This window comes from Bradyrhizobium sp. C-145, from assembly GCF_023375135.1.
GTDB classification, from domain to species: Bacteria; Pseudomonadota; Alphaproteobacteria; order Rhizobiales; family Xanthobacteraceae; genus Bradyrhizobium; species Bradyrhizobium zhanjiangense.
Genome location: NZ_CP088150.1, coordinates 8,273,113 through 8,386,572, shown reverse-complemented (window position 1 = coordinate 8,386,572; position 113,460 = coordinate 8,273,113). Strand labels below are relative to the sequence as shown.

At 63.8% G+C, this 113,460-nt stretch carries 108 protein-coding genes (2 of these 108 cut by a window edge); 56 read left to right on the top strand and 52 right to left on the bottom strand.

Annotation, left to right across the window (positions count from 1 at the left end; translation table 11 throughout):
* The 3 genes from LRP30_RS39455 to LRP30_RS39445 form a co-directional block, all read right to left on the bottom strand.
* Positions 1–71: the 5' end (the start) of a TRAP transporter permease gene (locus tag LRP30_RS39455; protein ID WP_249758281.1), read on the bottom strand. Its footprint begins 1,249 nt before the window's first position; 71 of the gene's 1,320 nt are visible here — the first part of the coding sequence; its start codon is at positions 69–71; its stop codon lies beyond the left edge, outside the window.
* 2 nt (positions 72–73) lie between these two features.
* Positions 74–583, bottom strand: a complete 510-nt coding sequence (locus tag LRP30_RS39450; RefSeq protein ID WP_128936689.1) for a TRAP transporter small permease — start codon at positions 581–583, stop codon at positions 74–76.
* Between the two features lie 223 nt (positions 584–806).
* On the bottom strand, positions 807–1,823 hold the full coding sequence (locus LRP30_RS39445; protein WP_249761935.1) for a TRAP transporter substrate-binding protein: 1,017 nt from the start codon (positions 1,821–1,823) through the stop codon (positions 807–809).
* Between the two features lie 264 nt (positions 1,824–2,087).
* Here LRP30_RS39445 and pobA point away from each other — a divergent pair, with 264 nt between their 5' ends.
* The gene (gene pobA / locus LRP30_RS39440; protein ID WP_249758280.1) at positions 2,088–3,257 is read left to right on the top strand and encodes a 4-hydroxybenzoate 3-monooxygenase; all 1,170 of its coding nucleotides are present in this window, start codon (positions 2,088–2,090) and stop codon (positions 3,255–3,257) included.
* 333 nt (positions 3,258–3,590) lie between these two features.
* On the top strand, positions 3,591–4,007 hold the full coding sequence (locus LRP30_RS39435; RefSeq protein ID WP_128936686.1) for a PaaI family thioesterase: 417 nt from the start codon (positions 3,591–3,593) through the stop codon (positions 4,005–4,007).
* Between the two features lie 67 nt (positions 4,008–4,074).
* Here LRP30_RS39435 and LRP30_RS39430 read toward each other — a convergent pair whose 3' ends face one another.
* Positions 4,075–4,959 (bottom strand): LysR family transcriptional regulator, encoded by an 885-nt coding sequence (locus tag LRP30_RS39430; RefSeq protein WP_249758279.1) that lies wholly within the window; start codon positions 4,957–4,959, stop codon positions 4,075–4,077.
* A 121-nt stretch (positions 4,960–5,080) separates the two neighbouring features.
* On the opposite strand from LRP30_RS39430, the gene LRP30_RS39425 reads away from it, so the two are divergent.
* The gene (locus LRP30_RS39425; RefSeq protein ID WP_249758278.1) at positions 5,081–5,713 is read left to right on the top strand and encodes a pyridoxamine 5'-phosphate oxidase family protein; all 633 of its coding nucleotides are present in this window, start codon (positions 5,081–5,083) and stop codon (positions 5,711–5,713) included.
* A 181-nt stretch (positions 5,714–5,894) separates the two neighbouring features.
* Here LRP30_RS39425 and LRP30_RS39420 read toward each other — a convergent pair whose 3' ends face one another.
* The 3 genes from LRP30_RS39420 to LRP30_RS39410 are packed head-to-tail and all read right to left on the bottom strand — an operon-like array spanning position 5,895 to position 9,439.
* Positions 5,895–6,626, bottom strand: a complete 732-nt coding sequence (locus LRP30_RS39420; RefSeq protein WP_128936683.1) for an ABC transporter ATP-binding protein — start codon at positions 6,624–6,626, stop codon at positions 5,895–5,897.
* Positions 6,623–8,392 (bottom strand): branched-chain amino acid ABC transporter ATP-binding protein/permease, encoded by a 1,770-nt coding sequence (locus LRP30_RS39415; protein WP_249758277.1) that lies wholly within the window; start codon positions 8,390–8,392, stop codon positions 6,623–6,625. Before LRP30_RS39415 ends, LRP30_RS39420 begins: the two co-directional genes overlap by 4 nt.
* Before the next feature lie 6 nt (positions 8,393–8,398).
* On the bottom strand, positions 8,399–9,439 hold the full coding sequence (locus LRP30_RS39410) for a branched-chain amino acid ABC transporter permease (protein ID WP_164934714.1): 1,041 nt from the start codon (positions 9,437–9,439) through the stop codon (positions 8,399–8,401).
* A gap of 176 nt (positions 9,440–9,615) precedes the next feature.
* Between LRP30_RS39410 and LRP30_RS39405 the strand changes: the two genes are divergently transcribed.
* From LRP30_RS39405 to nuoB, 8 genes are all read left to right on the top strand, one after another.
* The gene (locus LRP30_RS39405) at positions 9,616–10,137 is read left to right on the top strand and encodes a MarR family transcriptional regulator (RefSeq protein WP_249758276.1); all 522 of its coding nucleotides are present in this window, start codon (positions 9,616–9,618) and stop codon (positions 10,135–10,137) included.
* A gap of 265 nt (positions 10,138–10,402) precedes the next feature.
* Complete coding sequence (locus LRP30_RS39400) at positions 10,403–10,672, top strand: helix-turn-helix transcriptional regulator (RefSeq protein WP_249758275.1); 270 nt, start codon at positions 10,403–10,405, stop codon at positions 10,670–10,672.
* A 40-nt stretch (positions 10,673–10,712) separates the two neighbouring features.
* A complete protein-coding gene (gene hyfB / locus LRP30_RS39395) occupies positions 10,713–12,713 on the top strand; it encodes a hydrogenase 4 subunit B (RefSeq protein ID WP_249758274.1) in 2,001 nt (666 codons plus the stop codon).
* On the top strand, positions 12,710–13,666 hold the full coding sequence (locus LRP30_RS39390; RefSeq protein WP_128940000.1) for an NADH-quinone oxidoreductase subunit H: 957 nt from the start codon (positions 12,710–12,712) through the stop codon (positions 13,664–13,666). Before hyfB ends, LRP30_RS39390 begins: the two co-directional genes overlap by 4 nt.
* Before the next feature lie 3 nt (positions 13,667–13,669).
* Positions 13,670–14,332 (top strand): hydrogenase-4 component E, encoded by a 663-nt coding sequence (locus LRP30_RS39385; protein WP_091890424.1) that lies wholly within the window; start codon positions 13,670–13,672, stop codon positions 14,330–14,332.
* Positions 14,329–15,768 carry a hydrogenase 4 subunit F gene (locus LRP30_RS39380; RefSeq protein ID WP_249758273.1) on the top strand — a complete coding sequence of 480 codons (1,440 nt, stop codon included), beginning with the start codon at positions 14,329–14,331 and terminating at the stop codon, positions 15,766–15,768. Before LRP30_RS39385 ends, LRP30_RS39380 begins: the two co-directional genes overlap by 4 nt.
* Before the next feature lie 3 nt (positions 15,769–15,771).
* Positions 15,772–17,286, top strand: a complete 1,515-nt coding sequence (locus tag LRP30_RS39375; protein ID WP_249758272.1) for an NADH-quinone oxidoreductase subunit C — start codon at positions 15,772–15,774, stop codon at positions 17,284–17,286.
* Positions 17,287–17,289: 3 nt separating this feature from the next.
* The gene (gene nuoB, locus LRP30_RS39370; RefSeq protein WP_249758271.1) at positions 17,290–17,814 is read left to right on the top strand and encodes an NADH-quinone oxidoreductase subunit NuoB; all 525 of its coding nucleotides are present in this window, start codon (positions 17,290–17,292) and stop codon (positions 17,812–17,814) included.
* Between the two features lie 70 nt (positions 17,815–17,884).
* Here the strand turns inward: nuoB and LRP30_RS39365 are convergent, their stop codons facing one another.
* The 10 genes from LRP30_RS39365 to LRP30_RS39320 all read right to left on the bottom strand — a co-directional run bounded on the left by LRP30_RS39365 (position 17,885) and on the right by LRP30_RS39320 (position 29,434).
* Entirely contained in the window at positions 17,885–19,168 is a 1,284-nt protein-coding gene (locus LRP30_RS39365; RefSeq protein ID WP_249758270.1) for a glycerate kinase, read from the bottom strand.
* A gap of 189 nt (positions 19,169–19,357) precedes the next feature.
* Positions 19,358–20,587 (bottom strand): ABC transporter substrate-binding protein, encoded by a 1,230-nt coding sequence (locus LRP30_RS39360; RefSeq protein WP_249758269.1) that lies wholly within the window; start codon positions 20,585–20,587, stop codon positions 19,358–19,360.
* Positions 20,588–20,765: 178 nt separating this feature from the next.
* Positions 20,766–21,992: an ABC transporter substrate-binding protein gene (locus tag LRP30_RS39355; protein ID WP_128936674.1), complete on the bottom strand. Its 1,227-nt coding sequence runs from the start codon at positions 21,990–21,992 to the stop codon at positions 20,766–20,768.
* Positions 21,993–22,248: 256 nt separating this feature from the next.
* Positions 22,249–23,475 (bottom strand): ABC transporter substrate-binding protein, encoded by a 1,227-nt coding sequence (locus LRP30_RS39350; protein ID WP_128955567.1) that lies wholly within the window; start codon positions 23,473–23,475, stop codon positions 22,249–22,251.
* A 119-nt stretch (positions 23,476–23,594) separates the two neighbouring features.
* Positions 23,595–24,830, bottom strand: a complete 1,236-nt coding sequence (locus LRP30_RS39345; RefSeq protein ID WP_249758268.1) for an ABC transporter substrate-binding protein — start codon at positions 24,828–24,830, stop codon at positions 23,595–23,597.
* 41 nt (positions 24,831–24,871) lie between these two features.
* Complete coding sequence (locus tag LRP30_RS39340) at positions 24,872–25,891, bottom strand: branched-chain amino acid ABC transporter permease (RefSeq protein WP_249758267.1); 1,020 nt, start codon at positions 25,889–25,891, stop codon at positions 24,872–24,874.
* A gap of 2 nt (positions 25,892–25,893) precedes the next feature.
* Positions 25,894–26,772: a branched-chain amino acid ABC transporter permease gene (locus tag LRP30_RS39335; RefSeq protein WP_091890393.1), complete on the bottom strand. Its 879-nt coding sequence runs from the start codon at positions 26,770–26,772 to the stop codon at positions 25,894–25,896.
* 221 nt (positions 26,773–26,993) lie between these two features.
* A complete protein-coding gene (locus LRP30_RS39330) occupies positions 26,994–27,707 on the bottom strand; it encodes an ABC transporter ATP-binding protein (RefSeq protein ID WP_091890390.1) in 714 nt (237 codons plus the stop codon).
* Positions 27,704–28,501, bottom strand: coding sequence for an ABC transporter ATP-binding protein (locus LRP30_RS39325; RefSeq protein WP_091890387.1), 798 nt, complete (start codon positions 28,499–28,501; stop codon positions 27,704–27,706). The genes LRP30_RS39330 and LRP30_RS39325 overlap by 4 nt, the downstream gene beginning before the upstream one ends.
* A 66-nt stretch (positions 28,502–28,567) precedes the next feature.
* Complete coding sequence (locus tag LRP30_RS39320; RefSeq protein WP_164934744.1) at positions 28,568–29,434, bottom strand: IclR family transcriptional regulator; 867 nt, start codon at positions 29,432–29,434, stop codon at positions 28,568–28,570.
* A 130-nt stretch (positions 29,435–29,564) separates the two neighbouring features.
* Between LRP30_RS39320 and LRP30_RS39315 the strand changes: the two genes are divergently transcribed.
* From LRP30_RS39315 to glpK, 8 genes are all read left to right on the top strand, one after another.
* The gene (locus LRP30_RS39315) at positions 29,565–31,661 is read left to right on the top strand and encodes a 3-hydroxyacyl-CoA dehydrogenase NAD-binding domain-containing protein (RefSeq protein WP_249758266.1); all 2,097 of its coding nucleotides are present in this window, start codon (positions 29,565–29,567) and stop codon (positions 31,659–31,661) included.
* Positions 31,662–31,829: 168 nt separating this feature from the next.
* Positions 31,830–33,512 (top strand): dicarboxylate--CoA ligase PimA, encoded by a 1,683-nt coding sequence (pimA, locus tag LRP30_RS39310; RefSeq protein WP_249758265.1) that lies wholly within the window; start codon positions 31,830–31,832, stop codon positions 33,510–33,512.
* Entirely contained in the window at positions 33,509–34,696 is a 1,188-nt protein-coding gene (locus tag LRP30_RS39305) for an acetyl-CoA C-acyltransferase (RefSeq protein WP_249758264.1), read from the top strand. Before pimA ends, LRP30_RS39305 begins: the two co-directional genes overlap by 4 nt.
* Before the next feature lie 41 nt (positions 34,697–34,737).
* Positions 34,738–35,928, top strand: coding sequence for a pimeloyl-CoA dehydrogenase large subunit (gene pimC, locus LRP30_RS39300; protein ID WP_249758263.1), 1,191 nt, complete (start codon positions 34,738–34,740; stop codon positions 35,926–35,928).
* A gap of 215 nt (positions 35,929–36,143) precedes the next feature.
* Complete coding sequence (gene pimD / locus LRP30_RS39295; protein WP_128936666.1) at positions 36,144–37,286, top strand: pimeloyl-CoA dehydrogenase small subunit; 1,143 nt, start codon at positions 36,144–36,146, stop codon at positions 37,284–37,286.
* A gap of 159 nt (positions 37,287–37,445) precedes the next feature.
* Complete coding sequence (locus tag LRP30_RS39290; protein WP_249758262.1) at positions 37,446–38,219, top strand: glucose 1-dehydrogenase; 774 nt, start codon at positions 37,446–37,448, stop codon at positions 38,217–38,219.
* Positions 38,220–38,396: 177 nt separating this feature from the next.
* Positions 38,397–38,717, top strand: coding sequence for an endonuclease domain-containing protein (locus tag LRP30_RS39285; protein WP_249758261.1), 321 nt, complete (start codon positions 38,397–38,399; stop codon positions 38,715–38,717).
* 310 nt (positions 38,718–39,027) lie between these two features.
* Positions 39,028–40,533 (top strand): glycerol kinase GlpK, encoded by a 1,506-nt coding sequence (gene glpK, locus LRP30_RS39280; protein ID WP_249758260.1) that lies wholly within the window; start codon positions 39,028–39,030, stop codon positions 40,531–40,533.
* Between the two features lie 297 nt (positions 40,534–40,830).
* Here the strand turns inward: glpK and LRP30_RS39275 are convergent, their stop codons facing one another.
* The 6 genes from LRP30_RS39275 to LRP30_RS39255 form a co-directional block, all read right to left on the bottom strand.
* The gene (locus LRP30_RS39275) at positions 40,831–41,748 is read right to left on the bottom strand and encodes a toll/interleukin-1 receptor domain-containing protein (RefSeq protein ID WP_249758259.1); all 918 of its coding nucleotides are present in this window, start codon (positions 41,746–41,748) and stop codon (positions 40,831–40,833) included.
* 127 nt (positions 41,749–41,875) lie between these two features.
* Entirely contained in the window at positions 41,876–42,784 is a 909-nt protein-coding gene (locus tag LRP30_RS39270; protein WP_249758258.1) for a reverse transcriptase family protein, read from the bottom strand.
* Entirely contained in the window at positions 42,756–43,070 is a 315-nt protein-coding gene (locus LRP30_RS39265; protein ID WP_249758257.1) for a helix-turn-helix transcriptional regulator, read from the bottom strand. The genes LRP30_RS39270 and LRP30_RS39265 overlap by 29 nt, the downstream gene beginning before the upstream one ends.
* Before the next feature lie 585 nt (positions 43,071–43,655).
* Positions 43,656–43,847 carry a hypothetical protein gene (locus LRP30_RS39260; protein WP_249758256.1) on the bottom strand — a complete coding sequence of 64 codons (192 nt, stop codon included), beginning with the start codon at positions 43,845–43,847 and terminating at the stop codon, positions 43,656–43,658.
* A gap of 61 nt (positions 43,848–43,908) precedes the next feature.
* Positions 43,909–44,040: a hypothetical protein gene (locus tag LRP30_RS45145; RefSeq protein ID WP_256477645.1), complete on the bottom strand. Its 132-nt coding sequence runs from the start codon at positions 44,038–44,040 to the stop codon at positions 43,909–43,911.
* A gap of 38 nt (positions 44,041–44,078) precedes the next feature.
* Entirely contained in the window at positions 44,079–45,062 is a 984-nt protein-coding gene (locus LRP30_RS39255) for a threonine/serine dehydratase (protein WP_249758255.1), read from the bottom strand.
* A 27-nt stretch (positions 45,063–45,089) separates the two neighbouring features.
* Here LRP30_RS39255 and LRP30_RS39250 point away from each other — a divergent pair, with 27 nt between their 5' ends.
* A complete protein-coding gene (locus LRP30_RS39250; RefSeq protein WP_018318809.1) occupies positions 45,090–45,392 on the top strand; it encodes a helix-turn-helix domain-containing protein in 303 nt (100 codons plus the stop codon).
* A 153-nt stretch (positions 45,393–45,545) separates the two neighbouring features.
* On the top strand, positions 45,546–46,175 hold the full coding sequence (locus LRP30_RS39245; RefSeq protein WP_249758254.1) for a glutathione S-transferase family protein: 630 nt from the start codon (positions 45,546–45,548) through the stop codon (positions 46,173–46,175).
* 365 nt (positions 46,176–46,540) lie between these two features.
* Here LRP30_RS39245 and metH read toward each other — a convergent pair whose 3' ends face one another.
* A complete protein-coding gene (gene metH, locus LRP30_RS39240; RefSeq protein WP_249758253.1) occupies positions 46,541–50,386 on the bottom strand; it encodes a methionine synthase in 3,846 nt (1,281 codons plus the stop codon).
* A gap of 6 nt (positions 50,387–50,392) precedes the next feature.
* A complete protein-coding gene (gene metF, locus LRP30_RS39235; RefSeq protein WP_249758252.1) occupies positions 50,393–51,313 on the bottom strand; it encodes a methylenetetrahydrofolate reductase [NAD(P)H] in 921 nt (306 codons plus the stop codon).
* A gap of 368 nt (positions 51,314–51,681) precedes the next feature.
* Here metF and LRP30_RS39230 point away from each other — a divergent pair, with 368 nt between their 5' ends.
* Entirely contained in the window at positions 51,682–52,698 is a 1,017-nt protein-coding gene (locus LRP30_RS39230; protein ID WP_128940021.1) for an LLM class flavin-dependent oxidoreductase, read from the top strand.
* A 118-nt stretch (positions 52,699–52,816) separates the two neighbouring features.
* Here LRP30_RS39230 and LRP30_RS39225 read toward each other — a convergent pair whose 3' ends face one another.
* Together LRP30_RS39225 and LRP30_RS39220 are read right to left on the bottom strand one after the other, a co-directional pair.
* Entirely contained in the window at positions 52,817–53,674 is an 858-nt protein-coding gene (locus LRP30_RS39225; RefSeq protein ID WP_128940022.1) for a prephenate dehydratase, read from the bottom strand.
* Positions 53,675–53,695: 21 nt separating this feature from the next.
* The gene (locus LRP30_RS39220) at positions 53,696–54,436 is read right to left on the bottom strand and encodes a 3-deoxy-manno-octulosonate cytidylyltransferase (RefSeq protein WP_128936655.1); all 741 of its coding nucleotides are present in this window, start codon (positions 54,434–54,436) and stop codon (positions 53,696–53,698) included.
* A gap of 219 nt (positions 54,437–54,655) precedes the next feature.
* On the opposite strand from LRP30_RS39220, the gene LRP30_RS39215 reads away from it, so the two are divergent.
* The 6 genes from LRP30_RS39215 (at position 54,656) to LRP30_RS39190 (ending at position 63,150) form a co-directional block, all read left to right on the top strand.
* A complete protein-coding gene (locus LRP30_RS39215; RefSeq protein ID WP_128936654.1) occupies positions 54,656–55,210 on the top strand; it encodes a cytochrome c family protein in 555 nt (184 codons plus the stop codon).
* Between the two features lie 211 nt (positions 55,211–55,421).
* Complete coding sequence (locus tag LRP30_RS39210; RefSeq protein ID WP_128955547.1) at positions 55,422–57,329, top strand: extracellular solute-binding protein; 1,908 nt, start codon at positions 55,422–55,424, stop codon at positions 57,327–57,329.
* A gap of 14 nt (positions 57,330–57,343) precedes the next feature.
* Positions 57,344–59,218: an extracellular solute-binding protein gene (locus tag LRP30_RS39205; protein WP_249758251.1), complete on the top strand. Its 1,875-nt coding sequence runs from the start codon at positions 57,344–57,346 to the stop codon at positions 59,216–59,218.
* 2 nt (positions 59,219–59,220) lie between these two features.
* On the top strand, positions 59,221–60,330 hold the full coding sequence (locus LRP30_RS39200; protein ID WP_128940026.1) for a microcin C ABC transporter permease YejB: 1,110 nt from the start codon (positions 59,221–59,223) through the stop codon (positions 60,328–60,330).
* Complete coding sequence (locus LRP30_RS39195) at positions 60,330–61,508, top strand: ABC transporter permease (RefSeq protein WP_128936650.1); 1,179 nt, start codon at positions 60,330–60,332, stop codon at positions 61,506–61,508. Before LRP30_RS39200 ends, LRP30_RS39195 begins: the two co-directional genes overlap by 1 nt.
* A 4-nt stretch (positions 61,509–61,512) precedes the next feature.
* Complete coding sequence (locus LRP30_RS39190; RefSeq protein ID WP_249758250.1) at positions 61,513–63,150, top strand: ABC transporter ATP-binding protein; 1,638 nt, start codon at positions 61,513–61,515, stop codon at positions 63,148–63,150.
* Positions 63,151–63,156: 6 nt separating this feature from the next.
* Here the strand turns inward: LRP30_RS39190 and LRP30_RS39185 are convergent, their stop codons facing one another.
* Positions 63,157–63,999 carry an NlpC/P60 family protein gene (locus LRP30_RS39185; RefSeq protein ID WP_249758249.1) on the bottom strand — a complete coding sequence of 281 codons (843 nt, stop codon included), beginning with the start codon at positions 63,997–63,999 and terminating at the stop codon, positions 63,157–63,159.
* Complete coding sequence (locus LRP30_RS39180) at positions 63,992–65,365, bottom strand: leucyl aminopeptidase family protein (protein WP_249758248.1); 1,374 nt, start codon at positions 65,363–65,365, stop codon at positions 63,992–63,994. Before LRP30_RS39180 ends, LRP30_RS39185 begins: the two co-directional genes overlap by 8 nt.
* Positions 65,366–65,560: 195 nt before the next feature.
* Here LRP30_RS39180 and LRP30_RS39175 point away from each other — a divergent pair, with 195 nt between their 5' ends.
* Positions 65,561–65,764 carry a hypothetical protein gene (locus LRP30_RS39175; RefSeq protein WP_128936646.1) on the top strand — a complete coding sequence of 68 codons (204 nt, stop codon included), beginning with the start codon at positions 65,561–65,563 and terminating at the stop codon, positions 65,762–65,764.
* Between the two features lie 243 nt (positions 65,765–66,007).
* Positions 66,008–66,820: a tetratricopeptide repeat protein gene (locus tag LRP30_RS39170; protein ID WP_249758247.1), complete on the top strand. Its 813-nt coding sequence runs from the start codon at positions 66,008–66,010 to the stop codon at positions 66,818–66,820.
* 54 nt (positions 66,821–66,874) lie between these two features.
* Here LRP30_RS39170 and LRP30_RS39165 read toward each other — a convergent pair whose 3' ends face one another.
* The 10 genes from LRP30_RS39165 to LRP30_RS39120 all read right to left on the bottom strand — a co-directional run bounded on the left by LRP30_RS39165 (position 66,875) and on the right by LRP30_RS39120 (position 75,800).
* On the bottom strand, positions 66,875–67,849 hold the full coding sequence (locus tag LRP30_RS39165; RefSeq protein WP_128955540.1) for a type II secretion system F family protein: 975 nt from the start codon (positions 67,847–67,849) through the stop codon (positions 66,875–66,877).
* Positions 67,850–67,858: 9 nt separating this feature from the next.
* Positions 67,859–68,836, bottom strand: coding sequence for a type II secretion system F family protein (locus tag LRP30_RS39160; protein WP_128936642.1), 978 nt, complete (start codon positions 68,834–68,836; stop codon positions 67,859–67,861).
* A 13-nt stretch (positions 68,837–68,849) separates the two neighbouring features.
* Positions 68,850–70,319, bottom strand: a complete 1,470-nt coding sequence (locus LRP30_RS39155; RefSeq protein WP_249758246.1) for a CpaF family protein — start codon at positions 70,317–70,319, stop codon at positions 68,850–68,852.
* Positions 70,320–70,340: 21 nt separating this feature from the next.
* On the bottom strand, positions 70,341–71,609 hold the full coding sequence (locus LRP30_RS39150) for an AAA family ATPase (protein ID WP_249758245.1): 1,269 nt from the start codon (positions 71,607–71,609) through the stop codon (positions 70,341–70,343).
* Positions 71,606–72,340: a CpaD family pilus assembly protein gene (locus LRP30_RS39145; protein WP_128940032.1), complete on the bottom strand. Its 735-nt coding sequence runs from the start codon at positions 72,338–72,340 to the stop codon at positions 71,606–71,608. The genes LRP30_RS39150 and LRP30_RS39145 overlap by 4 nt, the downstream gene beginning before the upstream one ends.
* Before the next feature lie 20 nt (positions 72,341–72,360).
* On the bottom strand, positions 72,361–73,836 hold the full coding sequence (locus LRP30_RS39140; RefSeq protein WP_164939414.1) for a type II and III secretion system protein family protein: 1,476 nt from the start codon (positions 73,834–73,836) through the stop codon (positions 72,361–72,363).
* 11 nt (positions 73,837–73,847) lie between these two features.
* Positions 73,848–74,645, bottom strand: a complete 798-nt coding sequence (gene cpaB, locus LRP30_RS39135; protein ID WP_164934716.1) for a Flp pilus assembly protein CpaB — start codon at positions 74,643–74,645, stop codon at positions 73,848–73,850.
* Positions 74,646–74,773: 128 nt separating this feature from the next.
* Entirely contained in the window at positions 74,774–75,298 is a 525-nt protein-coding gene (locus LRP30_RS39130; protein WP_128936637.1) for a prepilin peptidase, read from the bottom strand.
* A 119-nt stretch (positions 75,299–75,417) separates the two neighbouring features.
* Positions 75,418–75,558, bottom strand: coding sequence for a hypothetical protein (locus tag LRP30_RS39125; protein WP_164939400.1), 141 nt, complete (start codon positions 75,556–75,558; stop codon positions 75,418–75,420).
* Between the two features lie 77 nt (positions 75,559–75,635).
* The gene (locus LRP30_RS39120) at positions 75,636–75,800 is read right to left on the bottom strand and encodes a Flp family type IVb pilin (protein WP_014498224.1); all 165 of its coding nucleotides are present in this window, start codon (positions 75,798–75,800) and stop codon (positions 75,636–75,638) included.
* Between the two features lie 267 nt (positions 75,801–76,067).
* Between LRP30_RS39120 and LRP30_RS39115 the strand changes: the two genes are divergently transcribed.
* Positions 76,068–76,895 (top strand): sterol desaturase family protein, encoded by an 828-nt coding sequence (locus LRP30_RS39115; RefSeq protein ID WP_128945110.1) that lies wholly within the window; start codon positions 76,068–76,070, stop codon positions 76,893–76,895.
* A gap of 165 nt (positions 76,896–77,060) precedes the next feature.
* Positions 77,061–77,558, top strand: a complete 498-nt coding sequence (locus LRP30_RS39110) for a pilus assembly protein N-terminal domain-containing protein (RefSeq protein ID WP_128936635.1) — start codon at positions 77,061–77,063, stop codon at positions 77,556–77,558.
* Positions 77,559–77,709: 151 nt separating this feature from the next.
* Here LRP30_RS39110 and LRP30_RS39105 read toward each other — a convergent pair whose 3' ends face one another.
* The 3 genes from LRP30_RS39105 to LRP30_RS39095 form a co-directional block, all read right to left on the bottom strand.
* Positions 77,710–77,922 carry a cold-shock protein gene (locus tag LRP30_RS39105; protein WP_091881246.1) on the bottom strand — a complete coding sequence of 71 codons (213 nt, stop codon included), beginning with the start codon at positions 77,920–77,922 and terminating at the stop codon, positions 77,710–77,712.
* A 268-nt stretch (positions 77,923–78,190) separates the two neighbouring features.
* The gene (infA, locus tag LRP30_RS39100; RefSeq protein ID WP_128936634.1) at positions 78,191–78,481 is read right to left on the bottom strand and encodes a translation initiation factor IF-1; all 291 of its coding nucleotides are present in this window, start codon (positions 78,479–78,481) and stop codon (positions 78,191–78,193) included.
* A 25-nt stretch (positions 78,482–78,506) separates the two neighbouring features.
* The gene (locus tag LRP30_RS39095; RefSeq protein ID WP_128936633.1) at positions 78,507–80,030 is read right to left on the bottom strand and encodes a DEAD/DEAH box helicase; all 1,524 of its coding nucleotides are present in this window, start codon (positions 80,028–80,030) and stop codon (positions 78,507–78,509) included.
* A gap of 480 nt (positions 80,031–80,510) precedes the next feature.
* Between LRP30_RS39095 and urtA the strand changes: the two genes are divergently transcribed.
* From urtA to LRP30_RS39015, 16 genes are all read left to right on the top strand, one after another.
* Entirely contained in the window at positions 80,511–81,839 is a 1,329-nt protein-coding gene (gene urtA, locus LRP30_RS39090; RefSeq protein ID WP_249758244.1) for an urea ABC transporter substrate-binding protein, read from the top strand.
* A gap of 84 nt (positions 81,840–81,923) precedes the next feature.
* Entirely contained in the window at positions 81,924–83,531 is a 1,608-nt protein-coding gene (gene urtB / locus LRP30_RS39085) for an urea ABC transporter permease subunit UrtB (RefSeq protein ID WP_249758243.1), read from the top strand.
* Positions 83,528–84,697 carry an urea ABC transporter permease subunit UrtC gene (urtC, locus tag LRP30_RS39080; RefSeq protein ID WP_128936630.1) on the top strand — a complete coding sequence of 390 codons (1,170 nt, stop codon included), beginning with the start codon at positions 83,528–83,530 and terminating at the stop codon, positions 84,695–84,697. The genes urtB and urtC overlap by 4 nt, the downstream gene beginning before the upstream one ends.
* Before the next feature lie 4 nt (positions 84,698–84,701).
* Positions 84,702–85,463, top strand: a complete 762-nt coding sequence (gene urtD / locus LRP30_RS39075) for an urea ABC transporter ATP-binding protein UrtD (protein ID WP_128936629.1) — start codon at positions 84,702–84,704, stop codon at positions 85,461–85,463.
* A gap of 3 nt (positions 85,464–85,466) precedes the next feature.
* A complete protein-coding gene (gene urtE / locus LRP30_RS39070) occupies positions 85,467–86,162 on the top strand; it encodes an urea ABC transporter ATP-binding subunit UrtE (RefSeq protein WP_128936628.1) in 696 nt (231 codons plus the stop codon).
* A gap of 32 nt (positions 86,163–86,194) precedes the next feature.
* Complete coding sequence (locus LRP30_RS39065) at positions 86,195–87,025, top strand: urease accessory protein UreD (RefSeq protein ID WP_249758242.1); 831 nt, start codon at positions 86,195–86,197, stop codon at positions 87,023–87,025.
* Between the two features lie 37 nt (positions 87,026–87,062).
* Positions 87,063–87,365 carry an urease subunit gamma gene (locus LRP30_RS39060; RefSeq protein WP_027553946.1) on the top strand — a complete coding sequence of 101 codons (303 nt, stop codon included), beginning with the start codon at positions 87,063–87,065 and terminating at the stop codon, positions 87,363–87,365.
* A gap of 11 nt (positions 87,366–87,376) precedes the next feature.
* On the top strand, positions 87,377–87,682 hold the full coding sequence (locus LRP30_RS39055) for an urease subunit beta (protein ID WP_035708642.1): 306 nt from the start codon (positions 87,377–87,379) through the stop codon (positions 87,680–87,682).
* Between the two features lie 57 nt (positions 87,683–87,739).
* Positions 87,740–88,279 (top strand): HD domain-containing protein, encoded by a 540-nt coding sequence (locus tag LRP30_RS39050; RefSeq protein ID WP_249758241.1) that lies wholly within the window; start codon positions 87,740–87,742, stop codon positions 88,277–88,279.
* Complete coding sequence (locus LRP30_RS39045; RefSeq protein WP_249758240.1) at positions 88,276–88,818, top strand: hypothetical protein; 543 nt, start codon at positions 88,276–88,278, stop codon at positions 88,816–88,818. Before LRP30_RS39050 ends, LRP30_RS39045 begins: the two co-directional genes overlap by 4 nt.
* Positions 88,819–88,849: 31 nt before the next feature.
* The gene (ureC, locus tag LRP30_RS39040) at positions 88,850–90,565 is read left to right on the top strand and encodes an urease subunit alpha (protein WP_249758239.1); all 1,716 of its coding nucleotides are present in this window, start codon (positions 88,850–88,852) and stop codon (positions 90,563–90,565) included.
* Positions 90,566–90,693: 128 nt separating this feature from the next.
* Entirely contained in the window at positions 90,694–90,993 is a 300-nt protein-coding gene (locus LRP30_RS39035) for a putative quinol monooxygenase (protein ID WP_027553941.1), read from the top strand.
* Between the two features lie 12 nt (positions 90,994–91,005).
* A complete protein-coding gene (locus LRP30_RS39030) occupies positions 91,006–91,635 on the top strand; it encodes an urease accessory protein UreE (RefSeq protein WP_249758238.1) in 630 nt (209 codons plus the stop codon).
* Positions 91,616–92,344, top strand: coding sequence for an urease accessory protein UreF (locus LRP30_RS39025; protein WP_249761934.1), 729 nt, complete (start codon positions 91,616–91,618; stop codon positions 92,342–92,344). Before LRP30_RS39030 ends, LRP30_RS39025 begins: the two co-directional genes overlap by 20 nt.
* Before the next feature lie 164 nt (positions 92,345–92,508).
* Positions 92,509–93,132 (top strand): urease accessory protein UreG, encoded by a 624-nt coding sequence (gene ureG / locus LRP30_RS39020; RefSeq protein WP_130214042.1) that lies wholly within the window; start codon positions 92,509–92,511, stop codon positions 93,130–93,132.
* A gap of 317 nt (positions 93,133–93,449) precedes the next feature.
* On the top strand, positions 93,450–95,108 hold the full coding sequence (locus LRP30_RS39015; protein WP_128936620.1) for an HWE histidine kinase domain-containing protein: 1,659 nt from the start codon (positions 93,450–93,452) through the stop codon (positions 95,106–95,108).
* Positions 95,109–95,115: 7 nt separating this feature from the next.
* On the opposite strand, the gene LRP30_RS39010 is transcribed toward LRP30_RS39015, so the two are convergent.
* The 5 genes from LRP30_RS39010 to LRP30_RS38990 all read right to left on the bottom strand — a co-directional run bounded on the left by LRP30_RS39010 (position 95,116) and on the right by LRP30_RS38990 (position 99,352).
* The gene (locus LRP30_RS39010) at positions 95,116–95,727 is read right to left on the bottom strand and encodes a TetR/AcrR family transcriptional regulator (protein WP_206732767.1); all 612 of its coding nucleotides are present in this window, start codon (positions 95,725–95,727) and stop codon (positions 95,116–95,118) included.
* Between the two features lie 183 nt (positions 95,728–95,910).
* A complete protein-coding gene (locus LRP30_RS39005) occupies positions 95,911–97,053 on the bottom strand; it encodes an OpgC domain-containing protein (protein WP_249761933.1) in 1,143 nt (380 codons plus the stop codon).
* Positions 97,054–97,240: 187 nt separating this feature from the next.
* Positions 97,241–97,696 (bottom strand): hypothetical protein, encoded by a 456-nt coding sequence (locus LRP30_RS39000; protein ID WP_249758237.1) that lies wholly within the window; start codon positions 97,694–97,696, stop codon positions 97,241–97,243.
* A gap of 93 nt (positions 97,697–97,789) precedes the next feature.
* A complete protein-coding gene (locus LRP30_RS38995; protein ID WP_091882036.1) occupies positions 97,790–98,161 on the bottom strand; it encodes a DUF883 family protein in 372 nt (123 codons plus the stop codon).
* A gap of 78 nt (positions 98,162–98,239) precedes the next feature.
* Complete coding sequence (locus LRP30_RS38990; RefSeq protein WP_164940002.1) at positions 98,240–99,352, bottom strand: AI-2E family transporter; 1,113 nt, start codon at positions 99,350–99,352, stop codon at positions 98,240–98,242.
* 211 nt (positions 99,353–99,563) lie between these two features.
* Here LRP30_RS38990 and LRP30_RS38985 point away from each other — a divergent pair, with 211 nt between their 5' ends.
* Entirely contained in the window at positions 99,564–100,346 is a 783-nt protein-coding gene (locus LRP30_RS38985; protein WP_249758236.1) for a L,D-transpeptidase, read from the top strand.
* Positions 100,347–100,363: 17 nt separating this feature from the next.
* A complete protein-coding gene (locus LRP30_RS38980) occupies positions 100,364–101,014 on the top strand; it encodes a DUF2865 domain-containing protein (protein WP_249758235.1) in 651 nt (216 codons plus the stop codon).
* Positions 101,015–101,080: 66 nt separating this feature from the next.
* On the opposite strand, the gene LRP30_RS38975 is transcribed toward LRP30_RS38980, so the two are convergent.
* On the bottom strand, positions 101,081–103,174 hold the full coding sequence (locus tag LRP30_RS38975) for a HAMP domain-containing methyl-accepting chemotaxis protein (RefSeq protein ID WP_249758234.1): 2,094 nt from the start codon (positions 103,172–103,174) through the stop codon (positions 101,081–101,083).
* Positions 103,175–103,464: 290 nt separating this feature from the next.
* Between LRP30_RS38975 and LRP30_RS38970 the strand changes: the two genes are divergently transcribed.
* Positions 103,465–103,620 (top strand): Thivi_2564 family membrane protein, encoded by a 156-nt coding sequence (locus tag LRP30_RS38970; protein ID WP_008546817.1) that lies wholly within the window; start codon positions 103,465–103,467, stop codon positions 103,618–103,620.
* Between the two features lie 54 nt (positions 103,621–103,674).
* Here LRP30_RS38970 and LRP30_RS38965 read toward each other — a convergent pair whose 3' ends face one another.
* From LRP30_RS38965 to cysD, 4 genes are all read right to left on the bottom strand, one after another.
* Positions 103,675–103,875 carry a CsbD family protein gene (locus LRP30_RS38965; RefSeq protein WP_164934719.1) on the bottom strand — a complete coding sequence of 67 codons (201 nt, stop codon included), beginning with the start codon at positions 103,873–103,875 and terminating at the stop codon, positions 103,675–103,677.
* A 93-nt stretch (positions 103,876–103,968) separates the two neighbouring features.
* Positions 103,969–106,134 carry a malate synthase G gene (locus LRP30_RS38960; RefSeq protein ID WP_249758233.1) on the bottom strand — a complete coding sequence of 722 codons (2,166 nt, stop codon included), beginning with the start codon at positions 106,132–106,134 and terminating at the stop codon, positions 103,969–103,971.
* A gap of 390 nt (positions 106,135–106,524) precedes the next feature.
* The gene (gene cysC, locus LRP30_RS38955) at positions 106,525–108,441 is read right to left on the bottom strand and encodes an adenylyl-sulfate kinase (protein WP_249758232.1); all 1,917 of its coding nucleotides are present in this window, start codon (positions 108,439–108,441) and stop codon (positions 106,525–106,527) included.
* 22 nt (positions 108,442–108,463) lie between these two features.
* Positions 108,464–109,258 carry a sulfate adenylyltransferase subunit CysD gene (cysD, locus tag LRP30_RS38950; protein ID WP_091882044.1) on the bottom strand — a complete coding sequence of 265 codons (795 nt, stop codon included), beginning with the start codon at positions 109,256–109,258 and terminating at the stop codon, positions 108,464–108,466.
* Positions 109,259–109,502: 244 nt separating this feature from the next.
* On the opposite strand from cysD, the gene cysG reads away from it, so the two are divergent.
* The 5 genes in view from cysG to LRP30_RS38925 are tightly spaced (at most 11 nt apart) and all read left to right on the top strand, a layout consistent with a single transcriptional unit that may run on beyond the window.
* Positions 109,503–110,924: a siroheme synthase CysG gene (cysG, locus tag LRP30_RS38945; protein WP_249758231.1), complete on the top strand. Its 1,422-nt coding sequence runs from the start codon at positions 109,503–109,505 to the stop codon at positions 110,922–110,924.
* Positions 110,921–111,238, top strand: a complete 318-nt coding sequence (locus tag LRP30_RS38940) for a DUF2849 domain-containing protein (RefSeq protein WP_091881306.1) — start codon at positions 110,921–110,923, stop codon at positions 111,236–111,238. Before cysG ends, LRP30_RS38940 begins: the two co-directional genes overlap by 4 nt.
* Positions 111,239–111,249: 11 nt before the next feature.
* Complete coding sequence (locus LRP30_RS38935; protein WP_249758230.1) at positions 111,250–112,905, top strand: nitrite/sulfite reductase; 1,656 nt, start codon at positions 111,250–111,252, stop codon at positions 112,903–112,905.
* On the top strand, positions 112,892–113,407 hold the full coding sequence (locus tag LRP30_RS38930) for a DUF934 domain-containing protein (protein ID WP_249758229.1): 516 nt from the start codon (positions 112,892–112,894) through the stop codon (positions 113,405–113,407). Before LRP30_RS38935 ends, LRP30_RS38930 begins: the two co-directional genes overlap by 14 nt.
* Positions 113,404–113,460 carry the beginning of a phosphoadenylyl-sulfate reductase gene (locus LRP30_RS38925; protein ID WP_249758228.1) on the top strand. The gene runs 669 nt beyond the window's last position, so the window shows 57 of its 726 coding nt (coding positions 1–57); it begins with the start codon at positions 113,404–113,406; the stop codon falls past the right edge of the window. Before LRP30_RS38930 ends, LRP30_RS38925 begins: the two co-directional genes overlap by 4 nt.

Genomic DNA, 113,460 nt, shown 5'->3' with positions numbered 1-113,460 from the left:
ACGGGCACGCGCAGCAGCATCAGCACAAACAGGGAAACGAAGCCGATTACGGCGACGGCATCGGTGCTCATGACTACTCCGTCGCCTTCAGCTTGGGGTCGTGCATCTCTTCGGGATGGAAGATCAGCCGGTAGGTGCGGATCGCGATCAGCAGCACGGCGGAGACGTCGCCGATCCAGGCGATCGCGAAGAACGGCCAGGTCGGCATGTGCATGTCGAAAGTCTGGACGTTGTCGTTGTAGGTGCCGCGCACCTTGTCGAACAGCGTCCAGGTCTGCACGGTCACGACGAACAGCAGCACCAGCGTTGCGAACACGTCGATCCAGCGCTGGTAGCGCGGCCCGACATTGCCCCAGACGAGATCAACCGTGATGTGGGTGCCGCGATAAGACGTCGCCGCGATGCCCCAGAAGATGAGGATGCCGAGCAGCATGCGGCCGATGTCAAAACTGTCGGGGATCGAATAGTTCAGCGTGTTACGCAGCAGCACCGACAGGAAGATGTCGAGCGCGACGAGGCCGACGAAGCCGGCCGCGATCCATTCGATCGTGTCGATAAAGCGGTCCATCCAGGCGCGCTTCATGGGGTGGTCCTATCGCGAGATGTCATTTTTAGATCCGGTCTCGCCGCGCACTCCGCCTCTCCCGCGTGCGGGGAGAGGCCGGAATTCGCGCGTGAGCGCGGATTCCGGGTGAAGGAGGCTCTCCGCGAGTTCATCTGTCACCATCTTTGCGGAAGCAGCCCCTTACCCCGACCCTCTCTGTAAGAACGGGGAGAGGGGGCGGGATAGAGCGCGCCGCGCAGCACTACTCCGCCAGCGCGTTGTACTTCTTCAGCGATCCCTTCAAATCCGCCAGCGCCGCATCCGGATCGGCGCCGGCCTTCTTGGCGCCGTCACTCCATGTCTTGACCAGCGGCTCGGCGGCCTTCTTCCAGGCCGCGGTCTGCTCGGCCGTCAGCTTGTAGACCTCGTGGCTCGATTCCGCCTTCACCTTGTCGATGCCGGCGTCCTCGAACTTGCCCCAGTGCTCGCCGACCGCGCCGGCCATCTCGATCGTGCAGTTCTTGTCGATCGCGGCCTTCTGCTTGTCGGACATCGCATTGTACTTGTCCTTATTGATCACGAACACGAAGGTCGTGGTGTAGAGCGGCGCCTCCATGTCGTATTTGGTCACCTTGTCGATGCCGAACAGCACCAGGGAGCCCCAGGGGAAGGTGACGCCGTCGGCGACGCCGCGCTCGATGATGTCGCGCACTTCGGGTGCGGAGGACTGCACGTTGGTGCCGCCGAGCGAGGTGACGAAATTCGCCATGGTGGCGTGGGCGGGACGGATCTTCAGGCCCTTCACGTCCTCGGGCACCACGATCTTCTTGGTACGGGAGTGGAAGGAGGAGGGCGAGTGGACGAAGGCGAGGCAGTACTTGACGTCCTTCATCTCCTTCTCGGCATATTTGCGATACCAGGCATCCAACCCCATCGAGCCGCCCTTGGCGTCCGAGATCAGGAACGGCAATTCGCCGGCGCCGATGATCGGGAAGCGGCCGGGTTGGTAGCCGGGATTGACGTAGGTGACGTCGGCGATGCCGTCGCGCGCCATGTCGTAATGATCGAAGGCCTTGCCGAGCTGCTGGGCTGGAAACACCTTGCCGGTAATGGTCCCGCCGGAATCCTTGTTCACCGCGGCTACCCAATCTTCCAGGGATTTCTGCAGCGGGTGCGATGCCGGCACCCAGTGCGAGACCTTCAGGTCGAAGGTCTTGTCCTGCGCGAACGCTGGGCTCACGCTTGCTGCCAGCAGCAACGCCAGACAGACTTTCCTCATCACGCGTCTCTCCCTGTTTTCGACGGCGGGCTTCGATGGCCCGGTCTCGTTAATTAACATGTTATCTAATTGGCCGGCGTGTTCAAGCCGGAACTGGCGCGCACCTTGTCGCGTCATCTACGTCAGCCATGTTGCATGGATTTGTCGCTGCTCGGGCGACTAGCGCTCCCTTTTGCCCAACAATTATATGATATAATTATCGCCTGCGGGCCGGCGCGACAAGCAGGCCGCGGCGAAAGCCTACAGCATCGGAAGGAGCAAGTATTGCGGACAAAAGTCGCAATCATCGGGGCCGGGCCGGCCGGATTGTTGCTTGGGCAACTGCTGCACACTTATGGCATCGACAATGTCATTCTGGAGCGGCAGAGCCCGGATTATGTGCTCGGCCGCATCCGCGCCGGCCTGCTGGAGGAGGGGACCGTCGCGCTGCTCGACCAGGTCGGCGCTGGCGCGCGGGCCCATGCCGAAGGCCTGGTGCATGAAGGCATCGAGCTCGCCTTCTCCGGCCGCCGTCACCGCATCGACATGAAGGGCGCGACCGGCAAGACGGTGATGATCTACGGCCAGACCGAGGTCACGCGCGACCTGATGAATGCGAGGAAGGCCGCAGGTCTCGTTTCGGTCTACGAGGCCAAGGACGTGCAGCTGCATGATTTCGACGGCAGTCACCCGCGCGTGACCTACGTCAAGGACGGCGTCACCCATACGCTCGATTGCGATTTCATCGCCGGCTGCGATGGCTTCCACGGCGTCAGCCGCCCCAGCGTGCCGGCCACGGCCATCGAAGAGTTCGAGCGGGTCTATCCGTTCGGCTGGCTCGGCATTCTCTCGGACACGCCGCCGGTCAGCCATGAGCTGATCTACTCCAACCACGCCCGCGGCTTTGCGCTGTGCACCATGCGCTCGACCAGACGCAGCCGCTACTATGTGCAGTGCGCGCTCGACGATCATGTCGACCAATGGCCGGACGACCGCTTCTGGGACGAATTGAAGCGCCGGCTCGACCAGGAGGCGGCCGCCAGCCTCGTCACCGGACCGTCGATCGAGAAGAGCATCGCACCCTTACGCAGCTTCGTCGCCGAGCCGATGCGGTTCGGCCGGATGTTCTTGTGCGGCGATGCCGCGCACATCGTGCCGCCGACCGGCGCCAAGGGGCTGAACCTCGCCGCCTCCGACGCGCATTATCTGTCGAGCGCGCTGCGCGAGTTCTACGACGAGAAATCCAGCGCCGGCATCGACGCCTATTCCGCCAAGGCATTGGCACGGGTCTGGAAAGCCGTGCGCTTCTCGTGGTGGATGACCTCGATGCTGCACAAATTCCCCGACACCGGCACCATCGGCGCCCGCATCCAGCTCGCCGAGCTCGATTACGTCACGCACTCGCAGGCCGCGATGACCTCGCTGTCGGAGAATTACGTAGGGCTGCCGTTCTGACCACAGGTGTCATGTCCCGCGCAGTGCCGTAGAGTGGGCAAAGCGCAGCGTGCCCACCGCTCCGGCCTGAATCGTGGAGAGATGGTGGGCACGGCGCTTCGCACCTTTGCCCACCCGGCATCGCGCGCTGCGGCCACACCGTCATTGCGAGCGAAGCGAAGCAATCCAGGCTGCCTCTGCGGAAAGATTCTGGATTGCTTCGTCACTTCGCTCCTCGCAATGACGGGAGTGCCCATTTCAAACGCCCCCGCAAATCCCGTTTAAAACTTTGTAGGTGATGCGTTCGTCGCGTCAGTCGCGTTCAATGGCAACGATCAGCAACGCGAGACAGCCATGACCGCCACCGACATCCCCGCCGGCTTCGAGCCGCATTTCCGCAGGGCCCCGCTCACCGATCCCTGGGAGCCGCTCTATTCGAAGAAGACCGAGAAGGGCGTCACCGTGGGACTGCGCCTGGCGCAGCCGCACACCAATGCACGCGGGCTGATCCACGGCGGGCTGATCGCGGCGCTGGCCGATGCCGCCATGGGCTATAGCTGCGCCCAGGCGACGGGCTGGACGACGTCGTTCGTCACGATCTCGCTGTCGGTCGACTATGTCGGCGCCGCCGAGATCGGCCAATGGCTCGCGGTCGAGGGCGAGGCGATCAAGACCGGCTCTACGATCTGCTTCGCGCAATGCCTGGTGAAAGCCGATGATGCCGTGATCGCGCGCGCCAGCGGCACGTTCCGCGTCGTGCCGAAGAAGTAAGCCGAAGCCCCATCCATCTGCTGGGTCCCAGCTCTGCGCCGCTCCGCGGCGCGTCCGGGACACGCACCTAGCCAAACCTCCATTCCGCCGTCTCCACCACGAGATCGACGAACGCGCGCACTTTGGCCGACAGCAGGCGCGAGGTCGGGTAGACGATGTGGATCGGCAGCGCCGGCTGCTCGTATGCCGCGAGCACGATCTTCAAGCGCCCGCGCTTCAGCCCCTCGGCGGCCTGATAGGCCAGCACCCGCGTCACGCCGCCGCCGGCTTCGGCATATTGCAGCGCCGCGTCGGCGCTGTTGCTGATGAAGCGCGGCGCTGGCGTCACCTCGATGTCGCGGCCGTCGCGCAGGAAGCGCCATGCGGACCAAGGACCGAACTGGATGGTCTGGTGCGAGACGAGAGCCTCCGGCGTCTTCGGCTCGCCATGGCGCTTGAGATAGCCGGGCGCGGCCACCACGATCCGCCGCATCTCGCCGACCTGGCGCGCGACCAGGGAGGAATCGGCGAGATGGCCGATGCGGACGGCGGCGTCGACCGCGTCTTCCACGAGATTGACGAGATGGTCGGACAGCCGCAATTCGGCGGCGACTTCGGGATAGCGTTTGAGGTAAGCGGTCATGACCGGCCCGACATGGAGCCGGCCGAAACCGACCGGTGCCGACACCACGAGGCGACCGCTCGGCCGGTTGCGCTCCTGCCGCGCCGAGCCGTCGGCCTCCTCGACATCGGCGAGGATGCGGCGGGCGCGTTCGAGATAGCGCGTGCCGACATCGGTCAGCGTCACCTGTCGCGTGGTCCGCTGCAACAGGCGCGCGCCGAGATGCTCTTCCAGTGCCGCGATCAACCGCGTCACCGCCGAGGGCGACAGGCGCAGCTTGCGCGCCGCCGGCGCAAAGCCGCGCGAATCGGCGACGGTGACAAAGACGTGCATGGCTTCGAGCCGGTCCATGGCATTATTGCATATATTGCAATGATGAAGTGTCAAGCGGCCAGATTGTTCTGACGGCAGGCAAGTCCATGTTAACTGACGAAAGACGCAAGCATGCGCCGGAATTCCAGGAGACGTTCCGATGACGACAGCAGCCCAGCCCTATGCCAGCGACGTCGCCTTCTCGCCGGCGGTGAAGGCGATCCAGGCGCGCAAGGGTTCGCGCGAGGCCTATGCGCGTAGCGAGCAGCGCGGCTGGCGCACCGAGGTCGACGACAACCTCGCGGCCTTCCTGGCTGATGCCAACAGCTTCTATTTCGCCACCGCATCAGTGGACGGCCAGCCCTATATCCAACACCGCGGCGGCCCGAAGGGATTTCTCAAGGTGCTGGATAAGCAGACGCTCGCCTTCGCCGACTATGCCGGTAACCAGCAGTTCATCACCCAGGGCAATCTCTCGGAGAATCCCAAGGCCTATATTTTCGTGATGGACTACGTCCATCGCCGCCGGGTGAAGATCTGGGGCGAGGCGCGCGTCGTCGAGGACGACGAGGCGCTGACCACGTCGCTGATGCCGAAGGGCTATCGCGCGCGGCCCGAGCAGGTGATCCTGTTCAAGATCGCGGCGTGGGACACCAACTGCCCGCAGCACATCCCGCAGAAGTTCGATGCGGGCGATGTTGCCGCGGCGCTCGCGGCAAGGGATGCGAGGATCGCGGAGCTGGAAGCTGAACTGGCAGCGTTGAAGGGGGAGAAGAAGGCAGGCGCTTCGTAACGCGGCGCTCGCTTACCCTCCCCTGGAGGGGGAGGGTCGATCGCGCGCAGCGCGAGCGGGGTGGGGTGATCTCTCAGCACGAGCAGTGTTCGTTGTGGAGAGACCGTCACCCCACCCCGCTTCGCATTTCGCTTCGCTGCATGCGAAGCGACCCTCCCCCTCCAGGGGAGGGTAAGAGAAATCAGATCGCACTCTCACCTTCGTGCTGGAAGCCGAGATAGCTGGCCGCCACGCGCTCGTTCGCTGCGATGTCGCTGGCCTTGCCGCTGAGCATGAACTCGCCGAGCTCCATGACATAGGCGTGGTCCGCGATCTTCAGCGCGGCCTGCGCGTTCTGCTCGACCAGCAGGACGGAGACGCCGCTGGCGCGCAGCTCGGTGACGATGCGGAAGATATCGGCGACGATGATCGGGGCGAGGCCGAGGCTCGGCTCGTCCAGCATCAGCAGCTTCGGTTCGCCCATCAGCGCACGGCCCATCGCGAGCATCTGCTGCTCGCCGCCGGAGAGCGTGCCGGCGAGCTGCTTGCGCCGTTCCTTCAGCCGCGGAAACAGCGCGTAGACCCGCTCCATCGAGGCTTTCGCCTTGCCTCGCTCGATGCGGAAGGCGCCCAGTTCGAGATTGTCCTCGACATTCATGGTCACGAACAATTCGCGGTGCTCTGGGACGAGCCCGAGCCCCATCGCGACGCGATCCTCGATGTCGAGGCGGGCGAGATCCTGCCCGGCAAAGGCGACGCGGCCCTTCAGCGGCAAAATGCCCATGATGGCCGAGAGCAGCGTGGTCTTGCCGGCACCGTTGGCGCCGACGATGGTGACGATCTCATTGGTGCCGACCTCGAGCGAGACCGAACGCACGGCCTCGACCTTGCCGTAAGCAACGTGCGCGTCGGTGACGGACAACAGCGTGCTCATGCCGCCACTCCGAGATAGGCCTTGATCACTTCGGGATTGGTCTTGATCGTGGCGGGGGTGCCTTCCGCGATCTTGGTGCCGAAATCGAGCACCACGATGCGGTCGGCGAGGTTCATCACGAAGCCCATGTCGTGCTCGACCAGGAGCACGCTCATGCCGCCGTCGCGCAGATCGCGCAGCAGCGTCGCGAGCCGCTGCTTCTCCATGTGGCGCAGGCCGGCGGCCGGCTCGTCGAGCAGCAGCAGCATCGGGTCCACGCAGAGCGCGCGGGCGATCTCGACGATGCGCTGCTGGCCGAGCGACAACGAGCCTGCGAGCTGGTGCATCTGCTCGGCGAGGCCGACGCGCTCGATCTGGCGCGCGGCTTCCGCGAGCAGCTTCGCCTCATCGGCGCGGTCGAGCCGCAGCATCGAAGCGATCGGTCCCGAATGGCCGCGGAGATGGGCGCCGATCGCGACGTTCTCCAGCACGGTCATGTCAGGCACCAGCTTGACGTGCTGGAAGGTGCGGGAGATGCCGAGCTTGACGATCTCCTGCGGCGGTGCCTTGTCAACCTTCTGGCCGAGCACCGAGATCGAGCCTGAGGTCGCCGACAGCACGCCGGTGATCAGGTTGAACGTCGTGCTCTTGCCGGCGCCATTCGGTCCGATCAGCGCGACGATCTCGCGGGCCTGGACGTCGAAGGAGACGTTGTTGACCGCGACCACGCCGCCGAACTGCTTTCGCGCCTTGTCGACCTGGAGCAGGATGCTGGACTCGCCGGGCGCGCGGGGGCGATGCTCCAGCTTCAGCGAGGTATCGGGCTTTCTGCCACTGGTGCGCTCGGGCAGGAACGACATCAGCCAGGGCCAGAGGCCGCCGGGCGCCAGCTGCAGCAGCGCCACCAGCATGATGCCGAACACGATGGTCTCGACCTGGCCGGAGTCGGGCAGGATCAGCGGCAGATAGCTTTGCAGCACCTCTTTCAGCACCACGACGATCGCGGCGCCCAGCACGCCGCCCCAGACATAACCGGCGCCGCCGACCACCGCGATGAAGAGATATTCGATGCCGGCCTGGGCGCCGAACGGCGTCGGGTTCACCGCGCGCTGGAGATGCGCGTAGAGCCAGCCGGAGAGGCCGGCGAGCACCGCGGCATGGATGAACACCAGCAGCTTGGCGCGCGGCGTGTGCACGCCGAAGGCTTCCGCCGCGACATGGCCGCGCCTGAGCGCGCGGATGGCGCGGCCGGTGCGGGAGTCCAGCAGGTTCATCGTCAGCAGGGCCGAGACGATGACGGCGACCCAGATCGCGTAATAGATCGAGCCGGGCGAGAGCATCTTGAACGCGCCGATCGACAGCGGCGGGATCGCCGAGATGCCGTCGTTGCGGCCCAAAAACTCCAGCTTGCTGAACAGATAGAACAGGCCCAGTCCCCAGGCGAGCGTGCCGAGCGGCAGATAATGGCCGGACAGGCGGACGGTGATCAGCCCGAGCAGCACCGCGAGCGATCCGCTGACGACGAGCGACAGCGGCAGGGTCAGCCACGGCGACAGGCCGTAGGCCGTCGACAGCACCGCGGTGGTGTAGGCGCCGAAGCCGACGAAAGCTGCCTGACCGAAAGAAGTCAGGCCGCCGACGCCGGTGAGCAGCACGAGGCCCATCGCCACGAGCGCGGCAAGGCCGATATTGTCGAGCAGCACGATCCAGAACGGCGGCATCCCCGGGACAAACGGGATCGCCGCCATGACAAGCGCGAAGACGAGGATGGGAAGCCGGCTCTGCATCGCGCGTCAGTCCTTCTCTTCCTCGACCGCGGGCGCGGCGAGCGAGCGCAGCAGCAGCACGGGGATCAGCAGCATGAAAACGATCACCTCCTTGTAGTTGGAGGCATAGAAGGACGAGAACGCCTCGACGATGCCGACGACCAGTGCCGCGACCGCGGTGAGGGGATAACTGACCAGGCCGCCGATGATCGCGGCGACAAAGCCCTTCAGGCCGATCAGGAAGCCGGAGTCGTAGTAGAGCGTCGTGATCGGCACGATCAGGATGCCCGATAGCGCGCCGATCACGGAGGCCAGCAGGAAGGCGATCTGTCCCGACAGCGTGGTGCGGATGCCGGCGAGCCGCGCCCCTAGCCGGTTCACCGCGGTCGCGCGCAGCGCCTTGCCGTAGAGCGTCAGCCCGAAGAACAGCCAGAGACCGATGATGAAGGCGATGGTGATGGCGTAGACGGTGATGCTCTGGCCGGTGAAGCGCAGCGCGCCGGCGGTGAAGGCGCCGGACAGCACCGCCGGCCCGCGCTGGCCTTCGGCGCCGAAGAACAGCAAGCCCAGCCCTTGCAGCGCGAGATGCACGCCGACTGATGCGATCAGCAGCACCAGCACGGAGGTGTGCGCCAGCGGCTGGAATGCGATCCGGTAGAGATACAGGCCGATCATCGCGACGATCACCAGCGACAGCGCGATGCAGATCGCGACCGGCGGCTTCTGGGCGGCGAAGTACAGGGTCAGCGCCAGCACGATGGCCGGCAGCACGATGTTGGTGACGATGCTGCGCAGGACCAGGCGCCCATGCAGCGCCTTGCGCGCGACGAACAGATCGAAGGCGAAGGCGCCGATGCCCAGCGCCAGCGCGAGCTTTGCCGTGCCCGGCATCTGGCCCGCCGCCAGCGAGGCATAGGTCAGCGCGCCATAGGTGACGAATTCGCCCTGGGGAATGAGGATGACGCGGGTGACGGCGAACACCAGCACCAGCGCCAGGCCGAGCAGCGCATAGATCGCGCCATTGGTGATGCCGTCCTGCACCAGGAACAGCATGATGGTGGTATTCAAGACCGGACGCTCCCCCTAAAGATAAGGACCGGTCCTCCCGATTGTGGTGAACGGTCCGCTCACAGCCATTGAAAGATGCTGGCGATATTTGGTATGGTCCATAACAATTATCAAATATAACATCAAGGGTGGGGAACGACCCGCCCCGAACTTAGCGGGATTACGAGCACGAGGCGATGACCGTTTCCAAAACCGCTGAAAAGTCCTCCGAAAAGCCTGCCGATACGGCCAAGGGTCGCAAGGATGCGTCCGAGCCGCAGGCCGAAGCGCTCCAGCTGGGCGAGCTCTCCGAGCAGCTCGGCTATGTGCTGAAGCGGGCCCAGCTCAAGGTGTTCGAGAACTTTTTGCGCTGCATGGCTTCGCTCCAGCTCACGCCGGCGCAATTCTCGGTGCTGCTGCTGGTCGAGAAGAATCCGGGCCGGAACCAGACCGAGATCGCCTCCACACTCGGCATCCTGCGGCCGAACTTCGTGGCGATGCTCGACAATCTCGAAAGCCGCGACCTATGCGCGCGGATCCGCTCCACCAACGACCGCCGCTCGCACATCCTGGTGCTGACCGACAAGGGCAAGGCCGTGCTGACCCGCGCCAAGAAGCTCGTCGCCACCAAGCACGAGGCCCGGCTGAACGACCTGCTCGGGCAGAGCAACCGCGAGGCCCTGATCGAGATGCTCGCGAAGATCGCCAACGAGTTTTGAGGCGGACAGTCATTCCCGGATGGGCGCGTGCGCGCCCCCGGAATCTCGCTCCGCATTTATGCGGTCGTCATGCCTGGGCCCACACGCGCCCCAGAATGACGCTGGGCGGGACGAGCCCGGCCATGATGGCGGGGTGCGGGCATGAGCTCGGAGGACATCGAACGGGAATGATGCGTCGCATCTAGAAAATGATGCTTGAAACGTCATTTTGTGCGTCCTAAGCTTGGTAAATCAAGCGCTGTAACCGCCACGGACATTCTGCCCCGTGATCACCGCCGCGCAGCTTCGAGCCGCCCGTGCCTTGCTCAGGATCGACCAGCGCGAACTCGCGCAGCGCTGTTCGCTGTCGCTGCCGACGATCCAGCGCATGGAAGCCTCCGAAGGGGTGATCCGCGGCAATGTCGATTCCCTGGTGAAGCTGGTCGACGCGCTGTCGGTTGCCGGCATCGAGCTGATCGCCGAGGGGGCAACGTCGAGCGCCGGGGGGCGCGGTGTGCGGCTGAAGTCTCCACCCCCGAGCGCAGGTGGCCGATAGCGATGATGACGCGCGCGCAAATCACGATCCAGGAGCGGCTATGATCGCCGTGGCGCTATGGTCAGTGGCGGCTCTGCTGGCGCTGGCGCCTGCGGGAGTCGTGCTGTCGACGCGCCCGCGCGGCTCGATCATCCTCTACGGCGGATGTCTCATCGCCACATCGACGCTATGTGTCACGGCGCTGTCGGATCTGCTCTATTTCCCTCATCTGACGCCGAGCGCGACACTGCCGATCGGCCTACCCTGGCTCGGTGCCCATTTCCGGCTCGATGCGCTGTCCGCCTTCTTCCTCGTCGTCGTCAATCTCGGCGGCGCCGCCGCGAGCCTGTTCGCGCTAGGCTACGGCCGCCACGAGGACTCCCCCGGCCGCGTGCTGCCGTTCTATCCTGCCTATCTCGCAGGGATGAACGTCGTCGTGCTGGCAAACGATGCCTTCAGCTTCCTGGTCGCCTGGGAATTCATGTCGCTGACCTCCTGGGCGATGGTGGTGTCGCATCACCGGGAGGCCGAGAATGTCCGCGCTGGCTATGTCTATCTTTTGATGGCAAGTTTCGGCACGCTGGCGCTGCTGCTCGCTTTCGGCCTGCTTGCGAGCGGTGCTGGTTACGATTTCGATGCGATCCGAGCCTCGCATCCTTCCGCTGCGCTGAGCGGCGTGGTGGTGATCCTCATGCTGCTGGGCGCCGGCTCCAAGGCTGGCCTGGTGCCGCTACACGCTTGGCTGCCGCTCGCCCATCCCGCCGCACCCAGCCACGTCTCTGGCCTCATGAGCGGCGTCATGACCAAGGTCGCCGTCTACGGCTTCGTGCGCATCGTGTTTGATCTTCTGCCCGAACCGGTGTGGTGGTGGAGCATGGTGGTGCTGCTGGTCGGCGGTCCGTCGGCAACGCTGGGCGTGCTCTATGCGCTGATGCAGCGCGATATCAAGCGCGTGCTCGCCTATTCAACGATTGAGAATATCGGCATCATCTTCACCGGCCTCGGGCTGGCGCTGGCTTTCAAGGCGGATGGGCTCGACTGGGTGGCGGCGCTCGCTTTCACCGCGGCGATGCTGCATGTATTCAATCATGCGCTGTTCAAGAGCCTGTTGTTCTTCGGCGCCGGCGCGGTGCTGGGAGCAACCGGCGAGCGCGACATGGAGAAACTCGGCGGGCTGATCCATCGCATGCCGAAGACGGCGTTCGCGGTGCTGGTCGGCTGCGTCGCGATCTCGGCATTGCCGCCATTCAACGGCTTCGTTTCGGAATGGCTGACCTTCCAGGCGATCCTGCTCTCACCCCAGCTGCCCTCCTGGGGCCTCAAGCTGATCATTCCGGCGGTCGGCGGTTTGCTGGCGCTCGCGGCCGCCTTTGCCGCGGCTTGCTTCGTCAAGCTCTATGGCATCAGCTTCCTCGGCCGGCCACGTTCGGATGTCGCGGCATCGGCACATGAGACCGACCGCTTCTCGCTAACCGCGATGCTCGTGCTTGCCGCCTTCTGCCTCGTTGCCGGCATCCTGCCCGGGTTGTTCATCGATGCGCTGGCGCCGGTGAGCAAGAATATGGTCGGCAACATTATGCCGCATCAGGTCGGATTGCAGTGGCTCACCATCGTGCCGATCGCGGAAAGCCGCAGCTCCTATAACGGCCTTCTGGTGTTCCTGTTCGCGGCACTCTGCGGCACGACGGCGGCGACAGCCATTCACCGTTTCGCCTCCGACCGCTTACGCCGCGCGCCGGCCTGGGATTGCGGCTATCCCGATCCGAACCCAGCGATCCAGTACTCAGCCTCCAGCTTCTCGCAGCCGATCCGCCGCGTATTCGGCAGCGTCATCTTTGCCGCACGCGAGATCGGCGAGATGCCGCCGCCGTCCTCGCCGGTTCCTGCGCGGCTCCGGGTCGAACTGCACGATCTGATCTGGGATGTGCTGTACGCGCCGATTGCGAAGCTCATCGGCTTTGCGACGGACCGCATCAATATCTTGCAGTTCCTCACCATCCGCCGCTACCTGACGCTGGTCTTCGTGGCGCTAATCGTGCTGCTGCTGGTGGTGGCACTATGAACGCGCTGAGCGACGTCCTCTCCCAGGGCGCCCAGATGTCGCTGGTGCTGGGGGTCGCGCCGCTACTGACGGGTTTCGTGCGGAAGGTGAAGGCTCGGCTGCTACGTCGGCGCGGGCCGCCGCTGCTCCAACCTTATCGCGACCTCATTCGCCTGATGCGCAAGGACGTCGTGCTCGCGGACAACGCATCCTGGCTGTTCCGCGTCATTCCCTATTTGATCTTCGCGGGCACCTGGGTCGCCGCCTCGCTGGTGCCGACTTTCGGCAATGGCCTGTTGTTCTCCTGGACCGCCGATCTCATCGCCATCATTGCGCTGCTCGGCAGCGCCCGTTTCTTCCAGGCGCTCGCCGGCATGGACGTCGGCACCGCCTTCGGCGGCATCGGCTCCAGCCGCGAGGTCATGATCGCTTCCCTCGCCGAGCCCGCGATGCTGATCACAGTGTTCTCGGTTGCGATGATCGCTGGCTCGACGCAGCTCCCCAACGTGGCCGAGTTTATGGGCTCGGACGCGGTCGGTCTGCGTGTGTCTCTGGGCATGGCGTTTGTGGCACTGACCATCGTAGCGCTGGCGGAGAATGCCCGTATCCCGGTCGATAACCCCGCCACCCATCTCGAGCTCACCATGGTGCACGAGGCCATGGTGTTGGAATATTCGGGGCGGCATCTCGCGCTGATCGATCTGTCGTCGCACCTCAAGCTCCTGCTCTATGTCTCGCTGATCGCCTGCGTGTTCCTGCCATGGGGCACTGCGACTGCAGACGCGGGCGTTGGGAGGCTCGTCTTTGGCGCGCTGCTCTATTTCGGCAAGCTGGCGGTACTTGGCTTCTTGCTCGCCGTGTTCGAGACGTCGATCGCCAAGATGCGCGTGTTCCGGATTCCGGAGTTCTTGGGCGCGGCGCTGATGCTGGCATTGCTTGCCACCCTGTTGCGCTTCGTGTCGGGGAGCCTCTAAGAGATGAGCAGCCTGCAATTCGACATCGCCCATCTGCTCGCCGGCTGCCTCGTGCTGGCGAGCTTCATGATGCTCTATCAGGACCGGCTCTATGCGCTGCTCAATGTCTATGCGCTGCATGCCAGCGTGCTGGCGCTATCGGTAGCCTGGCAGGCCTATGTACAGCAAGCGCCGCATCTCTATGTCACGGCGCTGATCGCGCTGGTCTTTAAGGCCATCATCATCCCGGTGGCGCTGCACCGGATCATCAAGCGGCTCGGTATCCACCGCGAGATCGAGAATGTGATCGGCATCGGGCTGACTATGATGGCTGGCATCGGCCTCGTCGCGCTGTCGATGGTGGTGATGCTGCGGGTGACGCCGAGCGCCGATGCGCTCGCGCGCGAGGACCTGGCCTTCGCGCTGTCGGTGGTGCTGTTGGGGCTCCTGATCATGGTTACGCGACGCAACGCCGTGAGCCAGGTCGTCGGATTCATGTCGCTGGAGAACGGGCTGGTGCTGGCGGCAACCGGCGCCAAGGGCATGCCGCTGGTGGTCGAGATCAGTGTCGCCTTCTCGGTGCTGATCGCCTTCATCGTGATCGGCGTCTTCCTGTTCCGCATCCGCGAGCGTTTTGACAGCGTGGACGTGCAGGAGCTTGATCGTTTTCGCGGAGAGCGGCGATGAGCATCGACGCCCTCAGCGCCATCCTCTTGATCCCGGCTCTCTCGGCGGCGGTGCTGGCAATTTTGCCCGGCTACCGACTGACGGCGAAGCTGAACGTAGTGGCAGCGCTCGCGACCTTCCTTACCTCGCTCTCGCTGTTCGTGGTCGAACCGGTATCGGGGCAGTATCTGCTGATGGACGATCTCAACAAGGTCTTCATCGTGTTGACCACCTTCGTCAGCCTCACCACATCGGTGTTCAGCGCAAGCTACATCCAGCACGAGATCGAGATCGGGCGCCTGGCGCCGGCGTTCCTGCGCTTCTATCACGCGATGTATCAGACGCTGATGTTCGCGATGAACCTCGCGCTCGTCGCCAACAATATCGGCCTGATGTGGGTCGCGGTTGAGGTGGCGACGCTGACGACCGTCCTGATGGTCGGCATCTACCGCACCCATGAGGCGCTGGAGGCGGCTTGGAAATATTTCATCCTCGGTAGCGTCGGCATCGCGCTCGCGCTGTTCGGCACGATCCTGGTCTATATGGCGGCGCGCCCCGTGGTGGGCGAGGGGCTGGATGGCATGGTGTGGACGGTGCTGGTGAAGCACGCCGCACAGTTCGACCCGGCGTTGCTCAACGTCGCCTTCGCCTTCCTCCTGCTCGGCTACGGCACCAAGGTCGGTCTCGCACCGCTGCATGCTTGGCTGCCGGATGCGCATGCCGAGGGCCCGACGCCGATCTCGGCGGTGCTGTCCGGCCTGTTGCTCAATGTCGCGCTCTATGCGCTGCTGCGCTTCAAGATGATGCTCGCGGTCAACTCCGCGGCGATCGCGCCGGGTCCGTTGATGGTGACCATGGGTCTGATCTCGGTGATCTTCGCCGCGCTGATGCTGTACCGGCGCCGCGACATCAAGCGGATGTTCGCCTATTCCTCGATCGAGCATATGGGCATCATCGTCTTCGCCTTTGGCATGGGCGGGCCGCTCGCGAATTTCGCAGGGCTGTTGCATATGACCATGCATTCGCTGACCAAGTCGGCGATCTTCTTCGCGGTCGGCCATATCGCACAGGTCAAGGGCACACAGAAGATCGCCGATATCGGCGGGCTCACGGTGACCAACCCCGCGCTGGGCTGGGGCCTGATGCTCGGCGTCATCGCCATCGTCGGGCTGCCGCCGCTCGGCATCTTCATGAGCGAGTTTCTAGTGGTGAGCTCGACTTTCGCCCGCGCGCCCTGGCTGACGGTAATCTTGGTGCTCGGCATCATCACCGCGCTCGGCGGGCTCTGGTTGCGGATCGGCGCGGTGATGTTCGGCGAGCCCAAAGGCAAGACCGCGCCCGCGGAAGCCTCCTACGTGCCGATGTTCACGCACCTCGGATTGGTGCTGATGGCCGGCATCTATCTGCCGCCGGTGCTGGTCACCGGCTTCCAGAACGTCGCGAAGCTCCTGGGGTAAGCCATGGGCATCCTCGACAGCATCTCCCATGTCCATGCGGTGTCGTCGCATCGGCCCTGGCCGCGCGCGGTCGTGACGGAGGCAGGCTGGCAGGCGGCGATCGATCGACTGGTCGAGGGAAGCCTCACCCTGCTTGGCTTCTGGGGCGAGCCGACCGCGGTGCATATGGCGATGCTCGATGGCGGCTCGGCCGAGATCGCGGTCGTGACTTACGAGTGTACGGCCGGCACGTTTCCAAGCGTCGCCAGCCGTCATCCGCCGGCGCTTCGGCTGGAGCGCAGCATTCATGATCTGTTCGGGCTTGTTCCAACCGTCGCTGACGATCTGCGGCCATGGCTCGATCACTATGTCTGGGGAAAATCCTATCCGCTCTCGGGCCGCAACGCATCGCGCGACGTGCGGCCATACCAGTTCCTACCGGCCGAGGGCGAGGCGTTGCACCAGGTGGCGGTCGGCCCCGTCCATGCCGGGACCATCGAGCCCGGCCATTTCCGCTTCACCGCCAATGGCGAGCATGTGGTGCGGCTGGAGCAGTGGCTCGGCTACACCCACAAGGGTATCGAGTCGCTGATGCAGGGCGCGAGCCTCGGGGCCGCGGCAAAGCTCGCCAACCGCACCTCCGGCGACAGCGCCGTCGCCTATGCCTTCGCCTTTGCGTGTGCCGTGGAAGCGGCGCTGCAGATCGAGGCGCCTCGGCAAGCGACGCTCTTGCGGGCGCTGATGGCGGAACTGGAGCGCCTCGCCAATCATTTGGGCGACATCGGGGCTATCTGCAACGACGCTTCGTTCGCGCTGATGCATGCCCAGACCGGCATTTTGCGTGAGCGCTGCTTGCGCGCTGCGAATGTCGCGTTCGGTCATCGCCTGATGATGGACGTCATCGTGCCCGGTGGTGTGACGCGTGACATCGCGCCGGACGGCGTTGCCGCGCTGCGCGCGCTGCTCGCGGAGCTACGAAAGGTCTTTCCGCGCTTGATCGAGCTCTATGACAACACGGCGTCCTTGCAGGATCGCACCGTCACCACGGGCATCGTGAAGGCGGAATATGCGCGCCAGTTTGGCGCCGGCGGTTATGTCGGCCGCGCCTCGGGCCGCGATTTCGATGCGCGGCGGGCGATGGCCTACCCGCCTTACGACGCGTTATCGTTCGAGGTGCCGGTACTACAGGCCGGTGACGTGAACGCGCGGGTCTGGATCCGAATCCGCGAGGTCGAGCAGAGCGTCGGGTTGATCGAGCAGATCCTCGACCAACTTGGGCCGGGAGGGCTCGCAACCGCGCTGCCTCCCAGGATCGGCCACGGTGCCTGTGAAGGCATGGCGCTCACCGAGGCCTTCCGCGGCGACGTTCTGGTGTGGCTGCGGCTCGATGACGAGTTGCGCGTCGAACGCTGTCACCTGCGCGACGCGTCGTGGTTTCAGTGGCCGCTGCTGGAAACCGCGATCGAGGGCAACATCATTGCCGACTTTCCGCTCTGCAATAAGTCGTTCAACTGTTCCTATTCGGGCGCGGACCTCTAAACCATGCGCAAGACCCTGCTCGAAAGTCTCACCCATGGTTCGCTGACGGAGCCCGCGCCGGCGCCGGACGAGTCGGCGCTGGCGGAGCTTGCAACGAAAGTCAACCGCGCTGCCCAGGCCAGGCTTGGGCGTTCTCTCGCCATTCGCGAGATCGATGCCGGGTCCTGCAACGGCTGCGAGCTGGAAATCCACGCGTTGTCCAACGCCTTCTACGACATCGAACGTTTCGGCCTGCGCCTCGTCGCCTCGCCGCGCCACGCCGACGTGCTGCTGGTCACGGGTCCGGTGACGAAGAACATGCGACAGGCTCTGGAGCGGACCTACAACGCGACGCCCGATCCGAAATGGGTCGTCGCGGTCGGCGGCTGCGCGATCGATGGCGGCATTTTCAGAGGCAGCTACGCCTGCGTTGGCGGCGTGTCCGAAGCCATTCCGGTGGATTTGCACATCAAGGGCTGCCCGCCGTCGCCGACGGACTTGTTGAAGGGCCTGCTCGCGCTGCTGGAGCACGTCAGCGGCAAGCGCTAAGCCGCACCCACACACTCCCCGAGGCGGTCATGGTCAGGCCAAGCTGCGATGGTGTCGAACAGGGCGAGCCCTAATCCACCAAGATCACCCTGATATCGTTTACGTTGGTCAGCGTCGGTCCCGGCATGAGCAGATCGCCGGTCGCCTCGAAGAAGGTGGTCGCGTCGTTGTTGTCGAGATAGGCCTGCGGCTTAAGCCCCTGCGCCTTCATCTTGGCGAAGGTGGCCGCGTCGATCAGCGCGCCGGCGGGGTCGGTGGGATGGCCGGCGCCGCCATCGGCGCCGTCGGTGTCGCCGGCCAGCGCCGAGATGCCAGCCGTGTCCTTCAAGAGGCTGGCGAGCGCCAGTGCGTATTCCTGGTTCGGTCCGCCGCGCCCATTGCCGCGCACCGTGACCGTGAGTTCGCCGCCGGAGAGGATCGCGACGCGCTTGCCTTGCGCGCGCGCTTGCAGCGCGAGCTTGGCATGATCGGCAGCGACCTCGCGGGCCTCGCCTTCGAGATCGGCGCCGAGGTCGATGGTCTCGTAACCGGATTCGCGCGCGAGCTTCACCGCCGCCTCGAGCGACTGCTTGGGCCGCGCGATCAGCTCGAAATGCGCGCGCGCGAAAGCGGCGTCGGCAGGCTTGCAGCTTTCATTGGCGGGATCGTCGAGCGCGCGGCGCACGGCTTCGTCGATGGCGAGCTTGTATTTCGCCACGATCGCACGCGCATCGGCCAGTGTGGTCGGATCCGGCACGGTGGGGCCGGAGGCAATCGCGGAAGGGTCGTCATGCGGCACGTCGGAGATCGCCAACGTCACGATCTCGGCGGCGTTTTTGCCGGCGCGCGCCAGCCGGCCGCCCTTGATCCGCGACAGATGCTTTCTGACCGTGTTCATCTCGCCGATCGGCGCGCCGGAGCGGAGCAGCGCCTTGTTGACCGCCTGCTTCTGCGCGAAGCTGATGCCATCGACCGGCGCGATCCAGTTCGCCGAACCGCCGCCGGTGAGCAGCACCAGGAGGAGATCGTCGGGGCCGGCCTCGCCTGCGAGCGCGAGCGTGTCGGCCGCGCCCTTCAGGCCGGCCTCGTCAGGCACGGGATGGCCGGCCTCGACCACGCGAATGCGTCGCGTCGGCACGCCGTAGCCGTGGCGCGTGGTGGCGATGCCGAGCAGCCGCTCCGGCGCGAGCTTCAAGGTGTCGAGATAATGCCGTTCGGCGGCCGCGGCCATGGCGCCCGCGCCCTTGCCGGCGGCGAGGCAGATCACGCGTCCTTTGGGCGCGGGCCTTAAGTGCGGCGCCAGAATTGTGCTCGGATGGGCAGCGGCAACGGCGGCGTCGTAGAGCGCGCGGAGCAGGGGACGTCGGTCGATCATGACGAAGGCCTTGGGCAGACAGGGGAGATCGGCGGCATGCGCCGCCAGTTACATGCCTACCGCATCAGGTGCAAAAGCGTAAGCAGGCTTTGCGATCATTCGATTATGCAATCGCGTAATCACAATCGGCGCGCAAGCAAAAACCCCCTGCGATGGTTCGCGGGGGGCTGTTGTCGTTGCGTCAGGCTGCTAGCCGCCGGCGTCGGCGCTGATCACCTCGCCGAACAGTTCCCAGCGCTCGCCCTTGAACTTCTCGAGGCGGAGCTGGCTGATTGGCGCAAAGTCGTTCGACCCGGTGTTGATCTGGATACCCGGCAGCAGCGCCTCCGTGCGGAAGTTCTTCAGGCTGGCGGCCTGCTTCATGATGTTCTCGCGCGTGAGATTATCGCCGCACTGCTTCAGCACCTGAACCAGCGTCTGCGCCACCGCGTAGCCGACGATGGTGCCCTTGTCGAGCTTGTCGCCGTCGGGGAAGTACTTGGTCATGAAGGCCAGAAACTCCTTCATGCCGGCATCGTTGCTCCATTCCGGATCCGACACGTCCTTCAGATAGTCGGCCGAGATGATGTCCTGGCCGTTCTCGAAGCCAGCGGGCTTCATCACGCTGCCGACGGAGGCCGAGACGTTGTTGAGGAAGTGCAGCGGCTTCCAGCCGATCTCGGCGTTCTTCTTGATCGCTTGCGCGGCGAATTTCGGCGTCGTGATGTTCATGAAGACGTCGGCACCGGTCGACTTCATCTTGACGATGTGGCTGTCGATGGTCGGCTCGGAGGTCTCGTAGCTCTCCTCGATGACGATCATCGAAGCGGCTTTCGCCCCTAGGCCGTCCTTGAGGCCCTTCAGATAGTCCTTGCCGTAGTCGTCGTTCTGGTAGAGCACGGCGATCTTGGCATCCGGCTTGTTCTTGAGCAGCCACTTCGCGTAGATCTGCGTCTCGCTCTGGTAATTGGGCTGCCAGCCCATCGTCCAGGGGAAGTTCTGCGGATCGTTCCATTTGGTGGCGCCGGTGGCGACGAACAGCTGCGGTACCTTCTTCGAGTTCATGTATTTCTGGATCGCCGAGTTCGGCGGCGTGCCGAGCGAGTTGAAGATGAACAGCACCTCGTCACTCTCGACCAGCTTGCGCGCCTGCTCCACCGTCTTCGGCGGCGAATATGCGTCATCGTAAGAAATGAAATTGATCTTGCGGCCGTTGATGCCGCCCTCGTCGTTGATCTTCTTGAAATAGGCGGCTTCGGTCCGCCCGATGATGCCGTAGGCGGAGGCCGGTCCGCTGTAGGGCATGATGTTGCCGATCTTGATCTCGGTGTCGGTCGCGCCGGTATCGTATTTTTTCTGGGCCGATGCGGTGGAGGCCGAGGCCGCAATGAGCGCTAGCGCCAGTGACGCGGCCGCAAGTTTGCCGGTGACAGCAGGCATTCCAATCTCCCTATTTTCTTGATGTGTGCGTCCTTCTTCTTGGCCTGATCGTTTTTGGTGACGCAGCCCGCAATTCAATACGATTTGCCCAAGAGCTTCAAGGAAAAGCCCCTGCGGCAAGGCCGCAGGGGCTTCGTCTTTAGTCGATCGGGGGTACGTCTTTAGCGATTGGTTAAGATCAGCCGCCGACGTCGCCGCTCAAGATGTCACCAAATCGCTCCCAATGCTCGCCCTTGAAGCGGATCAGTTGCAGCTGCGAGAGGGGCGCGAAATCGGTGGCCGAGGTGTTGACCTTGATGCCCGGCAACAGGCCGGCCGGCTCGTAGTCCTTGATATTGGCGGCCTGCTTCATGATGTTTTCGCGGGTCAGATTGTCGCCGCAGGATTTCAACACGTGCACCAGGCCTTGCGCGACGATGTAGCCGTACATCACCGAGGCATCGGCGCGGTTGGCTTCCGGATAGTACTTATCCAGGAATTCGTTCCAGGCGATCATCGCCGGATCGCTCTTCCATTGTGCGTCGGTCGGGTCCTTGAAATATTGCGAGGAGATGATGTCCTGGGCGTTCTCGAAGCCGGCCGGCTTGATCACGCTGCCGATCGAACCCGATACGTTGTTGAGGAAGTGCAGCGGCTTCCAGCCGATCTCGGCATTCTTCTTGATTGCCTGTGCCGCGAATTTCGGCGTCGTGATGTTGAAAAACACGTCGGCGCCAGTCGCCTTCATCTTGACGATGTGGGAGTCGATGGTCGGCTCCGATACCTCGTAGCTTTCCTCCACCACGATCATCGAGGCCTTGGCGCCGAGCCCGTCCTTGAAGCCCTTCAGATAGTCCTTGCCGTAATCGTCGTTCTGGTAGAGCACGGCGATCTTGGCGTTCGGATGGTTCTTCAGGATGTACTTGGCGTAGATGATCGACTCGCTCTGGTAGTTGGGCTGCCAGCCCATGGTCCAGGGGAAGTCCTTCGGATCGTTCCATTTGGTGGCGCCAGTGGCGACGAACAGCTGCGGCACCTTCTTCTGGTTCATGTATTTCTGGATCGCGGTGTTCGGCGGTGTGCCGAGCGAGTTGAAGATCAGCAGCACCTCGTCGCTCTCGACGAGCTTGCGCGCCTGCTCCACCGTCTTCGGCGGCGAGTAGGCGTCGTCATAGGTGACGAAATTGATCTTGCGGCCGTTGATGCCGCCCTCGGCGTTGATCTTGCGGAAATAGGCCTCCTCGGTCTTGCCGATCACGCCGTAAGCGGAGGCTGGCCCGCTATAGGGCATGATGTTGCCGATCTTGATTTCGGTGTCGGATGCGCCGGTGTCGTATTTCTTCTGCGCCAGGGCTGTCGTGGACAGGGTGGCAGCCAGCACGAGGGCAGCCGAGAAGGCCCCCAATCGCACATGCATTGCAGGCATCTTGATCTCCCTAGGTAGGTTTGAATGTGCCGTGTTCTTGATCGGAAGCGATCGTTGCGCGTCGCTCTGGTAAGCATTCAATACCCTTCCCGGGCGGCCAGCAAGGAGAACGCCCCGCCGGAGCTGCTGCCGCGAGGCGATCTTTTTTGAGAGGACGTGGAATATTCCGGCGCTTGAGATGGGATGCGCCGTTAACCAGCTGCGCGGAAGTTGTCTTGTTAAATGTAGACTATTTTGAGTTGCGCGCTTGCGACGCTCAGTGTCCGATCTCGCTGGAGATGATGTCGCCGAACAGCTCCCACTTCTTGCCCTTGAAGCGCATCATCTGGAGCTGCTCGATCGGAGCGAAATTGTCCGGCGCGGTGTTGATCTCGATCCCGGGCAGCAGCGTATCGGGTTCGAAATCCTTCAGGCTCGCGGCCTGCTTCATGACGTTCTCGCGAGTGAGGTCGTCGCCGCACATTTGCAGCACCTTCACCATGGTCTGCGCGGCGGCATAGCCGAACACCACACCGGCATCGAGCTTGTTCGCCTTGGGCGCGTACTGGGCGAGGAAGTTATAGAACTTCTTCATGCCGTCATCGGCGTTCCACTGCGGGTCGGAGCCGTCCTTGGTATAGCTCGCCGACAGGATGCCTTGCGAGATCTCGAGGCCCGCCGGCTCGATCACGCCGCCGACCGAGGCCGAGACGTTGGAGATGATGTGCATCGGATGCCAATTGATCTCCGCCGCCTTCTTGATGCCTTGCGCGGCAAATTTCGGGCTGGTGATGCTGATGAAGATGTCGGCGCCAGCCGCCTTCAGCTTTACGACGTGCTCGTCGATCGCCGGCTCGGAGGTATCGTAGGCTTCTTCCAGCACGATCATCGAGGCCTTGGACCCCAAGCCGTCCCTCAATCCGTTCAGATAGTCCTTGCCGAAATCGTCGTTCTGATAGAGCACGCCGATCTTTCCGTCCGGCTTCTCCTTCATGATGTATTTGGCGTAGATCCGCGCCTCGCTGACGTAGCTCGGCTGCCAGCCCATGGTCCAGGGATATTGCTTGGGATCGTTCCACTTGGAGGCGCCGCTCGCCACGAACAATTGCGGCACCTTCTTCTCGTTCATGTACTTGCGGATTGCGCTGTTGGTGGAGGTGCCGAGCGAGCCGAAGATCAGCAGCACCCCGTCGTTCTCGACCAGCTTGCGTGCCTGCTCCACCGTCTTCGGCGGCGAATAGGCGTCGTCATAGGAGATGAACTTGATCTTGCGGCCGTTGATGCCGCCCTCGGCATTGATCTTGTTGAAATAGGCCTCCTCGGTCTTGCCGATCGCGGCATAGGCGGAGGCGGGGCCGCTATAGGGCATGATGTTGCCGATCTTGATCTCGGTATCGGACGCGCCGGTGTCGTATTTCTTTTGCGCCAGCGCCTCGCTGCTCATTGCAGTGCACAACGCGAGTGCGGCAAAGAAGGCCGCAACCTGAAAACGAACGGCAGTCATTGTTCCCCTACCCCGAGTTGGATCGGCGCCGCATTGAACAAGATTGGCGCTCGGCGTCAACAAAAAGCCCCCGCGGTCGCCCGCGGGGGCTTATCGACTTGAATTATTGCGTCAGCGTGTCATTCGGAGGCGACGTCGCCGCTGATGATCTCGCCGAAAAGTTCCCACTTCTCGCCCTTGAAGCGCTGCATCTGGAGCTGCGCAATCGGGGCAAAGTCGGTGGTGCTGGTGTTGATCTTGACGCCCGGCAGCAACGTGTCCGGAGCAAAGTCCTTCAACGACGCCGCCTGCTTCATGAGGTTGGCGCGGGTCAGATCGTCACCGCACAGTTCCAGGACCTTGGCCAGAGTCGACGCTGCGCCATAGCCGTAGACCATGGCGGTGTCGGTCTTGTCGGCACCCGGCATGTACTTGTCGACGAATTCGTTCCACTTCTTCATGCCGGGGTCGTTGTTCCACTGCGGATCCGTCGAGTCCTTGGCATAGGCAGCCGACAGCACGCCCTGAGCGTTCTCGAAGCCAGCCGGCTTCATCACGCTGCCGACCGAGATCGACACGTTGGTGAGGATCTGGAGCGGTTTCCAGCTGAGCTCGGCGGTCTTCTTGATGGTCTGGGCCGCGAACTTCGGCGTCGCATAGATCAGCAGCACGTCGGGATTGGCGGCCTTGATCTTGACGATATGGCCGTCGATCGACGGCTCGGACACCTCATAGCTCTCTTCCATGATGATCATGGACGAGGCCTTGGCACCGAGGCCGTCCTTGGTGCCCTTGAGGTAGTCTTTGCCGAAATCGTCATTCTGGTAGAGGATCGCGATCTTGGCGTCCGGCTTTTCCTTCATTAGCCATTTCGCATAGATCTGCGCTTCGCTCTGGTAGGAGGGCTGCCAGCCCATGGTCCAGGGGAAGTTCTTCGGGTCGTTCCACTTGGTGGCGCCGGTGGCGACGAACAGCTGCGGGATCTTCTTGGCGTTCAGGTATTTCTGGATCGCGCTGTTCGACGGCGTACCGAGCGGGTTGAACACGGCCAGCACCTCGTCGCTCTCGACGAGCTTGCGGACCTGCTCGACCGCCTTCGGCGGCGAATAGGCATCGTCATAGGTGACGAAGTTGATCTTGCGGCCGTTGATGCCGCCCTTGTCGTTGATCATCTTGAAATAGGCTTCTTCGGTCTTGCCGATGATGCCATAGGCCGACGCCGGACCGCTGTACGGCATGATGTTGCCGATCTTGATCTCGGTATCGGACGCGCCGGTGTCGTATTTCTTTTGGGCGAGTGCAGCGCCGGAGGTGAGGGCAATGGCCGCCGTTGCCGTGACCAGCGCGGCGGCTCGCAGTGTTCTTCCAAAAAGCAATTCGGTCTCCTTCGTTAAACGACTGTCGTGATGAGAGGTATTCAGGTCTTTCTGAGCTTGCCGGAAAGTTGCTGGCCCAGGATCGCGAGCTGCCTTGCGCCATGCGGCACGAGGTAGATGACGAGGAACAGGAGCACGCCGAACACAGCGCCGGAGAGGCCTTTGGAGATGCCCTCCGCGATGTTCGGCACGAAGATGATGAAGGCCGCGCCGACGAACGAGCCGGGCAGCCAGCCCACGCCGCCGACGACCATGCCGAGGAACAGCGAGATCGCGAGGTTGATCGTGAAGCTGTCCGGCGCCACAAACTGCACCGCGATCGCCCCCAAAGCGCCGGCGATGCCGGTGATGCCGGCGGACACGCCAAACGCCAGCGTCTTGTAGAGCGCGACGTTGACGCCCATCGAGGACGCCGCGATCTCGTTGTCGCGGATCGCCATGAAGGCGCGTCCCGAGCGGGAGCGCAGCAGGTTCACCGAGAAGATGTAGATCGCGAGCGTGACCGCAAGCGTGAAGTAATAGAGCCACATGTCCTGCGACATTGGCAGCCCGAACGGCGCGTCCGGCTTGGTGACGACGAGGCCCTGCACGCCGCCGGTCCAATGCTCGAGGAAGTTAAGCTTGAGCAGTTGCGGCATAGCTGTGGCGAGCGCGAAGGTCGCGAGCGCGAGGTAAACGCCGGAAAGCCGCAGCGCCGGCTGCCCGAACAGGAAGCCGAAGCCGAAGCAGACTACTCCGGCGATCGGCAGCGTGAGCGCGTAGTTGACGTTGAAGTACTCCATCAACACCGCGGTCGTGTAGGCGCCGACGGCATAGAAGGCGCTCTGGCCGAGCGAGAACTGGCCAGAGCCGCCGGTCAGGATGTTCAGCGCCAACACCGCAAGCCCGTAGATCAGCAGCATCGTCATCTGGAAGATGATGAAGTTTTTGACGAAGACGGGCGCGATTAGCAGCGCCGCGACCACCACCAGCGAGGTGGTCGTGCCCAGCGTCATGGCCCGCTTCGGAACGGCTTCGACCGTCTCGTGGCCTTCCGCGACGACTTCTTCTGCTGCGCTCATGATCAAACTCGCTTGACGATGTGCCGGCCGAACAGGCCAGCGGGTTTGACGACCAGGACGGAAATGATCAGCGCAAGCGCGATCGGAAGTTTTAGTTCATTGCCGACGCCGGGAATGTAGGTGCCGACGAGGTTTTCGAAGATGCCCATCAGGAAGCCGCCGACCACAGCGCCGAACGGGCTCGACAGACCGCCCAGCACCGCCGCAGCAAAGCCATAAAGCAGGACGCCGACCATCATGTTGGGCTCCAGGAACACGACCGGCGCGATCAGCATGCCGGCAATCGCGCCGATGGCAGAAGCCATGCCCCAGCCGAGTGCGATCATCCAGCTCGTGTTGATGCCGACGAGCCGCGCCGATTCAGGTAGCGAGGCGGCCGCCCGCATTGCGAGCCCGATCCGCGTGTACTGAAAGAAGAAGTAGAGCGCGACCAGGAGCAGCAGGGTGACACCGATCATGCCGGCCTGGTGGGTCGAGATCAGCTGACTACCCAGGAACGGCGAGGAGCCGAACGGGGTCGGGTACTGCTTGATGGTAAAATCCCAGATCAGGCCGGCCGAGGAGTTGATGATGGCGAACAGCGCGATGAAGCCGGCGACATTGGTCAGGATCGGCGCCTTGGCGAGCGGCTTGAACAGGATGCGCTCGATGGCGATGCCGCCTGCGAACGCGAAAGCCAACGTAAGGACGAAAGCGACCCAATAGGGCACGCCCCATTGCATCAACTGCCAGGAGATGAACGTCGAGAACATCGCCATCTCGCCTTGCGCGAAGTTGAGATGGTCGATCGCCTGGTAGATCATGACCACGGCGAGCGCCATGCAGGCATAGATCGCGCCGGTGGCAATTCCGGCCAGGACCTGGTTGGTGAACAGCTCCATTGTCCCGGCTCCCTAAAACTTGCCCGATGTGATGTGAACTGCGACGGCGTCGTAGGTCCACCTCTCCCTTAGGGAGAGGTCGCGCCGAAGGCGCGGGTGAGGGGTCTTGGTCTCACGGTGAAGCTGCGGCCCCTCACCCGATTTGCTGCGCAAATCGACCTCTCCCCTGCGGGGAGAGGTATGCGGAGAGCGCGGATAATTCATTGCCATCATCCGCTCCCTCAGTAACCCAGATAGGATTTGCGGATTTCTTCGTTGTTCGCGATGTCCTTGGCTTTGCCCGACATCACGATGCGCCCGGTCTCGATCACATAGGCATGGTCGGCGAGTTCGAGCGCGAGCTGGGCGTTCTGCTCGACCACCAGGATCGTGACCTTGTCCTCGCGGTTGATCTTGCCGAGGATGCCGAAGAGGTCGCGGACCACCAGCGGCGCAAGGCCGAAGGAGGGCTCGTCGAGCAGCATCAGCCGTGGCCTCAGCATCAGCGCGCGGGCCACCGCGAGCATCTGCTGCTCGCCGCCGGACAGCGTGCCGGCCTGCTGGGTGTGCCGCTGCTTCAGCACAGGGAAATGCGCATACATGCGCTCGATGTCGGAGACGATGCCGGCGCTGTCCTTGCGGGTAATGGCCCCGAGCTGGAGGTTCTCCTCCACCGTCATGTTGGTGAAGGTGCCGCGGCCCTGCGGCACATGGGCGATGCCGAACCGCACGATGTTCTCGGTCGAGCGGTTGTTCAGCGGCTTGCCGTCGAACTCGATGCCGCCGGTCGAGCGCACCATGTTGCAGATCGCGCGCAGCGTCGTGGTCTTACCGGCGCCGTTGGCACCCAGCAGCGTCGTCAGCGAGCCCTCGTTGAGCGAGAAGGACAGGCCATGGAGCGCCTGGACCTGGCCGTAATAGGCGCGCAGGTCCTTGACGTTGAGCAGCGTCGTCATTGGTCCTTGCTCCCGAGATAGGCCTTGATGACGTCCGGGTCCGCCTGCACCTGGGCAGGCGTGCCTTCCGCGAGCTTCTTGCCGAAATTGAGCGCGACAACGTGGTCGGCGATCGACATCACGAGGCCCATGTGGTGCTCGACCAGCAGCACGGTCATGTGGCGATCGTCGCGAATGCGGCGAATGAGATCGCCGAGCACATAGACCTCTTCGTGATTGAGGCCGCCGGCCGGCTCGTCGAGCAGCAGGATCTTCGGGTCGGCCGCCAGCGCACGGGCCAGCTCGACGCGCTTCTGTGTGCCGAAGGGCAGGCCGGAGACGACAGTGTGGGCGACATTCTCGAGGTCGAGATAGGCAAGGATCTCGTGCACCTTCTTGTTGACGCTGGTTTCGCTGCGCCGGACCCAGGCCAATTTCAGGGAGTCGCTGACGATGTCGCTGGAGGTCTTCGAATGGGCGCCGACACGGACATTGTCCATCACCGACAAATTCGGAAACAGCGCCACGTTCTGGAAGGTGCGGCCGATGCCGATCTCGGCGATCCGGTGCGGCGGCCGCGACAGGATGCTCACGCCTTCCATCAGGATGTCGCCGGACGACGGCTGGTAGAGCCGCGAAAGGCAGTTGAAGAGCGTGGTCTTGCCGGCGCCGTTGGGGCCGATCAATCCGAGGATCTGTCCCTTATGCATGTCGAAGGACACGCCGTTGAGCGCGATGATGCCGCCGAACACGACGCTGACGTCGCGAACCGCGAGCAGGGGCGATGTCCCCCGCGCGAGCTGTGCCTGCGTCATCTCGTCTCGCCCACACTGAGCAGTGGGCGAAGGGGCGATGCGGACCGCTCCCGATGATGACAAAGGCTATCTGAATCCCTCGGCCACACGCGCAACTTTTCCTCCTGATTTCAGCTTTTTGCTGACGTCTTTTTTTGAATGCGGCATCAGACCCCCGAGTGCCGCTTCGATGTTCCTTACCATCGCAAGCAGACGCGGTCCAATGTCGTTGATCAAACGCTCTTCCGTGAAACGGAATGCGGGCGCGCCGCAATTGAATGCGTAGGGGCCGGTTCCGTCATTGAGCTTGAGCGCGACGCCGGCGGCGCCGATGTCGTCGTGCCAGTCGCCGACGGAAATCGCAAAGCCGTATTTCGCCACGGTCTCGCCGGAGCGTTCCAATCCATCGCGCATCTTTGGCCAGCGGCTGCCGTAATGCTCGCGTAAGAGACGCGAGAGCTCTGCGCGATCGTCGGCGTCGAGCGCCCAGAAATAGGCGCGGCCCATCGCACTGGTTGCAATCGGCACGCGCGAACCGACGTCAAGTTGAACGCCGACCGTCTCGCTGCCGCGGCTCTGCCCGAAATAGATCATGCTGTGACGGTCGCGGCCGCCGACGGCAACCGCCCCGCCGGTCGCGCGCATCACTTCCTCGCGGAACGGCTCGGACAAATGCCGAACGCCGAGATTGGCGAGCGCGGCGTAACCAAGCGACATCGCCGCGGGTGCGAGCTGGTACTTCTCGAACCGGGGAACCGGCGTCAGATAGCCGAGCTTTGTCAACGTGTAGGTCAGCCGCGACACGGTCGGCTTGGGCAGATTTGTCCGCGCCGCGATCTCCTGATTGCCGAGAAGGCCGTCATTGGGTTGGAATGCGCGCAATACGTCCAGTCCGCGGGAAAGCGCGACGACGAAATTCCGGTCAGTCGCGGTCTTCTTTCCTGTACGCTTCATCCCTGATCTGCTTCTTGCGCGGAGTCGTTGACAACGTCCGTGCTTCAAAATAACCCTGCCGTCAAGATGCGGAATTAAATTCCGCACCGCGAAATCGAACAAAATTAAATCCCCACCAAGGAGGGACACCGTGAGCGAAGTGGTCAAGCTTGAGCGTCATGATGAAGTCGGGATCGTTACGGTCGACAGCCCTCCGGTCAATGCGCTGAGTGCCGCGGTCCGCGGCGGCATCTTGGAGTGCATCAAGGCCGCGGTCGCCGATCCCGCGATCAAGGGCATCGTTCTGACCTGCGCCGGCCGCACCTTCATTGCGGGCGCCGACATCACCGAATTCGGCAAGCCGCCGAAGCCGCCCGCCCTCAACGACGTGCTGTCCGAGATCGAGAATTCGCCGAAGCCAGTGGTCGCCGCGATCCACGGCACCGCGCTCGGCGGCGGCCTCGAGGTCGCGCTCGCCTGTCATTACCGCGTTGCGGTGAAAGAGGCCAAGCTCGGCCTGCCCGAGGTGAAGCTTGGCCTGTTGCCGGGCGCCGGCGGCACCCAGCGCCTGCCGCGCGCGGTAGGACCGGAACTCGCGGTCAAGATGATCGTCGGCGGTGATCCCATTGGTGCTGCGGAAGCGCTCAAGAACGGCTTGATCGAGGAGATCATCGAAGGCCCGGCCTCGGGCGGCGAAGCCTTCGTGCGCAAGCTGCTGGCCGAGAAGCGCCCGCTGCGCCGCCTGCGTGACGACGATTCCAAGCTCGCGGCGGCCAAGGCCGACCGTTCGATCTTCACCAATGCCGTTGCGGCCATGACCAAGAAGTCGCGCGGCCTGGAAGCGCCGTTCGCGGCGGCCGACGCCGTCGGCTACGCCATTGACCTACCGTTCGACGAAGGTCTGAAGAAGGAGCGCGAGGGATTCCTCAAGCTCGTCGCCAGCGACCAGTCCAAGGCGCAGCGCTATGCCTTCTTCGCCGAGCGCGAGGCTGCCAAGATCGCGGGTGTCCCCGAGGGGACCAAGTCGCGCTCGGTCAACCGTGTTGCCATTCTCGGCGCCGGCACCATGGGCGGCGGCATTGCTATGTCGTTTGCCAATGCCGGCATCCCCGTCACCCTGATCGAGACCGGCGAGGAGCAGCTCAAGCGTGGCATGGGCGTCATGCAGAAGAACTGGGAAGCCACCGCGGCGCGCGGCGGCATCCCGGCCGATGCACCCGCCAAGCGCATGGCTTTGATCAACGGCGTCGTTGGCATCGAGAATGTCGGCGATGCCGACCTCGTCATCGAGGCCGTGTTCGAGACCATGGCGGTGAAGAAGGAAGTGTTCGGCAAGCTTGACCAGTACGCCAAGCCGGGCGCGGTGCTCGCCTCCAACACCTCGTATCTCAACATCGACGAGATCGCCAAGTCGACCAAGCGTCCGCAGGACGTTTTGGGCATGCACTTCTTCTCGCCGGCCAACGTCATGAAGCTCTGCGAGATCGTGCGCGCCGACAAGACCGCGCCGGACGCACTGGTGACTGCCGTCACCATCGCGCGCAAGATCGCCAAGGTGCCGGCCGTGGTCGGCGTCTGCGACGGTTTTGTGGGTAACCGCATGCTCGCCCAGCGCGGCAAGCAGTCGGAGAAGCTGCTGTTTGAAGGCGCGCTGCCGCAGCAGGTCGACGCCGTCGTGACCAAGTTCGGCATGCCGATGGGGCCGTTCGCGATGGGCGACCTCGCCGGCCTCGACATCGGCTGGCGCTCGCGGAAAGATCGCGGCATCAAGTCGGAGATCGCGGACGCGTTGTGCGAAGCCGGCCGCTTCGGCCAGAAGACCGGCAAGGGCTACTACAAATACGAGGCAGGCTCGCGCGCGCCGCTGCCGGATCCCGAGGTCGAGAAGCTGATCGACGAGACGCTTGCCCGGCTCGGTCGCAAGAAGCGCGCCGTCAGCGACGAGGAGATCCTCGAGCGCATGATGTATCCGATGATCAACGAGGGCGCGAAGATCCTCGAGGAGGGCATCGCGGCGCGTCCCTCCGACATCGACGTGGTCTGGCTCTACGGCTATGGCTGGCCGATCTACCGCGGCGGCCCGATGTTCTGGGCCGACAGCGTCGGCCTCAAGCACATCGCCGATCGTCTGGCCTTCTACGCCAAGGAGACCAACGACCCCAGCCTCGAGCCCGCACCGCTGCTGAAGAAGCTCGCCGCGGAGGGCAAGACGTTCGCGTCACTGGCGGCGGCGTCGAAAGCGGCGTGATGGGGGCTTGCACTCTCGGCGTCATTCTCCATTGCGCAATTGCGCAACGTAGATGGCCCGCAGGGCCAGGCCCGGAATCCATCTCGCCGCTGAGTGCGCTGCCAAATGAATTCCGGGCTCGCCCTTCGGGCGTCCCGGAATGACGGTTCATGTGGTTTCAAGGAAGCAATGACCCATCCCGGCGAACAGTTTTATCCCGATGGCGTGCGGTGGGACGACACCATCGTCCAGGGCACGCTCCCGGACTTGCTCGCAAAGGCCGCCGCTGACTACGGTCCGCGCACCGCGCTGGAGTTCCGAGACCGTCCGATCAGTTACACCGAGCTCGCCGCGATGGCCGAGCGCGCTGCCGCGGCGTTCCTGCGCGCCGGCTGTGGCAAGAACTCTTCCGTCGCGCTGTTCCTCGGCAACACGCCCGATCATCCCGTCAATTTCTTCGGGGCGCTCAAGGCCGGCGCCCGCGTCGCGCATCTGTCCCCGCTCGACGGCGAGATCGCGCTGACGCACAAGGTGTCAGACTCAGGCTCGCGCCTGCTGGTCACCTCCAACCTCGCAGCGCTGCTGCCGACGGCGCTGAAATTTTTGGAGAAGGGGCTGATCGATCGCCTGGTCGTCTGCGAGGACGATGATTGGGGCAAGGTCGGTACGCCGCAGGCCGCGATCCCCAGGGATCCCCGCATCGTCACGTTCAAAGCCTTCGTCGAGGGCGCGGCCGCGCCGGCAGAGTGGCCATCCGTCACGGCCGACGACGTCGCGCTGCTGCAATATACCGGCGGCACCACCGGTCTGCCCAAGGGCGCCATGCTCACACACGGCAATCTCACCTCCGCGGTGTCGATCTACGACGTCTGGGGCAAGCCGGCGCGCGCCGCGCGCGGCGATGTCGTCGAGCGCGTGATCTGCGTGCTGCCGCTGTTCCACATCTATGCGCTCACCGTCGTGCTCTTGTCCTCGCTCCGCCGCGGCAATCTGATCTCGCTGCATCAGCGCTTCGACGTCGAAGCCGTGATGCGCGACATCGAGGTCAAGCGCGCGACATATTTTCCGGGTGTGCCGACGATGTGGATTGCGATCGCCGCGCTGCCCGATCTCGACAAGCGCGACTTCTCCTCGCTTGTCAGCATCGGCTCCGGCGGTGCGCCGTTGCCGGTGGAGATCGCGAATTTCTTCGAGCGCAAGGTCGGCAAGAAGCTGCGCAGCGGCTGGGGCATGACCGAGACCTGCTCGCCCGGCACCGGCCATCCGCCTGTCGGCCCGGACAAGCCCGGCTCGATCGGCCTGATGCTGCCCGGCATCGAGCTCGACGTCGTCGCGCTGGACGATCCGAGACGCGTGCTGCCGCCGGGCGACGTCGGCGAGATCCGCATCAAGGGCCCGAACGTCACCAAGGGCTACTGGAACAAGCCGGAGGGATCGACTGATGCCTTCGTCGACGGCCGCTTCCTCACCGGCGACATCGGCTACATGGATGCGGACGGCTATTTCTTCCTGGTCGACCGCAAGAAGGACATGATCATCTCCGGCGGCTTCAACGTCTATCCGCAGATGATCGAGCAGGCGATCTACACCATCCCTGGCGTGCACGAGGTGATTGTGCTCGGTATTCCCGATCAGTATCGCGGCGAGGCCGCAAAAGCCTTCATCAAGCTGAGGCCCGACGCAAAACCGTTCTCGCTCGACGAGCTCCGCACCCAGCTCACCGGGAAGCTCGGCAAGCATGAACTGCCGGCCGCGGTCGCATTCGTCGACGATCTGCCGCGCACGCCGGTCGGAAAGCTGTCGCGCCACGAATTGCGCCAGCAGCAGAAATCGTCACAATCCACCAAAACCGCATCAGGAGGTCGCTCTTGACCGACGCCGTCATCGTTTCCACCGCCCGCACCCCGATCGGCAAGGCCTATCGCGGCGCGCTCAACGCCACCGAGGGCGCGACCCTGCTCGGCCACGCCATCGGCGAGGCCGTCGCCCGCGCCAAGGTCGACCCCAAGGAGATCGAGGACGTTGTGATGGGCGCAGCCCTCCAGCAGGGCGCGACCGGCGGCAACATCGCGCGCAAGGCGCTGCTGCGCGCCGGCCTGCCCGTCACCGTCGCCGGCACCACCATCGACCGGCAATGTGCCTCGGGCCTGCAGGCGATCGCGCTCGCCGCACGCTCGGTGATCTTCGATGGCGTCGAGATTGCGGTCGGCGGCGGCGGCGAGTCGATCAGCCTCGTGCAGAACGACAAGATGAACGGCTTCCACGCACAAGATCCGGCGCTGCTCAAGATCAAGGGCGAGGTCTACATGCCGATGATCGACACCGCCGAGGTCGTCGCCAAGCGCTACGGCATCTCGCGCGAGAAGCAGGACGAGTATTCGCTGGAGAGCCAGCGCCGCACTGCCGCAGCCCAACAGGGCGGCAAATTCAAGGACGAGCTCGCGCCGATCACCACGCAGATGGCAGTGACCGACAAGGCCACCGGTGCGGTGTCGATGAAAGAGGTCACGCTGTCGCAAGACGAGGGTCCGCGCCCCGAGACCACGGCCGAAGGCCTTGCCGGCCTCAAGGCCGTGCGCGGCGAAGGTTTCACCATCACCGCCGGCAATGCCAGCCAGCTGTCCGACGGCGCCAGCGCCTCCGTCATCATGAGCGACAAGGAAGCTGCCAAGCGCGGCCTCAAGCCGCTCGGCATCTTCCGCGGCTTCGTCTCCGCCGGCTGCGAGCCGGACGAGATGGGCATCGGCCCGGTCTTCGCCGTGCCGCGCCTGCTCAAGCGTCACGGCCTCACCGTTGACGACATCGGCCTCTGGGAGCTCAACGAGGCCTTCGCGGTGCAGGTGCTGTATTGCCGCGACAAGCTCGGCATCGACCCCGACAAGATCAACGTCGATGGCGGCGCGATCGCGGTCGGCCATCCCTACGGCATGTCGGGCGCGCGCCTCACCGGCCACGCTCTGATCGAAGGCCGCCGCCGCAAGGCGAAGTACGCCGTCGTCACCATGTGCGTCGGCGGCGGCATGGGCGCTGCCGGGCTGTTCGAGGTGCTGCAGTAGCTGCCGTCACGACAACATAAAATCGCTCACAGGAGGATCCGATGGATCTCGCATTCACGAAAGAAGAGCAGGCGTTTCGCGAGGAAGTGCGGCAGTTCTTCCGCGACAACGTGCCGCCGGACACGCGGCGCAAGCTGGTCGAGGGCCGTCACCTCAGCAAGGACGAGATGGTGACGTGGTGGCGCATCCTCAACAAGAAGGGCTGGGGCGTCAGCCACTGGCCCAAGCAATATGGCGGCACGGGCTGGACCAGCGTGCAGCACTACATCTTCAACGAGGAGCTGCAGTCCTATCCGGCGCCGCAGCCGCTCGCCTTCGGCGTCAGCATGGTCGGCCCGGTCATCTACACCTTCGGCAACGAGGAGCAGAAGAAGAAGTACCTGCCGCGCATCGCCAACGTCGACGATTGGTGGTGCCAGGGCTTCTCCGAGCCCGGCTCCGGCTCCGACCTCGCCTCGCTCAAGACCAAGGCCGAGCGCAAGGGCGACAAATGGATCATCAACGGCCAGAAGACCTGGACCACGCTGGCCCAGCACGCCGACATGATCTTCTGCCTCTGCCGCACCGACAGCAACGCCAAGAAGCAGATGGGCATCTCCTTCATCGTGTTCTCGATGAAGTCAAAAGGCGTCACCGTGCGCCCGATCCAGACCATCGACGGCGGCCATGAGGTCAACGAGGTCTTCTTCGACGACGTCGAGGTGCCCATCGAGAATTTGATCGGTGAGGAGAACAAGGGCTGGGATTACGCAAAATTCCTGCTCGGCAATGAGCGCACCGGCATCGCCCGCGTCGGCGTCTCCAAGGAACGCATCCGCCGCATCAGGGATCTCGCCTCCAAGGTGGAATCCGCTGGCAAGCCGATCATCCAGGACCCCGCCTTCCGCGAGAAGCTCGCCGCCTGCGAGATCGAGCTGAAGGCGCTCGAGCTCACCCAGCTGCGCGTCGTCGCCGACGAGGGCAAGCATGGCAAGGGCAAGCCCAATCCGGCTTCGTCCGTGCTGAAGATCAAGGGCTCCGAGATCCAGCAGACCACCACCGAGCTCTTGATGGAAGTGATCGGCCCGTTCGCCGCGCCCTACGACGTGCACGGCGACGACGGCTCGAACGAAGCCATGGACTGGACCGCTCAGATCGCGCCGAGCTACTTCAACAACCGCAAGGTCTCGATCTATGGCGGCTCCAACGAGATCCAGCGCAACATCATCGCCAAGGCGGTGCTGGGGCTGTGATCTCCCTTCTCCCTCGCCCCGCTCTTGCGGGGAGAGGGTTGGGGTGAGGGGCCTCTCTCCGAGCTTGAGATCGTCGAGAGAGCGGTACCCCCTCACCCGGATCGCACCGGACGATGCTTCGCATCGCCGAGGCGATCCGACCTCTCCCCCGCAAGCGGGCAGAGGTGAAGAAGGGCCCCACGCAACGCACACACTCGTTACTTGAGGAAACAGAAATGGATTTTGATCTGTCCGAGGAGCAGCGGCTTCTCAAGGAAAGCATCGACGGCCTCTTGACCGATTCCTACGATTTCGAGAGCCGCAAGAAGTACATGAAGGAGAAGGGCGGCTGGAGCAAAGCCGTCTGGCTCAAGCTGGCCGAGCAGGGTCTGCTCGGCCTGCCCTTCAGCGAGGCCGATGGCGGCTTCGGCGGCGGCGGCGTCGAGACCATGATCGTGATGGAGGCGCTCGGCAAGGCGCTGGTGCTCGAGCCTTATCTGGCAACGGTGGTGATCGGCGGCGGCTTCCTGCGCCACGCCGCCACCGACGCGCAGAAGGCCGCGCACGTACCTTCGCTTATCGATGGCAGCAAGACGCTGGCGTTTGCCCAGCTTGAGAAGAACTCGCGCTACGACCTCTTCGACGTCTCGACGACCGCGAAGAAGAAGGGCGACGCTTACGTCATCGACGGCGAGAAATTCGTCGTGCTCAACGGCGAGAATGCCGATACCCTGATCGTCACCGCGCGCACCAAGGGCGAGCGCCGCGATCATGGCGGCATCGGCGTGTTCCTGGTCCCCGCCAATGCAAAGGGCGTAGCTAAGAAGGGCTACCCGACCCAGGACGGCCTGCATGCTGCCGACATCACCTTCACCGGCGTCGAGGTCGGCCCCGAGGCCGTGCTCGGCAATCCCGAGGATTCGCTCGCGCTGATCGAGCGCGTCGTCGACGAGGCCCGTGTGGCGCTCTGCGCCGAGGCGGTCGGGCTGATGGACGAATCGCTCAAGACCACCGTCGAGTACATCAAGACGCGAAAACAGTTCGGCGTCGCGATCGGCTCGTTCCAATCGCTGCAGCACCGCGCCTCCGACATGTTCGTCGCCGCTGAACAGGCGCGTTCGATGTCGATGTTCGCGACCATGGCGAACGACTTCGAGAACGCTAGGGAGCGCAGCAACGCGATCGCCGCAGCCAAGGTGCAGATCGGCAAGTCGCTGAAATTCGTCGGCCAGCAGTCGATCCAGCTCCATGGCGGCATCGGCATGACCATGGAGGCGAAGATCGGCCACTACTTCAAGCGCCTCACCATGATCGAGAACAGCTTTGGCGACACCGACTACCACCAGCGCCGCGTCGCCGACGCGGGCGGGTTGATCTGACTGATCTAGACCACACGAAGACTGTCATGCCCCGGCTTGACCGGGGCATCCAGTACTCCGCGGCGGCAATTCGTTTACGCAACTTCAGCCGCAGAGTACTGGATCGCCCGATCAAGTCGGGCGATGACACCGAGTGTGCGGCCATAGCGGAGCCCAACAATGAAAAACACCCCGTTCGATCTCACCGGCAAGGTCGCCGTGGTCACCGGCTCCAGCCGCGGCATCGGCCGCTCCTCGGCTGAACTCCTGGCAAAGCTCGGGGCAAAAGTCGTGGTGTCCTCGCGTAAGGCCGACGCCTGCAAGGAGGTCGCCGACGGCATCATTGCGGCCGGCGGCGATGCCATCGTCATTCCCTGCAACATCGCGCGCAAGACCGAGGTCGAGGCGCTGATCGCGGGGGCGACCAAGCATTACGGCAAGATCGACATCCTCGTCTGCAACGCCGCGGTGAACCCGTATTACGGCCCGTTGCTCGACATCACGGATGAAGCCTTCGACAAGATCATGGGCAGCAACGTCAAGAGCAACATCTGGCTCTCCGCGCTTGCGATCCCGCAAATGGCCGAGCGCGGAAGCGGCTCCGTCATCATCATCTCCTCGATCGGCGGCCTGCGCGGCTCCACCGTGATCGGCGCCTACGGCATCTCGAAAGCTGCCGACTTCGCGCTGTGCCGCTCGCTCGCGGGCGAATGGGGCCCGAAAGGCGTCCGTGTCAACTGCATCGCCCCAGGCCTCGTCAAGACCGATTTCGCCCGCGCGCTGTGGGAAGACGAAGCCATGCTCAAGCGCCGCACCGCCACCACGCCGCTCCGCCGCATCGGCGAGCCCGACGAAATCGCCGGCGCCGTCGCCTACCTCGCCTCGGACGCATCGAGCTTCATGACCGGCCAGACCATCGTCATCGACGGCGGCGTGACCACGGCGGCGGTGTAGGCCTTACTACTTGCAATTGTGCCGCGAGCACGCTTCCCTTACCCTCCCCTGGAGGGGGAGGGTCGCTCGCGCAACGCGCGAGCGGGGTAGGGTGAAGCCGCACAAATGGTCTCAACATCGATCCGACGCGCCGCCGCGAAGAAGCTCCGGGCTAACACGACACCGCATGAACGGATCTTGTGGCGTGCCCTCAAAGAACTTCCGATGGACGGCTCGCACTTCCGCCGGCAGGCGCCGATCGGTCCCTACGTCGTCGACTTCTTCTGTCCGGCCAAGCGCCTCATCATCGAGCTCGACGGCGGACACCACAACGAAGATGATACGGCAGCACGTGACCTCGATCGCCAACGCTGGCTCGAGAACGAAGGTTACCGCGTCATCCGATTCTGGAATTCGGAGATTACTGCCGACCTGACCGCCGTGCTCGAACGGATCTATGTAGAGCTGTATGGATCGCGCGAGGCGGAAACGACACCCTTCAAGCACCGTCGAGCCTGAAGCTTCAAGGGGGCGCTTCTCTTACCCTCCCCTGGAGGGGGAGGGTCGCTGCGCATGTAATGCGCAGCGGGGTGGGGTGACAGACCATCCGCGAATGCGGTGCTTCTGAACGCGTGTCAAAGATCCTTCTGAAACGAATGTGAGACCGCCTTTGTGGCTTCACCCCACCCCGCCCGCGCTGCGCGGTCGACCCTCCCTCCAGGGGGGGTAAGGAGAGCCGCCTTGACCTTGCCGCCCTAATCCGCTCCCTTTGGCGCGACACTATGATCCCTTCCAGGGAAACGCCAAGGAAACGCCAGGGTAAGCCGCCATGTCTTTCGTCCTCGCCATCGACCAGGGCACCACCTCTTCGCGCGCGATCGTGTTTCGCAGCGACATTTCCATCGCGGCGAAAGCGCAGCAAGAGTTTCCGCAGCATTTTCCGGCCTCGGGCTGGGTCGAGCACGAGCCCGAGGACATCTGGACCTCGACCGTGATGGTGTGCCGCGAGGCGATCGAGCAGGCCGGCATCACCGCAAAGGACATCGCTGCGATCGGCATCACCAATCAGCGCGAGACCACCGTGGTGTGGGACCGCGCCACCGGGCAGGCCGTGCACCGCGCCATCGTCTGGCAGGATCGCCGCACCGCCGACATCTGCGCCAAATTGAAAGCCGATGGCCGCGAGCCCGTGATCTCGCAGAAGACCGGCCTGATCATCGATCCCTATTTTTCCGGCACCAAGGTGGCCTGGATCCTCGACCACGTCCCCGGCGCGCGGGCGCGCGCCGCGCGCGGCGAATTGATGTTCGGCACCGTCGATTGCTATCTGCTCTGGCGCCTCACCGGCGGCAAGGTGCATGCCACCGACGCCACCAACGCCTCGCGCACGCTGCTGTTCAACATCCACACCGGCCAGTGGGACGACGAGCTGCTGGAGATCATCGGCGTGCCGCGCTCGATGCTGCCGGAGGTGAAGGATTCTTCCGCGCGCTTCGGCGAGAGCACGCCGGACCTGTTCGGCGGCGCCATCGCAATCTCCGGCATCGCCGGCGACCAGCAGGCCGCGACCATCGGCCAGGCCTGCTTCCGCCCGGGCATGATGAAGTCCACCTACGGCACCGGCTGTTTCGCGCTGCTCAACACCGGCACCACGCCGGTGGTATCGAAGAACAAGCTGCTCACCACCGTGGCCTATCAGCTCGGGGGAAAACGCACCTACGCGCTGGAAGGCTCGATCTTCGTCGCAGGCTCAGCGGTGCAGTGGCTGCGCGACGGCCTCGGCATCATCAAGCATGCCGCCGAGACCGGACCTCTTGCCGATCAGTCGGACTCGATGCAGAGCGTCTATCTCGTGCCCGCATTCGTCGGCATGGGCGCGCCCTATTGGAATCCGCGCGTGCGCGGCGCGCTGTTCGGCCTCACCCGCAACACCGGCCCCGCCGAGTTCGCCCACGCCGCGCTGGAAAGCGTCTGCTACCAGACTTTCGACCTTTGGGCGGCGATGCGCGCAGACTGGCCGAGCTCGGAAACCGCCAGCGTCGTGCTCCGCGTCGACGGCGGCATGACCGCCTCCGACTGGACCATGCAGCGCCTCGCCGATCTCCTCGACGCGCCGGTCGATCGCCCTGTGATCCAGGAGACCACGGCGCTGGGTGCCGCCTATCTCGCCGGCCTCCAGGCGAGCGTCTATCCCGAGCCGACAAAGTTCGCCGACAACTGGCGCCTCGAGCACCGCTTCAAGCCGAACATGAGCCAGGCGACGCGGGAGCGGAAGCTCGCCGGCTGGGCGAGGGCGGTCAAGGGCGTGCTGGCGAGCGATGAGGGGGAGGGGTAGGCACGTGCCCATACTCGCATGGAGCGGAGCGCAATCGATTGCCTCCACACCGTCATTGCGAGGAGCCCTTGCGACGAAGCAATCCAGACTGTCTCCGCGGAAAGATCCTGGATTGCTTCGCTGCGCTCGCAATGACGGAGTGTGAGCGTCGCCGTCGCTTTTCCAATTGGCGGATCAATGCGCGATGGCGTCGTAGCCCGACGGAGCGCAGCGGAATCCGGGACAGCGTCCCCGTATTCCGCTTCGCTCCAATACAGACTACGGGCTGAAGCGACTATCTATCGAAGCATAACCTTCTTAGATTTTGGGTTCAAAGACCGCTCGGGCGAGCAGCCTGCACACTTCGTCTTCCCCAAGATCGGTCCAGTTCAGGCCCTTAACATTGAGCAACGCTGGACTATACTCGTACACCATTCGGCTTGTCACGCTGAACCAAACCGGAAGTATAAGCTGGCTCTTTTCCAAGATCTCTCTGGTGAAGATCGAATCGAATTCCTTTTTCGTCCATCCTGCGTTCGCGAAAAAATTTGGGCTTAGGATGAGAATGCACTTCTGGCATTCCTTCAGTCCTTTCTCGATACTTTCTCGGAGATTGTCGCCTACACTTAGCGAGAACTCATCATACCAAACGGGGCACATGAGCTTTTGCAGTTGGACTGCAATCTTTCGCGCGACTTCCTGCTTGTCTCTGGAATCATGACTGATAAACGCCAACGGGCGTTCATGTTTTGCGCGCTCTGTCGCGTGTCGCGTCGATCTGAACTGGACGTCGTGTCCGAGTGCCTTTCCGTGATCCTTTAGCAAGGTGACCTCCGCCTCTGAAAGCGGCGTCTCTGTGTAGATGAAGACACGTCTCGAAGCTTCTAGCTCTTTGATGGATGTCCAGTCGGGATCATCAAAGAATCTAGCGCGGATTTCGAGCGGCTTTTCATTTTTAACCTCAAGCTGTCCGGGAAAAAAGCGTGAGTCGGGCAAAGTTACCTGACCACGAAAACCAACTTGTGTCTTTCCGTACTCCAGACTCCTGATGATCTGAAGAAAATAGTCAACGGGAGTAGAGTGGTCAGGAACGTAGCAGGCCAAAAAGCTCTTCATGCCTGCAAAGTCGAAAAGGATCGCCCCTTGTATATCCCCGCCGCCTTTCAGCGGGAAATCTACGTGGACGCGCACTGCGTAGCTAAAGTCTGCGTCAAAGTACTCACGCAAAGTCGCCATGGGTCAATGTTTCCAGTCGAGAGGCTCAGCAAGCAATGCGCACAGTGTGCTGTACTGCTTGGTCAAGATACCTCCCGCCGCGCCCTAACCGATGAACACGGTGTGGATATCCAGACAATTGCTCATGTCAGCGCTGAGCTTTTAGCGATTCGATGCCATCACCTATTTGGTCCATTTGGCCTTGGAGGCCACTGATCTTAGCAAGAGCTGCAGTCCTTTCCTTCCCGCAGGCGCGCGCCAAACTCACCTTTACTAGATGAAGCTTCTTGTGCTGCCGCTGTGGCGCCAGCAAGCGTTCCCGATCAACGATTACGCCGGTTATTTCCGCAGGCCTGTCAAAGTACGACTTCTCTTTATGATATCGAAGGCCAGAGGAGTGAATTACCTTTTCGATCTCCCAGACAATTTTCCTAGGGACGCGCCTGCCAGACAAAGTTACATCATCAACATAGACAGTTAGGGTCACTCCGTGAGCCCTCGCAATCGAGGCAACTCTTTCCCAAACATTGCAGTAGGCAAAATAGGCAAGGAACGGGCTGAGTGGGCTGCCTGTGGGGAGGCGTTTTTGATAGCTGGACAATCGCGTGAGTGTATCCGCGACGTCGGTCTCACATTTCAGTACCGTTCTGAAGAACCTATAGACTCGATGCGACGGTGTGGAGGGGAAATACTTCTTGATATCGAGGCAGCGGACGACGCGATTGTTCAAGTGCTGAGCCGCATTCGAGATGTATGAACGTCCTTTGACGGGGCAATACAGATAGTTCGGCGGATCGATTCGAGTAAGGAGTCGAGCCAATTTCGCTTGAACGCGCTTAAGATTGCGCGCGGGGTTCTCAATGCGACGACTTCCTCCCCCTTTCTTGGGAAGATCAAACTCTCTGTACATTCCCTCCGAATGGCGAAACTTGCGCAAATCTAGAACAGAAATACCGAGCAGATTTGCTAGCTTGCGATGGCTTCTCAGTCGATACAATGGCGACTGATCGATTGCATAAGACAGTCGTTTACTTGCGCTTTTTTGGGCGCTTTCCATCGGTTTTCTCTTCAATGAACTTGAGCAGCTTTACAATTTTTGGAGCGATCATGCTTCGAGCAGTTTCGTACGGCTTATTTCTATCGATCGATTCCGCAAAGAACATAATTGACGATATTGGAATATCAAACTCAGTTGAGTACTTCTCCAGAAGGGCAAGAGTAGGCTGCTTCTCGCCGCTCTCAATTTCAGACAGGTACGACTTCGAGATTCCCAAGCGTAGTGCCGTTTCCGTTTGATTGAGATCGTGAAAGGTCCGCAACAGGCGTAACGCTTCGCCTAACATCCCGCTTCCTCTTAGAAGATTACAAATATAGGGGCGGCATCTATTCCCGCAGTGCCCGATAGATCAGAATTCCGACCTGAGCCAACTTGGCCATTAGAACTCCAATACCGATCAAGGCTCTTATCGTAGACGGGCGGCGCAGCTTCCTTGCTAGCACGGACCGTCTCGGTTTCGATCGCCTCCGTTCTCGTTCGAGTTGATCCAATGTTTCCATTGGTGTTCTCCCTCTTCACCGGCCGAACGACATGTTCGGCCTGTCGCCATGGGAAGAGGGTAGGAGGAGAACGGTTTTAACCCCTATACTGCACTTGGGACGCGCCTAGTCGTCGGGCGCGTCCCTAGCCGCAACGCACTGCGCGCCGGCTAATCGGACAGGAGGCTTCCAGCCTCCCACGGAGTGGTTCGTGGCCCTCCAACAACTGGCAACTTATCTCCCAATCAACATCGATGCAGCGAGTAAGTTGTGATTCGCCCATTTCTGACAACAGCAAGTTCGCTGTCAGCGAACTAAATTCTCAATTGCGTTTGGCTCAAAATCTGCCTCCAAGCGGCAATTGATTCGATTCGCTAGGCATCGGTTTCGGCTCAAAACACCTCCGCTTCCCCCTCGCCAGCGAAAACCCGCGTTGCATCGCATTGAAACGTCCGCCCCATCTGCTCCGACCGGCACGTGAATCCCGCACGCTGCCACAGCCGCCTATAGGCGAGCACCGGCAGCGAGGCGTCCATCACCGTATCGCCGACGCGGATGTGGCCCGCGGCTCCCTTCGCGCTCATCTCGAAGGCATGGCCCCAGTCGAGCTCGCAATCGGCGGGCGGTGCGGCCGCGTCTCCATGTTCATGATGTCGCAGCGGAGCACTGGCCATTATCCGCATAGAACTGACAGGCGATGTTCTTCGACGGCGTCAGAAAGCCGATCGGGCGATCCTGGGCGCTGGCGGCGGCGGACATCAGAAGCAGGATCGCCATCAGATCAATGCGCGCGGCCCGATGATGTCACCCTGAAGCTAGCCGTCGAAACTCACCGCCGTGGTGTTGGCGCCGCAGACCAGGACCGCGACGCGCTCACCGGGCGAGGGACGGTAGCGGCCGGAGAGCAGCGCGGCAAAGGCGGCTGCGCCGCCGGGTTCGGCCACTAGGCGCAGGTGCGACCACAGGGCGGCCTGTGCTTGCCGGATCGCATCATCGCTGACCAGGATGACGCGCTCGACATGAGCGCGCGCGATCGGAAACATCAACTCGCCGACGCGTCGCGGCGCAAGGCTATCAGCAGCGAGACCGCCCGCCGGTGCATCGACCGGGGCTCCCGCTTCGAAGGCGGCGTGCAGGGTCGGCGATTGCTCCGGCTCGACTGCGACGATGCGCGTCCTGCCGGCATACCACGCCGCAATGCCGCCGATCAGCCCGCCGCCGCCGACCGCCACCAGCAGTGTGTCGATGCCAGGCGCGTCCTGCTCCAGCTCCAGGCCGACGCTGCCCTGGCCGAGCAGGGTCTCGGCCTGGTCGTAGGCGTGGACGGCCAGCGCGCCGGTCTGCGCGACATGGGCTTCGCTTGCGGCGAGCGCATCGGCATAGCGGCTGCCTGCGATCACGAGCTTGGCGCCATAGCCCCTGATCCGCTCGGCCTTGGCCGGCGAGGTGATGTCGGGCACGAAGATCGTGGCGGGAATGCCGAGCTGCTGCGCCGCATAGGCCACCGCCGCACCGTGATTGCCGCCGGATGCGGCGACGACGCCCGTCTCGGGCACCTGCCGCAGCAGCAGGTTGGCGAAGGCGCCCCGCGCCTTGAACGATCCAGAATGCTGCAGCATCTCCAGCTTGAACGTGACTGGCAAGGCCGCCAGGCCGAAATCCGCAAGATCGGCCTGAACGAGTGGCGTGCGCCTGATATGCGGGCGGATGACGGCCTCGGTCGCCGCAATCCGCTCCCGTGTGATGTTCGTTGTCGCTGTCATGATGCCCTCCTTGATAGCGTATCGGAGGATTGACATCAATTAGGTAATTAGCAAAATGGCTAAATGAAATTTGCCGTTGCCTTGCGCGCGCTCGCCAACGAGCGCCGCCTGCAAATCCTGGAATGGCTGCGCGATCCCAGGAAGCATTTTCGCGAGCAGGCCGATGGCGACCTGGTCGAGGACGGCGTCTGCGGATTGCTGATCGCCGAGAAGCTCGGCGTCAGCGCGCCGACGGTGAGCGAGCACATGCGGGTGCTGACGGCCGCAAAGCTGGTGCGCGCCAAGCGGATCAAGCAGTGGACGATGTACAAGCGCAACGAGACCGCGATCGCCGCCATCAAGCGCTCGATCCAGGACGGCCTTTGAGCGCGCGGCGCGTGCCCTTGCGAATGGTGCTGCCGCGGGCGCTATTGCAGCTGGCGCAATGCTCCATTTCCAAGATCTTCCTTGCGCGGCAGCGGTCTTGTCGTCGACACTGATCGGCCCTGCCGTGTCCAACCACTGGGAAGAGCGAGAACGATGTTCCTGATCGGCCAATATGATTCCCCCTTCGTCCGCCGCGTCGCCATCGCGCTGAGGCTTTATGGCCTCGCCTTCGAGCACAAGCCGTGGTCGACCTTCGGCGATGCCGACAGAATCGCGCCGTACAATCCGCTGCGCCGCGTGCCGACGCTGGTGCTCGATGACGGCGAGGCGCTGATCGAGAGCACGATCATCCTCGATTATCTCGACGAGCTCGTTGGTCCCGACAAGGCGATGCTGCCGCGCAGCGGCGCCGAGCGGCGAAAGCATTTGCGCATCTGCGCGCTCGCCTCCGGCCTCGGCGACAAGGCGGTGAGCCTGCTCTATGAGCGCGTCCTGCGGAAGGAGCAGCTCGCGCTGTGGGTCGAGCGCTGCCAGGCGCAGATCGCGGACGTGCTCGCCGTACTGGAGGCCGAGCGCGCCAAGGTGACGACGCCGTACTGGCTGGGTGATCGCATCGGCCATGCCGACGTCGCGGTCGCCTGCGTCGTCCGCTTCACCCGCGAGGCGCACCCGCAGCTGTTCGACGCGTCACGCTATCCTGCGCTGAGCGCGCATGCCGAGCGCTGCGAGGCACTGGCGCCGTTCAAGGAGATCGTGCAGCCGCTGGCGCCGCCGAAGGGGTGAGTTTCTTACCCTCCCCTGGAGGGGGAGGGTCGATCGCGCGCAGCGCGAGCGGGGTGGGGTGGTCTCTCACCACGGGCAGTGCGTGCGCGGACAGACCGTCACCCCACCTCGGTCCGCATTCCGCTTCGCTGCATGCGAACCCATCCTCCCCCTCCAGGGGAGGATGGGGACCGGGGGTGCAGGAAGAGTGAAAGGACACATCCGCTGGCGTTGCGTCACCGGGCACAGCAGCCGATGATGGAATATTACCCCTGTTTTGCCCGACGCCGCAACTCGTTTTCGGCAAGACCGAAATTACTCAACCTTTTCAATCCCATCGCTACTGTGCATGGGGTTGTTTTCTCATTTTTTGTTTTGAGGCGCGCTTAACCGGCCCCCGCGCGCTTCTTCTGCCAGACGAGGTGCACCGCGCAGGTGCAGCCCGGCGGATGCGAGGCGAGGTCTTTCGGCATCTCGTCGTTCGCCGGCGTCGCCGCGAAGGCCTTGTCCTCTTGCGACGGGATGTAGTTCAGCACCGGCGCGAGCCAGCGCTCGGCTTCCGCGACGCTCATGCCCTTGCGTGCCGCGTAGTCCTCGACCTGGTCGCGCTCGATCTTGCCGACGCCGAAATAATAGCTCGCAGGGTTTGCGAAATAGAGCCCGGACACGGATGAGCCCGGCCACATCGCAAAGCTCTCGGTCAGCTTCACGCCGGCGGTCGCTTCTGCATCGAGCAGCGCGAACAGCGTCGCCTTCTCGGTGTGATCGGGCTGCGCGGGATAGCCGGGCGCGGGGCGGATGCCCTGATACTTCTCCAGGATCAGCTCCTCGTTGGTGAGCGCCTCGCTAGGCGCATAAGCCCAGAACTCGCGGCGCACGCGGGCATGCATGCGCTCGGCGAAAGCTTCGGCGAGGCGATCGGCCAGCGCCTTGCACAGGATCGAGGAGTAGTCGTCATTGGCTTTTCTGAAGCGGTCGGCGACCGCATCCTCGCCGATGCCGGCGGTGACGACGAAGCCGCCGACATAGTCGGGAACGCCGGCGGGCGCGATGAAGTCGGCGAGCGCCGCATTGAAGCGGCCCTCGCGCTTCTCCAGCTGCTGGCGCAGCGTGTGCAGCGTCGCGATGCTCTTGGTCCGGCTTTCATCGGCATAGAGCACGATGTCGTCGCCGTGCGCGTTCGCCGGCCAGAAGCCGATCGTCGCGCGTGCCCGGAACCATTTCTCCTTCACGATGGTGTCGAGCATCTTGCGCGCATCGTCGTAGAGCGAGCGCGCGACCTCGCCGACCTTGGCGTCATCGAGGATGGCGGGGAAGCGTCCGGCGAGCTCCCAGGTCTGGAAGAACGGCGTCCAGTCGATGTAAGGCACGAGCTCGGCGATGTCGTAGTCGTCGAAGCTCCTGATGCCTAGGAAAGTCGGCTTCACCGGCGTGTTCGCGGCAAAATCGACCGGCACGCGGTTGGCGCGGGCATCGGCCAGCTTCAGCCGCTTCTTGTCGGCCTGCGCGCGCAGATGCGCCTCCGAGATCTTCGCGTATTCGGCGCGCACCTCGGCGGCATAGGCTTCGCGCTTCTCGGGCGAGAGCAGCGCCGAGGCCACGCCGACGGCGCGGCTGGCGTCGTTGACGTGCACCACCGGACCGGCGCGATAGCTCGGATCGATCTTCACCGCGGTATGCACGCGGCTGGTCGTGGCGCCGCCGATCAAGAGCGGCAGCTTGAGGCCTTCACGCTGCAATTCGCCGGCGAAGAACGCCATCTCGTCGAGCGAAGGCGTGATCAGGCCTGATAGCCCGACGATGTCGGCCTTCTCCGCCTTCACGGTCTCGACGATCTTGGCCGCCGGCACCATCACGCCGAGGTCGATCACCTCGAAATTGTTGCACTGGAGCACGATGCCGACGATGTTCTTGCCGATGTCGTGGACGTCGCCCTTGACGGTCGCGAGCACGATCTTGCCGGCGGACGAGGAGCCTTCGGTGCCGATGCCGCTGGCGAGGTTGCGCGCCTTCTCCTCCTCCATGAACGGCATGAGGTAAGCAACGGCCTGCTTCATCACGCGGGCGGACTTCACCACCTGCGGCAGGAACATCTTGCCGTCGCCGAAGAGATCGCCGACCACGTTCATGCCCGCCATCAGTGGCCCCTCGATCACGTCGAGCGGACGCGAGGAATTCTTGCGGGCCTCTTCGGTATCCTGCTCGATGAATTCGGTGATGCCATGCACCAGCGCGTGGCTCAGCCGCTTCTCCACCGGCCATTCGCGCCAGGCGAGATCGGCTTCCTTGGCTTCCGTCTTCTTGCCGCGGAATTTTTCCGCCAGCGCCAGCAGGCGTTCGGATGCGCCGGCATCGCGATTGAGGACGACATCCTCGCAGGTCTGGCGCAGCTCGGGGTCGATGTCGTCATAGACGATCATCTGCCCGGCATTGACGATGCCCATATCCATCCCGGCCTTGATGGCGTGATACAGGAACACCGAGTGCATGGCCTCGCGCACCGGCTCGTTGCCGCGGAACGAGAACGAGAGGTTGGAGACGCCGCCCGATACATGCGCGCCCGGCAGGTTCTGGCGGATCCAGCGCGTCGCCTCGATGAAGTCGACGCCGTAATTGTTGTGCTCCTCGATGCCGGTCGCGATCGCAAAAATGTTGGGATCGAAGATGATGTCCTCGGGCGGGAAGCCGACGCGGTTGACCAGGATGTCGTAGGCGCGCTTGCAGATCTCGGTCTTGCGCGCGAACGTATCGGCCTGGCCGACCTCGTCGAACGCCATCACCACGACGGCTGCGCCATGGCGGCGGGCGATCTTCGCCTCGTGAATGAACTTGTCCTCGCCTTCCTTCATCGAGATCGAATTGACGACCGGCTTGCCCTGCACGCATTTCAGGCCGGCCTCGATCACCGAGAATTTCGAGGAATCGACCATCACGGGGACGCGGGCGATGTCGGGCTCGGCGGCGACAAGGTTGAGGAAGGTCACCATCGCCGCTTCGGAATCGAGCAGGCCCTCGTCCATGTTGACGTCGATGATTTGTGCGCCGTTCTCGACCTGGTCGCGCGCGACCTGCAGCGCGGCGGTGTAGTCGCCGGCGGTGATCAGCTTGCGGAAGCGGGCCGAGCCGGTGACGTTGGTGCGCTCGCCGACATTGACGAACGGAATGGCATCCGTCAGCACGAACGGCTCGAGGCCGGAGAGCCGCAAGCGCGGCGCGATCTCCGGCACGATGCGCGGCTTGTGCGGGGCCACCGCGGCGGCAATCGCCGCGATGTGATCCGGCGTGGTGCCGCAGCAGCCGCCGACGATGTTGACGAGGCCGTCGCGCGCGAACTCGCCGATCAGGCGCGCCATGTATTCCGGGCTCTCGTCATACTGGCCGAACTCGTTCGGCAGGCCGGCATTGGGATAGGCGCACACGAGCGTGTCGGCGACACGGCCGATATCCGCGATATGCGCGCGCAGGTCCTCGGCGCCGAGCGCGCAGTTGAAGCCGATGGTAACAGGCTTGGCGTGCCGCACCGAATTCCAGAACGCTTCCGGCATCTGGCCGGAGAGCAGGCGGCCGGACTTGTCGGTGATGGTGCCCGACACCATCACCGGCATGTCGATGCCGCGCCCTTCGGTGATCTCGGCGATCGCATAGAGCGCCGCCTTGGCGTTGAGCGTGTCGAAGATGGTCTCGACCAGCAGCAGATCGACGCCGCCGTCGATCAGGCCGCGGATCTGCTCGCCATAGGATTTGCGCAAATCATCGAAGGTGACGGCGCGGTAGCCGGGATTGGAAACGTCGGGTGAGATCGAGGCGGTGCGGTTGGTCGGTCCGATGGCACCGGCAACGAAGCGCGGCTTGCCGTCCTCGGCCTCGACGCGGCGTGCCGCGTTGCCTGCGAGGCGGGCGCCTTCACGCGCCATCTCGTAGACGATGTCGGTGAGGTCGTAATCGGCCTGCGCGATCGAGGTCGTGGAGAAAGTGTTGGTCGCGACGATGTCGGCGCCGGCACGCAAATAGGCGGCGTGGATGTCCTCGATCGCCTGCGGTTGGGTCAGGATCAACAAATCGTTGTTGCCGCGCAGGTCGCGATGAAAAGTCTTGAAGCGCTCGCCGCGGAAGGCGGCCTCGTCGAGCTGGAGATTCTGGATCATCGTGCCCATGGCGCCGTCGAGCACGAGGATGCGTTCGCGCGCGGCGTTCAGCAGGGCAGTTCGCTTGGGAGAGGTGGCTACGGTCATCTGGTCTTACGCAGCTTTCTGTGCGCTCTTGGCGCGAATGCCGAGCAAATGGCTGATCGCGAACACGAGATCGGCGCGGTTCATGGTGTAGAAGTGGAAGGTGTCGACGCCGTGCTTCGCCAGCTTCTGCACCTGGCCGGCCGCAACGGTTGCGGCCACCAGCTTGCGGGTCTCGGCGTCGTCGTCGAGGCCTTCGAATTTCGCCGCGAACCAGTCCGGCACGGTGGTGCCAGCGCGGGTGACGAAATTACGGGCCTGCTTGAAATTGTGCATGGGCATGATGCCCGGCACGATCGGGATGTCGATGCCGCGGGCGCGGACGCGGTCGAGGTAGCGGAAGTAGAGGTCGTTATCGAAGAACACCTGGGTGATCGCGCGCGTCGCACCCGCATCGACCTTGGCCTTCAGCGTGTCGATATCGGCGTCGAAGTCGCGCGCCTCGGGGTGCTTCTCGGGATAGGCCGACACGCTCACTTCGATATCGCCGTGCCGCTTCTTGATCCCCGCGACGAGCTCGGCCGAGCTCTGGTAGCCGTCGGGATGGCTGAAGTAGGGCGTGCCGATGCCGCCAACGGGATCACCGCGCAAGGCCACGATGTGGCGCACGCCGACCTCGTGATAGCGGTCGACGATCTCGTCGATCTCGCCGCGCGAGGCGCCGACGCAGGTCAGATGCGCCGCCGGCAGCAGCGCGGTCTCTTTCAGGATGCGGGCGATGGTGGAATGGGTGCGCTCGCGGGTCGAGCCGCCGGCGCCGTAGGTCACCGAGACGAATTTCGGGTCAAGCGGGGCCAGCCGGTTGATGGTGTCCCAAAGATTCCGCTCCATCTCCTCGGTCTTGGGCGGAAAGAACTCGAACGAGATCGCAGGCCGCTTCAGGTGCCCGTCTTGCCTGTTGTCTTGGCCAGGCGTCGTCACGTCAGTCATGGCACCACTCACTCCAATTTCAGGCGGCGATCCGTCTTGAGAGACCTAAAATACGGCAAAGCCCATTTGATCGACAGCCCATCGATGATGGGAAATTGCCCACTACGGGGTGAACAAAAGGAATTTCGTTGCTATTTGCGATCTTGGTGGGAAATAGGTCGAGAGAACATAGTGTTTTGATATAAAATGACTATTTTAAATAGTTGAATCTTCGGCGATCCGATTTCGTCGGTGGGCAAGTCGAATTTAGTTATGCAGAGGTAATAATTATCCCAACTGGACGTCTCAGCGTGTCCGCCGGTCCGTACACGTCAGGCCTGCGCAGCCTGCCGTTGCCGCTGCCCGGCACTCCATTACGTTAACGCGCCATGATCCCGCTCTCAGTCCTCGACCTCTCGGTCGTCACCACCGGCACCAAGCCCGCCGCGGCGCTGCGCAACAGCATCGATCTGGCGCGCCACGTCGATGGGCTTGGCTATGTCCGCTACTGGCTCGCCGAGCATCACAACCTCGCGTCCGTCGCGAGCCCCGCGCCCGACGTGATGATCGGGCAGATCGCGGCGGTGACGAAACACATCCGCGTCGGCTCCGGCGGCGTAATGCTGCCCAACCACGCGCCGCTGGTGGTGGCCGAGCGCTTCAAGATGCTGGAGGCGCTGTTTCCTGGTCGTATCGACCTCGGTCTCGGCCGCGCCCCCGGTACCGACGGCGCCACCGCCTACGCGCTGCGCAGCCGCCTCGATCGCCGCGAGGGCGACGATTTCCTGGAGCGGCTGCACGAGCTGATTTTGTGGGAGACCCGCGAATTCCCCTCGGGCCACCCCTACAACAATGTCGTCGCCATGCCCGACGACACAAGGCTGCCGCCGATCTGGCTGCTCGGCTCGAGCGATTATTCCTCCGAGCTCGCCGCAGAGGTCGGCATGGGCTTCGCCTTCGCCCATCACTTCGCCTCACACGATGCGATCGATGCGATGGTGCATTACCGCAACCGCTTCCAGCCCTCGGCCTGGCGCGCCCGCCCGCACGCAATCCTCGCGGTCGCGGCCATCACGGCCGACACCGATGAGGAGGCCGAAAGGCTCGCCAGCTCCTTCGACCTCAACCGCCTTCGCCGCGACCGCGGCCAATATCTTCCGCTGCCGAGCGTCGAGGAGGCGCTGGCCTATCCCTATACGGATGCCGAGCGCATCTCGATCCTCCGCAACCGCTCGCGGCTGTTCGTCGGCAGCCCGGCAAACGTGCAGAAGAAGCTTCAGCCGCTGATCTATGCGAGCAAGCCGGACGAGCTGATGGTGATCACCGCCGTGTATGATCACGAGGCACGGAAGAAGTCGTATTCACTGCTGGCGGAGGCGTTCGGGCTGGCGAAAAGTGCGGCTTAGATCGTGCCCCGGACGCAGCGCAGCATGAAATGTTGCGCTGCTGAGCCGGGGCCCATCGCACGTCTGAGTATCGTGGGGCTGGGTCCCGGCTCGCGCTTCGCGCGTCCGGGACACGAAGCTAATCCTGCGCCTCGCTGAACGTCGCACGGAACGGGTGCCCCGGATACACCCCGACGATGCGGAATTCGCGCGAGAAGAATTTCAGCTCCTCGATCGCGAAGGCGAGGCCCTTGTCATCGGGATGGCCGTCGACGTCGGCGTAGAACTGCGTGGCGAAGAAATTGCCGTCGACCATGTAGCTTTCGAGCTTGGTCATGTTGACGCCGTTGGTGGCAAAGCCGCCGAGCGCCTTGTAGAGCGCGGCCGGCAAATTGCGCACCCGGAAGACGAACGTCGTGACCAGCGGGCCCGAGCCTTGCGCGGCCCATTTCGGCTCGCGCGCCAGTACCACAAAGCGCGTGGTGTTGTGGGCCTCGTCCTCGACGTCCTCGGCGAGGATGTCGAGCCCATAGACCTTCGCGGCGAGGCGCGAGGCGATCGCCGCGACGGTCTTGTCCTTGCGCTCGGAAATGTCGCGGGCGCTGCCGGCGGTGTCGGCGTGCACGATCGGCTTGATGCCGAGCTTGCGGATGATGCGCCGGCACTGGCCAAGCGCATGGACATGGCTCTCCACGCTCTTGATGTCTTCTAGCTTGGTGCCCTTCACCGCCATCAGCTGATGCCGGACCGGCAGGAACCATTCGCCGATGATGAAGAGGCCGGAGGCCGGCAGAAGGTGATGGATGTCGGCGACGCGGCCGGCGACCGAATTCTCGATCGGGATCATGCCGAGATCGGCATCGCCCGACGAGATCGCCGACAGCGCGTCCTCGAAGGTGGCGCAGGGCATCGGCTCGGCGTCGGGATAGGCTTCGACGATGGCGATGTGGGAATTGGCCCCAGGCTCGCCCTGGAATGCGATTTTCAGCTTGCTCATGGTCGGCCTTGTAACAGCGGCTCAGGATTTGGAAAGGATGCTACGTGCGGTTTCGAGATCGGGCGGCGTGTCCACGCCACGCGGCACGCTGTCGACGATCATGATGTCGATGCGCATGCCGGCTTCCACCGCCCGGAGCTGTTCCAGGCTCTCCTGGCGCTCCAGAGGCGATGGCGGCAGCGACACGAACCGTTCCAGCGCCGCGCGACGGTAGGCGTAAAGGCCGATGTGGTGGTAACGCGGTCCGTTGCCGTATGGGGCTGTGGCGCGGGTGAAATAGAGTGCCCGTAGCCGCCGCGGCCCGATCGGCGAGCCCACAGCCTTCACGACGCTCGGGGCGAGATCCTCCTCCTCGGTGTGGATCTGCGAGGCCAAAGTCACGATATCGACCGCAGGCTCGGCAAAGGGTGGCAGCACCTCGCGGATAGCCTGAGGCGTGATGGTCGGGAAGTCGCCCTGGAGATTGATCACGATCTCGGCCTTACCGTCCGGATCGAGCTTTTGCATGGCCTCGTGGATGCGGTCCGAGCCCGAGGGATGGTCCGGGCGGGTCATCACCGCCTCACCGCCATGGGCGGTCACCACGGACGCGATCTCCGGCGTGTCGGTTGCGACCGCGACCCGGCCGATTGCAGCGGCTTCTGCGCGGCGCAGCACATGTACGATCATCGGCAATCCCGCGATATCGGCGAGCGGCTTGCCGGGCAGGCGGGTGGCGGCCATGCGGGCCGGGATCAGCACCAGGATGCGGGGATCGATCATTGGGTCAAGGGCCTGGAAACGGTGCGTTTTCCGCGCCGAGAAATGGAGTGGGGACGGGCTGAAAGCCGGGTCGCTTATACGGGTTGCCAGACCCCGGGCAAACCGATATCTCAATGGCAAAACTCGGGGAAACAATAAGGAACGTTTTGATTCTCCCGAGGCTCGTCCTGGCGGCCGCTTGGGCCGCTGTTTCCTTGTTGCGGTGGGGCCTGGCCGGAAATGGACTCTTTCGAACTCAATAAGATTCTCGGTGCCGTGCTCGGCACCTGTCTCGTTCTGCTGGTGACGAGCTTCACCGCCCAGGCGCTATTCTCCCCCAAGATGCCGGAAAAGCCGGGCTTCGAGATCGCAGTGAAGGAAGATGCCAGCCACGGCAAGGAAGGCGGCGGCGCCGCTGCCGCACCGTCCGAGCCGATCGAAAAGCTGCTCCAGGCCGCCTCCGTCGAAAAGGGCGCGGCGGCCGCCAAGAAGTGCGGCGCCTGCCACACCTTCGAGAAGGGCGGCCCGAATCGCGTCGGTCCGAACCTCTATGGCGTCGTTGGCGAGCCGAAGGGCGAAGGCCGCGGCTTCAACTTCTCGGCTGCCATGAAAGCCAAGGGCGGGACCTGGACGTTCGACGACCTCAACAAGTTCATCGCCAATCCGAAGGGCTTCGTCCCTGGCACGGCGATGGGCTTCGCCGGTATCCCGAAGGATTCCGAACGCGCCGACGTCATTGCCTATCTGAATTCGCTGTCGGAGCATCCTCAGCCGCTGCCGACGGCGTCGAAGTAAGACGTCAAAAACCTATCTTGGAATACGCGGCCAGGCTGAAAAGCCTGGCCGTTTCCGTATCCGGGCCTCGCGGCGACGTTATCGGGGCTTTTGGCCGCATCTGAGAGGCAGTCCGGGCTTCCAAGATGAGGAAAAAGCAACATATTCGGTCGAAACCTCGCCTATATTGGGAACTTAAAGGAGTAGCCTCCTTCAAGACAGGAATGTTGATTTGGCCATCACCCGACGCGATCTCCTGCTCACCGGCACTGCGGCCGCAGCGCTCCCCGCCCTCGGTTCCGTGGGCAGCGTTTCCGTCATCGGCACGGCACAGGCGCAATCGGGTGAGCTGCCTTCGACTGGGCTTCCCTGGCGCCATGCACTGTCGCTGTTCGGCGATATCAAGTATCCCGCCGACTTCAAGCGCTTCGATTACGTCAATCCGGATGCGCCCAAGGGCGGTGTCGCCCGCCTGATCTCGATCGGCACCTTCGACAATTTCAACCTCGCGGTCGCCGGCATCAAGGGCTCCCTCGCTCCAGCCGCGGCGATGATCTACGAAACGCTGATGACCCGGGCGCAGGACGAGGTGGCGACCGAGTACGGCGAACTTGCCGAGGCCGCACAACATCCGGACGATTTTTCCTGGGTGATCTATCGTTTACGCAAGGAAGCCCGCTGGCATGACGGCAAGCCGGTGACGCCGGACGACGTTATCTTCTCGCTGGAGACATTCAAGCAGCAGAGCCCGATGTACGCGTCCTACTATCGCCATGTGACCAAGGCGGAGAAGGTCGGCGAGCGTGACGTCAAGTTCAGCTTCGACGGGCCGGGCAACCGCGAATTGCCGACCATCGTCGGCGAATTGATCGTGCTGCCGAAGCATTGGTGGGAAGGCACCGACGCGCAGGGCCGCAAGCGCGATGTCAGCGCGACCACGCTGGAGATCCCGCTGGGCTCCGGCCCGTACCGGATCAAGGAATTCGTGGCGGGACGCTCGATCAAGCTGGAGCGGGTGAAAGATCATTGGGGTGCCAATCTCCCCAGTCAGATCGGCACCAACAATTTCGACGAGCTGCGCTTCGAGTTCTTCCGCGACAACATCGTGGCGCTGGAAGCCTTCAAGGCCGACCAGGCCGACTGGATCGCGGAAAACTCCGCCAAGCAGTGGGCGACGGCCTATGACTTCCCCGCGGTCGCGGAGAAGCGGGTGATCAAGGAAGAATTTCCGATCAACGATTCCGGCCGCATGCAGGCCTTCGTCGTCAACATCAGGCGCCCCCAGTTCAAGGACGCGCGGGTGCGGCGCGCCTTCAACTATGCCTTCGACTTCGAGGAGATGAACAAGCAGCTCTTCTTCGGTCAGTACAAGCGCATCAACAGCTATTTCGAAGGTACGGAACTTGCCGCGACCGGTCTGCCCCAGGGAGAGGAATTGCAGATCCTCGAAACCGTAAAGGACAAGGTGCCGCCGGAAGTTTTCACCACGCCTTACCAGAATCCAGTCGGCGGCACTTCGGAGGCCGTGCGCGCCAATCTGCGCGAAGCGGCAAAGCTGCTGAAAGAGGCCGGTTTCGAAGTGCGCGACCACAAGCTGGTGGACGCCTCGGGCAAGGTCCTGACGGTCGAAATCCTGGTGCAGGATCCCTCATCCGAGCGAATCGCACTGTTCTACAAGCCGTCGCTGGAGCGGATCGGCGTCAATGCGTCGGTTCGTACGGTCGATGATGCGCAGTACCAGAACCGGTTGCGCAGCTTCGACTTCGACATGATCATCGATCAGTGGGGCGAGTCGCTCTCGCCGGGCAACGAGCAGCGCGAGTTCTGGGGCTCGCAGGCCGCCGACATGCCTGGTGCGCGCAACACCATCGGCATCAAGAACCCTGCTGTGGATGCCTTGATCGAGAAGGTGATCTTCGCCAAGGATCGCGCTGGTCTCGTCGCCGCCACCCATGCGCTCGATCGCGTGCTGCTCTGGAATTTCTACGTGGTGCCTCAGTTCACCTATCCGTTTGCACGCTATGCCCGTTGGGATCGCTTCAGCCACGCCGAGCCAATGCCGAAATATGGACGGTCCGGCCTGCCGACGCTGTGGTGGTATGACGCCGAAAAAGCGGCGCGGAACGGAAAACGCTCTTGAGGGAGCCTTTGCGCATGGCGCAGCTTTCACGTCGGCAGGTGCTTGCCCTGGGTGTCGCCGGCGCACTCGGTGCCGCCTGGCAGCGCGGCGCAACGGCGTCGGAAAGGCCGACCGAGGCCCACGGCATCTCGGCATTCGGCGATCTCAAATATCCCGCCGATTTCCACCATTTCGATTATGTCAATCCGGGCGCGCCGAAGGGCGGCACGTTCTCGCTCATCCCGTCGGTGAAATCGTATAATCAGTCCTACCAGACCTTCAACTCGCTCAACGCCTTCATCCTCAAGGGTGACGGCGCGCAAGGCATGGACATGACGTTTGCGCCGCTGATGGTGCGGGCAAATGACGAGCCGGACGCAATGTACGGGCTCGCCGCCAAATCCGTGCAGATATCGCCCGACAAGCTTGTCTATCGCTTCACCATGCGGCCCGAGGCGAAATTCCATGACGGCAGCAAGCTCACCGCCCACGACGCAGCGTTTTCGCTGACGGCGCTGAAGACCAAGGGGCATCCATTGATCATCGTGCAGATGCGCGACATGGTCAGTGCGGAAGCGATCGACGATGCGACGCTCGTCGTCACCTTCGCCAAGGGGCGTGCCCGCGACGTCCCGCTCTATGTCGCGGGCCTGCCGATCTTTTCGAAGGCGTACTACTCGTCCCGCCCGTTCGATGAATCGACGCTGGATATTCCGCTCGGCTCCGGTCCGTACAAGGTCGGCAGGTTCGAGGTCAATCGCTACATCGAGTTCGAGCGGGTCAAGGACTGGTGGGCCGCCGACCTGCCGGTTTGCCGCGGCAGCTATAATTTCGACGTCGTGCGCTATGAATTCTATCGCGACCGCGACGTCGCCTTCGAAGGTTTCACCGGCAAGAACTATCTCTACCGTGAAGAATTCACCTCGCGCATCTGGGCGACGCGCTACGACTTTCCGGCCGCCAAGGATGGTCGCGTCAAGCTCGAGGTCGTGCCTGACGACACGCCCTCCGGTGCGCAGGGCTGGTTCATCAACACGCGACGCGAGAAATTCAAGGACCCTCGCGTGCGCGAGGCCCTGATCAACGCCTTCGATTTCGAGTGGACCAACAAGACCATCATGTACGGCGCCTATGCCCGTACGGTGTCGCCATTCCAGAACTCGGACCTCATGGCCGGCAACGGGCCTCCGTCGCCGGAAGAGCTGAAGCTGCTGGAGCCGTTCCGCGGCCAGGTTCCCGACGACGTGTTCGCGGCGCCCTTCACGCCGCCAGTCTCCGACGGCTCGGGGCAGGACCGCAGCCTGCTGCGCAAGGCGCAGCAATTGCTGAACGAGGCCGGCGTACCGATCAAGGACGGCAAGCGGGTGCTGCCGAATGGCGAGATCTTCAGAATCGAGTTCCTGCTGGACGAGCCCTCCTTCCAGCCGCACCATGCGCCCTACATCAAGAACCTGGGGACGCTTGGCATTGAGGCGAGCGTGCGCGTCGTCGATGCCGTGCAGCACAAGGCGCGCCAGGAAGATTTCGACTTCGACATGACGATCCAGCGTTTCAGCATGTCGGCGACGCCGGGCGATGCCATGCGCGCGTTCTTCTCGTCGCAGGTTGCCAACACCAAGGGCTCGTACAATCTCGCGGGCGTCGCCAGCCCGGCGATCGATGCCATGATCGAGAAGATCATGGCGGCCGACAGCCGCGAGGAATTGACGATCGCCTGTCGGGCCTTCGATCGCCTGTTCCGCGCCGGCCGCTATTGGGTGCCGCAATGGTATAACAAGACGCACCGGCTGGCGTATTGGGATCAGTTCAGCCATCCCCAGAAGCTGCCGCGTTACGCCAACGGCGTCGGTGCTCCCGACATCTGGTGGCATGATGGCGCCAAGGCGGCCAAGCTCGAGCAGGCGAAATAATCATGAGCGCCTATATTGCCCGCCGCATCCTCTTGATGATCCCGACGCTGCTGGGGATCCTCTTCGTGTCCTTCATCGTCGTGCAGTTCGCGCCGGGCGGCCCGGTCGAGCGCGTGATCGCGCAGCTCTCGGGCGCGGACACCGGCGGCAGCTCGCGCATTTCGGGCGGCGGCGATTTCGCGCAACGCGCGCCGGGGCAGTTGGGTGCCGGCGGCGATGCCATCAACTCGAAATATCGCGGAGCGCAGGGCCTCGATCCTGATTTCATCAAGAAGCTGGAGGCGCAGTTCGGCTTCGACAAGCCGGCGCCGGAACGCTTTCTCCTGATGGTGTGGAACTTCGCGCGCTTCGATTTCGGCAAGAGCTATTTCCGCGACGTCAGCGTGATCCAGCTGATCAGGGAGAAGCTGCCGGTCTCGATCTCGCTCGGGATCTGGCTTACGTTGATCACCTATCTGATCTCGATCCCGCTCGGCATCCGCAAGGCGGTCAAGGACGGCACGCGCTTCGACACCTGGACGTCGACCGTTCTCGTGCTTGGCTATGCCATTCCCGGCTTCCTGTTCGCTGTCCTTCTCATCATCCTGTTTGCCGGCGGCTCCTTCTTTAACTGGTTCCCCCTGCGCGGACTGACCTCCGACGGCTGGTCGCAGTTTCCCTGGTACTGGAAGATCATCGATTATTTCTGGCATCTGACGCTGCCGCTGATCGCCATGGGGCTCGGCGCGTTCACCACCATGACGTTCCTGACCAAGAACTCGTTCCTGGACGAGATTCGCAAGCAATATGTCATGACCGCGCGTGCCAAGGGGTGCGGCGAGGGCCGGGTGCTTTACGGGCATGTCTTCCGCAATGCGATGCTGATCGTGATCGCCGGTTTTCCCGGGACTTTCATCCACGCCTTCTTCTCGGGCTCGCTGCTGATCGAAACCATCTTCTCGCTGGACGGGCTCGGACTGCTCAGTTTCGAGAGCGTGCTCAACCGCGACTATCCCGTGGTGTTCGGCACGCTCTACATCTTTTCGTTGGTCGGCCTCGTGATCAACCTGATCTCCGACCTGACCTATATGTGGATCGACCCCCGGATCGATTTCGAGGCGCGGGAGGTCTGATGACGATTACCGCGCCGACGCCCATCGAGACCACGACTCAATCCCCAATGGGGGAGGTCGTTCCGATCACGCGCAAGTCGTTCGCCCCTTCGCCGCTCAACAAGCGGCGCTGGCAGAACTTCAGGGCGAACCGCCGCGGCTACTGGTCGTTCTGGATCTTCATTATTTTGTTCGTGGTCTCGCTGTTCGCCGAGCTGATCGCCAACGACCGGCCTTTCTTGATCAAGTTCGACGGCCGGCTCTATTGGCCCGCCTTCGTGACTTACTCGGAGACCACCTTTGGCGGCGATTTCGAGACGGCGGCCGACTACCGCGACCCCTATTTGCAGAAGCTGATCAAGGACAAGGGCGGCAGCATCGTCTGGCCGCTGATCCGCTATTCCTACGATACCCACAATCTCGACCTGCCGACGCCGGCGCCGTCGCCGCCGACCTGGATGCTGACCGAGAAGCAATGCAAGCCGGTGGTGGAGAAGAAGGGGCTGAAGAGCTGCCGCGACCTCGAATACAACTGGCTTGGCACCGACGATCAGGGGCGCGACGTGGTCGCGCGGCTGATCTACGGATTCCGCATCTCGGTGCTGTTCGGCCTGTGCCTTACCATCATCTCATCCGTCATCGGCATCGCGGCGGGGGCGGTGCAGGGCTATTTCGGCGGTCGGGTCGATCTCATCTTCCAGCGCTTCATCGAGATCTGGACAGCTATTCCCTCGCTCTACCTTCTCCTGATCCTGTCCTCGGTCCTCGTGCCCGGCTTCTTCGTGCTGCTGGGTATCCTGTTGCTGTTCTCCTGGGTCTCGCTGGTTGGTCTCGTGCGGGCCGAGTTCCTGCGCGGGCGCAATTTCGAATATATTCAGGCGGCGCGGGCGCTCGGTGTCTCCAATCCGGTCATCATGTTCCGCCATCTGCTGCCGAACGCCATGGTCGCGACCATGACGTTCCTGCCTTTCATCGTGTCGAGTTCGGTGATGACGCTGACGGCGCTCGATTTCCTGGGCTTCGGCCTGCCGCCGGGGTCGCCCTCTCTGGGCGAATTGCTGTCGCAGGCGAAAGCCAATGTGCAGGCACCTTGGCTCGGCTTCTCCGGTTTCTTCTCGGTCGCAATCATGCTGTCGCTCTTGATCTTCATCGGCGAAGCCGTGCGCGACGCCTTCGATCCGCGCAAGACGTTCAGGTAAACCAATGGACGCGATCAACCAGCCCCTGCTCAGCGTGCGCGATCTCTCGGTGGCCTTCCACCAGGGCGGCTCCACCACGCTCGCGGTCGACAAGATCTCGTTCCAGATCAAGCGCGGCGAATGCGTCGCGCTGGTTGGCGAATCCGGCTCCGGAAAATCGGTCAGCGCGCTCTCGATCCTGAAGCTGCTGCCCTATCCGAACGCGTCGCATCCCTCGGGCAGCATCCGCTTCAAGGGCCAGGAGCTGATCGATCAGTCCGAGCAGCAGATGCGGGAGGTCCGCGGCAGCGACATTTCCATCATCTTCCAGGAGCCGATGACCTCGCTCAATCCGCTGCATACGATCGAGGCGCAGATCGGCGAGATCATCCAGCTGCACAATCCGACCAGTAATGCCGAGGCGCGCAGGCGGACGCTCGAATTGCTGACGCAAGTCGGCATTCCCGAGCCCGAGACGCGGCTGAAGAGCTATCCGCACCAGCTCTCCGGCGGTCAGCGCCAGCGCGTGATGATCGCAATGGCGCTCGCCAACGAGCCCGACCTCTTGATCGCGGACGAGCCGACCACGGCGCTCGATGTCACCGTGCAGGCGCAGATCCTGGCGCTGCTCGCCGAGATCCGTTCGCGGCTCGGCATGAGCCTGCTCTTCATCACCCACGATCTCGGCATCGTGCGCCGCATCGCCGACACCGTCTGCGTCATGAAGGGCGGTGTGATCGTCGAGCAGGGGCCGGTCGAGCAGGTCTTCAGGAGCCCGAAGCATTCCTATACGCGCGACCTGCTCGCGGCCGAGCCGAAGCCCGATCCGGCGCCGCCGCAGCCGGGTGCGCCGGTGGTGATGTCGGCCAATGAGCTGAAGGTGTGGTTTCCGATCAAGCGCGGCTTGATGCGCAAGACGGTGGGCCACATCAAAGCGGTCGACGGCGTCAGCGTCGCCGTGCGCAAGGGCGAGACCCTCGGCGTCGTCGGCGAGTCCGGTTCGGGCAAGACCACGCTGGGACTCGCACTGCTGCGGCTGATCTCCTCGAACGGACGCATCGTGTTTCTGGGCAAGGACATCCAGGGCCTGCGCTTCAAGGAGATGCGGCCCTTCCGGCGCGACATGCAGATCGTGTTCCAGGATCCGTTCGGCTCGCTCTCACCGCGCATGTCGGTCGCCGACATCATCGCCGAAGGCCTCTCCGTGCATCAGCCGAATCTCTCGCGCGAGGAGCGCGAGGCGCGCGTGGTCAAGGCGCTCGAGGATGTCGGGCTGAAGCCGGACACCCGCTACCGCTATCCGCATGAATTCTCCGGCGGCCAGCGCCAGCGCATCAGCATCGCGCGCGCGGTCGTGCTGGAGCCGGATTTCGTCGTGCTGGACGAGCCGACCAGCGCGCTCGACATGCTGTTCCAGGCGCAGATGGTCGATCTGTTGCGCGAGCTCCAGCGCAAGCGCGACCTCACCTACATGTTCATCTCGCACGATTTGCGCGTCGTCGCCTCGCTCGCCAGCCATCTCATCGTGATGCGCGGCGGCAAGGTGGTCGAGGAGGGACAGGCCGCCGAGCTCTTCAAGAACCCGAAGACGGATTACACCCGCGCGCTGTTCGCGGCGGCATTCCGGCTGGAGACGGCCGGGAATGGGGCGGTTGCGACGTAGCGTTCGTCAGAGCCGCTTGATCGCGGCGACCTCGCTGCCGGCTTGCCTGATCCGCGCGAGCGCCGGCTCGATCGGCTCGATCACGGTCGCCATGTGGTGCGCATTGGCGTGAACCATGGAGCCGGCGTCGCGGACGATGGCGACATGGCCCTTCCAGAAGATCAGATCGCCGCGCACCAAGCTACCCCACTCATGCGGCTCCAGCGCGCGGCCGAGGCCGGCCTGCTGCATGTCGCTGTCGCGCGGGCAGCCGATGCCGGCAGCACTGAGCGAGACCTGGACGAGGCCCGAGCAATCGATGCCAAAACTGCTCTTGCCGCCCCAGAGATAGGGCGTGCCGGCGAAGCGCTCGGCGACGGCGACGAAATCCGGCTCGCGATGATCGAGCGGGGCAAGATGCGTTTTCGGTAAGAACGTTCCTTCGCGCGTCACAGCGAAGGCCCCGTCCGCGCGCACGATCGTGAGCTTTGATCCCAGCACCAGCGTGTCCGCCGGCGGCAATTTGATCGAGGGGCCGGGGAAGGCAAATGTTCGCAGCGCGCTGACCACGTGGGTCGGGGCGGCCGCGGGCTTCATGAGCGCTGCATCCGGCAGCCAGCCCACATAGCCGTCGCCGTTGAGCTGGCCCCAGGCCCAGCCTTCGCCGTTGCGGTCGTAAATGGTGACGCGCTCGCCGCGCAGCGCCTCCGTCATCAGCATCGCGTTCGACGATGGCTGCTCGCGCACCGGCGCGATCGCCTCGACCACCTCGAATTCCTCGCCGGTGACGAAGCGATCCGCCTCAACCTTGCCTTCGAGATATTTCGCGGCGATGTCGCCCCGCGCCGGCGTCAGCCGCAGGTCATGCATAGCGTTCGCTCAAGAGTGCGTAGATGGCGCGTGCGGCCTGGCACTCGCCGCCTTCGGGCCGCGCCGGCTTCGCCGACGGCGTCCAGCCATAGATGTCGACATGCAGCCAGCTCTTGGCGTGCTCGACGAAGCGTTGCAGGAACAGCGCGCAGGTGATCGAGCCGGCGAAGCCGCCGGACGGCGCGTTGGTGATGGTCGCCGTCTTGGAGTCCAGCCAGGCATCGTAAGGCGGCCACAGCGGCATGCGCCACAACGGATCGTTCTCCTTCACTGCGCAACGCGCGACGTCGACGGCCAGCGTCTCATCGTTGGTGTAAAAGGGCGGTAAATCCGGCCCCAGCGCAACGCGAGCCGCGCCGGTCAGCGTGCCCAGGTCGATCAGCAGCTCCGGTTTCTCTTCATCGGCCAGCGCCAGCGCGTCGGCGAGGACGAGGCGGCCTTCGGCGTCGGTATTGCCGATCTCGACCGTGATGCCCTTGTGCGAGGTGAAGATGTCGAGCGGGCGGAAGGCATTGCCGGCGACAGCGTTTTCCACGGCCGGTATCAGCACGCGCAGCCGCACCTTCAGCTTCGCATCCATCACCATGCGTGCGAGCGCGAGCACGTTGGCGGCGCCGCCCATGTCCTTCTTCATGATCAGCATGCCGCTCGACGGCTTCAGGTCGAGCCCGCCGGTGTCGAAGCAGACGCCCTTGCCGACCAGTGTCACCTTGGGATGAGCCGGATCGCCCCAGCCGATGTCGATCAGCCGCGGCGCGCGGCTGGAGGCCATGCCGACGGCGTGGATCAGCGGAAAATTCGTCTTCAGATCCTCACCGATGGTGCAGGCGAAGCTTGCGCCGAATTCGGCGGCGAGCGCTTGTGCGGATGCGGCGAGCTGCTCCGGTCCCATGTCGTTGGCCGGTGTGTTGATGAGATCGCGCGCCAGCATCGCCGCATCTGCCATGCGATCGATTTCGGTCGCGTCGACGCCATCCGGCGGCACCAGCCGGACGTCGAGCCTGTCAGCCTTGCTGTAACGGGAAAAGCGGTAGCTGCCGAGTGCGAAGGCGAGCGCCGCCAGCCGTGCGTCGTGCGGCGCATTGGCAAAGCGATAGGTGCCCGGCGGCAGCAGGCCGGGCAGGGCGCCCGGCCGGAACAGGTCGCGCGATCTGGCGCCCTCGTCCTCGAGGCCGAACAGCACCTGTGCAATTGCGCCATCCGGCGCGGGCAGCGCGAGATAGCCGCCGGGCTTGGAGGCAAAGGCGCTCGCGGTGGCGAACTGGCGTTGCGCCGGCGGCAGCGCCTCAGCGACCTGATCCCAGCTCGATTTGGTAACGAAGGTGATCGGGATGGCGGTGGGCGACGTCTCGAAGACAGAAGGCATTGGCGGGTCCGGATCATCAGATCAAGCAGGTCGTAGGAACGAGACTTCGCAGAGTTTCGACGCCGCCGCAATCGGCTTTGCTGTCACCGGTCAGCGAGCCGCTACTCGCAGTGCGGGGGCCATGCTAGGTTCCGAGGACGGCCGCCAGCTGTTGGAGTTCGCTGGCGGCCGACGAGCCTGCCGGGAGGAATTGCAATGGAATTCGTGTGGAGCGTGGTCACGTTCATCGGCCAGGCCATCGAGGCGATCTTCGGCTATGTCGAGCACCATCATTGGATCTTCGCGTTCCTCGCCGGCGGCTACGTCTTCTATCTCCACGACCGCTCCGTCCACGCGCGGTTCGATGCGCTGGACAAGCGCATCGATGAAATCCGCAAGCGGCTCGCCATCGAATATTGACCGGGCGGGACGAAGCCGCCGTCGGGCAGATCTCGTATTCACTGCGCGACGGAGAGTGCAATTGCTGCGGGACCTGAACGAACAGGTGAAGGTGCTCGGCCTCGATCTCGGGGCCAGCGGGAAGGTGCCGCCGCAGACGCTGCCGTGAGCGGTGTGACTTGGCCGATGTTAACTGGCCGTTAGGGTTAACAGTCTATTGCTGGCGCGTTCGGCTCGATCAATCGGCTCGAGAGTCAAAGCGTCATGCGTCAACGGTTCAGTCTTGCCCGGCTTCTTGCGTCCACCTCGCTGATCGCGGCAGTGGCTATGGGCCTCGGCGGCTGCACGGGCATGTCGAAGCTCTCCGAGGTCACGGGCTCGGTCGGGCCGCGGGCGGAAGCCGCTCCCGCCGATCCCGCGCGCGCTGTCGAAGTCTATGGCGAGCGCTATCGTGCCAATCCCAAGGATGCCGGCGCCGCGCTCGCCTATGGCCAGGCCTTGCGCGCCAACGGGCAGCGCGCCCAAGCCGTCGCCGTGCTCGAGCAGGCGACCATCGCCAATCCCGGCAACAAGCCGCTGCTCGCCCAGTACGGCCGCGCGCTCGCCGACAACGGCAATTTCCAGCAGGCCTTCGACGTGTTGTCGAAGGCGCATTCGCCCGACAATCCGGACTGGCATCTGCTCTCAGTGCAGGGTACTGCGCTCGATCAGATGGGCCGGCACGAGGAGGCGCGCTCCTATTATGCGAGCGCCCTGAAGATCGCGCCGGGTGATCCCGGCGTCCTCTCCAATCTCGGCCTGTCCTACATGTTGACGAGGAACCTGCCCAAGGCCGAAGAGGCGCTGCGACAGGCTTACGCTTCGCCGCGCGCGAGCGCCCGGGTGCGGCAGAATCTCGCTCTGGTCGTCGGCCTCCAAGGACGCTTCGCCGAGGCCGAGACCATCGTCAAGGCGGACCTGCCGCCGGACCAGGCCGCAGCCAATGTCGCCTATCTCAAGGAAATGCTGAACCGCAACGACGCCCCGCGCGGCGCACCGAAGCGGACCCCGGTCGCTTCGCTCAGCCAGCCCGATTGATGGGACTAACCTTCAACTTGGCGTCGCCAGCGGACCGCGCGCCGGTCTCTCGCGTCAGTGCAGCTCGGTGATCTTGATGCCCGTCGGTCCGAGAATGACGACGAACAGCACTGGCAGGAAAAACAGGATCATCGGCACAGTCAATTTCGGCGGTAGCGCAGCGGCCTTCTTCTCGGCCTCATTCATGCGCATGTCGCGGTTTTCCTGCGCCATGACGCGCAGCGAATGCCCGAGCGGCGTACCGTAACGCTCCGCCTGCTGAAGCGCGAGACAGACCGACTTGACGCCTTCGAGCCCGGTGCGCCGCGCCAGGTTTTCATAGGCCATCTTCCGGTCCTGCAGGTAGGACAGCTCGGCCGTGGTCAGCGCGAACTCCTCCGACAGCGCAATCGACTGGCCGACGATCTCGGTGGAGACCTTCCGGAACGCCATTTCGACCGACATGCCGGATTCGATGCAGATCAACAGCAGGTCGAGCGCGTCGGGAAAGGCGCGCTTGATCGAGAGCTGGCGCTTGGAGATCGCGTTCTTGAGGAACAGCATCGGGGCCTGCAGGCCGAGATAGGCCGCGCCGACGCAGATGCCGATCTTGATCGGCATCGCCTGCTTCATGTGCGCGATCAAGAAGACGTAGACGGCGGCACCGACGAAGAGCCCGATCGGAGCGACCATGCGGGCAAACAGGAAGGTGATGTAGGGCGCCTGGCCGCGGTAGCCCGCCATGATGAGCTTGTCGCGGGCGGCTTCCTGCGCGAGCCATTTGGTGAGGTTGAAGTCCTCGACCACCTTGGAGACGAGCTGCTTCGGCGTCTGGCGCAGCGACACCTTCTCGCTCTTGTTGAGGCGCTCGCGCTCGCGCTGCCGGAGGCGCTCACGCTCGCTCGCCACCGCCTTCATGCGCTTGGAGAGTCCCTCGCCGGCAAACAGCGGCATCACCAGCGTATAGACGGTGGCGCTGGCGGCAATGGCCGCCAGCAGCATGGTCATGAAGCGGACGTCATGTAGCTTCGAAACGAGAAACTCGACCATACGGCACCGTCAGAAATCGAAGTTGATCATCTTCTTCATCACCATGACGCCGATCGACATCCAGACGACGCAGCCGACCAGCATCAGCTGGCCGGTCGGGTGGGTCCAAAGCAGCGAGATATAGTGCGGCGTCGTGAGATAGACGAGGAACATCACGATCGGCGGCAGCGAGCCGATGATGCCGGCCGAGGCCTTGGCCTCCATCGACATCGCCTGAATCTTCTCCTTCATCTTCTTGCGGTCGCGCAGCACCTTGGAGAGGTTGCCGAGCGCTTCGGAGAGGTTACCGCCCGACTTCTGCTGGATCGAGATCACGATGCCGAAGAAATTCGCCTCTGGGAGCGGCATGCGGTCATACAGCCGCGAGCAGGCCTCGCCGAGCGGCATGCCGATCGCCTGCGTCTCGATGATCTGGAGGAATTCGCTGCGCAGCGGCTCCGGTGAATCGGCGGCGACGACCTTGATCGACTCGAACAGCGGCAGACCGGCCTTGATTCCGCGGACGATCACGTCGACCGCATCGGGCAGTGCCGCCAGGAACTTGGTCTCGCGACGCTTCTTGAGGAAGCCCAGCGCCCAGCGCGGCAGGCCGAAGCCGCCGGCAAAGCCGAGACCGGCGGCGCCGAGCAGGCCGCCTCCGACGAACAGAGCAGCCGCGAACAGCACGCCCGCCACGACGGCGGACACGACCCAGAATTTCTGCGGGGTCCAGTCGAGTCCCGCCTGCGAGAGGCGGACGCTGAGCGGGATTCTCTTCTCCTGCTGGCGCCGCGCCTCGAGATCCTTGAGCGAAGTCTCGACCTGCTCACGGCGCGATCGTTGGCTCTTCTCGGTCTGCTTGGCTGCGGGCGTGTCGGCACGCGCGATCGAAGCGCGGCGGTTTTCGGCCTTTTGCTCCCCTGACAGGAGTGGATAGAGGAAGACCCAGGCGATGCCGCCAACGGCGGCCGTGGCGAGAAAGGCGAGGGCGAGGACCTGCATGTTCATGACGCTGACCTGCTCATGTTGTCGGCGCCAATTCGGCGGCGTCGAGCGCGGCGGCAAGGCGCTTCTCTTCGCCGTAATAGCGGGCGCGTTCCCAGAATTTCGGGCGGCCGATGCCGGTCGAGCGGTGCCGGCCGATGATCTTGCCGTTGGCGTCTTCGCCGATCAGGTCGTAGAGGAAGATGTCCTGGGTGATGATGGTGTCGCCTTCCATGCCCATCACTTCGGTGATGTGGGTGATGCGGCGCGAGCCGTCGCGCAGGCGCGCGGCCTGGACGATGACGTCGATGGATGCGCAGATCATTTCGCGAATGGTGCGCGAGGGCAGAGAGAAACCGCCCATGGTGATCATGGATTCGCAACGCGACAGCGCCTCGCGCGGATTGTTGGCATGCAGCGTCCCCATCGAGCCGTCATGGCCGGTGTTCATGGCCTGAAGCAGGTCGAACGCCTCGGGTCCGCGGACTTCGCCGACGATGATGCGTTCGGGGCGCATACGGAGGCAGTTGCGCACCAGCTCGCGCATGGTGACCTGGCCTTCGCCTTCGATGTTGGGCGGGCGGGTTTCGAGCCGGACCACATGAGGCTGCTGGAGCTGGAGCTCGGCCGCGTCCTCGCAGGTGATGACGCGTTCGTCGTGCTCGATGTAGTTGGTCAGACAGTTGAGCAGCGTCGTCTTGCCCGAGCCGGTGCCGCCGGAGATCAGCACGTTGCAGCGGACCCGGCCGATGATCTGGAGGATCTCGGCGCCTTCCGGCGAGATCGCGCCGAACTTGACGAGCTGATCGAGCGTCAGCTTGTCCTTCTTGAATTTGCGGATGGTGAGGGCCGGGCCGTCGATCGCGAGCGGCGGCACGATGGCATTGACGCGGGAGCCGTCGGCGAGGCGCGCGTCGCAGATCGGCGAGGATTCGTCGACGCGCCGGCCGACCTGGCTGACGATGCGCTGACAGATGTTGAGGAGCTGCTGGTTGTCTCGAAAGCGGATTCCGGTGCGCTGGATCTTGCCCCCGACCTCAATGAAGACGGTGCCGGCGCCGTTCACCATGATGTCGGCGATGTCGTCGCGCGCGAGCAGAGGCTCCAGCGGGCCATAGCCGAGCACGTCGTTGCAGATATCGTCGAGCAGTTCCTCCTGCTCGGCGATCGACATCACGATGTTCTTGATCGCGATGATCTCGTTGACGATGTCGCGAATTTCCTCGCGGGCGGACTCGGAATCGAGCTTGGCGAGCTGGGCGAGATCGATGGCCTCGATCAGCGCACCGAAGATGGTCGCCTTGACCTCGTAATAATTGTCCGAGCGCCGGCTCTCCATGGCGGGAGGCGGCGGCGCCTTGGCAGGGGCAAGCGATGGCGAGGCGACGGCCGGCGGGAGCGGGGCGCGCGACACCGTCGCCGCCGGAGCCTGGGAGGGCTCGGGCAACACGGTGCCGGGCTTGGGAGCCCGAAAGTCGGTGTCTGTTCCGCTACGCTTACCGAACACTTAACAACTCCATGCGGCGGCTTATTTTCCCCGCAACTTCTCAATCAGGGGTGAAAACAAGGACGACTTTTGTTTCTTCGTCTCGCTGCGGCCGGTCAGGCGCTGGGCGATCTGAAGGAACATCTCGATCGACTTGTGATTGGCCGAGATCTCCGCGATCATCTGGCCATTGTTGGCCGCCGAGCCGAAGATCTGCGGCTCGAACGGGATCGACGCGACCGGCTGGCTCTCGATCGCCTTGGCGAATTCCGTGGCGGCGATTTCGGGCCGTTTCGGGACACCGACCTGGTTCAGGCAGTAGAGCGGCGGCCGGTCGTTGGGGCGCGAGGCCTTCAACAGATCGAACAGGTTCTTGGTATTGCGCAAATTGGCGAGATCGGGCGCGGCCACGATCAGGATGTCGTCGGCTCCGATCAAGGCGCGCTTGGTCCAGCCCGACCATTGGTGCGGGATGTCGAGCACGATGCAGGGCATGGTGGACCGCAGCGTGTCGAACACGGCATCGAAGGCGTCGGAGCCGAAGTCATAGACCCGGTCGAGCGTCGCGGGCGCCGCCAGCAGGCTGAGATGGTCGGTGCATTTCGACAGCAGGCGGTCGATGAAGGCCGTATCGACGCGATCGGGTGAGAACACGGCGTCGGCAATGCCCTGTGGCGGGTCCTGGTTGTAGTCCAACCCGGCGGTGCCGAAAGCGAGGTCGAGATCCGCGACGACCGCATCCATCGCAAGATCGCGGGCGATCGCCCAGGCGACGTTGTGGGAGATGGTGGAAGCGCCGACGCCGCCCTTGGCGCCGACCACGGCGATGATGCGGCCGACCGCCTTGGCTTCCGGCGCCGAGAACAGGTTGCAGATCGAGCGCACGACGTCGATCGCGCCGACCGGCGCGAGCACGTAGTCGCTGACGCCACGGCGCACCAGCTCGCGGTAGAGCATGACGTCGTTGATACGCCCGATCACCACCACGCGGGTGCCGGCGTCGCAGACGGTAGCGAGCTGATCGAGCCCGCCCAGGAGGTCGCTGCGACCGTCGCTTTCGAGCACGATCACGTTCGGGGTCGGAGCGGAGCGATAGGCTTCGATCGCCGCCGCCATGCCGCCCATCTGGATCTTCAGATGAGCCTTGCTGAGACGGCGATCCTCGCCGGCCGACTGCACCGCGGCAGCGGTCTCCACGGTCTCGCAGAACGCCTGCACCGAGACACGCGGCGAGGGCGCAATATGCTCCTCGACCGGCGGGGGCGGTGTTTCCGGCTGCTCTTCTTGAGGCTGGCGAGCGTAGCTGATCATTTGCCGGTGTCGCTGAGTTTGGCCTTGTCGGCTTCGGGATGGAGGGTCGCCGTCGTCGTCCCCTTGCGATACTTCTCGAAGGCCGTGGTGCGACGCGCTATATAGGGCGGCGTTTCCGCCCTCGGCTGCTCGAGGTCCGACGGATTGTCGACCATCGCCGCGAGGTTGCGCTGATAGGCGCAGCCGTAATTGTAATAGTCCTTGTTCTCGAACCAGCTCTTGTTCTTGATCGAGGGGCCGATGTCGTCCGGCCACAGGCCGCAGGGGCCCGCGACCGCGGCGATCTTGGAGTAAGTAAGTCGGATCGGCGGCAGGAAGCGCCTGTCTTCCGGCTGATAGGGGCGAACGATGACGCCGCGCGGCGGAACGCCCGCCGCCGCCAGCATCGCCTGGATCTCTCGCATGGTGTCCGCGACCGGTCGCGCGTTGGGCGTGCCGGATGGCACGTCGATCCGGATGGCGCCGGTGCCCTCGTGCAGCCAGGCCGAGGCGACGCCCATGACGTCGGCGCGCTGGGCAGCGGTCAAGCCGCCGCGCGCGTGGCCGACGAAGACGACGATCGAGCGGTCCTGCTCTTCGATCGCGATCGGATGGCGCTGCTTGTAATCGTCGGGAATGGAGGCGGTGACGGCTTCGTCGTGCTGGCAGCCGCCGAGCGCGAGCGCCATGCCGACGAGCGCGCCACCGAGGCGGATGGCGCGTTTGCGAAGCTGGGGTGGTCTTGTGATCATCGTGAAGTCCCCGTTCCGCTTCAGTCGGTGATGAAGCCGTAGGTGCCGCGGTAATTCCTGGCCGGTTCGGTCCGGCCAGGCACGCCGTAGATGCGGTTGATGTTGCCGAGCAACTCGGCCTGCGGATCGGCCGGGGCGGCGAAGCCGTCATCCGGCCGCGACAGGTCCTTTTGCGCGACCGCGCGAACGACATAGGGCGTCACGATCACGACCAGTTCGGTTGCGTTGTTGACGAAGTCGCGGCTGCGGAACAGCGTGCCGAGGACCGGGAGCTGCATCAGCCCCGGCAGCCCGCTGACCGCCTGCTTGGTCTGCTGCTGGATCAGGCCAGCCATTGCCATCGCGCCGCCCGAGGGAATTTCCAGCGAGGTCTCGGCGCGGCGGGTCCGGATCGAGGGCACCGTCAGCGAGTTCACCGACGTCGCGCTCACGGCCTGGGACAGCGTGATCGCATTTTCGTTCGATAGTTCCGAGACCTCGGTCATCACGCGCAGGCTGATCTTGCCCTCGCTCAGAACCACGGGGGTGAAGTTGAGCGAGATGCCGAACTTCTTGAAGCTGATCTGGGTGGTACAGACATGCGTGACGGGATCGCAGGCATAGCCTGCCGGCACCGGGAATTCACCGCCGGCAATGAAGGTCGCCGACTCGCCGGAGATCGCGGTCAGGTTCGGCTCGGCCAACGTACGGATCACGCCCGCGGTCTCCATCGCGCGCAGGGTGGCCTGCACGGTCGGCGTCGCGCCGAACTTCGTGGTCAGGTTGTTGCCGTCCACGAGGTTCTTGCCGAGAGCCGTGAACGGATTCGAGTTGGAGAAGCTCACCACAGAGGTGCCGTAGTTCAGGTTCGCGGAGAGGTCGATGCCGAGCTGCTTGACGATGTTGCGCTGGACTTCGGCCACCGTCACCTTCAGCATGACCTGGTCGCGGCCGCGGACCACGATCGAGTTCACCACCTTGTCGGCGCTGCCGGCGAGCCGTGCGGCGAGATCGTTGGCCTGCTGCGCTTCCAACGGGTTCGCCGCCGTGCCGGTCAGGACGATGCCGTCGCCGAGGCCGTCGATCTGGATGTCGGAATTGGGCAGGATCTGCTTCAGCGCGGCCCGCACGCCGTTGAGGTCGCGCTTGACCGCGATGTCATAGGCCGCAATCTGCTGGCCGGCGGAATCGAAGAACACGATGTTGGTCTGGCCGACGGTGGCGCCGATGATGTAGGCGCGCTGCGCCGAGCGGACCACGGCATTGGCGATCTTGGGGTCGGCGACCAGCACGTCCTTGATGTCGCGCGGCAGGTCGATCACGACAGACTTGCCGATGCCGAGCGAGAGGAAACGCGCGTTCATCTGGCCGTCGGCCGCGACCGGCGCCATGGGACGGTAGTCGGCGGCGACCACCGGGCTGAGGGCCGGGTTGAGCGTCAGCGCGAGGGCGGCCGAAAACGACAGGGCGCGAACCAGTGAGGTTCGCATCGTCGCCAGATTTGCCCTGCATTTCATATCGACTGCCTTCATCTTGCTTTCGCCGTCTGACTTGGAATGCCGTAGCGAATGATCGAAACGCCGTCGCGCTTCTGTGCGGATTCGTCGAGCGTGATCTCGCTCATCTTGACGTCGGCTATGCTGCGCAACGCCAGCGACAGCGTTCCGGCCTGGCGGGCCGACGAAAGCGCCTGGGTCTGCGCGGGATTGAGCTCCAAGGTCACGGTCTTACCGACCACCGTGTTCTGGCCGTCCTTCTCCTTCGGCGCCTGGTCGATGGCCAGGACGCGGATGTTGGTCAGGATGATCTCGGAGGTGACGATGTCCGGAGCACCGTTGCTCTGGTCCGGATTCTTGAGGCGGCGCGTGAGGATCACATCGACGCGGTCGTTGGGCAGGATGAAGCCGCCTGCGCCGGTCTCCGGCGAGATCTCGGTCGAGATCGCCCGCATGCCGCTCGGCAGGATGGCCGCCATGAAGCCGGAGCCCTCGGCCTTGACCAGCTTCTGGTCGCGGATTGGCTCACCCTGAATGAAGGGAGCGCGCGCGATCGAGCCGGTCACCTGGGTCACGCCCTCGGGACGCTCGTTGCGGCGGATGAAAGTGGCGCTGGCGGTCGCGGCCGGCCAGGTCTGCCATTGCACGTCTTCCGGCTTCACGGTCTGGCCGAGACCGATGTCGTTCTTGGCGACCAGGACGTCGACGGTCGGAAGCTGTGCGACCGGAGCCGGAGGCGGCGCAGAATTGTCCGTGCCGCTCGCCAGGTACGCGGCGACGCCGCCGGCGCAGATGGCGACGGTCAGGACGACAATGCGTGCCCTATTCATACGCTTCACTTTCCAACAAAACGCCGCGACGCTGCCGCCGCCGTGATCGGCAGTTGACCAGCTATTCGTCAAAGCATGGTTAATGAGGCGTATCTAAATCGCCTTAACGCCGGGTTTACCCGGTGCGTTCAGCGCAGCGCGAGGTGAGCGAGATCGATCGCCTTCACCCATTCGGTCTCCGGGTAAACCATCAGCGCGCTCAGTGCGAGCGCGATGCCGTAGGGAATACCGCTCTCCTTGGCGTGCAGCCGTGCGAGCCAGGCCTGGCCCGCCAGTCCGTAGGGCAGCGGCCACTGCCGGAACTGGAGCAGGAGCAGCGTCAGCGCCCCGCCGAACAGCGAGGCGTAGAGCAGAAAGTTCATCAGATGCGCAAAGCCGAACCAGAGTGCGACGGAGGCCGCGACCTTGGCATCGCCGCCGCCGACCCAGCCCATCGCAAAGCAGGTGAAGGCCACGACCAGCAGGAGTGCGCTGGCACCGACATGGCTCAGCATCTCATAAGGTGCCATGCCACCGGCGAGAGCGAGGGCGAAGAAGCCGGCGACCAATGCCAGCGACACGCGGTTCGAGATCGTCATCGTGAAGAGGTCGCTCGCAGCGGCGAATGCCATGAGAGCCGGGAAGAGCAGAAGGCGCGCAAGGTCGAGGATCATGGGCTGCGTCTTGAGGCCTGGTTGTGTCGCCGAAGCTGGCGGCGCGGATGCTAGCCGGCAGTGCTAAACAAACCGACAACGGCAGCCGAGTGGCGAGGCTGGCTCCGCCGCGAGCGTGCTCACCAGAGGCTGGCAATGCGCACGGCGAGCGTGACCGTCGCAAGCAGCAGCGCAAGGCAGACCCAATAGGCCGGCGAGCCGGTCTGCGCCGCCTTCGCCTCGTTCGCCGCGACCGCGGCATCGGTTCTGTACTCGCGCAACGCCACTGGAACTCGCCGTCTTCAGAAAAACAAAGGCCCCGGAGGTCCGGGGCTTTTGCGAATCGCTCTTCGGGTACTTACTTCAGCGACGAGCTGATCGAGCCGAACTTGGTGTTCAGCGAGCTGCCGAGATTGTTGACGACCGTGATGATGGCCAACGCGATGCCGGCGGCGATCAGACCGTATTCGATGGCGGTGGCGCCGGATTCGTCTTTCGCGAAACGCGCAATCAAGTTCTTCATGAACAAAACTCCTTCTGGGTGGGATCGCCTCGTTCGGCGCTGTCTTTGACGCGACGAAGATGAGAGCCGAGCTCTTTCGGTAGCGTTAATTCAATCGCGCAAATCCGCTTGTCGCGCGATGCTTTTGGCCAGAGTGAATTTCGTCTTAAGGCGGCCGTTGAATTCGGCCCGGTTCCGAATGCAGCGCACGCGCCGGCCGGCTTCACCCTCCCTTAAATCTAGCGGAGTAGGCCTAGGCGGGACCAGCAATTCGGAAGTGAGGCGACGATGTCGAGCCTGCCCATGCAAGTCGCCCTGATGCTCGGCGAGACCATCGCGAAGGTGGTCCCCGTCACCCTGGTGCTCGCGGCAGTCTTCACCGTGCTCGAGCATTTCTGGGCCTGCAATCCCGGTGCGCCGTGGTGGCGCAAGCGGGAGATCATCACAGACATCTGCTACTGGTTCTTCGTTCCGGTGTTCGCCCGCACGATGCGGATCGGACTGCTGATCGTCGGCGCCGGCGTCGTCTTCAACATCCACGAGGCCGACGAACTCATCGCCTTCTACGACAATGGCCATGGCCCGCTGTCACAGCTGCCGCTGTGGGTGCAGGCCGTGCTGTTCCTGGTGCTGTCCGATTTCATGCTGTACTGGCTGCACCGGCTTTTCCATGACGGCGGGTTCTGGAAGTACCACGCAATCCATCATTCGTCGGAGGAGATCGGCTGGATTTCCGCGGCGCGCTTCCATCCCGTCAATCTCGTGCTCGGGACGATCAGCGTCGACGTCGTGCTGCTGATGGCCGGTATTTCCCCGAACGTCATGATCTGGGTCGGCCCGTTCACCACCTTCCATTCGGCCTTCGTGCACGCCAACTTGAACTGGACCTTCGGACCGTTCAGATACGTGCTGGCGACGCCGGTGTTCCACCGCTGGCACCACACCTCGCTGGAAGAGGGAGGCGACACCAATTTTGCCGGGACGTTCCCGATCTGGGACGTGCTGTTTGGCACCTTCCGTATGCCAGAAGGCAGGCTGCCGCAGGATTACGGCAAGGACGAAGCGACCATGCCCAAGGAAATCGGCGGCCAGCTCGCCTATCCGTTCCGCCACTAGGGCGGCGTCAACGTCTCCAGAGGGCTACAAAGCGCCGGTCCCTTCAAACAATAGTCGGCGAGTTTGCGGAACGTTCACGAATTAAGGGCAGGTTAGCCGGGTCGGGCACCGGCTCCGCTGTATCTGATCGTTTCTGCCGGTTTGTGACGTCCCGGGGGTAAGTGTATGCGTAAAGAATTGCTGCGCCGTCAGGCGCGCGTCTGCCTTCTGGTTGCGGCTGCGATGCTGGCATCGCCCGGTGCCGGCCTTGCCGAGCCGACCGCCGACACCATTGCCGTCAATGTCGACCAGGCCAAGCTGGTCCGGCTCCCCGGCAAGGTCGCGACCATCGTGGTCGGCAATCCCCTGATCGCGGACGTCACGCTGCAGCCCGGCGGCATGATCGTCGTGACCGGGAAGGGTTATGGTGCCACCAATTTCATCGCGCTCGACCGGGGCGGCGAGATCCTGGTCGACCGCCAGATCCAGGTCGAAGGTCCGAGCGACCGGCTCGTCACCGTCTATCGCGGGATCGAGCGCGAGTCCTACAGCTGCATGCCGCTTTGCCAGCGTCGCTTGACGCTCGGCGACAGCGACGCCTACTTCAACCACACGATGACCCAGGCAGGCTCGCTGAGCAACAATGCCAGCGGGGCTGCCGGCGGGGCCGCCAAGACCAACTAGCAGGACCGATTGGCGCTCTGCCCGGGCAGGATATCCGTGCCGCGTACGGAGAAGTCTTCGAACATGAAAAGGCCGTGCGTTGCGCACGGCCTTTTTTAATTCCTTGGCTCGCCTGAGCCGGCCCGGGTCAATATCCGGGGGCCCGGCAGGCTCAGCCCGCGGCGCGGAGGTTGTCCGCTGCCGACTTGCCGGAGCGGCGGTCGGCCACGATCTCATAGGAGACCTTCTGACCTTCCTGCAGCGAGCCGAGGCCCGCGCGCTCGACGGCGCTGATGTGAACGAACACGTCCTTGCCGCCGTCGTCGGGCTGGATGAAGCCATAACCCTTGGTCGCGTTAAACCACTTCACGGTTCCCATGCTCACTGGGGTAGTCCCTTCTAGATAGCACAATGTAAGAGCCTGCTCGCGCAGGCAGGTTAGATCGAATTTTTGGAAGGGTCGTCAGCGTGTCTGAACCGGCTGTACCGGTGGATGCTAATGTCGTCCGGCCGAAAATCGATTAATTCATTTTATCGGAATTAAGGCCTCAAAACAATCCTGACGCGCACGATTTTTTGATCCGCCGTGATGCCCACGGCGGATCAGCATACAGGTCAGAACTTTACTTCCGCGCTCGCGCGCCGGGAGGCGACTAACGGCGGCGGAACTGGCCGCCGCGCTGCGCCCCACCCCGCGGCGGGCCGCCGGGCGTCGAGGGACGTTCGTCCTTGTGACGGAAAATCAGTCGGCCCTTCTCGAGGTCGTAGGGCGACATCTCCACCGTCACGCGGTCGCCCGCGAGTGTCTTGATGCGGTTCTTCTTCATCTTGCCGGCGGTGTAGGCAACGATCTCGTGTCCGGCGTCGAGCTGCACGCGGTAGCGGGCGTCGGGGAGGATTTCGGTGACCAGTCCTTCGAACTGGATCAGCTCTTCCTTGGCCATGTGGTTGTCTCCAGGTCGTGGACGACTAGTGCGAATGAGGATTGCGATTCGGTCGGCCGTTGGGACGACTCTCGCGACGCAAAAAGGCAACGCCTTGTATTCCATCAGGCTTGCCGGCGCTATGCGCGGGACGCTGTTCCGACCGATCGGCTGGTGAGGAATTCATCTTACCACCGGAATGGCGGCGGCGGCGAGACCCCTTCGACGTGTTGTGGCTCTCACCGGACCTGCCATCAACAGGCCGGCCCTCGACATGCCGTCCTTCGCCATGCCGTCCATCAGCATGTCTTGCGCCGTGCGGGCGCTGGCTGGGACGGCCTGGCCGGCCCGAGCGATGCTGCGCAGCAGCAGGCGCCTGGGCGGCCTCGCGGCCGGCGTCGGTGCGGTGATCCTCGCGCGGCAGCGCCACGCGGATCAGGCGCTCGATATCGCGGAGATAGCTGAGCTCCTCGCCGCCGGCCACGAGCGAGATCGCGGTGCCGTCGGCGCCGGCGCGCGCGGTGCGGCCGATGCGGTGGACATAGGTCTCGGGCACGTTGGGCAGATCGAAATTGATGACGTGGCTGATGCCGTCGACGTCGATGCCGCGGGCGGCGATGTCGGTGGCGACCAGAGTGCGGATCTCGCCCGAGCGGAACTGGGCGAGCGTGCGCTCGCGATGGTTCTGCGACTTGTTGCCGTGGATGGCGTTGGCCGCGATGCCCGCCTTGGCCAGCGTCTTCACCACCTTGTCGGCGCCGTGCTTGGTGCGGGTGAAGACCAGCGCGCGGTTGATCGGCTCGTCCTTCAGCAGCTTGGTGAGGAAGGCGGGCTTGGCCGAGAAATCGACCTGGAGGATGCGCTGGTTGATCCGCTCGGCGGTGGAGGAGACCGGGGTCACCGCGACGCGGGCGGGATCACGCAGCATGGCATCGGCGAGCTCGGCGATGTCCTTCGGCATGGTGGCCGAGAAGAACAGCGTCTGGCGCTTGATCGGCAGCTTGGCGACGATTTTGCGGATATCGTTGATGAAGCCCATGTCGAGCATGCGGTCGGCCTCGTCGAGCACGAGGAACTCAACGCTCGAGAGCTTCAGACCGTTGCTCTGCACGAGATCGAGCAGGCGGCCGGGGGTGGCGACCAGAACCTCGACGCCGGGCATCAGCGACCGGACCTGGCGGCCCATCGGCACGCCGCCGATGGCGAGTGTCGAGGACAGGCGGATGTGGCGGCCATAGGCGTTGAAGCTGTCGAGGATCTGGCCGGACAGTTCGCGGGTGGGCGACAGCACCAGCACACGGGCCGTCTTGGGCTGCGGCTTGATGCGGTTCTCGAGCAGGCGATGCAGGATCGGCAGCGCGAAGGACGCGGTCTTGCCGGTGCCGGTCTGGGCGATGCCGACGACGTCGCGGCCGGTCAGCGCCAGCGGGATGGTCTGGGCCTGGATCGGGGTGGGGGTGACGTAGTTCTCTTCACGAAGAGCGCGCGCGATGGGTTCGGCGAGGCCGAAATCCTGAAACGAAGTCAAAAGAGGGGTACTTTCCATGTCAAAAGCGGGCGCCCGGCGCATTCGGCGCGGCGCGCGCATAGGGTGTCGAGAAGACACCTGCGTGTTTGGGGTGTCGGATGGGCTTGGGAGATATGGGGGCAAGCCAGAGCCCCGTAGGGGCTTAAGAACACGCAGCTCGCAACGACGGCTTGATTTGCAAGCAGTCTCGGGCGTTCATATGGAACATCGTAGGGGCGCTTTCAAGGCAAGCTCGCCTCAAACGGCGGTTGCGGTGCATAAATAGTTATGCCGGAAATTTAGCCAGAATTGGAAATTTGCATAAAAAATAGACTGCCTGCCGCTTTCGCATACATTTCAGTTGCCCAGGGTTTAGGCGGAAAGACTGCGGCTGAACTTGGAATTCAGGTCGTTTTATAAGTAAATTCAATAGCTTGAGAGGTGCTTAGTCCATGGCATGGTTCTTGCGAATCCGTTAATCGCAGGCGGCCGTGGGGCCGTTTCGCAGCGTTTTCACGTCTGCGTCAGGGAGATGATACACTTATGCTTAGCAAATCCACTCACGATATAGCGGCGTCATTTAGCCGCCGCGGCGTCCTCGCCGCGACCGCCGGACTGATGCTCGGTCTGGCTTCATTGACTGGCGCCAAGGCCGCGGACGACACCATCAAGGTCGGCGTGCTTCACTCCCTTTCCGGCACCATGGCCATCAGCGAAACCACGCTGAAGGACACCATCCTCTTCCTGATCGACGAGCAGAACAAGAAGGGCGGCGTGCTCGGCAAGAAGCTCGAAGCCGTCGTCGTCGACCCCGCTTCCAACTGGCCGCTGTTCGCCGAGAAGGCGCGCGAGCTGATCACCAAGGACAAGGTCTCGGTCGTGTTCGGCTGCTGGACCTCGGTGTCGCGCAAGTCGGTGCTCCCGGTCTTCAAGGAGCTGAACAACATCCTGTTCTACCCCGTGCAGTACGAGGGCGAGGAGAGCGAGCGCAACGTGTTCTACACGGGTGCTGCGCCGAACCAGCAGGCGATTCCCACCGTCGACTATCTGATGAAGGAAGAGAAGGTGAAGCGCTGGGTGCTCGCGGGCACCGACTACGTCTATCCGCGCACCACCAATAAGATCCTGGAAGCCTATCTGAAGTCCAAGGGTGTCGCCCAGGAAGACATCATGATCAACTACACGCCGTTCGGTCACTCCGACTGGCAGACGATCGTGGCCGACATCAAGAAGTTCGGCTCGGCCGGCAAGAAGACCGCAGTGGTCTCCACCATCAACGGCGATGCCAACGTTCCCTTCTACAAGGAGCTCGGCAACCAGGGCATCAAGGCCAAGGACATCCCGGTGGTCGCTTTCTCGGTGGGTGAGGAAGAGCTCGCCGGTATCGACACCAAGCCGCTGGTCGGCCATCTCGCCGCCTGGAATTACTTCGAGTCGATCAAGACCAAGGACGGATCGAACGAGAAGTTCATCAAGGACTGGCAGGCCTATACCAAGAACCCGAAGCGCGTGACCAACGACCCGATGGAGGCGCACGTGATCGGCTTCAACATGTGGGTGAAGGCAGTCGAGAAGGTGAAGTCGACCGATCCGGACAAGGTGATCGACGCGCTTCCCGGCATCGAGGCGCCGAACCTGACCGGCGGCGTGTCGAAGATGCTGCCGAACCACCACATCACCAAGCCGGTGTTCATCGGCGAGATCAAGGGCAATGGCCAGTTCGACGTGGTCTGGAAGACCCCGGGCCTCGTTGCTGGCGATGCCTGGTCGAAAGAGCTGGACGGCTCCAAGGACCTGATCGGCGACTGGGTTGGCAAGAAGTGCGGCAACTTCAACACCAAGACCAACAAGTGCCTCGGTTCGGGCTCCTAATCCCGACCTGACGCTCCATTACACGATCGGAGAGGGCGGCGATCCCGCCGCCTTCTCCAACCATTTGTGCCGGGGTCATTCACAGTGCCAGCCCATTTGTCTGCCCGTCTCTGCTCGCTTGTGCTTTCGCTGTTTCTGATCGCGTTCGCGCTGCCGGCCTTCGCCGGTCCGTTCGAGGATGCGGTCGCCAAATTCGCCAATGACGATTTTTCCGACACGGAAGAGGCGATCGGTGTGGTCGCGGGCAGCGGCAACAAGCTGGCCTTCCCGATCATCAGCGCGCTCCAGGACGGCCGTCTCATGGCGGATCCTGACAGCAAGAAGGTTTACGTCACCGGCACCGACGGCAAGTCGATCGATGCCGCGACCGGCGAGGCCGTTGCCAGCGTTCCCGACAGCGCGAGCGCGGTTCGCCTCAACAACCGCCTGCGCCGCAGCGTCGATGCCGCGCTCGGCAGTCTGACGCTGCAGTCGCCGGACGTTGGGACGCGCCTGCAGGCTGCGCAATCCGTGTTCAAGTCGCATGAAGAGACCGCGCTCGAGGCGGTCGATGCCGCGCTCGCCAAGGAAACCAACCGATCCGTCAAGGCCGCGCTCGGTGAGGCCCGCGCGGCGATCCTGCTGTTCAAGTCCGATGCCACCGAGGTCGAGAAGCTCGAGGCGGTCGCAACCCTCAAGGCGCGCGGCGACCAGGAGGCGCTGGCGCTGCTTACCGGCATGGGCGACCAGCCGGCGTCGGTCACCAAGGCCGCCACGAGCGCGATCGGTTCGATCCAGAACTCGCTCGCGGTCTGGTCCATGGTGCAGAATGCCTGGTACGGGCTCTCGCTCGGCTCGGTGCTGCTGCTCGCTGCGATCGGGCTCGCCATCACCTTCGGCGTGATGGGCGTCATCAACATGGCCCACGGCGAAATGGTGATGTTAGGGGCTTACACCACCTTCGTGGTGCAGGAGGTGATCCGCAGCCGTTATCCCGGCCTGTTCGACTATTCGCTCTTGATCGCGGTGCCGCTCGCCTTCCTCGTCGCCGGTGCCATCGGCGTCCTGATCGAGCGCAGCATCATCCGCTTCCTCTACGGCCGTCCGCTGGAGACGCTGCTGGCGACCTGGGGCCTGTCGCTGGTGTTGCAACAGGCTGTGCGCACCATGTTCGGCCCGACCAACCGCGAGGTCGGTAACCCCTCCTGGATGAGCGGTGCGTTCGAGCTCGGCCAGATCACTATCACCTATAACCGGCTCTGGATTCTCTGCTTCACACTCGCCGTGTTCGCGATCCTGCTCGCGATGCTGCGCTATACCGCGCTCGGCCTCGAGATGCGCGCGGTGACGCAAAACCGCCGCATGGCGGCTTCGATGGGCATTGCGACCTCGCGCGTCGATGCGCTCACTTTCGGGCTCGGCTCGGGCATTGCCGGCATCGCCGGCGTGGCGCTATCGCAGATCGACAATGTCAGCCCCAATCTCGGCCAGAGCTACATCATCGACAGCTTCATGGTCGTGGTGTTCGGCGGCGTCGGCAATCTCTGGGGCACCCTGGTCGGCGCCTTCACGCTCGGCATCGCCAACAAGTTCCTGGAGCCGGTCGCCGGCGCCGTGCTCGGCAAGATCGCCATCCTGGTTCTCATCATCCTGTTCATTCAAAAGCGCCCGCGCGGCCTGTTCGCGCTCAAGGGCCGTGCGGTGGAAGCATGACTCCTCACATGCTGACGCGCTCGCTGGACCGCAGTGCGACGATCTTCCTTGCTGTCGTCGCAGCCTGCGGCATCCTCATCCCGCTTTCCAACCTGCTGCTGCCCGCGGGCTCGTTCCTGCAGGTGCCGACCTATCTCGTCGCGCTCTGGGGTAAATATGTCTGCTACGCCATCCTCGCGCTCGCGATCGACCTGATCTGGGGCTATTGCGGCATCCTCTCGCTCGGCCACGGTGCGTTCTTCGCGCTCGGCGGCTACGCCATGGGCATGTACCTGATGCGGCAGATCGGCACCCGTGGCGTCTACGGCAACCCGATCCTGCCCGACTTCATGGTATTCCTGAATTGGCAGAAGCTGCCCTGGTACTGGTACGGCTTCGACATGTTCTGGTTTGCGGCCCTGATGGTGCTGGTCGTGCCGGGCCTGCTCGCCTTCTGCTTCGGCTGGCTCGCCTTCCGCTCCCGCGTCACCGGCGTGTACCTGTCGATCATCACGCAGGCGATGACCTATGCGCTGCTGCTCGCCTTCTTCCGCAACGATTTCGGCTTCGGCGGCAACAATGGCCTGACCGACTTCAAGGACATCCTCGGCTTCAACGTGCAGGCGGAGGGCACGCGTGCCGCATTGTTCGCGCTGAGCTGTCTGGCGCTGATTGCAGGTTTCCTGATCTGCCGCGCCATTGTCTCCTCCAAGCTCGGCAAGGTGCTGATCGCGGTGCGCGATGCGGAATCGCGCACGCGCTTCCTCGGCTACCGCGTCGAATCCTACAAGCTGTTCGTGTTCACGGTGTCGGCCTGCATGGCCGGCGTCGCCGGCGCGCTCTACGTGCCTCAGGTCGGCATCATCAATCCATCCGAATTCGCGCCCGGCAATTCGATCGAGGCGGTGATCTGGGTCGCGGTCGGCGGCCGCGGCACGCTGGTCGGTGCTGCGCTCGGCGCCATCGTCGTCAATTACGCCAAGACCTTCTTCACCTCCGGCGTGCTGGCGCCGTACTGGCTGTTCATGCTGGGCGCGCTGTTCATCCTGGTGACGCTACTGCTGCCCAAGGGCATCGTCGGCACCTTCAATGCCTGGTGGGACTCCTCGAGGGAAAAGCGCACCGCTGCAGCCATTGCGAGCGCTGCGGCCGAAGACGGCGTCACCGAACCCAAGATGGCGGAGTAGGGCGATGAACGTCATGGACACCCGCGCAACCTCCGCAATGCTTTACCTGGACGGCGTGCACGTCTCGTTCGACGGCTTCCACGCCATCAACAATTTGTCGCTGACGCTCGAGCCCGGCGAGATGCGCGCCATCATCGGTCCGAACGGCGCCGGCAAGACCACGATGATGGACATCATCACCGGCAAGACCAAGCCGGACGAGGGCACCGTGCTGTTCGACGGCGTCACCGATCTGACGCGGCTCGACGAGACCCGCATCGCCGAGCTCGGCATCGGCCGCAAGTTCCAGAAGCCGACCGTGTTCGAGAGCCAGAGCGTGCAGGACAATCTCCTGCTCGCGCTCAACGTCGATCATTCGGTTCGCGGCACGCTGTTCTGGCGCGGCAGCAAGGCGGAATCCGAGCGCATCGACAAGGTGCTGGAGACGATCCGCCTCACCGAGGCCCGCAACCGCCTCGCCGGCAGCCTCAGCCACGGTCAGAAGCAGTGGCTCGAGATCGGCATGCTGCTGGCGCAGGATCCGAAGCTGCTCCTCGTCGACGAGCCGGTCGCAGGGATGACCGACGTCGAGACGCATCTCACCGCCGAGCTGCTCAAAGAGATCAACAAGACCCACACCGTGATGGTCGTTGAGCACGACATGACCTTTGTGCGCGAGCTCGGCGTCAAGGTCACCTGCCTGCATGAAGGCACCGTGCTGGCGGAAGGCACCATCGACCAGGTCTCGTCCAACGAGCGGGTCATCGAAGTCTATCTGGGACGCTGAGCGATGCTTGAGGTCAAGGACATCAACCTGTTCTACGGCGCGGCCCAAGCGCTGCGCGGCGTCTCGATCTCGGCCGAGCCGGGCAAGGTGACTTGCGTGCTCGGGCGCAACGGCGTCGGCAAGACCTCGCTCTTGCGCGCCATGGTCGGGCAATATCCGATCTCCTCGGGCGCGATCGTGCTTGACGGCAGCGACATCACGGGCCTGAAGCCCTATGAGCGGGCGCGCAAAGGCATCGGCTTCGTGCCGCAGGGCCGCGAGATCTTTCCGCTGCTCACGGTCGAGGAGAACCTCAAGACCGGCTTCGGCCCGCTCAGGCGCGAGGACAAGCACATTCCGGACGACGTATTCTCGCTCTTCCCCGTGCTGCAATCCATGCTCGGCCGGCGCGGTGGCGACCTCTCCGGCGGCCAGCAGCAGCAGCTCGCGATTGGGCGCGCGCTGGTGATGCGACCAAAGCTGCTGCTGCTCGACGAGCCGACCGAGGGCATCCAGCCCTCGATCATCAAGGACATCGGCCGCGCCATCTCCTACCTGCGCAACCTAGGCAACATCGCGATCGTCCTGGTCGAACAATATCTCGACTTTGCCTGCGAACTCGGCGACAGTTTCGCGGTGATGGATCGCGGCGCGGTGAAGTTCACCTGCGACCGCTCCAATCTCGACGCGAGCGAAATCAGCCGCCAGATGGCGCTGTAAGCCATTCTGCCGCGACCGGCTGGGGGAGGCAGATGCGCAGCGACGTTTCGGTCACAGCAACGGTTTTCGAGGCCAACCGCGCCCGCGGCGCGGTGCGGTTCGACGTCCATGCACGCGATGGCGTGACACGGCGCGGGACCTTGCATGAGTCCGGTTCGCTGCGCGTGCGCTTTCCCTCGCCGGAAGGCGAGGGGCTCTCCGGCGTGTTCGTCAACACGGCTGGCGGGGTCGCCGGCGGCGATCGCTTCGACATTGAGATCACGGCCGCTGACGCTGCGCGGCTGACGCTGACGACGGCGGCCGCAGAAAAGGTCTATCGTGCGCAGGACAAGGCGGCCGGGCTCAATATCGGGCTGAGGGTCGGCGCAGGTGCGCATCTGTCCTGGCTGCCCCAGGAAACGATCCTGTTTGACCGCGCCCGTGTCCATCGCCGTTTCGACATCGCACTCGATGAGGCAGCTTCGCTCCTGCTCTGCGAGATCGTGGTGTTCGGTCGCACCGCCATGGGCGAGCGGATGGAGCAGGGCGAGTTCGTCGATCGCTGGCGGCTCTCTCGCGGCGGCAGGCTCGTGTTCGCAGAGACTGTCAGGCTACATGGTCATATCGGTGAAAAACTGGCGCAATCCGCCGTGGCCAAGAGTGGCGCCGCGATCGGCACGGCCCTGATCGTGCCCGGCGACGAGGCGTTGGTCGAACGCATTCGCGAGGCATCGGAATCGTTCGCCGGCGAGGTCGGGATATCCGCCTGGAATGGCTTTGCAATGGCGCGGTTCTGTGCCCAAGATGCGGCGCGCTTGCGCGCCGACATGATGGCCGTGCTGGCGCGCACCGGCACGGCCCTGCCGCGGCTCTGGCTGAACTGACCGGCTGAATTGACGTGTTGAATGGAAGAGATTTCGCATGAACCTGTCTCCCCGCGAAAAGGACAAGCTTCTGATCTCGATGGCGGCCATCGTGGCGCGCCGTCGGCTGGACCGCGGCGTCAAGCTCAACCATCCCGAGGCGGTCGCGATCATCTCCGACTTCATCCTCGAAGGCGCGCGCGACGGCCGCACCGTCGCCGAGCTGATGCAATCCGGCGCGCAGGTGCTGACCCGCGACCAAGTGATGCCCGGCATCCCCGAGATGATCCACGACATCCAGGTCGAGGCGACCTTTCCGGACGGCACCAAGCTCGTCACCGTGCACGAGCCGATCAGGTAGGAGCGAGAAGCATGATCCCCGGCGAACTCTTCATTCAGGACGGCGAGATCGAGCTCAATGCCGGCCGCAAGACCGTGACGCTGACGGTTGCCAACACCGGCGACCGCCCGATCCAGGTCGGCTCGCATTACCATTTCTTCGAGACCAACCCGGCGCTGAAGTTTGACCGCAAGAAGTCCCGCGGCATGCGCCTCGACATCGCCGCCGGGACCGCCGTCCGCTTCGAGCCCGGCCAGACCCGTGACGTCCAGCTCGTCGCCATGGCCGGGAAGAAGACCATTTATGGCTTCCGCGGCGACGTGATGGGGAAGCTGTGATCTCCGAAGGAACGAGCCTGGTGCGGCACGGTTGAGGCGAAAACGGAGGTCTTTGCCATGCTGACACCGATCCGCCTTGTCTCCGAAGCTGCCGAGCTCGCTGCGCATCGCCACAACGGCATGGCGCGCAAGGGGCGCGGCAATGAGCCTTATATTAATCATCTCGCCGAGGTCGCGAACCTGCTGGCGACCGCGACCGAGGGTGCCGATGCCGAGCTGGTCGCGGCCGGCTGGCTGCATGACGTGATCGAGGACACCGATACCACGCGCGAGGAGCTGGCGCAGAGATTTTCCGAGCGCATCGCCTCGCTCGTCGCCGAGTGCACCGATGACATGAGTCTGCCGAAGGCCGAGCGGCGACAGAAACAGATCGAGGACGCGCCGCACAAGTCCCCCGGCGCCAAGCTGATCAAAATCGCCGACAAGATCAGCAACATTGGCGCGCGCATTCAAACCGATCCGACCACTCAAGAGCGCGACGACCTCGCTGACTACACCGGTTGGGCCGAAAAGGTGGTCGCCGGTTGCCGCGGCGGCAATACGTGGCTCGATTCGAAATTCGATGATGCCGCGAAGGCAGCGAGGGCTTTGCTGTGAGCCAGCTTGCAGCGCTGACGAGACGTTGGGCTATCTCGACGTGCAGTTGGGCTATCTCGACGTGCATTGGCCTCTCGTTTGGTCCGCCGCAGGCAAATGCGGATGAGACGCGATGGCGCTTCTTCGATCAGAACGGGCGGGCTCTGCTTGCGATCACGGACACGGACGAGGCCACCGATGCCATCGGCTCTCCTTCGTTCGACTGCGCCGCCGGATCCGATCGGGTCGAGGTACGTGGTGATGCGAACAAGGCGCTGCGGCGCGCGATCGGCAATGTGATCAGTGCCGACCAGTATCCTAAGGTGAATGTCGCACCGTTCGAGAAGGAATCGTTTGTGATGTTGTCGGTCTCGTATTCCGAGATATCGGGCTGGCAGTATGGCTTTGATCTGCCGGTTTCGAGCCCGCAGTTCGAGCGGTTCAAGCAGACGGGGGTGCTCGAATTCAAGCTCGCGGGCACCGCCGTTCGCGAAGGGTCCAAGGTTGGTCTCGACGCCGCCGCGAAATTTCAGGCGTTCTGCAAGCAGCAATCAAAATGAGTGTCATTCGAGCCAGAGGCTGGAGCAAGGCATGTCCGTAAAGATCAAACGTTCCGTCTATGCCGACATGTTCGGCCCGACCACCGGCGACAGGGTGCGGCTGGCCGACACCGACCTGATCATCGAGGTGGAGAAGGATTTCACCACCTACGGCGAGGAGGTGAAGTTCGGCGGCGGCAAGGTGATCCGCGACGGCATGGGGCAGTCGCAGGTCACCAACCGGCAGGGCGCGGCCGACACCGTCATCACCAATGCGCTGATCGTCGACCATTGGGGCATCGTGAAAGCCGACGTCGCGATCAAGGACGGCATGATCTCCGCGATTGGCAAGGCCGGCAATCCCGATATCCAGCCCGGCGTCACTATCGTCATCGGCCCGGGCACAGATGTTATCGCAGGCGAAGGCAAGATCCTCACCGCCGGCGGCTTCGACAGCCACATCCACTTCATCTGCCCGCAGCAGATCGAGCACGCGCTGATGAGCGGCGTCACCTCGATGCTCGGGGGCGGCACCGGGCCATCGCACGGCACCTTCGCCACCACCTGCACGCCGGGGCCGTGGCACATCGCGCGGATGATCCAGTCGTTCGACGCCTTTCCAGTCAATCTCGGGATCTCCGGCAAGGGCAACGCCTCGCGGCCCGCTGCGCTGGTCGAGATGATCAGAGCCGGCGCCTGCGCACTGAAGCTGCACGAGGATTGGGGCACGACGCCGGCGGCAATCGACAACTGCCTGTCGGTCGCCGACGATCACGATATCCAGGTGATGATCCACACCGACACGCTGAACGAATCCGGCTTCGTCGAGGATACAATCAAGGCGTTCAAGGGCCGCACCATCCATGCCTTCCACACCGAAGGCGCCGGCGGGGGTCATGCGCCTGACATCATCAAGGTCGCCGGCCTGAAGAACGTGCTGCCGTCCTCGACCAATCCGACGCGGCCGTTTACGCGCAACACCATCGACGAGCATCTCGACATGCTGATGGTGTGCCACCACCTCGATCCCTCGATCGCGGAAGACCTGGCTTTCGCGGAAAGTCGCATCCGGAAAGAAACCATCGCCGCCGAGGACATTCTGCACGATCTCGGCGCGCTCTCGATGATGTCCTCGGACTCGCAGGCCATGGGCCGTCTCGGCGAGGTCATCATCCGGACCTGGCAGACCGCCGACAAGATGAAGAAGCAGCGCGGGTCGCTGCCGCAGGACAGAGGCAAGGACAACGACAATTTCCGCGTCAAGCGCTACATCGCCAAATACACCATCAATCCCGCCATCGCCCACGGCGTGTCGAAGCTGATCGGCTCGGTCGAGAAGGGCAAGCTCGCCGATCTCGTGCTGTGGTCGCCGGCCTTCTTCGGCGTCAAGCCGGACTGCATCGTCAAGGGCGGCAGCATCGTCGCGGCGCCCATGGGCGATCCCAACGCCTCGATCCCGACGCCGCAGCCGGTGCACTACCAGCCGATGTTCGGCGCCTTCGGCAAGGCGCGGACGGCGTCCTCGGTGGTGTTCACCTCGAAGGCCGCGGTCACCGGCGGTCTTGCGCGAAAACTCGGCATCGACAAGAAGCTCTATGCCGTCCAGAACACCCGCGGCAAGATCTCCAAGAAGAGCATGATTCACAACGACGCGACGCCCAATATCGAGGTCGATGCGGAGACCTATGAGGTCCGCGCCGACGGCGAGCTGCTGACCTGCGCCCCCGCCGAGGTGCTGCCGATGGCGCAGCGATATTTCATGTACTGAAATAGCACCTCAACGTATGTCCCCGGATCAAGTCCGGAGACGGCTTTTCCGCTGTTGCGTTCGATCCGGCCTGGTCTAATGTCCCGCCCGGTATCGTACCCTTAGAAGAAAAGCCGGGAGGATTTCTCGTGATCTATGTCGTTGCCACCTTGACCATCAAGCCCGAAACGCGCGCCGAATTCATTGCAGCCGCCACCGCCTGCATCAAGGAGACGCGGAAGGAGCCCGGCAATATCGCCTACGATTTGCACGAGAGCGTCACCGATCCCAGCAAGATGGTATTCGTCGAGCAATGGGAGAATGCCGAGGCGCTGGTGCCGCACCGCGCCATGGAGCACATGAAGACGTTCGGCCGCGTCGCAGTGAAGTGCTTCACGGCGCCGCCGAAGATCGAGGTGATCACGCCCGAGAAGGTCGAGACACGGTAACGAGGTAAACGCATGATCCGGGCGACGCAGGTCAAGGGGCAGCACCGCTTCACGGAACCCCCCGTGGATACGGTCGTGCTCGATTTCGACGATCGGCACCGCCGCCGCATGGCGATGACGGGGACGCGCGGGCTCGAATTCCTGCTCGACCTGGAGCACGCCGTCGCGCTGCGCGGCGGCGACGCGCTGGTGCTGGAGGACGGCCGGCTGGTCGAGGTGGTGGCGGCGCCCGAGCCGCTGCTGGAGATCCGCGGTCGCGATCCGCACCATCTCATCCGCGTCGCCTGGCATCTCGGCAACCGCCATCTGCCGACGCAGATCATGGCCAAAGCGTTGCGCATCCGCCGCGACCACGTCATCGAAGCCATGGTGAAGGGTCTCGGCGCCCGCGTGATCGAGATCGAGGCGCCGTTCGATCCCGAGGGCGGCGCCTATGCCGATGCCGGCCACGCGCATGGGCACGACGATCATGCGCATCACGATCACGGCCATCACGATCACCATGATCATCACGGTCATGATCACCACCATCATGGCCATGCCGCGCATGACCATGGTCACGATCATCACCATCACCACGACGAGCATTGCGACCACCCCGACCATCACCACGGCCACAAGCATGCTCATGACCACAAATGAGCCGGTCAGCCCCGCTGACCTCGCCGGGCGCGAGGCGGCCGCGCTGTACCGGTTGATGACCTGGCTGTCGCCGGCATTCCCTGTCGGCGGGTTCTCCTATTCCAGCGGCATCGAATGGGCGGTCGAGGCCGGCGATATCACCGACACCGCGACGCTGGCGGACTGGCTCGACGCGATGCTCGGCGACGGCTCGGGCCTTTGCGATGCGACGTTCCTGGTCCATGCCTATCGCGCCGCGGAAGCGGGCGAGACCACCACTTTGAATGATATCGCCGAGCTGGCCGCCGCCTTCGTGCCGTCGCGCGAACGACAGCTGGAAACGACCTCGCAGGGCCGTGCCTTCATCGACATCGCCCGCGCTGCGTGGGATGCCGATGGCCTGGATGCCATGGTTGCGGCATGCCGTACGCCCCTGGTCTATCCCGTCGCGGTCGGCGTGGTCGCCGCGATGCACGGGGTGCCGCTGGCGCCGACACTCCACGCCTTCTTGCATGCCCTGGTCTCGAACTGGATTTCCGCGGCCAGCCGTCTCATTCCGCTCGGCCAGACCGACAGCCAGCGTGTGCTGGTGAGGCTGGAAGCCGCCACCGCCGCGACCGCCAATCGTGCGCTGAATGCGACATTGGACGATCTCGGCAGCGCGACCTTCCGCGCCGATCTCGCCAGCCTACGGCACGAGACGCAATATACGCGGCTGTTCCGATCGTGAGCTTGCTGCGCCACATTCAGCCGTCGTCCCGGCGCAGGCCGGGACCCATAACCACGAATCTTCGTGGAGATGGAGGGATGCGGCCACAGCCCGCCCTATCAACCGGATTCGGTGGCTATGGGTCCCGGCCTTCGCCGGGACGACGTTAGGAAAGAGCGAGCGACATGTCGAAAACTCACGGACCCTTGCGCGTCGGTGTCGGCGGCCCGGTCGGATCGGGCAAGACCGCGCTGATGGACCTGCTCTGCAAGACCATGCGCGAGCGCTATGACATCGCCGCGATCACCAACGACATCTACACCAAATGGGATGCGGAATACCTCGTGCGTTCGGGCTCGCTGACGCCGGACCGCATCGCGGGGGTCGAGACCGGCGGCTGCCCGCACACCGCGATTCGCGAGGACGCCTCGATGAATCTCGCGGCGGTGGCGGACATGCGCGCGAAATTCCCGGACCTCGATCTCGTGCTGATCGAGTCCGGTGGCGACAATCTGGCTGCCACTTTTTCCCCGGAGCTGGCTGACCTCACCATCTACGTCATTGACGTTGCCGCCGGCGACAAGATCCCGTCCAAGGGTGGCCCGGGGATCACCCGGTCAGACCTTCTTGTCATCAACAAGATCGACCTGGCACCGCATGTCGGAGCCTCCCTGGAAAAGATGGAGACGGATGCCAAGCGCATGCGCGGCCAGCGTCCCTTCGTCATGACCAACCTGAAGAAGAGCCAGGGTCTCGATCGCATCGTCGGCTTCATCGAGACCAAGGGTGGCTTAAAACGGGACGCTTAAAACGGCGGGGCCCGACGGACGCGACGACTTAGCGCAGGCGTTTTTGCCCCAATACCCCGGGGCAGGGCCGCAACCGCGGAACAAATTTCGGACACGGCGATTAACTACCTCCTGGCCCCCAAGGGGCAAATCCATGCCGGCCGGACCATCGGCCGGACGGATTAAGCTTTTCAGCCGACCTACGTTGCGTACTGATGCCTCCTCCTCCATTATCTCCGCCACTGGGGGTTCACCCTGTTTCGGCACATGGCCGTTCGAGCGGCATTCATATGCTCCGTGTTTATTGCCGACCTCCTGCATTCGCCTGAGTAGTCGAAGTGGTCCGGCTGGGTTTCATCATTGGCTTCATCGCTCTGCTCGGAGCCTTGCTCTCCGGGCTTGCGGCCTATCGCGTTCACGATCAGGAGCTGGCGCTGGACCGGATCGCGCTCGCGCGTGCGATCGACGTTCACGCAAGCCTGGTCCAGGATCGCCTCACCGAGCGGGAGCTGCTCGCGCGTGTCGCCTCCGGCTTGTTCCGTGCGCCATCCGTGATCAAGCCGAGCATGCTGGAGCCGCTGCGCTCGGCCATCTACGCCTTCAAGACCGACTTCGTGGTGGCCGGCTGGATTGCCCGGCTGAAGCCGAACGAGCTTACGGCGGCGCAGGCTGCCATTGCCGGCGCCGGCTTCCCCAATCCGCGGATCCGCATGTTTGACGACAAGCCGATCAATTCCGCCGATGTCACCCAGCCGATCGACGTGCTGATGGACCTCGAGCCGCGCAGCAACGAGACCAAGGCACTGCCTGGCCGCAGCTACGATCAGGATCCGGTTCGCAGCGCCATGCTGACGCGTGCCCGGGTCGAGAAGCGGTCGATCGCCTCAGACCCGATTCCGCTGCTCCGCGGCAACGGCCCAATCGGCGTCATCGTGGCCGCGCCCGTCATTCCCGAAGGTGCAACGGAGCCGGCCGGGTTCGTCACATTTTCCTATGAGCTTGCTTCGCTGATGCTGACCAATGACGACATGTCGTTGTTCTCGGTCGCGCTCAGGGATCCGCGCAGGGACGGCGGCGAGCTCGTTGCCAACGACCAGGGCGTGGTCTCCACGCGTATGACGGCGGCGGACGGACTGGCGCCGTCGGCCATGCGCACGGTGAGCTTCGGTGGCCGTGACTGGCAGCTCGCCTATTACGCGAAGACCAATTCGGCGCGTCGCGCCGAGCAGACCGCCATCATCGTCGCGGCGATCGGCCTCGCCATCACCGCGATGGTGTGCGGCCTGTTCGGCTATGTCGCCTACAACAATCTGCGGCTCAGCCGGGAAATCCAGGTGCGGATCGGCTTCGAGCGTCGGCTCACCGCTGTCATCGACGAGCTCAACCACCGGGTCAAGAACATCCTGGCGGTGATCCAGTCGATCGTGACACGCACGCTGCGCCACGGCTCGGATATCGACGTCGCGCGCGAGTTGCTGATCGGCCGCATCCACGCCATGTCGAACGTGGTCTCGCTGCTCAGCGAGAGCCAGTGGCAGGGTGTCAAGCTGAAGGGGCTGTTCGAAGCGCGCGCCATCCCGCATGCCGATCGCATCGCCGTCACCGGTCCCGACATCGCGGTCAGCGCGCGCGCGGCGCAGAGCCTGTCGCTGCTGTTCTTCGAGCTCGCCTCGCATTCCGACGAAGGCCTGTCGCTGGTCGGCAAGCATCCGCACATCACGGCCAATTGGACGGTGACGGGCGAGGAGCCCGACGAGATTTTCAATTTCCGCTGGGAGGAGTTCAACACCAGCGAGGCGACGCGCCGCCCGGATTCCGATTTCGGCCTGATCCTGCTCGACCGCGTCGCGCCCGAGGCGCTCGGCGGCACCGCCAAGCGCTACTTCACCGACGTCTCCTACGTCTACGAGCTCATCGCGCCGATGGAGACGGTGGTCGACATGACCGAGCGCGATCGTACCGACAAGATTTCGGCCCCGGTCAGGCCCGTGCGGTGATGCGAGGTCAGCCCTTCGGCCGCAGCACCAAATCGACCAGATTGCGCGCGTAAGCCGGCGTGATCGGTGCGATGCCGAAGACATAGCGGTAGAACAGGCCGCCATAGATTGCGTCGTAGAGATCCTCGGGCAGTCCCTCGGCCAGGATGCTGCCGTCCTTCTGGCCCGCTGCGATCATCTCGACCAGCGCGTCGCGGCGGAACCGCAAATAGCGGGCGTAGAACAGCTCGGCGGAGCCGGTCCTCGAAATACATTCGGAGATCACGGCGAGCTGCACCTTGCCGAACTCGCCCTGGAGTGCCTCGGCATAGGCCGCGGCATGGCGGCGTGCACGCGCCGCCGGCGTTCCGGAGCTCACCGGCGGCAGCGGCAGCATCTGCGCGGCGTGGTGGAGAAAGGCATCGATCAGAAGCGCCTCGCGGGACGGCCACCATTTGTAGATCGTCATCTTGGAGACGCTGGAGTGCCGCGCGACCGCGTCGATGGTGGTGGCGGCAAGGCCGGTGGTGGCCATCAGCGCATAGGCGCTTTCGAGAATGGCGTTGGTGGTCTCGATCGATCGCGGCCGGCCGCGCCGGGGCGCGCCGTCGGCCTCATCACCCTCGCTGTTCGCCGTCACCACGTCCGGTCTCCTCGCAACCCGCTTCTGCTCCGCATAGCGCAGCCGCGGCCGCCGGCCTAGAGCATGATCCGGAAAAGTGTGTAGCGGTTTTCCGAAAAGATCATGCTCAAACAATAACCTAAAGTGCGATGACGATTCATCCTGATCTCACGCGCTTTAGGGGAATCGGATGCGCACCCGCTAGGCCTGTTGCCGCAAGGCGGCGGGCAGGTCCTGCCACTTCGACCAGGCGATGTAATAGGCGACCGCGGTCATCGCGGCGAAGCCGGCGAGGCTCACGACGACCTGCATCACCACCATATTGGGCCCGGTGATCAGGATGAGATGACCTGCAAAGGACAGGAATACGCCGACGCAGAACACGGCGAGCCATTCCTCGCCGCACCTGATGACCGCCTGTAGCGGCTTCAATTGCAAGCCGGGATGATCGGCCGGAATGAGATGGGTCGCGAGGAAGGCGAGCGCAAGGAAGTGAAGCACGCGATAAGGCGCGAGGTTTTCCTTGTCGGTCGGCGCGATGCCGTTGAGGAGGACGTCCGGCAGATAAGCGGAGAGCGCCGGTGAATGGCGCATCAGGGTGACGGCCATCGCGAAGACGAGATAGGTCCCGGCGAGGATCCGCAGCCAGGGCATGCCGCGCAGCGCCCGCCCGGGCGCGCCCGTCACCGCGAACCAGCCGCCCAGCACCATCAGCATCTGCCAGCAGAGCGGATTGAAGGTCCACTCCTGGTCCGGATAGACCCGGAAATTCCAGTCGAACCAGCGTGCGGCAAGGTACAGCGCGACCGATGCCGCCAGCGTCACGTTCGGCCGCCGCAACAGGCCCCACAGCACAAGCGGAAAGAAGGCCATCAGCGGGACCATCAATTGCAGGAGGTCGAGGTTCAGCGGCTCCTCCTGGAGCACGAGACCGCGGATCAGGATGCGCAGCGGATGCTCGAGAATCCCCGAGATGTTGTATTCGTGGATGATTTCCGGTGCCATCGATTGCGAGGCGACATAGGCGATGGCGTCGATATAGATGACGAACAGGACGACGTAGGCGGCGTAGAGCCGCCAGACGCGTCGAAAGATGCGCGTCGCCGCGACGACGTAGCCGCGCTCCAGCGCCATCCGGCCGTGGATGATGGCGACGCCATAACCGGCCACGAACACGAACAAATCCGCGGCGCCGCTGAAGCCGAAGTTTCGCAGCGTCAGCAGGTTGACGACGTTGTTCGGGATGTGATCGACGAAAACCGACCAGTTGGCGATGCCGAGTGTCAAATACAGTCTGGCGTCGGGTTGAAATGCGGCGAGGTTCGCCTTGACGGACGGTTTCATCACGAAAAAACTTTTGGAATCAGGGGCGACGCTTTTAGCGGCAACCGCCTGCCCATCCGAGTAGCGTTTGCGTGATGGCGGGGGCATTCGTGCCGGATGGCGCAAAATTGCGTGGGACCGCCCGGACCGATTTGCGCTAGATGGGGTCGGAGGACTTACGACGAAATTTTCTAACCCGCTCTGACCATTATTCGGCAGGTTCGGCCGACGCCTCGTCTGCTGCGCCAGCACGGCTCGCCATGATTCCGAGTGCGACCCCACCGATCGCGAGGATCGGCAACAGCCGCTTCACACCGATGGCACGCACGATCTGAAGTCCCGTAGCGAGCAGCATAGGGTCCGCAAGCATGCTCTGTGCCATCGACTTCGCGGCGCGCTCGGCCGCGATCTGGGCGCGCTTCTGCACCTCGCGCTTGTAGCCCCAATAGCTGCCGGCAGCGGTGAGCGTCAGCAGGAAGAAGATGCCGGCCCCCGCGAGGCAGGCCTGAACCGGGCCATATTTCTCCAGGACCGAAATGAAGGCCGCGGCGCAGAGGAAGCACGTGGTGATGAAGAGCGCGAATGCCGTGCCTGCGGCCAGCGAGGTCAGTCGCACAGTGGTGCCGGTGGATGCACTGATCCCGTCGATGATGCGCTGAAACATGGCCTTGCTCCTCAAATCCCCCACAAGCCGAACCGCCACACGCCGGCAACGGGCGCGGCAGCGCCGCCGTCTCGAGATCCGTTCCGCAAACCCTTACCGCCGCCAGGCGGCGCCGATCAGGAAGCCGATGCCGAGGGCGAGCCCGACGGTTGCGAGCGGCCGCTGCGTGATGGCCTCTTCCAGCGTCTCCTCGATCGAACCGTAGGCGTCTTGCGCAGCCTCCATCATCGCGCTGCCGCGGTCGGACATGTCGTCCATCGCGGAATCCATGTTCTCGCGCGCCTGGCGATAGCCGCGGCGAGCCTGCCTGCTGGTGGAATTTGCGAAGGTATTGAGCGCGTCGGTGATCTGTTCGGTGAGGGCGGCGATATCGCTTTTCACGGCTGCTACATCCTTCTCGAGGCGTTCCCTGGTGGCTTTGTCGGTCCAGTCCTTCATCCCGGCTTCGGCATTGGTCGTGGACATCGGGAGCTCCAAACTGTTGACGGCTGAGATAGCCGGAGAACGTTTCGTGGTCGGGGAAGTTCCGTTCACGGAAACCGCTCAGGCCTGCGGCAACTGCGGCGAATCCGCCGGCAACAGATGCTCCTTGAGGATCAGGCCGACGATCAGGAACGGCGACGCCAGGAACGCGCCCATCGGGCCCCACATCCAGGTCCAGAACGCGAGCGCAAGCAGCACCGCAAGCGCATTCAGCGCCAAGCGCCGGCCGATGATGGTCGGGGTGATGAAGTGCCCTTCCAGGAAGGTGAGGCCACCGAAGGCGAGCGCCGCCATCAGCGCGCCGCTGATGGTCGGGAAGGCGACCAGCCCCACCATGACCAGTACGGCGAACATCGCGATCGGCCCGATGATCGGAATGAAGTTGAGCGTTGCCGCAAGTGCGCCCAGGCCGGCCGGATTGGGCATGCCAGTGAGCGCGCAGATGAGGCCGGTGGCGACGCCGACACCGACATTGATGACGGTGACGGTCAGGAGGTAGTTGCCAAGATGGACCTCGATCTCGTTGAGAATACGCAGTGTACGCAGCCGCGCGTCGTGATTGCTGAAGTTCATGATCATCGCCCGCCGCAGGTCGCGCCAGCTTGCGATGAACAGAATGAGGGTGACGAAGAACAGCAGAAATTCAGTAAAGGTCGGCGACAGAAATTCCAGCGTCGGCTGCACCCACTCGATCTTCGGCAACTGGAAGCTGGGGAATTCCTCCGAGCCGCCGACCATGGCTTGCAGCTCGCGCCACAGCGCCAATGGTCGGTCGAACACGTGCAGCTTGTCCTTCAGTTGCGCGCCGAGCTCCGGCAGGTGCGTGCTCCATTCCATCACAGGCGAGGCGATCAGCGCGACCGCGAACGCGACCACTGCCGTCCCCGCGATAACGATCAGGACGGCACCGAGCGCGCGCGGCACCTTGCATCGCTCGAGGAAGCTCGCCGCCGGCGACAGCATGGTGCCGATGACGAAGGCCATCACCACGGGCAGGAAGAACGCTTTTCCGACATAGAGCACGGTGACGACCGCAATCAGCAGGAGGCCTGCGAGTGCGAAAGCGACGAACTCGGTGCGGCGGATGACCGGTGGCAGCTCACTATGGCTGTCGGGAAGCGGTTCACCGTCGCTGTTGCCGGGAATCAGACGTTCGCTGGGAAGGACGCGCACAATATCTCTCCCGCACGCGCAACTCGCGATCCGCGCGCCCATCGACGATCCGACAACGTGCTGGCTGAGCAAGGGTTCCGTCGCGGCTTCGTGAAGACGCGCTCGCTTGACTGTGACGTCGCTGCCGCAGAGTTCGGCGGAACCTGAGTCGGCCCGGTCGCGTTTGTTGGCGACAGCATCACCCAGATGCACACATCCAACGGGGCAGTTCATGACAAGGTTCTCTCTCGTCCGCCGCTTCTCACCGCGCGCCGTCACTGCGTTTGCCTTCGCAAGCGCACTGCTCACCATGCCCTTTGGCGGCGCGCGTGCGCAAACCCTCGGCTTTGCGCCGATGCAGTCGCAGTCGTATCCGCAGGACCAGGGCTATTCACAGGCTTATGGAAGCGAGGCACCGCAAGCCGCAGACGAGGACGCCCGGCTGCCCGATCGGCTGCGCAGGCAGATCGTCAGCTTCGACAGGAGCGAGCCGGCCGGCACCATCGTCATCGATACCAACAACACCTATCTCTACTACGTGCTCGGCCAGGGACGCGCGATCCGCTATGGCGTTGGTGTCGGCCGCGAGGGCTTTACCTGGGCGGGCGTTCAGAGCATCAGCCGCAAGGCCGAGTGGCCGGACTGGCATCCGCCGGCCAAAATGATCGCGCGCCAACCCTATCTGCCGCGCTTCGTGGCGGGCGGTCCGGGTAACCCGCTCGGTGCCCGTGCGATGTATCTCGGCTCGAGCGAATACCGCATCCACGGCACCAACGATCCCAGCACCATCGGCAAGTTCGTCTCGTCCGGCTGCATCCGCTTGACCAATGAGGACGTCATCGACCTGTTCGGCCGCGTCAATGTCGGGACGAAGGTCGTGGTGCTGCCAAAGAACGCGCCGCTGATGGCCAAGGGAAGCGACAAGGGAGGCGATTCCGTGCGCAAGCACCCGGCCATGACGACGCTGCCCTCGGGCCACCAGGCGCTGAACATCTCGGCGTCGTCGGTGAACTGAGAGTTGAGTGAGGCTACATGGAAAGACGTTCATTCGGTAAACTGGTCGGTGGTGCGGCGGCCTTGTTCACCGTCACCGCCCTCGGCCTCGCGTTGACGCCGTCGGCGCATGCGGAGGATTTCTTCTCGGCGCTGTTCGGCGCGTTCGGCGCACGGCCTCCCCAGATCCGGACGCCGTTCCCAAACGATGACATGCCGCGCTACGACATGCCGCGCCAGCGAGCCGCCTATGGTGGCGGCGCCGCCTATTGCGTGCGCGGATGCGATGGCCGCTATTTTCCGGCGCAAGGAACGGATGCCGAAAGCAAGGCGCAGTCCTGCAAGAGCTTCTGCCCGGCGTCCGAAACCTCGCTGGTCTATGGCAGCAACATCGACGACGCCACGACGGAGAACGGAAAGTCCTATTCCGATCTGCCGAACGCCTTCCGCTATCGCAACGAGATCGTCGCGGGCTGCACCTGCAACGGCAAGGATCCGGTCGGGCTCGCCCAGGTCAAGGTCGAGGACGATCCCACCTTGCGCAAGGGCGACATCGTCGCGGGCGCTGGCGGCCTCGTGGTCGCAACTCGCAACGCAAACGACCGCCGCGGCGTCGCGATGAATTTCTCGCCGCTGCCGGAATCCGTCCGCGCCAGATTCCGTCAGGTGCCGGTGGTGGCGAAGGAGTAGGGGAGCTCTCTCCACGTCGTCCTGGCTTTCGCCAGGACGACGGCGAGGGTGTAGCGCCAGCGTGCCCTACGCCGCCCGGATCTTGCCCAGGAAATCGCTGACCTGCTGACCGAGTTGGCGGCTCTGCGTCTCGAGCGTCTCGGAGGCCTGCTTGACGTTCTCGGCGGCACCGGCCGCGGTGTCGGCATCGGCCTTCACGCCAGTGATGTTGTCCGAGACGTTCTTGGTGCCCTGCGCCGCATATTGCGTGCTGCGGGTGATCTCCTGGGTCGCCGCACCCTGTTCCTGCACGGCGGCGGCGATGGCGGTGGCGACCTCGTTCACTTCGCCGATGATGCCGCCGATGGCCTGGATCGCATTGATGGCATCGCCCGCGACCTTCTGGATGTCGGCGACCTGCTCGGAGATTTCCTCCGTTGCCTTCGCGGTCTGGCTCGCCAGTGACTTCACCTCGGACGCCACCACGGCAAATCCGCGCCCCGCTTCGCCGGCACGGGCGGCCTCGATCGTGGCATTGAGCGCGAGCAAATTGGTCTGCGCCGCGATGGTGTTGATCAGCCCGACCACCTCGCCGATGCGCCCCGCCGACTGCGCCAGCCCTTGCACCGTGCTGTCGGTTTCGCGCGCTTGGTTGACGGCGCGACTGGCGATGCCTGCGGCATGTGCGGCCTGCTGGCTGATGTCATTGATTGAAGCGGAGAGCTCCTCGGCCGCTGCCGCGACGCTCTCCACACTCGTAGAGGCATCGTTCGAGGCCTTGCCGGCGACCTCGACGCGTTCATTGGTCTGGCGCGATACCGCCGACAGATCGCCCGAGGTCTTGCGCATCTCGCCGGACGCCTCGCTCAACTCGCCCAGCGATTTGCGCACCACGCCCTCGAACTCGCCGACATAGGCCTCCATCGCACGCTGACGTGCGGCGGCGCCGGCGTTACGTTCGCGCTCCTGCGCCTCGATCTTGAGCTTGTCGATCGCCTGCTGCTTGAAGGTTTCGAGCGCGCCGGCAAGCGAGCCGATCTCGTCCTGGCGGTCGAGATAGCCGGGATCGACGGTGAGGTCGCCGCCGGCGACCTTGAGCATCGCGTCGCGGATCCGGTGCAGCGGCGTGATCACGCGGCGGCTGACCGCCAGCATGGCCACGCCCGTGAACAGAATCGCGGCAATCAGCAGCACAAGCTGGGTCAGCAGCGATTGCAGCGCCTGCGCGCGCTGGCTGGTGGAATGGTCCCTGGCGACGCCAAGCGCGGTATCGGCGAGTTTGATCGCGCTCGCCATCCGGCCGACCGAGTAGGGGCTCCACTGATTGGCAGTCATCGACGCCTTCTCGCCCTTGGCGATTGCGGCGATGATGCCGTCGCGGGTGGCGAGATATTGCGGGTCGAAATAGAACGATTTGGTTTCCGCCATGGCCGCAGCCAGCGCCGGCGGCAATTGCATGCCCGATGCGGCGAGCTCGGTCGCGCTCCAGGCCGTCTCGGTGCCGCCGATCCATTTGGTGAAAGCGAGCTGGACCTCGGGCGAGATCTTGCCGCTGTTGAGCGCGTTGCCGACGATCAGCGAGGATTCACCCGCGTTGACGCGCAACAGCCAGGCCATCTGCTTGATCATCAGCAGTTGATCGATCATTGCGTCCTGATGATTGACGCTCGCGGCTAGCACGGGCGACAGCTTTTCGAGGATGGCCATCAGCCCGTCCTCGCTCTCGAGATACTCTTTGACAAGCGCCGCGCGACGCGATGCCCTGGGCTTGGCGACCTCAGTCCAGAACTCAGCCTGCTGCGCCAGCAGCGCCTTGTTCAGCCGGTCGAGATCGGCAACCACCGTCCTACCCAGAGGCAAGTCGATCGAGGGTAAAATCTCGATCGCACGTGCCAGGGCGGGCATCAGCTCGTCGCGGATGCCGCGGATGTATGTCTCGATTTCCTTGTCCATCTGGATATCGGAGATCAGCTGACGGCTGCTGGTCGAGCGGTCGGAGCGGATGTTCGCCATCGCCTTGAACACATCGGCGGAGGCCGCTGCTACCGCGACGATCCGGTTGGCCTGCTGAAGCCGGATCCACGAATTCCATGCGCTGATCGAGAAGCCGATTACGACGACGAGTGCGGTGGACAGGATCACCGCTTTCAGCAACGTGGATACGGTCAGGCGGTTGAGCATCGGATCCCCCGGTACGCGTTTCGAAGTTCGTGGCCCCCAACGGCAGCCCCCTACGAACTTCGAACGACCAAAGGGATGCGCGCAGCAAAGGCGCCGGCCGGTGGCAGGCGCCTGAAGCGCATTTGGCCTCAAAAGGGTAAAAACTTAGACAGTGATGCTGCCGTAAAATTACGGGGACCTTTGCTGCGTCGGGCAAATACCTGAAATTGCAAGGGGTTGCAGAGGCGGAACCCGCGCGCCTTACAGGCGTTAGGACGAGGCAGCGATTTGCCTGAAGGGGGGTCCTAGCGATGCTGGTCGGCGTACTCGTCACCTTTCTCGTCGTTATTCTCGTACTTTATCTCATTAACATGCTGCCGATGGACGGCCGCGCCAAGCAGATCGCGCGCGTGATCGTCATCATCATCGGCATCGTGTCGCTCCTGAAATATCTTGCGGTGTTCTAGCGGACCCATCCAAACAAAAAGCCCCGGCCTGGGCCGGGGCTTTTTCGTGCTGCCTCAATGCAGCGACTTGAGCCAGTCGTCGACGTCCTGACGAACCTGGTCCTTGGCCTTGCCGTAACGTTCCTGGAGCCGGCCCTCGAGCTGCTCGCGACGTCCCTCGATCAATCGGAGGTCGTCGTCAGTGAGCTTGCCCCATTTCTCCTTGGCCGAGCCCTTGAACTGCTTCCAGTTTCCTTCGATGCGATTCCAGTCCATGACCATCTCCATCGCGTTGATGGCCTACAACGCAAGCGGCGCGCAGCCGTTCCGCTGCGCGCCGCGACGTTTCGCCCTTCGAACTGAGGCTATTTAACCCGCTGCCTTCGCCTCGCGGCGGCGGGCGGTGAGGATGTATTCGGTGTAGCCGTTCGGCTGCTCGCGGCCCTTGAAGATGAGGTCGCAGGCCGCCTTGAAGGCGACGCCGTCGAAGGCGGGCGCCATCGGCTTGTAGATCGGATCGCCCGCGTTCTGTTTGTCGACGACCACGGCCATGCGCTTGAGCGATTCCATCACCTGCGCTTCGGTGATGACGCCCTGGTGCAGCCAGTTGGCAAGATGCTGGCTGGAGATGCGTAAAGTAGCGCGGTCTTCCATCAGACCGACATCGTGGATGTCGGGCACCTTCGAGCAGCCGACGCCCTGGTCGATCCAGCGCACGACATAGCCGAGGATGCCCTGGCAATTGTTGTCGATCTCCTGCCTGACGTCGTCAGGCGCCCAGTTCGACTTCGACACCGGGATGGTGAGAATGTCTGCGAGCTTTGCGCGCGGTCCGCCCTTGGTCAGCTCCTCTTGGCGCGCGATGACGTTGACCTGGTGGTAGTGCAGCGCGTGCAGCGTCGCGGCGGTCGGCGAGGGCACCCAGGCGGTGGTGGCGCCGGCCTGCGGATGGCTAAGCTTCTGCGCCAGCATGTCCGCCATCTTGTCGGGCGCGGCCCACATGCCCTTGCCGATCTGGGCATGGCCGGGCAGGCCGTCGATCAGGCCCATGTCGACGTTCCAGTCCTCATAGGCCTTGATCCAGGCCTGCGCCTTCATCTCGTTCTTGCGGATCATCGGACCTGCTTCCATCGAGGTGTGGATCTCGTCGCCGGTGCGGTCGAGGAAGCCGGTGTTGATGAACATGATGCGCTTGGAGGCGCGCTGGATGCAGGCCTTGAGGTTGACGGTGGTGCGCCGCTCCTCGTCCATGATGCCGACCTTGAGCGTGTTCTCGGGCAAGCCCAGCATCTTCTCGACGCGGTCGAAGATCTCGCAGGTCAGCGACACCTCGTCGGGGCCATGCATCTTCGGCTTGACGATATAGGCAGATCCCGTGCGGCTGTTCTTGACCTTGGAATTGCCCTTGAGGTCGTGAATGGCGAGCAGGCCCGACACGGCCGCATCGAGCAGGCCTTCCGGAATTTCCTCGCCGGTCTCGTCCAGCACCGCGTCGGTGAACATGTGGTGACCGCAATTGCGCATCAGGAGCAGGCTGCGGCCGTGCAGCTTGAGCTCGCTCTTGCCATCCGGCGTCTTGTAGCTGCGGTCGGCGTTCAGCGAGCGCGTCAGCGTCTTGCCGCCCTTCTCGAAATCGGCCGACAGCGTGCCGTTCATCAGGCCGAGCGTGTTACGGTAGACCAGCACCTTGTCCTCGGCATCGACTGCGGCGACGGAGTCTTCCATATCCAGAATGGTCGAGACCGCGGCCTCCATGATCATGTCGGCGACGCCGGCCGGATCGTCCTTACCGATCGCGCTGCTGCGGTCGATCTTGACGTCGATGTGCAGGCCGTTGTTGACGAGCAGCACGGCGGACGGCGCGGCCGCATCGCCCTGGAAGCCTGCGAACTGCGCCGCGTTCTTCAGCGCGGTGGCGTTGCCGCTCTTCAGCTTCACCGCGAGCTGGCCCGCGACGACGCTGTACGCGGTGACGTCGGTGTGGCTGCCGGTCGCCAGCGGCACGGCGGTATCGAGGAATGCCTTGGCCTTGGCGATCACCTTGTCGCCGCGCGCCTTGTTGTAGCCCTTGCCGCTCTCGGAAGGATCATGCGGAATGGCGTCGGTGCCGTAGAAGGCGTCGTAGAGCGAGCCCCAGCGCGCATTCGCCGCATTCAGCGCATAGCGCGCATTGGTGAGCGGCACGACGAGCTGCGGGCCGCAGATCTTGCCGATCTCCTCGTCGACATTGGCCGTCTCGACCTTCTGCATCGCCGGCTCCGGGACGAGATAGCCGATCTCCTTCAGGAAGGCGGTATAGGCGTTGAGGTCGAACGCCTTGCCCTTGTTGGCGCGGTGCCAATCGTCGATCTTGGCCTGCAGCGTGTCGCGGAAAGCGAGCAACGACCGGTTCTTTGGCCCCAGCTCCTTGATGATGGCGGCAAGCCCGGCCCAGAACGCATCCGGCGCGATCCCCGTTTTCGGGGCCGCTTCCTTGGCGATGAAATCGAACAGGACGGGAGCGATCTTCAATCCGTGGGCATCGACGCGTTTCATGATGGGCTTTCTTGTTGGAAATGGCTGCTTTTGGCTGCTTTTGACCCGACAGCAGCAAAATGCGCCCATAGAGGGCGGCTTTCGGAGGCCTATTAGCCCCAAAATCAAGGCCGTGAGAAGACCCCTAGGGGGTTGTCAAAATGTCAAGGAAGGGTGGGGGACCGGTCGGGCCGCGACTTGCGATAGCCGTCGGGTGCTATCTCTCTCCGATGTCGTCCCGGCCTAGTGTGCAATTGCGCACCGGGGGCCGGGACCCATTACCCCAGGGAGGAGTTTGGCGAAGATTCGTGATCCGGGACTGCTGTAGAGCCCGATCGATAGATCACGCGGTATGGGTCCCGGCCTTCGCCGGGACGACACCGTTGGTGTGGCGTGGAATGGAGCTGTGCCTCAAATATTCGCGGCGAGGTCCACGACTTCGTCGAACAGCACGCCGGTGGTCTTCAGCATGCGCTCGATCTCGTCGGCGGCATCGGCGACGGTCCGTGCCGACGTATCGATCACGAGCTCGGCGGCCTGCGGCGCCTCATAGTCGTTGCCGATGCCGGTGAACGAGGTGAGTGCGCCGGCGCGGGCCTTCTTGTAGTGGCCCTTGGGATCGCGTTCCTCGCACACGCCCGCAGGCGTCGCGACATGGATTTCGCGGAACGCGGTGTCGGCGATCCGGCGCGCGGTGGCGCGGTCCTCGCGCGCTGGTGAGACCGCGGCGACGATCGCGATGTGGCCGTTGCGCGCGAGGTGCGTCGCGACTTCCGCGAGGCGGCGGATGTTCTCGCTGCGATCAGTGGCGGTGAAGCCGAGATCGCTGTTGAGCCCGGCGCGCAGCGTGTCACCGTCGAGCAGGATCGGCGAGCCGCCATTGGTGAACAGCCGCCGCTCCAGCGCCTTGGCCAGGGTCGACTTGCCGGAGGCGGGCAGACCCGTGAGCCAGACCACGGCACCGTTATGGCGGTAGCGCGCGGAGCGCTCGTCAGGGCGCAGCGCCGATTCCACCGGCACGATATCGACCGGCACGGCGCGCTGGCCGGCATCGACCGACAGCACCAGGCCGCCGCCGGCGATGCGCCCGGACACCTCGATCACGAGACGTCCGGTGCGCGGATTCTCGGTGTAGGGATCCGTTGCGATCGGATTCGAAAGCGAAATGTCGATCTCGCCGACATGGTTGCGGCCGATCGCCTTGTTCTCACTGCTTTCGAGCTCGCCGGGATCGACCGCCTTCTCGATCGCCACCACGGTGGCGCGGCTTTCCTTCGGCCCGCAGCGGACCAGGAGCTGATCGCCCTTGGCGAGCGGCTTGTCGTGCAGCCAGAAGATGCGCGCGCGCAGACGGCGCGTCTCACGCGGTGCGGTGCCGGCATGCGCGATGATGTCGCCGCGCTCGATGAACAATTCGCGGTCGAGCGTGATGCCGACCGAGCGGCCGGCGCCCTGCCGGCCCGCGACCGGTGTCACCGGCCAGCTCTCGACCGTCTTGATCTTGGCGATCTTGCCGGCCGGCATAATCACGATCTCGTCGCCGGCGATGAGGCTGCCGGATTCGATCCGGCCCGCCACGATGCGGCGGTCGTCGAACTTGTAGATCGCCTGCACCGGCAGCCGCAGGGCCAGCGTCTCCAGCGGCCGCGCCGGCTCGAGGGCGTCGAGCGCCTCGACAACCGTCGGGCCCTTGTACCAGCCGATCCGGTCGGTGCGCTCGGCGACGCCGTCGCCATCGCGCGCCGAGATCGGGATCACTGCGGTCGGCTTCACGCCGAGGCCGTTGAGATGCGCGGAAATCTCGTCGCTGATCTCCTTGAAGCGATCGGCGGAGAAGTCGACCCGGTCCATCTTGTTGACGACGATCGCGACCTGCTTCACGCCGAGCAAATGTAGGAGATAGCCATGACGCCTTGTCTGGTCGCGCACGCCTTCGAGCGCGTCGATGATCAGCACCGCGCCGTCGGCCTGCGAGGCGCCGGTGATCATGTTGCGCAGGAATTCGGCGTGGCCGGGTGCATCGATCAGCACGATGTCGCGCGAATTGGTGCGGAAGCGGATCTGCGTGGTGTCGATGGTGATGCCCTGGTCGCGCTCGGTCTGGAGTGCGTCGAGCAGGAACGACCATTCGAACGGCATGCCGCGCCGTGCGCTGACGGCTTTCAGCATGTCAAGCTTGCCGTCGGGCAGGCTGCCGGTCTCGTGCAGGAGGCGGCCGACCAGCGTCGACTTGCCGTGGTCGACATGGCCGACGATGACGATGCGCACTTGCGGACGCGTGGTGCCGTTCGGAGTGGCCGGCGAAGCCGTGGTGACGATCATGTTCATGCGACGCTCGCGTCCTTGGGAATCAGAGATAGCCGGCGACGCGCAGGCGCTCGAAAGCGTCCTCGGTCTCGTGGTCGAGCGCGCGCCCGGCGCGCTCCGGCACCTTGGTCTGTTCGAGCTCGATCAGGATCTCGTCGATGCTGACGGCGGTCGAAGCGACCGGATTGGTGATGTCCTGATCGCCCAGCGAGCGATAGCGCTTGCCGTCCTTGGCGAGATACAGCGGGATGATCGGGATGTTCTCGCGCTTGGTGTAGGCCCAGATGTCGGCCTCGGTCCAATGCAGGATCGGGTGGATGCGCAAGTGCGCGCCTTGCGGCGGCGAGGCATTGAAATGATCCCAGAACTCCGGCGGCTGATCACGCACGTCCCAATTGCCTTCCAGTCCGCGCGGCGAGAACACGCGCTCCTTGGCGCGCGTTGCCTCCTCATCGCGGCGAATGCCGGCGATCAGGCCGTCAAAGCCGTACTTGGCGAGCGCCATCTTGAGACCTTCGGTCTTGCGCGCGGCGGAACGCGCGGCCGGCGGCAATGTCGGATCGACGGCATCGATCGGCGGGCAGGGCTCGACGCGCAAGTCGAGGTCCCACTCTTTGCCGTAATGATCGCGGAAGCGATACATCTCCGAAAACTTCTTGCCGGTGTCGACATGAAGGGCCGGGAACGGCATCTTGCCGAAGAAGGCTTTCCGCGCCAGCCAGATCATCACGTTGGAGTCCTTGCCGAGCGACCACAGCAGGGCGATCTTCTTCAGCCGTGCGAAGGCCTCGCGGAAGATGTAGATGCTCTGCGCCTCCAGCTGGTCGAGATGATCCATGCTTGGGGCAAGCTCGGCAGAAAATTCTTGCGCGCGCACGCGCTCAGCCAGTGCCGGATTGCTCAGTCGATCAGCAGCGGAATCGTCCTTGAGAAGATGCATCTCTGCCACTTTGCGTTTGGAGGCGAAAATTCTATAGTTGCAGTGCGGAAGAGAAGAAAAAATTTTCTCTTTGCGCGCTCGAAACGAGACATATATAGAAAATAATTCCAGTCAACCCCGTTTGTGGGGAAGCGGGTATCGCATGCGGTTCTTACCGGTGTTTCTCGATCTCAAGACCGGTCCGGTGGTTCTCATCGGCGCGGGTGAGCTTTTGCGCGCCAAGCTGCGCGTGCTCACGGCTGCCGGCGCGCGCATCCGCGTGCATGCGATCGATGGCGATCGTGATCTGAGCCTCAGCTCCGAGGACGCCGCACGCGTTGAATTCGCATCTGGTGATCCGCAGGCAGCCGATCTCTCGGGCGTCATCGCTGTCGTCTGCGCCGGCGCAGGTGATGTCGGTGTCGCGATGTCGGTTCGCGCCAAGGCACTGGGTCTGCCCGTCAACGTGATGGACGATCTCGTACATTCCAGCTTCATCTTCCCGGCGATCGTCGATCGCGGCGACGTCGTGGTCGCGGTCGGCACCGGCGGCACCTCGCCGGTGGTGGCGCGGCGCGTGCGCGAAAAAATCGAGGCGCTGCTGCCGGCCCGCATCGGCGAGCTCGCCGAATTCATCGGCGGCTTCCGCAAATCCATCAACGAGCGCATCGCCGAATTTCCGCTGCGCCGCCGCTTCTGGGAGCGCGTCATCGACGGGCCGATCGGCGCTGCCGTGCTCGCCGATCGCAAGAGCGAAGCGGATGCGGCGCTCAAGGCTATTGCTGATCCCTCCGCCTTCGCGCGCGCCGACAAGCCGGAAGGCTCGGTCGCGCTGGTCGGCGCCGGGCCCGGCGATCCCGATCTCCTCACCATCAAGGCGCTGCGCGCGCTGCAGGATGCCGATATCGTCTTTCACGACGAGCTGGTCTCGCCCGAAATTCTCGACCGCATCCGCCGCGATACCACGCGCGTTGCCGTCGGCCGCCGTGTCGGCAAGCCTGGCATCGGCCAGGATGCCATCAACAAGCGCATGATCGAGGCCGCGCAATCCGGCCAGCGCGTGGTGCGGCTGAAAGGCGGCGATCCCTTCGTGTTCGGCCGTGGCGGCGAAGAGATGGAAGCCTTGCGCGCCGCCGGCATCGCCTATTCGATCATTCCCGGCATCACCGCAGGTATCGGCGGTGCGGCCGATTTCGAAGTGCCGCTCACTTACCGTCATGAAGCAACTCGCATCACCTTCCTCACCGCGCACAAGGCGCGCGATGCGGAAGTCGTGGACTGGTCGACGCTGACCGACACCAAGATGACCGTCGTCGTCTACATGGGCACGACTGCCGCGCCCGCCATACGCGCCGGCCTCTTCGCCGCCGGCCGTTCGCCGGAAACCCCGGTCGGCGTGTTCGCCCGCGTCACGCGCCCCGACGCGCAAGGCGCGATCGGCACGCTCCGCGACCTGCCCGAGCTCGTGCGGCGGACCAATGGCGGTCCTGCCATTCTCATCATCGGCGAGGTGGTCCGGCATGCCGGCTCGCTTCGCCAAACTCCCAACCAAATCATCTCTGACCTCCTGGATGCAGCCGAATGACCTCCCCGCTTGAACAGAAGAAGATCAAAATCGCCGGCCCCTCGGTCGTGACCGCCAACCGCACCTGGGACGGCATTGTGGTCTATCGCACCGCCGCCAAGGGCTGGTCCGCGGACCTGTCGGAAGCCGCGATCGTGCGCAACTCCGACGAGGCGAAGGCGTTGCTTGCTGAGTCCGTCGCCGATGACGTCGGCGCGATCGGTCCTTATATCGCGCCGGTGCAGATCGGTGCGGACGGCAAGGTCCAGCCCGGCAATCTGCGCGAACAGATCCGCCGCACCGGCGTCACCATCGGACAGCCGGCCCAGGTTTAAGGCGCTTTCTTATGTATGCTTACGACGAAATCGACCGCACGCTCGTCAACGAGCGCGTCTCGGAGTTCCGCGACCAGGTGAAGCGGCGCCTCTCCGGCGAGCTCACCGAGGACGAGTTCAAGATCCTGCGGCTCCAGAACGGCGTCTATCTGCAACTGCACGCCTACATGTTCCGCGTTGCGATCCCCTACGGAACGCTGGCGACCAACCAGCTGCGGGCACTCGCCCATGTCGCGCGCAAATATGATCGCGGCTACGGCCATTTCACCACGCGGCAGAACATCCAGTTCAACTGGATCAAGCTTGCCGAGCTGCCGGACGCGCTGGCTGATCTCGCCAAGGTCGGCATCCATGCGATGCAAACCTCCGGCAACAACATGCGCAACGTCACCTCGGACCAGTGGGCCGGCGTCGCGCCGGGCGAGATCGAGGATCCCCGCATCTGGTCGGAGCTGATCCGCCAGCACACCACGCTGCATCCGGAATTCTCGTTCCTGCCCCGCAAGTTCAAGATCGCGATCACCGCGTCGGACCATGACCGCGCCGCGATCAAGATCCACGACATCGGCCTCCGCTTGATCAAGAACGAGAAGGGCGAGACCGGCTTCGAGGTGCTGGTCGGCGGCGGTCTTGGCCGCACGCCGTTCATCGCCAAGACCATTAAGCACTTCGTGCATGGCCGCGACATCCTCAGCTATATCGAGGCTATCTTACGCGTCTACAACCAGTACGGCCGCCGCGACAACATCTACAAGGCGCGCATCAAGATCCTGGTGCACGAGCTCGGCATCGAAAAATTCTCGCGCGAGGTCGAGGATGAGTGGCACCAGATCCGCAACTCCTCGCTCCAGATCGACGACGAGGTGATCGAGGACATCCGTTCGCGCTTCACCTATCCCGCTTACGAGAAGCTGCCGCACATGCCGGACGAGCTGCGGCAGGCCGCGGCCGATCCGGATTTCGAGGCGTGGCGCAAGAACTCGGTGGCCCCGCACAAGGTGCAGGGTTACTCCATCGTCACGATCTCGCTGAAGCCGACCGGTGGGCCTCCAGGTGATGCCACCGCCGAGCAGATGGATGCGCTGGCCGATCTCGCCGACAGATATTCCTTCGGTGAGATCCGCGTCGGCCACGAGCAGAACCTGGCGCTGCCGCACGTTGCCAAGCGCGACCTGCCGACGCTCTGGAAGGCGCTCGACAAGCTCGGGCTGGCGACGCCCAACGTCAATCTGATCACCGACATCATCGCCTGCCCGGGTCTCGACTATTGCTCGCTGGCGAATGCGCGCTCGATCCCGATCGCGCAGGAGCTGACGCGGCGGTTCGCCAATCACGAGCTCGCCAACCTGATCGGGCGTCTCCACATCAACATCTCCGGCTGCATCAATGCCTGTGGCCATCACCATGTCGGCCACATCGGCATTCTCGGCGTCGAGAAGAATGGCGAGGAGGTCTATCAGATCACCATCGGCGGCCGCGCCGACGAGAACGCAGCGCTCGGCACCCTGATCGGCCCGGGCGTGAAGTTCGACGAGGTCGCCGACGTCGTCGAGGACATCGTGGAAGCTTATCTGGCGCTGCGCGAGCGGCCCGAAGAGCTGTTCATGGACACGGTGAAACGCCTCGGCGTCGAACCCTTCAAGGAGCGCGTCTATGCCACTCGTTAACGGCGGAAAGATCGTCGACGACAGCTTCGTCAAGCTCGCCGTCGATACGCCGCTGCCCGAGAGCGACGACATCCTGGTGCCGGCCGAGCGCTTCCTCGGTGAGGCGGAAGGCCTGCTCAAGCGCGCCGGCAAGGTCGGCGTGATCTGGCCCAACAATCGCGACATCGCCGAGCTCGTGCCTTATCTTGGCAAGGTCGCCACGGTCGCGCTGGTGTTTCCGACCTTCCGCGACGGCCGTGCCTACAGCCAGGCCCGGCTGCTGCGGGAGCGCTACAATTACCGCGGTGAGTTGCGTGCCACCGGCCAGGTGCTGCGTGACCAGTTCGTATTCATGCTGCGTGCCGGCTTCGATGCCTTCGAGGTCAAGAAGCAGGCCGACGCGGAAGCCTTCATGCAGACCGCCAAGCGCTATTCGGTGTTCTACCAGCCGACCGGCGACGGCCGCATCACGGCCCTGCACCGGCGCATGCAGTTGCGCCATTCCGAAGGTGTCGGCACGTGAACGCGATCGCGCCTCAGGTTTCGTCCATCTCTGCGCTGCCCCCGGCGGACGAG

Excerpts from the sequence above, each read along its gene's own strand:
- LRP30_RS39180 (WP_249758248.1), bottom strand. The coding sequence starts at position 65,365 with ATGCCTTCTGTCTTCGAGACGTCGCCCACCGCCATCCCGATCACCTTC.
- LRP30_RS39405 (WP_249758276.1), top strand. The coding sequence starts at position 9,616 with ATGACCGTTTCCAAAACCGCTGAAAAGTCCTCCGAAAAGCCTGCCGAT.
- LRP30_RS39355 (WP_128936674.1), bottom strand. The coding sequence starts at position 21,992 with ATGCCTGCAATGCATGTGCGATTGGGGGCCTTCTCGGCTGCCCTCGTG.
- LRP30_RS39270 (WP_249758258.1), bottom strand. The coding sequence starts at position 42,784 with ATGGAAAGCGCCCAAAAAAGCGCAAGTAAACGACTGTCTTATGCAATC.
- urtD (WP_128936629.1), top strand. The coding sequence starts at position 84,702 with ATGAACGTCATGGACACCCGCGCAACCTCCGCAATGCTTTACCTGGAC.
- LRP30_RS38940 (WP_091881306.1), top strand. The coding sequence starts at position 110,921 with ATGACCTCCCCGCTTGAACAGAAGAAGATCAAAATCGCCGGCCCCTCG.
- LRP30_RS39430 (WP_249758279.1), bottom strand. The coding sequence starts at position 4,959 with ATGGACCGGCTCGAAGCCATGCACGTCTTTGTCACCGTCGCCGATTCG.
- ureG (WP_130214042.1), top strand. The coding sequence starts at position 92,509 with ATGTCGAAAACTCACGGACCCTTGCGCGTCGGTGTCGGCGGCCCGGTC.
- LRP30_RS39095 (WP_128936633.1), bottom strand. The coding sequence starts at position 80,030 with ATGCGCCGGGCGCCCGCTTTTGACATGGAAAGTACCCCTCTTTTGACT.
- LRP30_RS45145 (WP_256477645.1), bottom strand. The coding sequence starts at position 44,040 with ATGGCGATCCTGCTTCTGATGTCCGCCGCCGCCAGCGCCCAGGATCGC.
- infA (WP_128936634.1), bottom strand. The coding sequence starts at position 78,481 with ATGGCCAAGGAAGAGCTGATCCAGTTCGAAGGACTGGTCACCGAAATC.
- glpK (WP_249758260.1), top strand. The coding sequence starts at position 39,028 with ATGTCTTTCGTCCTCGCCATCGACCAGGGCACCACCTCTTCGCGCGCG.
- urtE (WP_128936628.1), top strand. The coding sequence starts at position 85,467 with ATGCTTGAGGTCAAGGACATCAACCTGTTCTACGGCGCGGCCCAAGCG.
- LRP30_RS39330 (WP_091890390.1), bottom strand. The coding sequence starts at position 27,707 with ATGACGACGCTGCTCAACGTCAAGGACCTGCGCGCCTATTACGGCCAG.
- LRP30_RS39025 (WP_249761934.1), top strand. The coding sequence starts at position 91,616 with ATGCTCATGACCACAAATGAGCCGGTCAGCCCCGCTGACCTCGCCGGG.
- urtC (WP_128936630.1), top strand. The coding sequence starts at position 83,528 with ATGACTCCTCACATGCTGACGCGCTCGCTGGACCGCAGTGCGACGATC.
- LRP30_RS39230 (WP_128940021.1), top strand. The coding sequence starts at position 51,682 with ATGATCCCGCTCTCAGTCCTCGACCTCTCGGTCGTCACCACCGGCACC.
- LRP30_RS38975 (WP_249758234.1), bottom strand. The coding sequence starts at position 103,174 with ATGCTCAACCGCCTGACCGTATCCACGTTGCTGAAAGCGGTGATCCTG.
- LRP30_RS39050 (WP_249758241.1), top strand. The coding sequence starts at position 87,740 with ATGCTGACACCGATCCGCCTTGTCTCCGAAGCTGCCGAGCTCGCTGCG.
- LRP30_RS39215 (WP_128936654.1), top strand. The coding sequence starts at position 54,656 with ATGGACTCTTTCGAACTCAATAAGATTCTCGGTGCCGTGCTCGGCACC.
- LRP30_RS38970 (WP_008546817.1), top strand. The coding sequence starts at position 103,465 with ATGCTGGTCGGCGTACTCGTCACCTTTCTCGTCGTTATTCTCGTACTT.
- LRP30_RS38965 (WP_164934719.1), bottom strand. The coding sequence starts at position 103,875 with ATGGACTGGAATCGCATCGAAGGAAACTGGAAGCAGTTCAAGGGCTCG.
- LRP30_RS39110 (WP_128936635.1), top strand. The coding sequence starts at position 77,061 with ATGCGTAAAGAATTGCTGCGCCGTCAGGCGCGCGTCTGCCTTCTGGTT.
- LRP30_RS39275 (WP_249758259.1), bottom strand. The coding sequence starts at position 41,748 with ATGGCGACTTTGCGTGAGTACTTTGACGCAGACTTTAGCTACGCAGTG.
- LRP30_RS39200 (WP_128940026.1), top strand. The coding sequence starts at position 59,221 with ATGAGCGCCTATATTGCCCGCCGCATCCTCTTGATGATCCCGACGCTG.
- LRP30_RS39445 (WP_249761935.1), bottom strand. The coding sequence starts at position 1,823 with ATGAGGAAAGTCTGTCTGGCGTTGCTGCTGGCAGCAAGCGTGAGCCCA.
- LRP30_RS39185 (WP_249758249.1), bottom strand. The coding sequence starts at position 63,999 with ATGCATGACCTGCGGCTGACGCCGGCGCGGGGCGACATCGCCGCGAAA.
- LRP30_RS39120 (WP_014498224.1), bottom strand. The coding sequence starts at position 75,800 with ATGAAGAACTTGATTGCGCGTTTCGCGAAAGACGAATCCGGCGCCACC.
- LRP30_RS39030 (WP_249758238.1), top strand. The coding sequence starts at position 91,006 with ATGATCCGGGCGACGCAGGTCAAGGGGCAGCACCGCTTCACGGAACCC.
- LRP30_RS39385 (WP_091890424.1), top strand. The coding sequence starts at position 13,670 with ATGAGCAGCCTGCAATTCGACATCGCCCATCTGCTCGCCGGCTGCCTC.
- LRP30_RS39005 (WP_249761933.1), bottom strand. The coding sequence starts at position 97,053 with ATGAAACCGTCCGTCAAGGCGAACCTCGCCGCATTTCAACCCGACGCC.
- pimC (WP_249758263.1), top strand. The coding sequence starts at position 34,738 with ATGGATCTCGCATTCACGAAAGAAGAGCAGGCGTTTCGCGAGGAAGTG.
- LRP30_RS39375 (WP_249758272.1), top strand. The coding sequence starts at position 15,772 with ATGGGCATCCTCGACAGCATCTCCCATGTCCATGCGGTGTCGTCGCAT.
- LRP30_RS38995 (WP_091882036.1), bottom strand. The coding sequence starts at position 98,161 with ATGTCCACGACCAATGCCGAAGCCGGGATGAAGGACTGGACCGACAAA.
- LRP30_RS39160 (WP_128936642.1), bottom strand. The coding sequence starts at position 68,836 with ATGAACATGCAGGTCCTCGCCCTCGCCTTTCTCGCCACGGCCGCCGTT.
- LRP30_RS39320 (WP_164934744.1), bottom strand. The coding sequence starts at position 29,434 with ATGAAGCGTACAGGAAAGAAGACCGCGACTGACCGGAATTTCGTCGTC.
- urtA (WP_249758244.1), top strand. The coding sequence starts at position 80,511 with ATGCTTAGCAAATCCACTCACGATATAGCGGCGTCATTTAGCCGCCGC.
- LRP30_RS39420 (WP_128936683.1), bottom strand. The coding sequence starts at position 6,626 with ATGAGCACGCTGTTGTCCGTCACCGACGCGCACGTTGCTTACGGCAAG.
- cysC (WP_249758232.1), bottom strand. The coding sequence starts at position 108,441 with ATGAACATGATCGTCACCACGGCTTCGCCGGCCACTCCGAACGGCACC.
- metH (WP_249758253.1), bottom strand. The coding sequence starts at position 50,386 with ATGACCGTAGCCACCTCTCCCAAGCGAACTGCCCTGCTGAACGCCGCG.
- pimA (WP_249758265.1), top strand. The coding sequence starts at position 31,830 with ATGACCCATCCCGGCGAACAGTTTTATCCCGATGGCGTGCGGTGGGAC.
- LRP30_RS39350 (WP_128955567.1), bottom strand. The coding sequence starts at position 23,475 with ATGACTGCCGTTCGTTTTCAGGTTGCGGCCTTCTTTGCCGCACTCGCG.
- LRP30_RS38935 (WP_249758230.1), top strand. The coding sequence starts at position 111,250 with ATGTATGCTTACGACGAAATCGACCGCACGCTCGTCAACGAGCGCGTC.
- LRP30_RS39390 (WP_128940000.1), top strand. The coding sequence starts at position 12,710 with ATGAACGCGCTGAGCGACGTCCTCTCCCAGGGCGCCCAGATGTCGCTG.
- LRP30_RS39145 (WP_128940032.1), bottom strand. The coding sequence starts at position 72,340 with ATGATCACAAGACCACCCCAGCTTCGCAAACGCGCCATCCGCCTCGGT.
- hyfB (WP_249758274.1), top strand. The coding sequence starts at position 10,713 with ATGATCGCCGTGGCGCTATGGTCAGTGGCGGCTCTGCTGGCGCTGGCG.
- LRP30_RS39190 (WP_249758250.1), top strand. The coding sequence starts at position 61,513 with ATGGACGCGATCAACCAGCCCCTGCTCAGCGTGCGCGATCTCTCGGTG.
- cpaB (WP_164934716.1), bottom strand. The coding sequence starts at position 74,645 with ATGAATAGGGCACGCATTGTCGTCCTGACCGTCGCCATCTGCGCCGGC.
- LRP30_RS39450 (WP_128936689.1), bottom strand. The coding sequence starts at position 583 with ATGAAGCGCGCCTGGATGGACCGCTTTATCGACACGATCGAATGGATC.
- LRP30_RS39365 (WP_249758270.1), bottom strand. The coding sequence starts at position 19,168 with ATGATCGACCGACGTCCCCTGCTCCGCGCGCTCTACGACGCCGCCGTT.
- LRP30_RS38930 (WP_249758229.1), top strand. The coding sequence starts at position 112,892 with ATGCCACTCGTTAACGGCGGAAAGATCGTCGACGACAGCTTCGTCAAG.
- pimD (WP_128936666.1), top strand. The coding sequence starts at position 36,144 with ATGGATTTTGATCTGTCCGAGGAGCAGCGGCTTCTCAAGGAAAGCATC.
- LRP30_RS39225 (WP_128940022.1), bottom strand. The coding sequence starts at position 53,674 with ATGAGCAAGCTGAAAATCGCATTCCAGGGCGAGCCTGGGGCCAATTCC.
- ureC (WP_249758239.1), top strand. The coding sequence starts at position 88,850 with ATGTCCGTAAAGATCAAACGTTCCGTCTATGCCGACATGTTCGGCCCG.
- LRP30_RS39055 (WP_035708642.1), top strand. The coding sequence starts at position 87,377 with ATGATCCCCGGCGAACTCTTCATTCAGGACGGCGAGATCGAGCTCAAT.
- LRP30_RS39130 (WP_128936637.1), bottom strand. The coding sequence starts at position 75,298 with ATGATCCTCGACCTTGCGCGCCTTCTGCTCTTCCCGGCTCTCATGGCA.
- LRP30_RS39205 (WP_249758251.1), top strand. The coding sequence starts at position 57,344 with ATGGCGCAGCTTTCACGTCGGCAGGTGCTTGCCCTGGGTGTCGCCGGC.
- LRP30_RS39290 (WP_249758262.1), top strand. The coding sequence starts at position 37,446 with ATGAAAAACACCCCGTTCGATCTCACCGGCAAGGTCGCCGTGGTCACC.
- LRP30_RS38980 (WP_249758235.1), top strand. The coding sequence starts at position 100,364 with ATGGAAAGACGTTCATTCGGTAAACTGGTCGGTGGTGCGGCGGCCTTG.
- LRP30_RS39260 (WP_249758256.1), bottom strand. The coding sequence starts at position 43,847 with ATGAGCGCGAAGGGAGCCGCGGGCCACATCCGCGTCGGCGATACGGTG.
- cysD (WP_091882044.1), bottom strand. The coding sequence starts at position 109,258 with ATGGATCATCTCGACCAGCTGGAGGCGCAGAGCATCTACATCTTCCGC.
- LRP30_RS39250 (WP_018318809.1), top strand. The coding sequence starts at position 45,090 with ATGAAATTTGCCGTTGCCTTGCGCGCGCTCGCCAACGAGCGCCGCCTG.
- LRP30_RS38985 (WP_249758236.1), top strand. The coding sequence starts at position 99,564 with ATGACAAGGTTCTCTCTCGTCCGCCGCTTCTCACCGCGCGCCGTCACT.
- LRP30_RS39115 (WP_128945110.1), top strand. The coding sequence starts at position 76,068 with ATGTCGAGCCTGCCCATGCAAGTCGCCCTGATGCTCGGCGAGACCATC.
- LRP30_RS39425 (WP_249758278.1), top strand. The coding sequence starts at position 5,081 with ATGACGACAGCAGCCCAGCCCTATGCCAGCGACGTCGCCTTCTCGCCG.
- LRP30_RS39195 (WP_128936650.1), top strand. The coding sequence starts at position 60,330 with ATGACGATTACCGCGCCGACGCCCATCGAGACCACGACTCAATCCCCA.
- LRP30_RS39065 (WP_249758242.1), top strand. The coding sequence starts at position 86,195 with ATGCGCAGCGACGTTTCGGTCACAGCAACGGTTTTCGAGGCCAACCGC.
- metF (WP_249758252.1), bottom strand. The coding sequence starts at position 51,313 with ATGACTGACGTGACGACGCCTGGCCAAGACAACAGGCAAGACGGGCAC.
- LRP30_RS39000 (WP_249758237.1), bottom strand. The coding sequence starts at position 97,696 with ATGTTTCAGCGCATCATCGACGGGATCAGTGCATCCACCGGCACCACT.
- cysG (WP_249758231.1), top strand. The coding sequence starts at position 109,503 with ATGCGGTTCTTACCGGTGTTTCTCGATCTCAAGACCGGTCCGGTGGTT.
- LRP30_RS39340 (WP_249758267.1), bottom strand. The coding sequence starts at position 25,891 with ATGAGCGCAGCAGAAGAAGTCGTCGCGGAAGGCCACGAGACGGTCGAA.
- LRP30_RS38960 (WP_249758233.1), bottom strand. The coding sequence starts at position 106,134 with ATGAAACGCGTCGATGCCCACGGATTGAAGATCGCTCCCGTCCTGTTC.
- LRP30_RS39175 (WP_128936646.1), top strand. The coding sequence starts at position 65,561 with ATGGAATTCGTGTGGAGCGTGGTCACGTTCATCGGCCAGGCCATCGAG.
- LRP30_RS39165 (WP_128955540.1), bottom strand. The coding sequence starts at position 67,849 with ATGGTCGAGTTTCTCGTTTCGAAGCTACATGACGTCCGCTTCATGACC.
- LRP30_RS39220 (WP_128936655.1), bottom strand. The coding sequence starts at position 54,436 with ATGATCGATCCCCGCATCCTGGTGCTGATCCCGGCCCGCATGGCCGCC.
- LRP30_RS39150 (WP_249758245.1), bottom strand. The coding sequence starts at position 71,609 with ATGATCAGCTACGCTCGCCAGCCTCAAGAAGAGCAGCCGGAAACACCG.
- LRP30_RS39140 (WP_164939414.1), bottom strand. The coding sequence starts at position 73,836 with ATGAAATGCAGGGCAAATCTGGCGACGATGCGAACCTCACTGGTTCGC.
- LRP30_RS39265 (WP_249758257.1), bottom strand. The coding sequence starts at position 43,070 with ATGTTAGGCGAAGCGTTACGCCTGTTGCGGACCTTTCACGATCTCAAT.
- LRP30_RS39435 (WP_128936686.1), top strand. The coding sequence starts at position 3,591 with ATGACCGCCACCGACATCCCCGCCGGCTTCGAGCCGCATTTCCGCAGG.
- LRP30_RS39170 (WP_249758247.1), top strand. The coding sequence starts at position 66,008 with ATGCGTCAACGGTTCAGTCTTGCCCGGCTTCTTGCGTCCACCTCGCTG.
- LRP30_RS39060 (WP_027553946.1), top strand. The coding sequence starts at position 87,063 with ATGAACCTGTCTCCCCGCGAAAAGGACAAGCTTCTGATCTCGATGGCG.
- LRP30_RS39415 (WP_249758277.1), bottom strand. The coding sequence starts at position 8,392 with ATGCAGAGCCGGCTTCCCATCCTCGTCTTCGCGCTTGTCATGGCGGCG.
- LRP30_RS39325 (WP_091890387.1), bottom strand. The coding sequence starts at position 28,501 with ATGACGCAGGCACAGCTCGCGCGGGGGACATCGCCCCTGCTCGCGGTT.
- nuoB (WP_249758271.1), top strand. The coding sequence starts at position 17,290 with ATGCGCAAGACCCTGCTCGAAAGTCTCACCCATGGTTCGCTGACGGAG.
- LRP30_RS39335 (WP_091890393.1), bottom strand. The coding sequence starts at position 26,772 with ATGGAGCTGTTCACCAACCAGGTCCTGGCCGGAATTGCCACCGGCGCG.
- LRP30_RS39255 (WP_249758255.1), bottom strand. The coding sequence starts at position 45,062 with ATGTCAATCCTCCGATACGCTATCAAGGAGGGCATCATGACAGCGACA.
- LRP30_RS39380 (WP_249758273.1), top strand. The coding sequence starts at position 14,329 with ATGAGCATCGACGCCCTCAGCGCCATCCTCTTGATCCCGGCTCTCTCG.
- LRP30_RS39360 (WP_249758269.1), bottom strand. The coding sequence starts at position 20,587 with ATGCCTGCTGTCACCGGCAAACTTGCGGCCGCGTCACTGGCGCTAGCG.
- LRP30_RS39245 (WP_249758254.1), top strand. The coding sequence starts at position 45,546 with ATGTTCCTGATCGGCCAATATGATTCCCCCTTCGTCCGCCGCGTCGCC.